Raw genomic sequence first — 113,713 nt, 5'->3', positions numbered from 1 at the left:
AAATCAGCGCGGTGCCGCTCGCAATCGCGACGAAAGCGGCGGGCGAGGTCAACTCCACGAACACGAGACGCGTGATGCGGTGCAGCCGGTCGAGTTCGGTGCCCGCCGCGAGCCCGCGGCGCTGCCAGAACAGATACGGCAGCACGATCAAACCGCCCGACCAGACGGCGATCGCGGCCAGATGAATGAACTTCAGCAAGGTCGTCACAGCGCGGGCTCTCTGACGCGCAGGCTTGACCAGACGAGCGAAAGTCCTGCCGCGAGATAAGGGATCATCGCCAGTACCCACATCAACAGTCCGGCGAGTTGCTGGTCGGCGAGCGGGGTGAGCCCCCACGCGGCGGTGGTCGCGAAGTGCGCGACGTAGAGCGGCACCGGCGCGAACACGATCAACGCGCCGAGCAATCCCATATGGCCGATCGTCGCGACGAGCGCCATCAGCGCGGGGCCGGTCGGCAGCGACGGCGAGAAGATGCTGCGCCACATGAGCCATGCACTGCCAAGCAAAGTGATCTGCATCAGCCAGTAGCCGGGTACGGTCGACAGTCCCCATGCATACGGCCCCGGCGCATGCCACAGCCAGATGATCACCGCATGCGCGGCGACTACCGGCACGAGCGGCGGATGCGCGAGGCGCGGCAGCGGAAACGCGAGTGCGAGCAGCGGCGCGACGGCGGCGATCAGAATGATGTGATGGGTGACGCGTGCGGAGAACAATGCCGAGGATAACGCGCAGAGCGGCGACACGAACACGAGGGCCATCAATGCGACGGCGCCCCATCCCGCCCGTGCATTCGCCGAGCGGTTGCTGGCCACGAACCATGCGAGCGCCGCGAGCCCGACGAGCAATGGCGGATCCGTGTTCCAGCGCAGCCACAAGCTTTCAGGAACAGCCGCGGGACCACAGTAGGCGACAGGAAAATATGGCATGGGCGATGTCTTCAACGAGTCCAGGTGCTTCTTTAATACACGCAAGAAAACGCGTGACAGATAACGCCTTCGAATTGTCGGGACGGCTCACGATCCAACTGATCGCTCGTGTACTCTAGCGCAAATAAACTGTTTAGGGACGGCTATCTGAATCCTGTAAGTTTTTGCGTGACAGAATGTTTTCAATTTGTCACTCGAGGCGTTTGCCGGCAAAATAAAAGCCGGTGTAATGGCGGCGGTAAGATTGCAATGGTGCGGCGCAATACTTCAGGCTGACCTGCCCGGCGTACTATGATGAAATCATGTGACGGAGGCCCGCCATGTTTCATGATCCCATCCGAATTCCCGCAATGATCGAATTGACATTGCTTGCGATCGTGCTGATCGTTGTCAGCATCGTACGCGCGAGGCGGCAAAGGGAGCGGGCGCGGAATCGGGCCATGGCGGAGCAGCGAAGCTCTGATAAAACGCGAATGTAATATTCGCGTTTACTGCATCTTTTAAGACTTTCGTATTCAGCTATTTTGCTGGTCTTTGTTACTTCTATCGATGGCTTTTCGGCGTGGCGACAGCCGCGCCGGTCGACTTTATAGCGGTGGACGCTCCAGTTGGACCCACTGCTGCACGCTGGCGCGTTGCCATTGTTGCGTGGCGTACTCCTTGAGCTTGTGCGGAACGGAATCGCCATTCAGCACGAGGCGATTGAGCATCAATGCGAGGTCCGTATCGGCGATGCACCACTTGCCGAACAGATTTGGCGAATTGGCCGGAAGCAATGCATCGGCGGCGGCGAAGAGTTTTTGTGCCGCTTCTTGTGCGCTGGCGGAAAGCGGGCCGCCGCGCGATCCGTAGAAAATGACTTCGGTGGAGTGCTCCTCGCGAACCGGTAGCAGATCGCTGCGCAGCCAGGCCTGCAGCTGGCGCGCTCGCGCGCGCAGACGCCGATCTTGAGGATAGACCGGGGTGTCCGGGAAAGTCTCTTCGAGGTACTCGGTGATCGCCGACGACTCGGATAACGCAAAGTCTTCGTGTATCAGGGTCGGCACGCGCCGCGTCAATGAGCGGGCCGCATAGTCGGTGGCGTGATTCGCCTTGTTCGCGAGATCGACGGTCGAAAGGTCGAACGGCAAGCGCTTCTCGCGAAGCGTCACGAAGACGGACATCGCGTAGGGGCTGGCGAATTGGGCGTCGGTGTAGAGGTGGAAGGGCGGGTGTGCCACAGGGGCTCCGTTTTCGTTAGTCATCGATGTCGAGCTTCGAATACTAGCTGCTCGTCGCGCGCCGTGCAGCCTTTCACCAGTGCGGATTGGCCATCTCGCAGGCGAGCAGGCAGCCTAACGCCGACACGGTGCCGACCGCGCCGAGACCAAATCCTACGGCAAGGTTCTCCGCCGTCGTTGCGCAACCCTGCAGCAGCGTTATCGACGTCAGCAGCGACGCGAGAAAAAGACGATACCGAAGTCGCGAAGAAGATGTGCGTCGTGGTGACATGATATGTCCGCCGTGAAGGGCGCTCTTTCAGCGCATCAGCGTACGAGCATAGCGGCCCATCATTCGTCGCATTCACCCGAGTAGCGGGCGACAAGCGTCAGACCTTACGAGCTCTTGCGAGGCGCCGAGCCGCGCTCGAATCGGTCGCCGGGCAGCGATACGGGGAGAACGCCTCGTCGGTCTTTCGACCGGTATTGCAACTGCAGAACAAAATCACGCGAGGGGCTTCAAAAAAATAATCAGGCTGATACAATGGCGCCCCTCTGCCCAGGTGGCGAAATTGGTAGACGCACTATCTTGAGGGGGTAGCGCCGAAAGGCGTGTGGGTTCAAATCCCGCCCTGGGCACCATTTCGAGTCGTCGATTCGAATCTTCAAGCGCTTCGCGCTTTCTTCAGGCAACGGCGGCCGTATCAGACCATCGCGTTGTCTCCGCTTCTGCGCTCAGAACTCGTTCCGATAGGCAAATAGCCCCGGAAGACCGCCGCTCATCACGAATAGAATTTTCTGTCCGGCACTGTACTTCCCGTTGCTCACGTTTTCCACAAGACCCGCAAATGCTTTGCCGCTATACACGGGATCGAGCAACAGACCTTCCGTCGATGCCATCAGCCGAACAGCCGCGCGCATGTTATCGGTTGGAATGCCATAGCCGGGTCCGAGCTGCGCTTCGTCGATCGAGATCGCGTCATCACTCACGCTTAGGCCCGGATCGATCAGTCGGACCGTCTGATTCGCCTTATCCAAAGTAACCGTGCGCGCGTGGCCAGCATTCCCATACACCGTGAATGCGGCAACACGCGACGGATCCAGGCCCAGCGCAACAAAACCCGCGACCAGCCCCGCATGCATGCCGCCGCTTCCATTCGGCACCACGACGCGATCGAAGGCCACGTTTTGCGCTTGCGATTGCGCGACGATTTCAGCTGCGCAGTCCGCGTAGCCGAGACAACCGACCGGGCTCGAACCGCCCAACGGACACACATAGACGTTACGGCCCTGCGCTCGCAACTCGTTCGCGCGTTCCTCGGCGAATTGCAATGCGTTGGCCGTGCCGGGAAGATCATGCACGCGCGCATCGAATAGCGCATCGAGCAGCACGTTGCCGTTCTCCATGTAGTCGTGGTCGAAACGTTGCACGGTTCTCGTCAGCACCAGCTCGCATCGAAGTCCGACGCGAGCCGCCGCGGCCGCCGTGAGGCGCGCATGATTCGATTGCCGCGCGCCGACGGTAACGATGGTGTCCGCGCCGCGCGCGAGCGCTTCGCCAATCAGGAATTCGAGCTTGCGCAGCTTGTTGCCGCCGCCACCTAGTCCCGTCAGATCTTCTCTTTTGACGTAGATGTCCGCCCCGCCGAGGCGAGCGCTCAGACGCGCAAGGTGCTGAATTGGCGTCGGGCCTTCGAGAAGCGCACGGCGCGGAAACTTTGATAAATCGAGGCGGTGCGATGAGGCGGAGTTCATGGTCGTGTGCGGGCGATTGAGTTGAAAGAGACGTTTCCATTCATTTGACTGACGCAAAGTTCTCTTTGACTCGAGTGCTCAATGCGTCAACGTCCGAATCCCAGCCAGTAATTTATCAACTTCGGCGTCGGTGGTCAGATAGCTGACCGATGCGCGCGCGATCTGTGTCAGCCCTCTGCTGTTCATATCGAACGGCGTGTACGCGACGCCATTCGAGCCGATCGTGATGCCCTGTGCCGCCAACGCGCGTCGCACCGACAAGGCATCTAGTCCGGCGACGTTGAACGACACCAGACCGGATCGCTCGACACCCTGGTCGAGCACCCACACGCCCTCCATCGCGGCCAACCGCTCGCGCAATGTCTGCGCGGTCCGATCGATCTGCGCGCGGATGTTGTCGATGCCAATTTCCAGCGCTTCGTCCAATGCATTCGCCAATCCGCAATGCAGTGCAAGCGACGCTTCCGACGATTCGAAACGCACGGCATCGTCGCGCAGTACAGGGTCGCCGTTGGCGTCGAGCGGCGCGGAATACGTGTCGACGAAGGCCGGCGTCAAGCGGGGCAGAAAATCCCGCCGGACGTATAGCAGCCCGGTGCCGCGCGGTCCACGCAGTGCCTTGCGGCCCGCGCCGGCCAGTACATCGCAGCCGACTTCGACGACGTCGATCGGAAGCTGTCCGACGGCTTGCGCCGCATCGATGAAATACGGAATGCCGTGACGGCGTGCTATCTGCCCAATCGCGGCGGCCGGATTGATCAGTCCGCCATTGGCCGGCAGCCACGTCAGCGCAATCAGTCGGACCCGGTCGTCGAGCATCGCTTCGAGCGCGCGAGGATCGACCCTGCCGCTCTCATCGGAAGGAATCGTCTCTATCGATGCGCCCGCGCGCTGCGCCAGAAGACGCATCGTCGCGAGATTGCCGCCCCATTCGTGCCGCGCAACGAGGATGCGTTGCCCCTCGCGCCACGGACCCAATGCCGCGAAAGCAGCGCCCCAGCCCGGCGAGTTGCCCGTCGTCAACGCGATCTCGGCGGGCTGAGCGTTCAGCAGTCGCGCGGCGAGCGTGCGCGCCCGTTCGGTCTGTTCGCGGGCAGCCGCGCCCGCTTCCATGGGTCCCATCGAGGCTTCGCGCAACAGATGCGCGTGAATCGCTTCGAGCGTGGCGGCCGACGGCAGCGACGCGCCCGCATGATTGAAGTGCGTGGTACTGCGCACACCGGCTGTGCGGGCACGTATTGCGTCGATGACAGCAGGCGACAGCGGAGAAGACATTGGCGGCTCCGAGTGTATGAGTTGAATTCAGACGTTCTTCAAGGCGACAACCGCTTCGACTTCGACGGCGACCCCTGCCGGCAGCGACGCAACACCCACCGCGCTGCGCGCGTGACGGCCGGCGTCACCGAAGATCTGCACGATCACGTCCGACGCGCCATTGGCAACCGTGCTTTGAGCACTGAATGCCGGCGTGCTCGCGATGAACACGTTCAGGCGCACGATGCGTGCCACGCGCTCGAGCCGGTCGCCCGTCGCCGCGACGATCTGCGCGACGACACCAACCCTTACCCTCCAGCATCATTCCTGCCACGCTTCTCCTTCCGGATACCAGTACCTGTCCAGCGTCCCTTCCAGCATCTCGATGCTATACCCGGCCCTTTGCGGCGGCATATAGTGCCCGTTGCGGATCGCGACGGGATCCACGAAATGCTCGTGCAAATGATCGACGTATTCGAGCACGCGATTCTCGAGCGACGCCGACACGCAGATATAGTCGAACAGCGAAATATGCTGCACGTACTCGCACAAGCCGACACCACCCGCATGCGGGCACACCGGCACACCGAACTTCGCGGCCATCAGCAGTACGACGATCACTTCGTTGAGTCCGCCGAGCCGGCAACTGTCGATCTGGCAGAAGTCGATGGCTTGCGCCTGCAGCAGTTGCTTGAACATCACGCGATTGTGGCAATGCTCGCCGGTTGCGACGCCAATCGAACCGAGCCGCCGGCGAATCGCCGCATGACCGAGGATGTCGTCGGGACTCGTGGGCTCCTCGATCCACCACGGGTCGAACTCGGCGAGACGGCGCATGTTCGCGATCGCCTCATCGACGTCCCACACCTGGTTCGCGTCCATCATCAGCTTCCGGTTCTCGCCGATCTCTTCGCGCAGAATGCGCGCGCGCCGTACGTCTTCCTCCAGATCTCCGCCGACCTTCTGCTTGAAATGCGTCCATCCCTGCGCGACGCCTTCGCGCGCGAGACGGCGAATCTTGTCGTCGTCGTAACCGAGCCAGCCCGCCGATGTCGTATAGGCCGGATAGCCGTGCGCGAGCATTTCCTTTTCACGCTCGCCCTTGGTCTTCGCATGACGATGCAGCATCGCGAGCGCTTCGTGCGGCGTGAGTGCGTCAGTCACGTAGCGAAAGTCGAGGCAGCGCACGAGTTCTTCCGGGCTCATGTCGACCAGCAGCTTCCAGACCGGCTTGCCGACGGATTTCGCCCACAGGTCCCACGCCGCGTTGACGACCGCCGCGGTGGCAAGATGAATCGCACCTTTGTCCGGGCCGATCCAGCGCAGTTGGCTATCCGAAGTAAATGCGCGCCAGAAAGCGCCCATATTCGCGGCGATATCTTCGAGCTTCTTGCCGACGATCAACGGCGTGAGTGCATTCACGGCGGTCACGCAGATTTCATTGCCGCGGCCAATCGTGAACGTGAGGCCGTGGCCGGTGAGATTCGGCGTGTCGGTTTCGAGCGTGACGTAAGTGGCGGAGTAGTCCGGCGCGGCATTCATCGCGTCGGAGCCGTCCAGCGAACGTGAGGTGGGGAACCGGATGTCCCGAACGGACAGCCTTGTGATCGTTGTCATCTGCGCACCCTCCGGGGCTGTGGCTATCGGCTTGTCGTCTGCGGACGCAGACGGATCGGTTTCGTGCGCACGTTCTCTGTGTGCGCGTTCCTGCTGCGCATACGGGTAAGCCCGGAGTTGCCAGATACCAGGCATCCCCAGGTATTTCCAGGCATTTGTACGCGTTGACAACACGGCATTCACTTTCTAGCATGCTAGCATGTCTTCTCGAAATCAAGGCCTTCGTGAATTCCTCGACCGAACTTGAGAATGCCGCCGGGGACCCGTATGTCGCACTGCAAAAAGTCGGCGGCGGCGAGCGCGGCAGCTTGACCGACGCGGTCGAGGCGGCGTTGCGAGAAGCGATCGTTACGTTGGCGTTGGAACCCGGCATGATGATCGACAAGATGGCCGTGTGCAAACGGATGGGCGTGTCGCGCTTTCCGGTGTCATCCGCATTGGCGAGGCTTGCGCATGCGGGTCTCGTCGAGGTTTTGCCGCAACGCGGCACGCGCGTCAAACCGATCGCGCTCGACGACATCCGCCAGCATCTGTTCATCCGCAGCGCACTGGAAGTCGAGACGGTGCGTGGGGTCGCGCTGATGCACGACACGGCGACGCTCGACGCATTGGCACGCAATCTCGATCAGCAGCGCAGTCTGGCTGGAAGTGGCGAACGTCTGGCGTTTCACGCGCTCGATCTGGCTTTCCATGAAATCCTGCTCGACGCGGTGAAGCTGCCGCGCGTGAAGGAGATCGTCGCGGTGTCGCGCAATGCGCTGGACCGCGCGAGACAATTGCTCGCGAGTCCAGAACGGCTCACGCATACGCTGGAAGAGCACGAGAGCATCTTCAAGGCCCTTTGCGCCGGCGACGGCGATGCGGCCGCGAAAGCGATGCACGATCATCTCGACCAGGTCGTCGCCGAATTGCACCGATCCGCAAAAGAGCGGCCCGACCTGTTCGCGCCTTGAATGAAAGCTGGAATGAAAGCCGTTGTTCAAGCCGTAAAAAGCTCCACCGTAAAAACGTTGGTGATATAGGCAGCCGTCAACAGATCAGCACATGAACCCACTCATTTCCGTCAGCAATCTTTGCAAGAGCTTTCCGGGCGTAAGAGCGCTTCATGACGTCCGGTTCGAACTCATGGCCGGCGAGGTCCATGCGCTGATGGGCGAGAACGGCGCGGGCAAGTCGACGCTGATGAAAATTCTCGCCGGCGTCTATACGCGCGATTCCGGCGAAATTCTCTTCGACGGCAAGCCCGTCGATTTTCAAGGTCCGCGCGACGCGCAAGCTGTCGGCATCGGCATCATTCATCAGGAACTGCAACTGATGAATCATCTGAGCATCGCGCAGAACATCTTTATCGGCCGTGAGCCGCGCAAGGGTCTGGGTCTCTTTCTCGATGAAGACAAACTGAATGCACAGGCAAGCGAGATCCTCGCCCGCATGCACGTGAAACTCGATCCGCGCACGATGGTCGGCACGTTGACCGTCGCGAGTCAGCAGATGGTCGAGATCGCGAAAGCACTGTCTTTCGATTCGCGCGTGCTGATCATGGACGAACCCACGTCCGCGCTCAACGATGCCGAGATCGCCGAGCTGTTCCGGATCATCCGTCAATTGAGAGAGCGCGGCGTCGGCGTCGTCTATATCTCGCACAAGATGGACGAGTTGAAGCAGATCACCGATCGCGTGACCGTGGTGCGCGACGGTGAGTATGTGGCCACCGTGCCGACCGAGGGCACCGGCGTCGAGACGATCATCGGCATGATGGTCGGACGCACGCTGGGCGACGTGACGCCGGTCGAGAGGGCGCCGGTGAAAGGCGAACTCGCGCTCGAAGTGAGAAATCTCGTCGCAGGTCCGCTCGTGCGCGACGTCAGTTTCGAATTGCGCAAGGGCGAAATACTCGGTTTCGCAGGCTTGATGGGGGCGGGCCGCACGGAGGTCGCGCGCGCGGTGTTCGGCGCCGATCCGGTCGAATCGGGCGAGATACTCGTGAAAGGCGTGAAGGCGTCGATCAAGAGGCCCAGTGATGCGGTCAAGCGCGGCATCGGCTACCTGTCCGAAGATCGCAAGCGCTTCGGTCTCGCTACGGGAATGGACGTCGAATCGAACATCGTGATGGCCGATCTCGGCAAGTTCCTGTCAATCAATATGTTTCTGCGCCGCGGGCAGATTCGCAAAAGAGCGCAGCACTTCATCAAGCTGCTTGCGATTCGCACGCCTTCGGCGACGCAGCAGGTGCGGCTCCTCTCGGGCGGCAATCAACAGAAGATCGTGATCGCGAAATGGCTCGAGCGCGATTGCGACGTACTGTTCTTCGATGAACCGACGCGCGGCATCGACGTCGGCGCGAAAAGCGAAATCTACAAGCTGCTGCGCTCGCTGGCGGCGCAAGGCAAGGCGATCGTGATGATCTCCTCCGAGCTGCCGGAAGTTCTGCGCATGAGCGACCGCATCGTCGTGATGTGCGAAGGCCGCATTACCGGCGAGCTGTCCGCCAGCGAAGCGACGCAGGAGCGCATCATGCATCTCGCGACGCTGCGCGAAACCCTGAAAACGGTACAAGCCTGAAGAGGTCTACGACATGACATTGCGAACGGATACGGCGGCGCTGGACGACGAAAGGCGCACTTCCGGGCTGAAAGCGCGAATTTTCGCGCCGACCGCCGTGCAAAAGATGCTCGCGTTCGCGAGCCTCATCCTGCTGCTGGTGTTCTTCAGTTTCGCGTCGCCGTCCTTCATGCAGATGGACAACATCCTCGGCATTTTTCAGGCGACAGCTGTGAACGGCGTGCTGGCGATTGCCGCCACGTTCGTGATCATTACGGGCGGCATCGATCTGTCGGTCGGTACGTTGATGACATTTACCGCCGTGATTTGTGGAGTGTTTCTCACGTACTGGCATCTGCCGATGTGGATGGGCGTGCTCGCGGCACTCGCGACGGGCGCGGTATGCGGCACGGTATCGGGCACGCTGACCGCCAAAATGAAGATCCCGCCATTCATCGCGACGCTCGGCATGATGATGCTGCTCAAAGGTCTTTCACTCGTCGTGTCGGCGGACAAGCCGATTTATTTCACCGATACCGAGAACTTCTACCGTATTTCCCAGGATTCGCTGATCGGCTATTTCCTGCCGAGCGTGCCGATTCCGAATGCGGTACTGATCCTGTTCGTTCTCGCGATCGTCAGTTCTATTACGCTCAATCGCACCGCGCTCGGCCGCTATACGTTCGCACTCGGCAGCAATGAAGAAGCGGTGCGGCTCTCGGGCGTCAATGTCGATCGCTGGAAGATCGCGATTTACGGCGTGGGCGGCGCTATCTGCGGCATCGCGGGTCTGCTGATCGCGTCGCGGCTCAATTCGGCGCAGCCGGCGCTCGGTCAAGGCTACGAGCTCGATGCGATCGCGGCGGTCGTGATCGGCGGCACGTCGTTGAGCGGCGGTTCGGGAACGATACTCGGCACCATCATCGGCGCTTTCATCATGAGCGTGCTGACCAACGGACTGCGCATCATGTCGGTCGCGCAGGAGTGGCAGATCGTCGTGACCGGTTTGATCATCATTCTGGCGGTGTATGCGGACATCCTGCGGCGCAGCCGGAGAAGTTGACGCAGCAGCAAGGAAGCAGCAAATAAGCAGGGAACGCAGGAGCACGAGAGAGAGGGCAAGTGAAGGCTTTCTCGAAAGCTCGATAGCGGCTTGATAGCCCAACCATTGGAGGAGGCCCCATGTTGAAGAGAAGACTAATCGGTATCGTGGTCGGTGTCGGTGCGCTCGTCGGCGGAAGTAGTCTCGCGTATGCGGACGAGCCGTATATTCCGCTTATTTCGAAAGGCTTCCAGCATCAGTTCTGGCAAGCCGTCAAATCGGGCGCCGAGCAGTCCGCGAAAGCGAACAACGTCAGGATCACGTTCGAGGGACCGGAAACGGAAGCGATGGTCGATAAGCAGATCGACATGCTGTCGGCCGCGCTCGCGAAGAAGCCGCAGGCGCTCGGCATCGCGGCGCTCGACAGTAAGGCGGCCATCCCCTTGCTCAAGCGCGCCCAGAACGAAAAGATTCCGGTGATTGCATTCGACTCGGGCGTCGACAGCGATATTCCGTTGACGACCTGCTCGACGGACAACGTCGCCGCCGCCGCGCTCGCCGCCGACAAGATGGCCGCGCTGATCGGCAATTCCGGCGAAGTCGGCGTGATCGTGCACGACCAGACGAGCCGCACCGGTGTCGATCGCCGCGACGGTTTCGTCAATCAGATCAAGTCGAAGCATCCGAACATCAAGATCGTGTCCGTGCAATACGGCGCCGGCGATCACCTGAAGTCCGCGGAAATCGCCAAGACCATGATCCAGGCGAATCCGAACCTGAAAGGTATCTTCGGTGCAAACGAAGGTTCCGCGGAAGGCGCGGCGATCGGCGTCAAGGAATCGGGCAAGAAACTCGTGCTGATCGGCTTCGACTCCGGCAAGGAGCAGAAGGAGAACATCATGTCGGGCTTGATGGCCGGCGCGATTACGCAGAATCCGGTCGGTATCGGCAAATGCACGGTCGACTCGGCGGTCAAGGCGCTGCACGGCGAGAAGCTGCCGAAGAAGATCGACACCGGTTTTTACTGGTACGACAAGACCAACATGAACGATCCGAAGATCGCAGCCGTGCTGTACGACTAAGCGAGGCCGGCAATCGCGACTCGGGAAGCCGAGGCTGCGACAATCATCAAAGAGGGAGAGCCACGCTCTTCCTCTTTTTTATTGCCGTTCCGCAACTTCGGAATCGCGCTATACCGAGCGGTCCGTTGCGCCGCAACAACATGTAATCCGAACGCTCGTACTCCGTCGAGCAAGTCGTGATTCGCGCTCATGCAGGGCTTTTGATCCACGGCTGCCGGTCATTTCACGCCATTGCATGCATTAATCTGATACTTTATGTTTATATAATCGCTGCACGAGCCGTCCATTCGCATGCCGATTCGGACCCACCCACCGTCGAATGCGCAGGTCATGGCTTTTACCGAACCAAGGTCTCCATTTTTCAAGTGGGTCGTGTCCTCGGCCCAGAAACTGAGTCCGGACAACCGGCAGATCCTGCTTGCCAACCTGTTCACGCGAACCGCATCGATCGTTTTCGCGTCGATTTGCGAAATCAGCGTTTGCGCAACCGCGTATTATCTTTATCCGATTCCTCTATATGCCGCGTGGGGTATCGCGGTCGTCGCATTGCTGATCGCGCGGCTCACGCTGATCTGGTTATGCCGCACGCGGGCCGCCCTTGGGCTGCCCACGCCGACTTCCGCGTTTATTTTCGCGAGTCTGTTGTGGAGCGCGTTATTCGGGTTTGGCACATTCCTGTGCAATATCAGCGGAAGTCCCACGCTTTTTCTGCTTGGAAACGTCTGTGCGGTCGGTGTGATCGGCGGATTGTCCGGACGCAATGCGGGCACGCCGCGGCTTGCGTTATTGCAGATCGTTTTTATTCTCGGCTTTCTGAGTGTCGGCGCGGCGATGTCGCCGGGCAATGGCAAGCTCGTGCTGCTATTTCAGGCTCCGTTTTGCGCGGCCGGCTTCTTCACGGTCGCGCTGCGTAGTAATCGCGACACCGTTGCGTTGCTGCTCGCGCGGGAAAACAGTCATCGCCTCGCGCGCCAGGATAGCCTGACCGGTTTGCCGAATCGCGCGCGTATCAACGAGCTGCTGATCGAACGCACCGGCGAGAGTTCGACGCGGCAGGGCGAGGCGTTCGCGGTGCTGCTGATCGACCTCGACGGCTTCAAGGCGATCAACGACAGTCTCGGTCATGCCGCCGGCGACCAGATTCTGCAGGAAGCGGCCTCCCGTTTGCGCGATCTGCTGCCGAGCGGCGACCACGTTGGCCGCCTGGCGGGCGACGAGTTCGTCGCGATTTCGGACGACGCCGGGCAGCTTCGCGACGTGCGCGTGCTGGCCGATCGCATCGTCAGAACGCTGGCGCGGCCGTTCGTGTTGAGCGAAGCGCTCGTGCATATCGGCGCGAGCGTCGGCATCGCGCTCTATCCCGAACATGCGAAAACGGGTCCGCAATTGCTGATCTGCGCGGACCGCGCGTTGTACGGCGTCAAGCGCAGCGGCAAAAGCGCGTTCGCGATTTTCGATGCCGAGAAGCACGTATCCGACGAAAGCCTGAGCCTGCTGCGCAGCGACCTCGAAGGCGCGCTGAAGTCGTTCAATGGTTTGCGCATGGAGTATCAGCCGATCATCGATCTGCATACCGGCGCGGTCGCGGGCCGCGAGGCGCTGATTCGCTGGGCCCATCCGACGCGCGGCGAGTTGTCGCCGTCCGCGTTCATTCCGACCGCCGAGCGCACCGGCCTGATCCTCGCATTGGGTGAATGGGTGCTGCTGCAATCGTGCATGGCGGCGTCGGCGTGGCGCGACAAGGTGATCGTCGCGGTCAATGTATCGCCGGTGCAATTGCGCGAGGAATCGTTCGCATCGACGGTGACGGCAATACTTCGGAAAACGAGGCTGCCGCCGACGCGGCTCAATCTCGAGGTCACGGAAACGGCACTGCTGAACGACGACGAAGTGACTCGCCGCAATATCACCAGATTGCGCGCATTGGGTATCGGGCTGGCGCTCGACGACTTCGGCACCGGCTTTTCGACGATGTCCACGCTCGTGCGCTTCTCGTTCGACAAGCTGAAGATCGACAGTTCGTTCGTCCGCGAGTCCGTGCATCGGCGCGAATCGGCGGCCGTGGTGCGCGGCATCGTCGCGCTGGCGCGCGAGATCGGCATGCCGACCACGGCCGAGGGCATCGAAACCCAGGAGCAGCTCAATTTCGTGCGCGTATGCGGTTGCACGCATGCGCAGGGTTATCTGCTCGGCAAGCCGATGTGCAACGAAGAAATCGAGCAGTGCGAAGCGGTGCTCGACGCGCGTGTCGCCGACAAGGCCGCGCCTGCGGACTTTTGATATCCGTTACCGATGCGATCGAGGTCGTGATGTCGTCTCCCTTGCAATTTCAACTGCGATTCACCGCGTCGATGGAACTCGCCAACTCGCTGCGCGCGGACCCTTCGTGCGCAGCGCATCCAGCGCTTCGTGCCATTTTGCAAACGCATCACGCAACGCTCAAATGCCAGTTCGATGCATTCGCCGACTACGTGAGCGAAGCGGAGAGAATGGGCATCGAGAACTACCCGCTTTATCAATGGACACGGCAAACCATCGAGAACCCGGAGAAGAAAGCGAAGTACCTGCAGTCGTTCACGCTCCATGTGAATGGCGACGAAGTGTATGACAAGGACGTCGCCGATGCCCTCGAGGCCGGCTTGTCGAAGCTGATCGACGTGAACGGTGTTCTTCGCGTTTCGAGGTACGACACGAATCCCGGGAACAATCCGCAGCCGCCCGCGCGCGTGTGAGGCAGCCGTTTAAATTTCACTCCGAAAGCTTCGTCGTTAAGCGATGTAACATTTGACGACATGCCATAAAGTTCGTGAGACGATGCAGCTTCACTTATTTTTGTGGGAGTGCGACATGGGACTTCTGGACGAAGTGGGCAAGATTGCCGGTGCGGTTGCCGCCGTTGAAGCCGCGGAGAAAGTCGATCCCGAAGCGGGTCTGCTGACCAAAGGCGTGGCCGCTATCGCCGGTTTCGAAGGCGCTGGAAAGCTGGAATCGCTGGTGGAAAAGAAAGAAGAAGAGAAGCAGGACGACGCCGACAACGCTCAAGCCGCGGACGATACAAGCTCCCAGACCTGAATGGACGTCAAGCGGATTGCCGGTTGCATGCGCGCGATCGAATCACGCGCTGCACCGGCAATCTGTTTTTATAAACCTTTCGATATCGAACCCTCCTTCCGCTATTCGCCCGATGTTTCATCGGGCTGTCATCGCCGTCCGGCTACGATCGTCCGTCACTTTCCGTCCGCGCTCGCCCCGCGGGGCGTTGTTTTGCGCTGGCATTCTTCCACCTGAACAACCATACCGGACATGTCGAACAGAAAAATCGTCAAGACAACGCCTGCCGATGAGCAAGGCGCATCGATCGTCTCGCGTCGCGGCTTTCTGAAGTTCGCCGGCGCGTCGAGTCTCGCGACGGCGGCGGGCGCGCTCGCATCGACCGCGCGCGGCGCCAATAGCGGCACACCCGATGGCACGCCCGAACAGATCCATCTGACCTGGGGCAGCGACCCGACGAGCGAAATTACCGTGTCGTGGTCGTCGCTCGCGCCCGCGGTCAATCCGCAGGTGCGCATAAACGGCGCCAATAACGGGGACCACGCGAAACATACGGTGCACGCGGTGCAAAGCACGTACACCGACGGCATCAACGGCGAGGTCGTATTCAACTATCACGCGCGCGTGCGCGAGTTGAAGGCCGACACGAGCTATCAGTACGAAGTGACGGCCGATAACGACGGCAATGCAGCGCAACCCTTCACCGCGAGTTTTCGTACCGCACCGCGCGGCCGCGCGCCGTTTCGCTGGACGAGCTACGGCGATCTCGCGACGCCGAATACGAACTGGGTGCTGTCGTCGCCGCAAAGCCGCTTTGCGGTGGCGGCCGTCGAGCGCTTTCAGCCGCTCTTCCATCTGCTGAACGGTGACCTCTGCTATGCGAATCTGAATCCGACGCAGCAGCCCGAGGTGTGGCGCGACTTCGGCAACAACGCGCAGACGTCGGCGTCGAACCGGCCGTGGATGCCGTGTCCCGGCAATCACGAGCTCGAATTCAACAACGGCGAGCAGGGCCTTGCGTCGTATCTGTCGCGCTACGTGCTGCCCGATAATCACACGCGTTTTCCGGGCCGCTGGTACAGCTTCCGCGTCGGCTCGGTGCTGTTCATTTCGCTCGATGCGGACGACGTCGTCTATCAGGATGCCGCCGCTTTCGTCGCCGGGCCCGCGCCGCTGACGCCGGTCGCGAGTACCGGCAATCCGCCGATTCCGGCGGGCACGTCGCTGTACGTGCGCGGCTATAGCAATGGCGAGCAGACACGCTGGCTCGAAAAAGTGCTGCAGCATGCGTCGCACGATAACGACGTGGACTGGATCATCGTGCAGATGCATCAGGACGCGCTCAGTTCGTCGAAGACCGGCAACGGTTCCGACAAGGGCATTCGCGAAGCGTGGCTGCCGCTGTTCGATCGCTATGGCGTGGACCTCGTGCTGTGTGGTCACGATCACGACTACGAGCGCAGCTATCCGGTGCGCGGTTGCAATCACAACAAGGGCGCCGACATCGCGACGGGGCACCCGGTCGATACGTTGCAGCCCGAGCCGATCATGTCGGCGGTATCGGCGGGTGCATCGACGTTCGATACGAGCCACGGCACGATCCACCTGATTCTCGGCGGCGGCGGCACGAGCGCGCCGCTCGACGTGTATGGCGTCGATGCTGGCACGGGCCTGCCGCAGGCGCGCATCTTCACGAAGCCGAATCGCCCGATCCCGTCGACGACCGCGGGCACGTTCGTGCGCGCGAGCGCCGACGCGGTCGAAGACGCAATCTGGTCCGCCCAACGCGACACCGGCACCGGCTACGGCATCGCGGTGTTCGACTACGATCCGGGGCAGCCCGGCGGCGACACCACGATCACGATGAACTACTACCACGCGCCGGGCGCGGATCAGACGCCGACACCGGAATACGATCTGTTCGAGACGATCGAATTGAAGAAGAAGCGGCGCGGGTAGAAGGATAGATTTGATTCACTGATCGGCATTCAATTTCCAGGGGCCGCTCATCACGAGCGGCCCTTGTTTTTTCACGGTCACCGCAAAAACAACGCCCCATTCATTTTGTTACACGTCTTACCGCCACGGACTGTCGAGGTTACAAAGCCCTTTCCGAAGCCCCGCTATACTCGGCGCCGTCTCACTAAAACAAAGACCCGATATGTCGAAGAAAATCATCCAGATGGTTGCCATGGCTGCATTGAGCGCCGCGGCGTCGTTGCCGGCACTTGCCGGTGATATGAACAACATGCTCGGCGGCGCGCTCGGTGGCGTCGCTGGCGCGGCAGTCGGCGGCGCGGTGGGCGGCAGCACCGGCGCGGTGATCGGCGGCGCAGTGGGCGGCGGGGCGGGCGGCGCGGTCACGTCGAATCGTCGCGAACGTACCGGCGCGATCATTGGCGGCGCGCTCGGTGGCGGGGCGGGCACCGCGGCCGGCAACGCGATGGGCGGCCGCACCGGCGGCCTGGTCGGCGCCGCGCTCGGCGGCGGCGCGGGTTCGGCGCTCGGCGGCAACATCTCGCGCTCGAACTCGTATGCCAACGACTACTCGCGCGGCCACCAATCGGGCAAGCACCATCACAAGCATCGTCGTTACGACTGAGACGGCTTGACATCGACAGGGCCGGTCCGCGTCCGCATCACAGACGAATGCGGCGGCCCTCGTCCATCACGCATGCAGAACCAGTTTCTGAATACGCCAGTTCAGCAACTCGGCAACGAATAATACGTTTTCCGAAGGACACGCCATCTCGTGAATCCAGCCGAACTGCTTCGGCTGTTTGCCCGCTTTGCCTAGTACGCCGAGCACTTTGCCGTCGAGCGTCATCTTGTAGATGCGGCCCGGAAACGCGTCGGCGCTATAGAGCACCTGATTCGGTCCCGGCGAGATGCAGATCGCCCAGGGCGAGCCCGGCGCGAACGTGCCCGCGGCGAGGTCCGCTTCGCTCGGCATGTTGCCGATCGCGGGGCGCGCGTCGGGCGGCACCGGTACGTCGATCGTGAACTGGCGCAGGAACGTGCCCTCGGTATCGAACACCTGGATGCGCCGGTTGCTGCGATCGGCCACATAAACGTGGTCGTGCGCATCCACCGCGATGCTATGCGGCGTATGGAACTGCCCCGGTCCCGTGCCGCGATCGCCCCATGACTTCAGCCAGTTGCCGTCGCGATCGACCTTCGCGACGCGCGAGTTGATGTATCCGTCGCTGATATAGGTGTTGCCCGCCTTGTCCCACGCGACGTCGGTCACCTGGCGAAAGCGTCCGGGTTCGGAGGGCAGCGGCGGATTCGGATGCTTGAGCGGCGCGGTCTCCTCGTCCGATGCTTCCTGCTTGCGGCCGAACACCATCGCGACGCGTCCTTCCGGCGTGAACTTGATCACCATGTCCGAGCCCTTGTCGGTGACCCAGATGTTGTCGTGCCGGTCCACCTTCACCGTGTGCGCGAACGACCACGCATACAGGTTGTGGCCGATCTCGCGCACGAAGCGTCCATCGGGCGCGAACTCGAGCAGTTGCGCGGCGGCCGCGCCATATGCGGGGCCGCTGGTGTTGCCGCGCGACAGCACGAAGATATGGCCATGCGAATTGAGCGCGACGCCCGAGCATTCGCCGAAGTACCTGTCGTTCGGCAAACGTACGGGGTTGGCAATCGAGTCATAAGCAATCGTGGGCACGGCCGGTGTGTCCGCGGCGAACGCGGACGGCATGGCGAGTCCGGCGGCGCTACCCGCAAGCAGGCTCATGAAAGTCCGTCGGCTCATCGCCCGGTGGTCGGGACCGCCGCAGCATGCACAAAACGACTCGTATCGCTCGCTCATTCGTTGTCTCCTTTGGTCCATCGCTTGAAGTGTGCAAAGGCAAGCCTAGTGCACAAAACGTTTAATGGCTAAATCGTTTTGGCGATGCTGAAAGAGACACTTCCCGTTATGCGCGATCACGTGCTGGTGGTGGCAGATGCTGTCCAGGTCGCGGCGCGCGGCGGCGCGGTACCGCTCGGCGTCGCGAGCCAGCCCGCTTTGCTACTATGTAAGACCGCGACTGCTTAGGTCCGCTTTAGTCCCGCGTTGGTCCATCACACAAGGAGATTCGAATGAGCAAAGGTTATTGGGTGTCGTCGTACCGCAAGACGAACGATCCGCAGAAACTGGCCGCGTACGCGCAACTGGCCCCGGCCGCGGTGGCGGCGGCGGGCGGCAAGTTCCTCGTGCGAGGCGTGGCGGACGAGGCGCGCGAGCAGGGCCTCAAGGAGCGCACGGTCGTAATCGAGTTTCCGACGTACGAGGCGGCCGTCGCCGCTTACGAAAGCGAGGAGTACAAGAAGGCGCTGGCCGCATTGGGCGATGGCGTCGAACGCGATCTGCGCATCGTGCGCGGCACCGACTGACGCGCGACCCGCAAGCGAACACTGCGCGGCACGCGCCGCGCAGTCACTCACTTCACCGCGCCGAGCGCGAGCCCCTTCACCATATAACGCTGCAACCACGCAAACACGATCGAAACCGGCAACGTCGCGCACAAGGTCGCGGCCATCACCAGATGCCATTCGACCACGTACTTGCCCGCGACCATATCGGTCACCTGCACGGTCAGCGTCTTGTTTTCCGGCGAGCGGATCAGCGTATAGACGATCGCGAACTCGTTCCACGCATTGATGAACGTGAAGATGGCGGTCACGACGATCGCCGGCACCGCGAGCGGCAGAAACACCTTGAACACCGCGCGCGTGCGGCTGCAGCCTTCGAGCCACGCGGATTCCTCGAGATCCTGCGGCACGGTCTGAAAGTACGACGACAGCATCCACACCGCGAACGCGATATTAAACGCCGCGTACGACACGATCACGCCGATCCTCGAATCGACCAGGTTGCCGTCGCCCCACGGAATCATCGCCGCGAGCCGGAATAGGCCGACCACCAGCAGGATCGGCGACAGCATCTGCGTGACGAGCAGGAACTGCCGATACAGGCCGCGTCCGCGAAACGGGAAGCGCGCGAGCGCGTAAGCGGCGGGCAGGCTCACCGCGAGTGCGAGCGCGGTGGACAGGAAACTGATGATCGTGCTGTTGCGCAGCGCGACGCCGAAGTTGGCCGCGTCCCACATGTCGATGAAATTGCGCCACTGCCACTGCACCGGCAGCCAGCGCGCCGGATAGACGAAGATCTCCGAGGCCGGTTTGACCGCGGTGAAGAACATCACCGCGAACGGAAACAGGATGACGATCACGAGCGGCGTCAGCGCGATCCAGCACCACAGCGAGCGTTTCGTTTTCGCGCTCAGACTCATGATGGCACTCCTTCTTTCGCGCGTTGCAGACGCAGATAAGCGATCGAGAACACGAACAGCATCACGAGCATGATCAGCGAAACGGCGGCCGCTTCGCCGGGACGTCCGAGTCGGAAGCCGAGTTCGTACAGGTAGGTGACGAGGATGTGCGTGCTGTTGTCGGGGCCGCCTTGCGTCATCACCCAGATGATCGGAAACGAGTTGAACACGTAGATCACGTTCAGCAAAATCGCCATGTTGATGAACGGGCGCAGCAGCGGCATCGTCAATTGACGGAACTGCTGCCAGGCGCTCGCGCCGTCGATACGCGCGGCTTCGTAGATATCGCTTGGGACCGAAGACAGGCCGCCAAGAAAAATCGTCACCGTGAACGGAATCGACACCAGAATGCCGACCGCGATTTCGACGGGGAACGCGAACTCGGGCGTCGCGAGCCAGTGAATCGGGCCGCCGATCAAGCCGAGCCGCTGCAGCGTGACATTGACCATGCCGTAGTCGTCGTTGAAGGCCCAGCGCCAGACGACGGCGGTCATCGTCAAAGAGACGGACCACGGCAGCATCACGATCGTGCGCGCCACGCCGCGACCGTGAAAATCCTGGTTCAGAATCAGTGCGACAGGTACCGAGATCAGCACCGTGCCGCCCACCACGCACACGGTCCAGATGATCGTGCGGCGTACCGAAGCGAGAAACACCGGGTCCTCAAACACGTTGATGAAGTTCTGCGCGCCGGTGAAGTCGCGGATCGCGCCGAAGCGCGATACCTCATGCAGCGATTGCCACACGATGTTGAAAATCGGATAGCTGATGATGAACAGCGCGAGCACGAGGCTCGGCGCAATCAGCAACCAGGGCGCCTGCGCGCGCGAAGAAACGGAACGGCTCATGCGTGCTCGATCGTAAGACGCGCCCGCTCTCTGGCGGCGGGCACGACGGAATGGGCCGGAGGGTGCATCGTGCTGCATAGGCTCGAATGTGGGAGTGGCGCGGCGCAACGCGCGGCGCTTGAGCTACGGCGCCGCGCGTCCCCTGTTCGTCTCGTTACTGTCAAAAGCCGCGTATCAGTGACCGAGCGACTTGTTCGCCTGCGCAGCGGCCGCATTCAACGCTTCCGCCGGTTGCGCCTTGTTCAGGTAGATCGCCTGCATCGCGTCGGTCACGGCCTTCGCGGTGTCTTCCCAGCCGGTCACGGTCGGCGCGAAGTGAGCGGTGGGCAGCAACGCGATGAATGCCTTGACGTCCGGATCGTTGAACGCCGGGTCGGTCGCTTCTGCCTTCGTGGTCGGCAGGAAGCCTTCGGTCGTCGTGAACTCGACGCGCGGTTCCTTCGTGAACAGATAGTCGAGGAACTTCCACGCGGTCTTCTTCACCTTCGAGTTCTTGAACATCACGATCGAGTCGGTGACCGCGTAGGTGGCGTGCGTCGTGCCCATCGGCAGCGGATCGATGCCGTACTTCAGGTTCGGCGCTTCCTTCTTGATCTGCTTGGCGAGGAACGGCGCGGAGATCACCATCGCGACGCGGCCCTGCTTGAACAGGTTCTGCACGTCTTCGCGGCTATAGCCGGTGACGCCCGGTTGCGTGAGGCCCTGGTCGATCATCTGCTTGTACATCGTCGCGGCCTTCACGCCCGCCGGCGAATTGAACGCGGCCTTGCCGTCCTTGCCGACCACGTCGCCGCCCATCGTCCACAGCGCGTAGTAAAAGTAGACGTCGGTTTCGATTTCCTTGCCTTGCAGACCGAAGCCGGCGATGCCTTGCGCCTTCAGCTTCTTCGATGCATCGATCACTTCATTCCAGGTCTTCGGGCCGTCGGGGTAGCCGACCTTCGCGAGCAGATCCTTGTTGTAGTACAGCGCGCGCGCGGAAGCGGCGATCGGCAGGCCGTAGGTCTTGCCGTTGATCTGGCCAGGCGCGAGGAACGGACCGATGAAGCGGGCCTTGAAGTTCGCGTCCATATAACCGTCGAGCGGCTCGGCGACGTCGTCCTTCACGAAGTCGAGCAGCCAGCGCGTGCCGACGATCGCGAGGTCCGCGTTGGCGCCGCCGGAGATGTCCGTTTGCAGCTTCTGTTGCAGCGTGTCCCAGTTCACGTCTTCGATCTTGATGGTCGTGCCGGGATTGGCCTTCTCGAAGTTGCGGGCCATTTTCTCGAAGTACGGCGCGGTCGCGTCGCTGTAGTGAGCGACCGTCACGCGGACCGTCTCGGCATGGGCCGAGACGGCGATACCTGCAAACGCGAGCGCCACGGCGACTTTGCCTAGCGCGAGGGAAGCACGGGCATGCAACGACATTTTTCTCTCTCCTGTGGGTGGTTTGCCGCCGTCGCCGGCCGCCTTGGGTAAATTGTTTGAAAAAATCCTACATGACGCAAAATAGCTTGTCACGTAGGGTCTGCGATATTTTTTTTCGAGCTGTTTTGTGCCTAAGATGCTGTAAAGCATGGGGTATTCTGCACGGCGCAACGGGATGGGAAACCCACTCTTCGGGATGACAGCAGTCGTCGCGGGCCGGATATGTAGGAAATTTACAGCGTTGCGCGTAGCGCGAGCCGGGTGGCGGACGGCGACGGCAAGACGGCCGAAACGGCCGAAACGGCCAGGCCAACGAGCGAGGAACACATGGATCGTGTCGTATTGGTAACGGGCGCATGCGGCGGTATCGGCAGCGTGTTATGCGAGCGCTTCGTCGAGGCGGGTGACACCGTGCTCGCGCTCGACATCGACGCGACCGCGCTGCAATTGTTGAGCGCGCGACTCGGCGCGCAACGGGGCGCGCAACAGGGCGCAGACAAGGTCGTGCCCGTCGCGGTCGATCTCGGCGACGCCGCTGCGGTGCAGCACGCGGTGGCCGCGGCGGTCGCGCAGCGTGGACCGGTCGACGTGCTGGTCGCGAACGCGGGCGCGGCGCTCGGCGCGTCGCTCGCGACCACCGACGCCGCAAGCTGGCAGCGCGACATCCATCTGAATCTGAACGGCACGTATCACACGGTGGAGGCGGTGCGCGCGTCGATGATCGAACGGCAGCGCGGCGCGCTCGTGCTGATCGGCTCGGTGAACGGTCTCGCCGCGCTCGGTCATCCGGCATATAGCGCCGCGAAGGCCGGCCTGATCAGCTATACGAAGGCGCTCGCGCTCGAGCTGGGCCGCTTTGGCATTCGCGCGAACATCGTGTGTCCGGGCACTGTGAAGACGCAGGCGTGGCAGGCGCGTGTCGAGAAGAATCCGCAGGTGTTCGAGGAACTGAAGAAGTGGTACCCGTTGCGCGACTTCGCGACGCCCGACGACATCGCCGATGCGGTGCTGTTCCTCGCATCGCCGCAAGCGCGCGTGATCACCGGCGTCGCGTTGCCGGTCGACGGCGGCTTGATGGCGGGCAACCGCCTGATGGCGCAGGAGCTGACGCTCGAGTCTTTCTGAGCCGCGCGCGGCGCGTGCACTACGATACCGGCAATACAACATCGGCAATACAACACACAGCAAGACAATGAGGACAGCATGGCAGCAGTGCAACTGAGCGGCATCTTCAAACGCTATGGCGACACCCAGGTCGTGCACGGCATCGATCTCGACATCGACGACGGCGAGTTCGTCGTGCTGGTCGGTCCGTCGGGCTGCGGCAAGAGCACGCTGATGCGGATGGTGGCCGGGCTCGAGGAAATCAGCGGCGGCGATCTGATGATCGGCGGCACGCGCGCGAATACGCTCGCGCCGCAGCAGCGCAACATCTCGATGGTGTTCCAGAGCTACGCGCTGTATCCGCATCTGTCGGTGTATGAAAACATCGCGTTCGGTCCGAGAATCCGCAAGGAATCCTCGGAGAAATTCAAGCCGCGCATCGATGCGGCCGCGAAGATGCTGAACCTCAGTGACTATCTGGACCGCTTGCCGCGCGCATTGTCGGGCGGTCAGCGGCAACGCGTGGCGATGGGCCGCGCGGTGGTGCGCGAGCCGTCGCTGTTCCTGTTCGACGAACCGCTGTCGAATCTCGACGCAAAGCTGCGCGTGCAGATGCGCACCGAAATCAAGGCCCTGCATCAGCGCTTGAAGAACACGGTGATCTACGTCACCCACGACCAGATCGAAGCGATGACGATGGCCGATCGCATCGTCGTGATGAACGCGGGACGTATCGAGCAGATCGGCCGTCCGCTCGAACTCTATGACCGGCCGGCGAATCTGTTCGTCGCGAGCTTCCTCGGCTCGCCGTCGATGAATTTCGCCGAGGGCGTGATCGTCAATCGCACGCAGGGTGCGGGCCTCGCATTGAAGCTCGCGGACGGCAGCGAGGTCGCGCTCGAACGCACGCCTGCGTCGGCCGTGGTCGGTGCGAAGGCCACGCTCGGCGTGCGGCCCGAGCACGTCGAGATCACGACGCAGATACCGGATGCCGCGCTCGACGTCGAAGTGATCGAGCCAACTGGCGCCGAAACGCACTTGTACGGGAAAATAGGCGGCGCTTCATGGTGCGTGACCACGCGCGAGCGCTCGAAGATCGAGCCCGGTCAGCGTGTCGCGCTGCGTCTGCCGGCCGAACACATCCATCTGTTCGATACGGAGAGTGGACGCAGGCTGGTCTGAACCGCGTGCGGCTTGAACTTTGATCAGGCCGATTGAAGCCGAACAAGCTGCGAGCGACGCGGATCCATATGAAACAGCCCCTAAGGAACACCGGGTGTCCGCACCGAACTTGATTCCCCACATCCGCAGCGCACTCGCGAGTCTGCGGCCCGCCGAGCGCAAGGTCGCCGACATGGTGCTCGCCGACGTCGACTTCGCGATGCGCGCGAGCATCACCGAACTCGCGCAGCGCGCCGACGTGTCCGAGCCTTCCGTCACGCGTTTTTGCCGCGCGATCGGTGCGCACGGTCTGCGCGACTTCAAGATGCAGCTCGCGCAGAGCGTCGCGGGCGGCCTGCCGTATGCATCGACCGCGGTCGCGCGCGACGACGACGTGCAGACCTTGATGGACAAGGTCGGCGAAGCGGCGATCGACGGCATCACGCATGCGCGCGGCGCGCTCGATCCTGCCGTGGTCGAAAGCGCGATCGCGGCGCTTTCGAGCGCCCGGCGGGTGTTTTTCTTCGGCGTGGGCTCAGGCTCGGGGCTCGTCGCGCAGGACGCGGCGCTGCGTTTTTTGCGCATCGACATCGCGGCGGCCGCGTTTACCGATGGTCATTTGCAGCGCCTATATGCGGGTCTGATGGAGCCGGGCGACGTCGCGTTTGCGATCTCGCATTCGGGGCGCAGCGTCGAAGTGAATGAAAGCATCCAGATCGCGAAGGAGCGCGGCGCGACGACGATCGCGCTGACCAACGTCGGCTCGCGACTCGCATGGCTCGTCGATATTCCGCTGCTGCTGCGCGTGGCGAGCCCGATCGATCCGAACACGCCGGGCGTGTCGCGCCTCGTGCATCTGTGCATCATGGATGCGCTCGCGATCGGCGTCGCGCTGAAGGCCGGGCCCGAGACGCTGGAAAAGATGCGCCACGCAAAGGCGCGGCTCGCGCCGCATGAGCCGGAAGGGGCGGGCGGGTAAGGCGCGCACATTCCGCGACTTTCGTCGTCGCTCCAGGTAAAATCGGCTCGCAGCGTTCCCGTTTACGTCCGTCCGCCCATGTCCTCCCGTTCCGCCGACACCGCATCGCACGCCCCATCAACGACCACCGCCGAACGTGTGCCGACCCTGCTGCTGGCCGCCGCGCTATCGCTCGGCAGCGCGGCAGCGCTCGGCTTCGCGCGCTTCGCGTACGCGCTGCTGTTGCCGTCGATGAAACTCGACCTCGGCTGGAGCTTCGCGCAGGCCGGCGCGATGAACACCGCCAACGCGCTCGGCTATCTGCTCGGCGCGCTCGTGTTTCCGCGCCTCGCACGCCGCTGGTCGGCCGGCGCGCTGTTCGCGGCCGGTTGCGTGCTGACCGCGCTGCTGATGGCCGGCAGCGGCCTCACCGCCGCCACGCATGCGCTGCTGACGCTGCGCGTGATCACCGGTGCGAGCAGCGCGGCGATCTTCATCGGCGGCGGCGTGCTTGCGGCGCGGCTCGCGTCGGCGCGACCGCGCGACGCGGGACTCGTGCTCGGTCTGTATTACGGCGGTACCGGCTGGGGGATCGTCGCTTCGTCGGTGCTGGTGCCGGTGACGATCCTTGATGCCGCCCACGGCTGGCAATTCGCGTGGTTCGCGCTCGCGGCGGCCTGCGCGGTGTTCGCCGCGGTCGCGATCGGCGCGGCGCGCAGAATCGAGCGCGCGTACTCGAGCGCGGCTGCTGCGGCGCATGCAGCCGCCGCCACCCCTGCCCCGGGCTGGCCGCACTTCGCGGCCGCGCTCGCGGGCTACGGGCTGTTCGGCGTCGGCTATATCGGCTACATGACGTTCATCGTCGCGCTGCTGCGCAACGCCGGCATGAGCGCGGCGGTCGTCACCTGTTTCTATCTACTGCTCGGCGCGGCGACCGTGGTGTCGGCGCGGATCTGGTCGACGCTGCTCGATCGCATGCGCGGGGGCCAGGCGCTCGCCCTGCTCAACGCGCTGCTGGCGATCGCGACGCTGCTGCCCGCGCTCTTCACGCAGCCGTGGGTCGCGTTCGTTTCGGGCGCGCTGTTCGGTGCGACGTTCCTGTCGGCGGTCGCGTCGACGACCGCGTTCGTGCGCCACAATCTCCCCGCGAGCCACTGGGCGAAGGGCATCAGCGCCTTCACGATCGTGTTCGCGTTCGGGCAGATCGTCGGGCCGGTCGTGATCGGCTGGGTGTCGGATGGCGCCGGGCTCGCGCGCGGGTTCGTGTATTCGGCGCTGCTGCTGGCGGCCGGCGCGGTACTCGCGGCGTGTCAGAAGGCGTTGCGCGCGCCGTGAGTCGCTTTATGCGTGCTTCGTATTCAGCGATAGGTCCAGCACCGATGCGCGACGAACGTGAGCGGCGGCACGACGCACACGACTAGCGCGATACCGAGCGCGGGCGGCCCGCCCGCAAGCTGCGTCAGGTGCGATACGAGCGCGGTCGACGTCAGGCCGCCCAGCGACACGACCACGAACCGCCCAGCGTTCAGCAACGCAGGCAGCGCAGAAAAACTCCAGAACGTGTTCAACAGATAAGAGGCCGCCGTCGCCCAGGTGAACGCGATCGCGTTGGCCCACGGCGGCGACATGCCGGCGTGCGCGATCAGCGTCAGCGCAATGCATACATGCAGGCCGGTCGCGATGACGCCGCTCGCGCCGAAGCGCATCAGCCTGACCCGTTCGACCGGCATCATCGCGACGCTCCCTCGCGCTTGCGCAGGATCGCGAACAGCGATACGCCATAAGGCAGCGGCGCATGCGCGAGCCAGTGGCGCTCGGCGCTGAAGATGCGGTACAGCGCCGCGTTGAGCAGCCACGGCGGAATCGCGTCGCCGCTCGAATGTTTGCGACGCAGCAGCCGGTCGGCCCAGCGCGCGGCCACCGCGACCGGATACAGCAGCGTGTTGAAATAGCTGATGCGTTCGACTTCGTAGCCGGCCACGGCCGCGCAGCGCATCAGCGAGCCGCGGCTATAGCGGCGGTAGTGGTGCAGGAAAACGTCGTGAGCACTCCAGAGACTTTGTCCGGCCGGCACCGTCACGATGATGCGGCCTCCCGGCGTCAGCAGGTCGCGCATGCGCGCGAGCGAGCCGGCGTCGTCGGCGATATGTTCGAGGCAGTCGAAGAAACAGATCAGGTCGAAGCGTTCGCCGTTGAACGGCACGTCGTCGGGGCAGTGGCCCGCGCGGATGTCGAACTGGTTGCCGGTCTTGCGCGCGCTCAGCGCCCGAGCGGTCGGGTCCATCTCGAGGCCGCTGACGGCGCCGAAGCCGGCCAGCATGTCGAGGTTGCCGCCGGTGCCGGAGCCCACTTCGAGCACGCGTGCGCGACGCGGTAACGCGAGCCGTTCGAGCAGCGTGCGCAGCACGTCGCGCCGCGCGCGAAACCACCAGTGCCCGGCTTCGGTCTCGGCCATTTCGAGGTAGGCATCGGGAGACATGGTGGACTCCTCCGTTTTCAGTGGCCGACTACGCGAAACCGCGGCGCGGCACGCCTGCGTGTCAGTTCGACGCGCGCCACGTGCGCCGCGCGCGCATCCTGACGCACGCCCGGCAACATGCTGACCTTGCTCTTCGCCTGATAGCGACGCCGCACCAGATAAACGGGCCGTTCCTTCGACTCGTAGTAAATGCGGCCGACGTATTCGCCGATCACGCCGATGCCGATCAGCTCGATGCCGCCCATGAATAGCATCACCGAGATCGTGGACGCGTAACCGGGCACCGGATTGCCCGACCACAGCGTGCGGCCGATCACGAACCCGCCGTAGACGAACGCGAGTGTCGCGATCGACAGTCCGATATAAGTCCAGCTGCGCAACGGTACCGTGCTGAAGCTCGTGATGCCTTCGAGGGCGAAGTTCCACAGCCGCCAGCCGGAGAACTTCGAGTGACCGGCACTGCGCGGCTCGCGTTCGTATTCGACGATCACGGTGCGGTAGCCGACCCACGCGAACAGGCCTTTCATGAAGCGACGGCGCTCCGGCAGGCTGCGCAGCGCGTTGACGACCTGCCGATCGATCAGCCTGAAGTCGCCGACATTCTCCGGCAGCTTCACTTCGGACAGCGCATTGTGCACGCGATAGTAGAGCGCGGCCGCCGTGCGTTTGGCGAACGTATCGCACAGGCGGTTCGTGCGTTTGGCCGCAACCACTTCGGCGCCCGCGAGCCAATGCTCGACCATCACCGGGATCAGGCTCGGCGGGTCCTGCAGGTCCGCGTCGATCGGAATCACCGCATCGCCGAACGCTTCGTCGATGCCGGCGGTCAGCGCCGCTTCCTTGCCGAAGTTGCGCGTCAGGTCGATCACGCGGATGCGCCGGTCGCGGCCGCTCTGCGCGATCAGCCGAGCGAGCGTCGCGTCGCTGCTGCCATCGTTGATGCAGACGATCTCGAAGCGCGTGCCGTCGATCGATTCCAGCACCGGCACGACCGCCGCGAAGAAGCGTTCCACCGCGTCCTGCTCGTTGTAGAACGGCACGACGAGTGAGATCAGCGGCGTGGTTGTATGAGTTGGCATGACGCTTCCCCGTTTATCGAATGATTCGAACCGCGTGCGAATAGGCGAGGGTGGTGCGCTCGCCGCGTTCTTCGTCCATCACGCGCACGCGGCGCACGACCATCAGCAGCACCAGCAGCAGAACGATCGGGCCGATCTGCGGCAACTCGGCCGTGCGGTTGAAAAGTTCATAGACCGGCAGCAGCCACGCGAGCGCAATCACACTCTGCTCGCCGCGCAGCCAGCCTTCGCCGATGCCGAGCGCGGTCAGGCAGGCCGTCGCAATGCCGAGCCACGCCAGTTCGTAGTGCCACACGTAGGGGTTCGTCAGCAGCGTGGCGACGACGAGGCTTGCCGCGCGCAGCCGCGTGTCGCGCGTGTTTCGCCACACCTGCCATGCGGCTGCCGCGGCGATGAGCCCGACGCAGGCCTGGGCCGCAAAGGCCGCGGCGATCGGCGCACCGCCCTCGCGCAGCACCGCGAACGCGGTCGGCGACGCGAGCCAGTAGCCGCGGCATTGCTCGAGCAGCGTCTCACGCGCAATGCCGGTGTTGACGAAGAAGAGCCGCACCGATTGCACGCCGCATATCAGCACGCTGAACGCGCCGAACAGCGCCGCGCTGAACGCGGCGGCCGCCAGCGTGCGCCATGCGCGTGCGGCAATCAGCACGAGCGGAAACAGCACGGCCATCTGCGGCTTGATCGCGAGCAGACCGAGGCACAGCCCCGCGCGTACCGGATGCCGCCGGAGCCAATGCAGCGTGAGCGCGGCGATGCCGGCGGTCAGCAGCGAGTTCTGGCCGAAGATGGCTGGCACGAACACGCACGGCGAGGCCGCGACGACCAACCATGCGAAGCGCGAGCCCCTGAAGCTGTCGGCAAGGCCCGACACGCGCAGCGTGCCCGCGCTGAGCAGCGCGATGCCGCCGCCGACGAACACGAAGTACATGACGAGCTGCGGTAACAGCGCGAGCGGCGCGATCAGCACGAGGAACGTCGGCGGATAAAGCCAGGGCATCACGCTGTCGTGGCTCACGTTCGTGAATAGCGCGCGCTGTAGCTTGTCGAACGACGCGTGGTCATAGATCTGCATGGCCGAACCGTGCAGCAGTCCATACGAGGCCGACCAGAAAATCGAAAAATCCTCACCGGGACGCGTGAGCCGCGGGTCGGTGAAGCCGTGGCTCGCATAGGCCCACAACGCGATGATCCCCACGTACAGCACGCACATCCCACAGCAGTAGAAGACGATGCGCTCGGGCGTAAGCCAGCCGTGAATCTCGCTGTCGCCGCTGCGCATGCGTAGTTGTGATGCGTACATGATCCCCGCCCCCCGCGTGATCCGGATCGGGTCTATCGACCCGCCGTTCGTTCTGTTTATAGGTTCCGTCTTGTATGTGTCGGCGCGCGACATCGAATTAAAAACCGTGTCGTTGCGCTGAACCGGTCAGCTCATTGTTGGCGGAAATTGATGCGACTTTCAAGCTCGCGTTTTCCTGGCCGCGCGCCGCGCACTGCCGACTCCGCCAAATAGCGGGCCAAACGGCCAGTCTTATGTGCGCCAACGCACCAAGCCGTCTCGCCGATGAGACGCTTTGGACCGGCGCGCCCTTCGGGAACGGCGATTTTTCGATGGAATTTCATTTTTACCGGAGTAGGGAAAGTCCTGGGAAAAAAATGCCGAGCCTTGCCCGCCGGGGCATTACGCGATCCGCGAAGTGTTCGGCGGGTCAGGCAAAACGTTGCGCATTCGGACATTTCGGACGCGAATACGGCGGGAGGCTGGAGGCCAGTCGGCTCGAACCCGCGTCGTTACGCTGTTCTCGCAAAGCTGGTCCCGTCCTTGCGATAGGGAGTGCGCGGAAGTCGACGGCACGATGCTGCGGACCTGAACAGGCAGCACACCATGGCGAGAGAGAGGGAGCCAACGTCGACTGACTAGCGGGTGCCGGCCTCGAGCCGACGCCAAGAAAAAAATCACGAAAGACGGGGGATGTATGCACAACAAGATCACGCGACTGCGCGGCGATACCAGGCCCGTGTGCCGCGCACATCGTGCGGCCATGCTGCGCCAGCGGCACGCGGCCGCGATGCTGCGGCTCGCCCGGCAGCTGCCGCTTCACTTTCCCCGTTTCCTCCAGTTCGTGTCGCCCAGCGTTGCGACCATGCGGATCAAACACCGCGCGACGCTGATCGGGCGGCGAAACTAGCCAGCAGCTTCCCGCATTTCCCTGCAGTACCCGCAGTCCCATCGCCCACGCCAATCCTGGTAACGGGTTCCATTAGTTAGTCTTCCAGAGGAGTCGAATCATGAAGAACATCATCGCTGCCGCAGCCCGTTTCGTTCGTGACGAAGACGGCGTGACCGCCATCGAATATGGGCTGCTCGCCGGCCTGATCGCGCTGTTGATCATCACCGGCGTGACCACGCTCGGCCAGCATCTGCAGACGATTTTCAACAACCTCGCTGACTCGGTCTGAGTCCTCGAGTCGACGGACGAACCTCGCGATTCGTCCGTCCCCTTCCCACTGGAAAAAGGAGGTCTGTCATGAAGAACCTGATTGCTCGCGCAGCACGTTTCATTCACGACGAGGACGGTGTGACCGCCATCGAATACGGCCTGCTCGCCGGCCTGATTGCACTGCTGATCATCGGCGGCGTGACCACGCTCGGCACCAACCTCAGCGCGATCTTCAACAATCTCGCCGACTCGGTCTGACGCGGCTCAATCATCCTTGACGAGGTCATCATGACGCTGCCACCTCTGCCGCCACATCCTGTACCGCTGTGCGTGATCGTGCTGGCGATCGTGGCCGCGAGCACGGACATAAGCGCGCGGCGCATTCCGAATCGCCTGATCTCACTCGGACTCGCCGTCGCGCTTGCCGTGCAGATGTCGATTCACGGGCCGCTCGCCGGCGCGCTCGACTGGTTGATCGGGGCGGCGTGCGGCCTCGCTTTGCTGTTGCCGTTCTATCTGCTGGGCGGCATGGCCGCCGGCGACGTGAAGCTGCTGATGATGATCGGCGCGTGGGTCGGACCCGCGCTGACCTGGCGGATCGCGGTTGCCACTTTTCTGCTCGGCGGGCTCTGGTCTCTGCTGATCGTGCTGCGCCGCGGCCGCTTCGCGCGCGTGCTCGCGAATCTGCGGCAACTGCTCGGCGGCCTCGTCGTCGCGCCGCTCGGACAGCCAAACCTGATCGATGCGCGGTCCGGATCGGTCGGGTCGATTCCCTACGGCGTCGCGATCGCGGCCGGAACCCTCGGAATGCTGTTCGCGGCCGCGCTATAGCCGGACGTTTCCACTGAACGATGCGGGAGTGTTGCCATGAAAAACAGTCGGGCTTTAGTGATGCTGACGATCGCCGTGCTGGCGGGCCTCGCGGCCGTGAGTTTCGCGTCGCGCTGGCTGCTGCAGACCTCATCGGGCGCGGTGACGTCGGTTGCGGTGGCGTCGTCGGAAATCAGCCTCGGCCAGCCGCTGAACCAGAACCTGATCCACCTGGTCAGTTGGCCGACTTCGAGCGTGCCGCCCGGTGCGTTCGCCGACGGCAAGGCGCTTGAAGGGCGCGTGCTGCTGACGAGTCTCGCGCCCGGCGAGCCGGTGCTCGAATCGAAGCTCGCGCCGCAGGGCACGAAGGGTGGCTTGTCAGCGGTGATTGGTGAAGGCAATCGCGCGATCACCGTGCGCGTGAACGACGTGGTCGGCGTCGCGGGCTTCGCGCTGCCGGGCAACTACGTCGACGTGATCGTCAATACGCAGCAGACGAATAAGACCGACACGCCGCAAAGCATCTCGAAGATCGTGCTCGAAAAGATCCTCGTGCTAGCGGTCGCGCAGCAGGTCAGCCGCGATGACACCGCGCCGAAAGTGGTCAACGCGGTGACGCTCGAGGTGACGCCCGAGCAAGCCGAGAAGCTCGACCTCGCGCGTAGCGTCGGCACGCTGTCGCTGGTGCTGCGCAATCAGGTGGACAAGCAGACCCCGAGCACCGGCGGCGCGACCAAGCTGACCTTGCTCGACGTGCCGGCTTCGGCGCCGGCGGCGCCCGATGTGCATCCGGTGCGCACGCACTATGCGGCGCGTCCGGCGCTCAGGCGCGATTGCGTCGGCGTGCTGTCGGGGGTGACGGGCAGCGTCGAATGTTTCTAGCGCGGTCGCGGCGCGCGGGTTTGCGCGAGTTCACGTCAGGCGCCACGATCTGAATCAGAAGGCCATTAAAAGACGTCTCGGTTCACACCTATCGAGCGACGGGGGCAGCAACATGAAAACACCACAACGGTTCTCATCCGGTGGCGGCAAGCATTGCCGCTCGCTCGGCGGCACGGTGCTCGCCGCCGCGCTATGCGCCGGATTGACGGCCGCACACGACAGCGCGGCACAAACGATGGCCGCCGCGCAAATGCCGCCGGGCTGGGGTGCGCAGACAGCGCCGCTGCCGGTCGGCCGGGGCGCCGTGCCGATGCTGGTGAGCAACACGCCGATGCCGACCGGCGCGACGAGCGGCAGGGTGGTCGCCCCCGCGCAGCTGACCGGGCCGAACTGCACCGGCGAGATTCGCGACGAATCGAGCGTGTCGGTGGCAGTCGGCAAGTCGATTCTGGTGCCGCTCGTCGAGGCCGCGCGCAACCGCACGCTCGGCAATCCGGTCGTCGCGCAGGCGACGCTCGTGTCGCAGCGCACGCTGTACGTGGTCGGCATGAGCGTCGGCACCACGAACATGATCGTGCAGGGCCGCAGCGGCGCATGCCAGATCATCGACGTGAGCGTCGGCGTCGATGCCGAAGGGCTGCAACGCACACTCGCGCAATTGCTGCCGAACGAGCGCGGCATTCGCGTGTCGAGCGCGGCCGGCAATCTCGTGCTCGCGGGCCGCGTGTCGAGCGGGCAGGCTGCGCAGCAGGCGATGACCATCGCCGGCGCTTACGCAGGCGCGCAGCCCACCCAGCAAGACCAGGCGAGCACCGCGAGCTTTGGTAACGGCGGCACGATCTCGCAGCAAAGCTCGAGTGTTAGCAAGGGTTCCGAAGTCATCAACATGATGACGGTCGATTCGCCGCAGCAAGTGATGCTCGAAGTAAAGGTCGCCGAGGTGTCGAAGACGTTGCTCAATCAGTTGGGCGCGGCGGTCAACATCCAGGGCGGCTTCGGTTCGTGGACCGGTGCGCTCGTGAGCAGCCTGCTCGCCGGTGTCAGCAGTGGTATCGCGGTGAGCAAGGCGAACAACAGGCCGTTCAATATCGCCGTCGACGCGCAGAAGAGCGACAGCCTCGGCAAGATTCTCGCGGAGCCGAACCTCGTCACGCTGAGCGGCCAGGAAGCGTCGTTCCTCGCGGGCGGCCGGGTCTTCATTCCGGTGTCGCAAAGCAACGGCTCGGGCGGCTCGACGATCACGCTGCAGGAAGAAGAGTTCGGCGTCGGCCTCAAATTCACGCCGACCGTGCTCGCGGGTAGCCGCGTGAATCTGAAGGTCGCGCCGGAAGTATCGGAACTGTCGCCGACCGGCGTCACCGTGTCGGCGAGCGGCACGAGCAACACCTCGGTGCTGCCGCTGATCACGACGCGGCGCGCGTCGACGACGGTGCAGATGAACGACGGCGAGAGCTTCGCGATCGGCGGGTTGATCCAGAACAACATCACCGGCTCGCTGAAGGCGCTGCCCGGCATCGGCGAAGTGCCGGTGCTCGGTGCGCTGTTTCGCAGCACGTCGTTCCAGCAGGATCGCACGGAGCTGATCTTCATCGTCACCGTGCATCTGGTGAAGCCGCTGCCGGCGGGCGACTATCCGCTGCCGACCGATAGCTTCACCGGTGTATCCGACGGCACGGTCTACGCGACCGGCAACATGGAAGGCCGCCGGCCCGCAGCGCAGGCAGCGGGCGCCGCGAACCCGAATGCGCCGCAGATGCCCGCGCAACCGCAAACGCAACCCGCGTTGCCCGCACCGGTTCCGACGCCGGCACCGACCGAAGGCTCGGCCGCGCCCGCCGCGCTGCTGCCGCGTGACACCCAGGCGGACCGGCCGGCACCGTCGGCGGCGGTGCCGCCACCGGACAAGACGACAGCAACGGCAGCGTCGGCAGCGCAAGCGCACACCGACGCCGAACCCGCACTCGCCAAAGCCGACGCCGTGAGCCCGGGCTATCCGACGATCAAGGCCGCCCAGCCCAACCCATAACGCGCCGCGAAGGAGACTCTCATGAAACCCGAACATCTTCTGATCCCGCGCCGCGCGGCGTTGCTGCTGATGCTGGGCGGCTCGTTGAGCGGCTGCATGTCGAGCTCGCCGATCTGGGACGCACACGTCGGCGACGCCGTGCGCACCGTGACGCAGATGCAGATCATCGATCCCCATGCGGGCGAGCACACGCCATCCACACCGGGCGTCGACGGCAAGGCCGCGGTCGCCGCGCAGCAGCAGTACGACAAGTCGTTCCAGACGCCGGTCACGACGTTCAATCCGTTCGTGATGGGTATCGGCAGCAGCGGCGGCAGTCAGTAATGGCGAACGCGGCGCATGGGGCGGACGCGCCGTCCGCCGGTTAATTCGACAGCTCGGTTGGGAACATCATGATCAACATCCTGGCTCTCTCTGAAGACGGCGCACGGCTCGCGCAGATCGCGCATCTGAGCGGCGAAGCCGGCGACTACCGGATCACGCGCGCGATGGGCACGCCGTCGCTGCTCGGCGAACGCGGCGACACGCTCGACGCGTTCGACGTGCTGATCGTCGACGCCGCGTCGCTGAAGGATGCGGAGCTCGCGGTGGTGGAGCGCCTGCATCGCGAGCATGGGCGGCTCACCTGCATCCTGCTGATTCCCGACGCATCGCCGCAGACGCTGATCGCCGCGATGCGCGCGGGCTTTCGCGACGTGCTGAACTGGCCGCTCGATTCGCGCCAGTTCGGCGACGCGCTGCAGCGCGCGCAGGCGCAGAGCCTGCAAGGCGGCACGCGCGATACGCGGATTCTGTCGTTCATGTCGTGCAAGGGCGGCGCCGGCACCAGCTTCATCGCCGCGAACGTCGCGCATGCGATCGCGACTCTGCCGCAGAAAAAGCGCGTTTTGCTGATCGATCTGAACCAGCAGTTCGCCGATGCCGCGTTTCTGGTCTCCGACCAGACGCCGCCGTCGACACTGCCGCAAATCTGCGCGCAGATCGAACGCATGGATGCCGCGTTCTTCGACACGAGCCTCGTGCACGTGAGCGACAGCTTCCATATTCTCGCCGGCGCGGGCGACCCGGTGAAGGCGGCCGAGATCAAGGAAGACCGTCTCGAGTGGTTGCTCGGCGTCGCCGCGCCGCATTACGACTTCGTGCTGTTCGATCTCGGCCAGACGCTGAACCAGCTGTCGATGCTCGCGCTCGATCGCAGCGACCAGATTCATCTCGTGCTGCAGGCGAGCATGCCGCACGTGCGGGCCGGCCGCCGGCTGCAGGAGATTCTCTGCTCGCTCGGCTACGCGCAGGAGCAGATGCGGCTGATCCTGAACCGCTATACACGTCACGGCGAGCGGCCGCGCGCGGCGCTCGAATCCGTGCTCGGCATGAGCGCGTATCAGGTGATCCCCGAGGATGCCGAAACGGTGACCGATGCGATGAACCAGGGACTGCCGGTGTCGAAGACCGCGCGCGGCAGCGGGGTTGCGCGCAGCCTGCAGGCGCTCGCCGAAAACATCGCGGCACGCGCGACCCAACCGGGGCGTTCGCGCGCGAAGGGCGAGTCGCTGTTCGGGCGGCTGCTGGGCCGCCAGCCGTCGCCGAAACTCGAAACGCTTTAACCGTGCTGCAACGCTACACGATCAGAACAGGGGAACGTCATGTCGCTTCGTGAGCAGATTTCCGCGCAACGCGTGCAGCCGCTGGGCGAACGCCAGGACCCGGCGGGCGCCGGCATGTTGCGCGGCGCCTACCAGAAACTGAAACGCGAGATTCATCAGGCGGTGCTCGAACGCGTCGAGCTCGAACGGCTGTCGCGCCTGCCGCCCGAGCAGGTCCGCCAGGAGATCGCGACGCTGATCGGGCGCATTCTCGAAGATCAGAAGGCGCCCGCCAACGATCTCGAACGCCGGCAACTCGTCGGCGACGTGCACGACGAAATGTTCGGCTTCGGTCCGCTCGAAGTGCTGCTGCGCGACCCGACCGTGTCCGACATTCTGGTGAATACGCATCGTCATACGTACGTCGAGCGCCGTGGCCGTCTCGAAGCGACCGATGTGACCTTCTACGACGACGCGCATCTGATGAAGGTCATCGAGAAGATCGTCTCCGGCGTCGGCCGCCATATCGACGAATCGAGCCCGATGGTCGACGCGCGCTTGCCGGACGGCTCGCGCGTGAACGCGATCATCCGGCCCTGTGCGATCGATGGTCCGTTGCTGTCGATCCGCCGTTTCGCCGCCAATCCGTTGCAGGTTGCCGACCTGATCGAATTGCAGAGCCTGACGCCGCCGATGGCCGAAGTGCTCGATGCGCTCGCGCGCGCGAAGGTGAACATCCTCGTGTCGGGCGGCACGGGCAGCGGCAAGACCACGCTGCTGAACGTGCTGTCGGGCTTCATTCCGGGCGACGAGCGCATCGTCACGATCGAGGACGCGGCCGAGCTGCAACTGCGCCAGCAACACGTGCTGCGGCTGGAGACGCGTTCGCCGAACATCGAGGGACGCGGCGAGATTACACAACGCACGCTGGTGCGCAACGCGCTGCGGATGCGGCCCGACCGCATCATTCTGGGCGAGGTGCGCGGCGCCGAAGCGCTCGACATGCTGAACGCGATGAACACCGGTCACGAAGGCTCGCTGTCGACGATCCACGCGAACACACCGCGCGATGCGCTGACGCGCCTCGAAAACATGATGACGCTCGGCGGCCTGTCGCTGCCGACGCGCACGATGCGCCAGCAGATTTCGTCGGCGATTTCGGTGGTCGTGCAAGCCACGCGTCTGACCGATGGCCGCCGCAAGATCGTCAGTATTTCGGAGCTGACCGGCATGGAGGGCGACATGATCAACATGCAGGAGATCTTCGTGTTCCGCCGCTCCGGCGTCGATACGAAGGGCAACGTGCGCGGCCATTTTTGCGCGACCGGCGTGCGGCCCAAATTCGCCGAGCGCTTGCAGGCATTCGGCGTGGCGCCCTCGGAGCAGGTCTACGATCCGGCGCGTCGCTTCGAAACGACATGACGAGTATGGGCAACGCGCACCGACCGCTCGCCCGGTGTTTCAGGAGACTTGCATGAGCCCGATTTTCTACGCGTCGATCATTCTGCTGTTCGCGGCCGTGGTGCTCGCGACGAGCGGCGTCTACGAGTATTGGAACAGCCGGCACGGCCCGGTCGCGCGCCGCGTCGATTCGCGGATTCGCGCGGTATCCGCCGGCGGCGCGTTGAGCAGGCAGCGTCTTTCGATTCTGAAGACGCGCACGATGGCCGACTCGGCGGTGCTCACGCGGCTGCTGCTGCGCATTCCGCGCGTGCATGCGCTCGATCTGTTTCTGCAGCAGTCGGGGCTATCGTGGTCGGTCGGGCGACTCGTCGGCACCTGCGCGGTGTGGCCGCCGTTCGTGCTGATGGCGGGCGCGAGCCTCGCGATGCCGTGGGTCTTCATCGCGGGCGCCGCGGCGCTGTCCGGATTGCTGCCGCTCGCCTACGTGCAGCGGCGGCGCAACCGGCGCATCCGTCAACTCGAACGGCAACTGCCGGACGTTTGCGACATGCTGTCGCGCGCGTTGCGTTCGGGCCATGCGTTCACCGGCGCGATCGATATGGTCGGCACCGAGTTCGCCGAGCCGATGAGCGGCGAGTTCCGCATCGTGTTCGACGAGATCAACTACGGCGTGTCGATCAGCGAGGCGCTGACCAATCTCGCGACGCGCGTGCCGATTCGCGATCTGCGTTACTTCGTGATCGCCGTCGTGATCCAGCGCGAGACGGGCGGCAATCTCGCCGAAGTGCTCGACGGCATCACCGCGCTGATCCGCGACCGCTTCAAGCTATTCGACAAGGTTCGCGTGCTCGCCGCCGAAGGCAAGATGTCCGCGTGGGTGCTCGGCCTGCTGCCGTTCGGCGTCGGCGCCGCGATGATGGCGATCAACCCCGGGTTCCTGAACGTTCTGTGGCAGGACCCGGCGGGCGTCAAGATGATCGCGGTGGCGAGCGTGGCCATGCTGTTCGGCATTCTGTGGATGCGGCACATCGTGAAGATTCGCGTCTGAGCGGGCGAGAGCTCATCGGAGAAGGACCATGCAAACACTGAACATCACGCAGATTCTGTTGCTTGCCGGCGTATTCGCGATCGTTTTCGCGGCCGCGTTCGGCGCGATGCATCTAAGCACGCCGCGCGACATGAGCCGCCGTATCGAGCAGGCGGGCGGCGCGAATGCCGTCCCGGCGCCGGAGCAACTCGCCGCCGCCGCGCAGACGCCGTGGTACGAAAAGCTCGTCGAGATTTCGCAGCCGATCTCGAAGCTGTCGGTGCCGAAGGACGGCTGGGAGCAATCCGCACTGCGCCTGCAATTGATGACCGCCGGCTGGCGCTCGGCCAACGCCGCGCCGATCTATCTGGCGGCGAAGACCGCGCTCGCGCTGACGTTGCCGCTCGTGGCGATGCTCGCGCTGTACGGCTTGTCGTTCGCGAATTCGCTGCTCGAACGCGCGATCGTGCTGGTCGTGCTGGCCGCGCTCGGCTACTACCTGCCGAACGTCGTGCTGTCGCGCCGCATCGCAGCGCGCAAGCGCAGCATCGTCGAGGACTTTCCCGATGCGCTCGATCTGCTGACCGTGTGTGTCGAAGCGGGTCTGGGCCTCGATGCGTCGCTGATGAAAGTCGGCGAGGAAATCCGCCTTCGCAGCGCGGTGGTCGCGAGCGAGCTCGAACTGATGCTGCTCGAAATGCGTTCAGGTTTCTCGAAGGAAAAGGCACTGCGCAATTTTTCGCTGCGCACCAGTGTGGAAGACATCGACTCGTTCAGCGCGATGCTGATCCAGGCCGAGCGCTTCGGCACCAGCATCGGCGCGTCGCTGCGTGTGCTGTCCGATACGCTGCGCACGCGCCGACGGATGCGCGCCGAGGAGCGGGCCGCGAAGATCGCGCTGAAGTTGCTGTTTCCGTTGATGTTCTGCATTTTTCCGGCGCTGCTCGTCGTGCTGATGGGGCCCGCGATGATTCATATCTATCGCGATCTGCTGCCGAGCATGGCGGGTGGTGCATGACCACGCACTTCGTCGCGGGTGGACCGACATGTGGAACGAACGGAGGGAGCCGGTGAAACGCACAAAACAACGTGGCGCGGCAGCGGTCGAACTCGCGCTCGTGCTGCCGCTGCTGCTTGCGCTGATCTTCGGCATCGTGCAGTTCGGCTGGCTGATCAACAACTATCTGGTACTGACCAACGCGGCCTCGCTCGGCGCACATCAGCTCGCGGCGGAGCGCGGTTACGCATCGCCATACTCCGACGCGACTGCCGCGATTCATTCGCAGACCGGTGCGCTGAACGGCACGTTGACGATTTCGATGAGCGTCGGCGGCACGTCCTGCACGAGCGATAGCGCGTGCGCCAGCGCACTGGGGTCGAGCACGCCGGCGCCGGCTGCGGGTACGCAGGCGAAGGTGCAGCTCGGTTATACGTTCGCGCCGCTCTTCGGCGGCACGCTCGATAACCTCAAAGGCATCATGCCCCCCAGCTTGAGCGCCACCATGTCGGAGGTCGTGCAATGAGTGCAGCCATTCGTCCGAAGCGGAGAACGACACCGCCAATCGGTCACAAGCAACAGAAGGGCGTCGCCGCGGTCGAGTTTGCGCTGGTCGCGCCGCTGCTGCTGCTGGTGCTGCTCGGCATCGCGCAGTTTGGCTGGCTGCTCGGCAACTACGTGATGGTCGTCAATGCGGCCTCGTCGGGCGCGCGCTATTTCGCGTCGCAACGCGGCACCAGCACGCCGTACTCGGCCACGCAAGGTCAGGTAAGCACCTCGGCGGCGCTTCTGAATACGTCGAATCTGTCGATCGCGACGTCGGTGAACGGCGTCGCGTGCAGCAGCGATTCGAGCTGCGCCGCCGATCTGAGCAGCGCCGGCGGCACGAGCGCGGTCGGCACGGCGACCGTGACCGTCACCTACACGTTCGCGCCGCTGTTCAAGGGCAGCCTGTCGGGTCTGTACGCGATGATGCCGACCGCGCTCAATGCGAGCGCGGTGGAGCGGGTGCAATGACGACGCATGAATAACAAAAGCGGTGCGACCGTTTGGGAGGGGCGTGAAATCATGAAAACGACATACCGTAGTTCGCGTGGCTCGCGTCGGCGTCAGCGCGGCGCCGTTTCCGTTCTCGTGGCGGTATCGATGGTCGCGCTATTGGGCTTTGTCGCAATCAGCGTCGACTTCGGCTACCTGGCGTATAGCCAGCGGCGCCTGCAAAGCGCAACCGATGCCGCGGCGCTGTCGGGCGCGGTCGACCTTTGGACGCAATCGTGGACCACCGCGGCAAGCGACGCGCAGGCGTTCACGGCGGGGTACAACAACAGGCTGCCTGCCGCCGTCGTGCCCGCCAGCGCGACGATCACCGGTCTCACGTTGTCGAGCGTCACATTGCCATATAAGCAGGCGACCTCGGGCTATAACGGCATCCAGGTCACGCAAACGGCGACCGTGCCGCTCTATTTCGCGCGCGTGTTCGGCAAGAGTTCGCAGACCGTTTCCGCGACCTCGCGAGCCGGGGCGGGCGGCGGCGCGGAGCCCGCGCTCTACAACGTGATGATCGTGCTCGACGCCACGAAATCGATGGCCACGACGACGGACAGCAACTGCAAGAACTCGAAGGGCGTCGCGCAGACGCGGCTGGCGTGCGCTCAGGCGGGCGCGTTGACGCTGCTGACAGGCTTGACCAATGCGGGAGACAACGTCGGCTTGATGGCGTTTCCGCCGCAAACGTCGTCCACCTATAACTTCACGTGCTCCGGCAAGGCGCCGACCATCGCGGGCAGCTATTCGGCGTCGGGCGCGACTTACCAGGTTTCGTCGCTGAACACCGGCTATCTCGGCAGCAACGGTTCGGTCAGCACGAGCTCGGGTATCGTGCAGGCGCTGGGCGGCGGCAGTTGCGGCGGCATGTCGGCGCCGGGCGGTCTCGGCACGTTCTACGCGCAGGCGCTTACGGCTGCGCAATCGGCGCTCGTCGCGAAGTCGTCGACGCAGAGTCCGGCTGGGCAGAACGTGATCATTCTGTTGAGCGACGGTGTTGCGTCGTCGTCGACGAGTCAACTCGGCAGCACGTACAGCAGCACTTATGGAAGCGAGTGCCAGGCCGCGATCAATGCGGCGTCGACGATCAAAACCAGCACCGGCACGTTGATCTATACCGTCGCGTATCTGGGCGGGGAGGCCGCGTCGGCGCCGAGCTGCGGCGACGGTAACGACAAGCTCACCGCGTGCAATACGATGCAGTCGATCGCGTCCGGTCCGTCGTATTTCTACTCGGACACCTGCTCGAATGCGGCAGGCGGCACCAATAGCCTCAATACGTTGTTCAGCCAGATCGCGTACAGCCTGACCAAGCCGCGGCTGATTCCGCAAACCGCGAGCTGAAGCGCGAAGGGCTCGTTATGAGTTGTCGCGCGTCTCGGCCGTGCGTCTGCCCTGGAAGACCGGCAGCCGCCAGCCATAGCGCAGCGACGCGAGCCGCGCCAACACGCAAGCCAACGTTGCGAACCACGGCGTCCACCAGTCCGTCCAGCCCGCGTACGAAAAACCGACCTGCACCGCCGCACCGAACAGCGCGGCCGACGCATAGATCTCGCGCTCGAGAATCGCGGGCACGCGCGAGAGCACGACGTCGCGCATCACTCCGCCGCCCACCGCGCTGACGACGCCGAGCAGAATCGCGAGTTCGGCATTGTGGCCGTACGTGAGCGCTTTCTGCGCGCCCGACACCGCGAACAGACCGAGCCCGATCGCGTCGAAGAACAGCACCGGCTGACGCAGCCGGCGCACCTGCGGATACGCGAGAATCGTCACCGCCGACGCGGCGAGCGCGGTCGCCAGATAGCGCCAGTTCGACAGCCCCGCAGGCGGGATCGCGCCGATGCACAGGTCGCGCACGATGCCGCCGCCGCACGCGACCATGAAGGCGATCACGACGATGCCGAACAGGTCGAGCCGTCGTTGACGCGCGGCGACCGCGCCGCTGATCGCGAACACGAAGGTGCCGATCAGATCGAGAATGGTATAGACGGCGTGTGAATTCACTGAGTGGTTTCGTGTTGGTCGAGCCACGCACCGGCCGCGCACAACATGGCTTCGAGACCCGTGCGCAGGGTCGGGTCGAGCACCGGTGCGAACTTCGGAGAGTGATTGCTCGGAATCTCGTTGAGTTTTTTCGCGGCGAGCGCTTTGCGGAACACCTCGGGGTCCGTGCCGCCGACGAACCAGAACGAGTACGGCACGTTCCATTCGCGGCCGAACACGCTGAAGTCTTCGCTCGCGGCGGCCGGCGGCGATTCGTACGCGCGCTCGCCGAACTGCGCCTCGAACGCGTTGCGCACACGCTCGGTGGTCGCGGCGTCGTTGATCGTCAGCGGATAGCTCGATAGCGTCGTGAATTCGGGTTCGCGCGGCGCGTTCGACGCCGCGCATTCGGCGCAGCAGATGCGGCGGATCGCGCCGAGCATGTACTCGCGCACGTCTTCGTCGTAGGTGCGCATGTTGAGCTTCAGCGTCGCGTCGTCGGGGATGATGTTCTCTTTCGTGCCGGCTTGCAGCGAACCGATGGTCAGCACGGCGCTGTCGCTCGGCGCGATTTCGCGCGACACGATGGTTTGCAGACGCAAGGTCGTCGACGCTGCCATGATCACGGGATCAATCGACGTCTGCGGCTGCGAGCCGTGCGCGCCGCGCCCGAACAGCTTGATCTTGATGCTGTCGCCGGCCGACAGGATCGTGCCGCTGCGATAGCCGACCGAGCCCGCCGCGCCGACCATCACGTGCTGGCCGAGAATCACGTCGGGCTTCGGAAAGCGCGTGGTCATGCCGTCGTCGAGCATGCTGCGCGCGCCGCGGCCGACTTCCTCACCGGGCTGGAACACGGCCATCAGCGTGCCGCGCCATGCGTCGCGATGCCCTGCCATCAGACGCGCGACGCCGAGCAGCCACGTGACGTGCATGTCGTGGCCGCACGAATGCGCGACGCCGACTTCGAGCCCGTCTTCGTCTTTCGCCCTCACCGTGCTCGCATAGGGCAGGCCGGTCGCTTCGGCCATCGGCAGCGCGTCCATGTCGGCGCGCAGCATCACGGTGGGACCGTCGCCGTTGCGCAGCAACGCGACGACGCCTGTCACGCCGACGTTGCGCGTCACCTCGTAACCGAGCTTTTCCACGTAGTCCGCGACGATGCCCGCGGTGCGCACCTCCTGCATTGACAGCTCGGGGTGCGCGTGCAGATCTTTGTAGATCACTTCGAGTTCAGGCAGCAACGCGTCGATCGCGGTCGCCATCGTTTCGATCAGCTTTGACATGGAGGGCTCCTTGTTAGCGTGAGCGCAAGGGAAAGCGGCGCAATGCGGATCGTCCGTCAGGATCTCGCAGGCGGCGCGCTTGCGGACTCGCTTTCGAGCAGGCTGTGCGAAAGCTTGCGGAGCAGACGCTCGAGCGTCTTGCGCTCGTTCTCGCTGAGCGCCTTCGCGAGCTCGACCTCGAGTTCGGTGCCGACCGTTTCGGATGCCTGCGCAACTCCGAGGCCTTGCGCCGTGGCGCGCAACGCGATGCTACGGCGGTCAGACGCATGCATGTTGCGCGTGATCAGGCCGCGCGTTTCAAGCTCGGCGAGGACTTTGGAAAGCAGCGTTTTTTCGATCAGCGCGCGCTGTGAAACGGATTTGGGCGTGATGTCGGGCTCCGCGCAGACGAGGCGCAGCACGCGCAACGCACGCACGTCGAGATCCCAGCGCTCGCGGTAGACCAGGTTCGCGCGGTTGATCAGCAACGCGCTGGTCAGGTCGAGCCTGAAAGTCAGGAAGTCCGAATACAAGAATTTGCTCCGCTGTCCGCGTCATACGCAGTGCAAGCATTATAGGCAAGTAGTTGAAATTTTCAAATACTTGCGCGGACGCCGCCCTGGTGCGAGACAGGGGAAGTGTTAGCGAGCGTCGCGCCCGGAGCCGGATTGGGCCACGCGGGCGGCGACACCCATCGGTTCGATCGAAGCGCTTGAATCGGTCTGCTCGCCGCCGAGCGAATCGAGGCTGATGCCGTTGGTCTCGGGCAGAATCCACGCGGTGACGATCACGCACAGATAACCGACGCCCGCGACCAGCGGAATCGCGGAGTCGAGCGCCATATGACCGGTGCTGAGCCAGCCCACGCCAAGCGGGAACAGCGAGCCGATGACGCGCCCCATGTTGTAGGCCACGCCGTAGCCGGTCGCGCGGATTTCGTTCGGGTAGCTCTCCGAGATCGTCGCGGCGATGCCCGAGAACGTTCCCTGCATCAGCACGCCGAGCAGGAAGCCGAGCACGAGCATCGCGCCGTTCGACGCGGGAATCGCCATATAGGCGAGCGCCATGGAAAACGCGCCCGCCGCGAACACGATATACGTGAGGCGTCGGCCGATGCGGTCCGACGAATACGCACCGAGCACGTAGCCCACGAACGAGCCGAGGATCATGATCGCGAGATAGGTGCTCGTGCCGAAGATCGACAGGCCGCGTTCGAGCTTCAGATAGGTCGGCATCCACGTCGCGATCGCATAGTAGCTGCCGAGCATGCCGCCCGACAGCAGACTGCACAGGATCGTCTTGCCGGCGAGCGGCCGCGCGCAGACACGGCGTAGTCCTTCCAACGCGGCGGGCGAGTGCTGTCTTCCGAGCGCGCGCGAGAACGCTTCGGGCTCCTTTAGATCGCGCCGAAGATACACAACCAGCAGCGCCGGCACGATGCCGATAAAAAAGCAGCCGCGCCACGCCCACTCCGCCGGCAGCCACGAAAACAGCACGCTATAGACGATCGCCGCGGCGGCCCAGCCAAACGAATAACTGCTCGCCGCGAAGCCGGAGAATTTGCCGCGATGCGCGGGATTCCTGATGATCTCGGTCACGAGCACCATGCATAGCGACGATTCGCCACCGAAGCCGAGCCCCTGCAGCATGCGAAACAGCGCGAGCTGTAGCGGCGAGTTGGCGAAACCGCACGCGAAACATGCGAGCGCGAATAGCACGATGGTCCAGCGCAGAATGCGCACGCGCCCGAAGCGGTCGGCGAGCAGGCCCGCGCCGATCGCACCGACGAGCGACGCGATCAGCGTGTAGGTGACGATGCTGCCCGCGACGGCCTTGTTCATGTGCCAGGTCGCGGCGAGCACGGGGATCAGGAACGAGTAGATCATGAAGTCGTACACATCGACGGCATGACCCATGAACGCTCCCGCAAAGGCTTTCTTCTCGTTCTTCGACAGCGATTCGAACCAGACCATGATGGAGGACTCCGGGCGAGGATGAGGTGGCGGCTGGCGCCTCGAGAATGCGAGTGGGTGTTATAGCGGTGGCGCGACGAACGACAGTCCCGCCTGCTCGAGCAGCGCGGCCACCCGCAGCGAACGCAGGTCGTGATAGAGCGGCCCGACGATCTGCACGCCGATCGGCAGGCCGTCCGCGGTCGTGCCGGCGCGGGCCACCGTCGATGGCAGGCCGCACAGACCCGAGTGGCCGGCCCAGAACAGCTGGGTCGTCATCGGCTGCGGGCGGCCGTTGACGTCGAGCGTGCGCTGCCACGGCGCCCCGGTTTCGTCGAGCGTGAAGGCGGCGGTCGCGGCGGCGGGGCACAGCAGCACGTCGATCGTGCCGAACAGCTCGCGCCATGCTTCGCAAAACGCGTCGCGCTGCTTTTGCAGCAGCAGCCAGTCGCGGTGACGCAACGCGGTGCCCGCGTATTGCAAGGCGGCGTACGACGACGCGTCGGCGGCCTCGGCGGCGCTTGCTGTGAGCGCGGCGGCGAAGGCGTCGTCGTCGAGATAGTGCGAGGTCGACGCGCGCAGCAGCAGCACGTAGGCGCGCATCAGTTGCGCGGCGTCGAGCGCGGGGCGCGCGTCCCAAACCACCGTCGCACCGGCGTCTTCGAGCTGCCGGCCAAGACGCGTGAGGCACGCCTCTACCGGGCCGTCGACGTCGGCGAGCGGATGATTGGTCAGTACGCCGAAGCGGAATTCACGCAGGTCCGTGCGCTCGCAGGGTGGCAGTGCGAGCCTCAGCGCGCTCGCGGCTTCGCCGGCCGGACCGGCGATCGCGCCGAGCACGAGTTCGAGGTCGCGCGCCGAGCGCGCGAGCGGACCCGCGACGTTGATGTCGGGCTGCGCCATGCCGCCGCCGATGCCATGGCCTTTCAGCGACACGATGCCATGCGTGGTCTTGTGCGAGAAGACGCCGCAGAAATGCGCGGGGTTGCGGATCGATGAGCCGACATCCGAGCCGACGTCGAAGAATGACATGCCCGCGCAGACGGCCGCCGCGCTGCCACCCGACGAACCGCCCGGCGTGCGGGACGGATCGCGCGGATTGCGGGTCGTGCCGTAGAGGTCGTTATAGCTTTGCCAGTCGCGCAGATAGATCGGCACGTTGGTCTTGCCGAGCAGCACCGCGCCCGCGTCGAGCAGGCGTTGCACGACGTCCGCATTGGCACTCGCGATGTTCTCGCGATGCGCGGGGTCGCCAAGGGCCGTCGGCCAGCCGCGGACGTCGAAAGATTCCTTGATCGTAAACGGAATGCCGTGCAAGGGGCCGCGCAGCCGCCCCGCGCGCCGTTCCTCGTCGCGTGCTTCGGCGGTGGCGTAGGCGGCGTCGAAATCGGATACGACGACCGCGTTCAGCAGGCCGTTGTCGGCCTCGAATGCGGCTTCGCACGCGGCGACGAGCGAGGCGGCGTCGATCTCGCCGGCGCGCATGTCGTGCGCGGCCTGCTGGACAGTGGCGTAACGGTAGCGCTCCGCCTGAGTGGCGGCGGGTGGGGAGGAGCTTGGTGTCATGAAAGGCCTGAGAGGGCGATTGATGATCGGTATGTTGTATACCGTCTATCGCCAAATTCAGCCTGTCAAGTGGCTTGCAGCGTAGTCGACGAAATTATCGGGTGGCGTAAGGCGAGCGCGGTGGCGTGTGCCGCGCCTCGCTTCCTATGCCGCGCGTTTCAAAGGCCGTTTCAAAGGCCGTTTCAACGCGCATTGTTCGCCAGATAGTGCTGGGCGGCGCGCATCACATGCCGCTCGGCGAGCAGCGCCGACAGCGTCGCATCGCCCGACTGCACCGCGCGCAGGATCGCGGCGTGTTCGTCCCAGGTCTGGCGGACTTCCGCCTCGCTCGCGTTCGTGAACAGCATGCGCGTGCGGTCGCGCAACGAGCGCATCAGGTCGCTCAGAATCGTATTGGCCCCGGCCGCGTAGAGCAGGTCGTGAAAACGCGCGTTGAGTTCGAGCAGGCCGGCCGTCTCGCCGGCGTCGACTTTTGCCTTGCCTTCGGCGAGCACCTGTTCGATCTGGCCGACCAACTCGGGCGTTCGATGTTCGGCGGCGAGCCGGGCGTTGAGTCCCTCGAGCGTCGCGCGGATCTGGATCATTTCGCGTGCCGCCGACGGCTGCAGCGACGCGACCACCGCGCCGTGCCGCGGCCGCACTTCGACGAGGCCTTCCGAGGCGAGCGCGCGCAGCGCTTCGCGTACCGGCACGCGCGAGACGTCGAGCTCCTGGGCGATGCGTCCTTCGACCAGCCGCTCGCCGGGCGCGTACGTGCCCGAGACGATTGCTTCGCGCAGCCGCGCGGTGACGAGATGCGACAGCTGCTGATGCATGATCGGCGCGCTCGATTGCCCCTGTGCGCCGCTTGCCGCGGTCGTGTCCGCTTCGGTCTTCATAAGGATCTCCAACCTGTGTTGCTGATGGCGTGTGATGCAAGCGATTTTACCTCAGTGCACGTCGCGAATACTGTAGACCTTATACGGACATATCCGGCTCGGCCTTGTCTGGCGGGGCATTGAAGCACGCGCCCCGCTTCCTCGTAACTACCGGGAACGGCGGGAGTTCTGCTGCCGCTCGATTCTTCTTCTTTGAAATGCCCCGACGAATGCGGGTAAACCTCAAGCAAACAGCCGTTGATCCAGTTTTATTTAGTACATAGTATACCAAGCGGTTATCTCAAATCAGCCGCATTCCACCCACGCTCGCAGGTCCGCGCAGTCAGGAGAAGCAATGGAATCTCACGTCGTTCTAACGTCGGCGCACTGGGTTTATCTGTGTGGTGTCGTCTCTATCATCGCGACGCTGGTGTTTCGCGCCAATGTCGTCGCGCCCGCGATTCTCGCGACCTTCGCCACCGTCTTCGCTTTTTCCGGCCAGGTGTCGACCGCGATCGAAGCGGTGTTCTTCGCGCCGCTTACGGCGGCGCGCGAGCTGTTCAATATCTTCCTCGTGATTTCGCTGATGACCGCGTTGCTCAACGCGCTGAAACGGATCAACGCGGATGTGCGCATGGTCCAGCCGTTTCGCGCGGTCATGGTCAACGGGCACGTCGGCTTCTTCGTGCTCGGCTTCGTGAGCTACGTGTTGTCGCTGTTCTTCTGGCCGACGCCGGCCGTGCCGTTGATCGCCGGCATTCTGCTGCCGGCCGCGATTTACGCGGGCGTGCCGCCGCTGGGCGCGGCGTTGTGCATCGGCATCGCGGGACTCGGCACGGCCTTGTCGTCGGATTACGTGATGAAGGTCGCGCCGGGCATCAGCGCGAAAGCGGCCGCGGTCGCGATGCCGGACGTTGCCGACAAGGCGCTGCTGCTGTCGCTGATCACGGGCGGCATCGCGTTCCTGATCGCCTATCTGCGTATCCGCAAGCAGATCCAGGCGCCCGATGCGCGCCATCTCGAACGCTGGGAAGCGACCCAGGTCACGGCGAATGCCGTTGTCACGCCCGCGGCCGGCACGAGTCGCGCGCGCATCCGGCGCGGCAAACCGCAGCATGCGTCGGTCGGCGACGGCGGCCAGGTCAGCGGCGCGAGCGGCTCGCGGGCGTTGTTGTTGTCGTCGCGCGACCTGTTGACGCCGTGGCAGGAGCGCTGGTCCCGCTGCTTCGCGATCGTGATCCCCGTCGCCTTTCTCGCGATCGTCGTCTACATGGTGTTGCCGCATCTGATCCCCGGCTTCAAGGGCGCGAGCGGCGCAGCGGCCGCGGCGCTCGTCGGCGGCGTCTCCGCGTTGCTGATGGTGGCGGTAGCCGCTGCGCGCGACTATCGCGCGATGTGCCGCAGCACGGCCGAGCACGTCACCGAGGGCTTGGTGTTTTCGTTTCGCGCGATGAGCTCGGTGCTGCCGATTGCGGGCTTCTTCTTCATCGGCGTGGCCGGCACCGCGGCGCCGATCCTCGGCTTGCCCGCCGGTACCCATGCCCCTGGCCTGCTTGCCGATCTCGTGAAAGCGGGCGAGGTCTACATTCCGCACAACGTGTTCTTCGTCTCGTACGGCATTCTGCTGGCCGGCATGGTGACGGGCATCGACGGCTCGGGCTTCGCCGGTTTGCCGTTGACCGGCGCGCTGGCGGGCGCGCTCGGTCGCACGGTGGGCTTCGACGTGTCGACGCTCGCGGCGATCGGCCAGATGGGTTCGGTGTGGACCGGCAAGACGCTGACCGCATGGTCGGCGCTCGCGGCGGTGGCGAGCTTCGCGCGTGTGCCGGTGTTGCAGGCGGTGCGCTATCTGTTGCTGCCGGTGGTGTCCGGCCTGGTGGTGTCGACGTTGGTGGCGATTCTGATCTGGTGATGGGGGGGCGGGACGCGCGTGTCGTCCGCGCGGTTTTTGCCGGGCCTTGCGCGTTGGTTTGCCGATGCGCAAGGCCTTGGCGGTTTGATCGTCGGCGCGCTTTGCCCGCGAGTTGCGGCCTACGTTTTACGCCTCGCAGCGACAAGCAAAAACGCCGGCTTCAGTGCATCGAAGCCGGCGTCCCAGTTTGACTCACTATTGTGTTGCTAACTCACCATGACACGCTGACATTGCCATTGACGAAAGTCTGACAGGCCATCCGATAGCCAGCTTTGATTTCGTCTTCGCTCAGATGGCGTTTTTCCTTGTCCTTCACGTTATCGGTATGTTCGATGCCGTGTTCGACCTTGCATTTGCAGGTGCCGCACAAGCCGCCGCCGCATTTGAACGGAATGCCGCCTTTTTCGCGCAGCGAGACGCGCAGCAGATTGCTGTTGGGCGGCGCGCTGACCGACTTGCTGTCGTTGCTGAGGAAAGTAATCTGGATCATTCGGAGGCTTACGTATTGGGTTCGGAGAGGAGGGGATGAAACGGCGCGGCAACTAGCGCGGGGTCAGTTGCGCGGCGCCGTTGGCGTGGCCCGCGAGCCGCCGCAGCGACTCGAGCGCGGCTTCAGGCGTCGCGAATTTTTCGAGGAACCTGGTGGGAACGAGATTGACCGCCGACGGTGTGGCTTCGTCGATCACCCTGATCTTCGTTTCTTTCATGAGCGCGGCGATGACGAACGTGGCGATATGCCGGCCGCCGTAGAGGTAGTCGAAGGTGGCGAGCGGCACGATGCCTTCGGTCGCCTCGGTGCGGTACTGACCGGGCTTGCTCGTCAGGATCACGTGCGTGCCGGCCGCGACGGAGCGCGTATTCATGCTGCCTGCTCCAGATCGTCCTGCGCGAGTTCGATGTCGTGCTCGATCCATAGTTGGCACGCGAGGCGATAACCCTGCGCAAGCCGCTCGCCGAGCTGTTTTTTTTCCTTCCAGTTGGGCTCGGGCAGATACTGCGCGCCGGACATCACGCGGCACGCGCACTTCGAGCACTTGCCCATGCCGCATTCGTAGCGCAGATGCGGAAACGGGAATTGCTTGATGCCGGCGCGCACGACGAGGTTGGTGTTCTCCTTGACCTCGCCCTGATGGGTCGCGCCATTTTTGTGAAATACCACTGTTGGCATAACGCTCTCCGTGATTCACTCGGATCTAGTGTAGTTGAATAAAAGGATATAGTATACCGTCTACTGCCGGATGGTGCCTCGGCTAGGGCCGAAGACAGCGGCAGTTGGCGTGCATATAGGTCCATTTTCCTAGGTTTTCCGCGGTCAGGCCGCAATGAAACGGCGCGTAGACGGAGCGCTCTTTCCTCGAACGGTTTGCGCAATTCAGCTATAGCGGTATACAGTATTCAACTAAGGCGCTACACTAGCTCAACTGTTCCTTCCGTGCCCGACGGCATTCGGGCTTTCGACAACGCCAACCTTTTACCTACCTGTCAGGAGCTTGAAATGGCTGAATTGATGAACCGTGATGACTTCCGCGCCGCGCTCGAGGACGCCATCAAAGGCAAGAGTGCGAACAAGGCGCCGTTCAGCATCGCATGGGCGAGCGGCAAGCTGAGCCGCGCGCATCTCGCGCGCTGGGCCGAGAACCACTATCACTACGTGGGCCCGTTCGCCGACTATCTGGCCTACATCTATGCGCGCACGCCGGACCGCTTCACCGAGGCCAAGGACTTTCTGCTCGCCAACATGTACGAAGAGGAAATCGGCGGTGACCGTCATACCGATCTGCTGATCCGTTTCGCCGAAGCGTGCGGCACGACGCGCGAGCGCGTGATAGATCCCGACAACATGTCGCCGACCACGCGAGGCCTGCAGGCATGGTGTTATTCGGTGGCGATGCGCGAGGACCCGATCGTCGCGGTCGCGGCGCTCGTCGTGGGTCTGGAATCGCAGGTGCCGTCGATCTATCGCAAGCAGACGCCGACGCTGCGCGACAAATACCAGTTCACCGACGAGGAAGTGGAGTTCTTCGATCTGCACATCGTGTCGGACGAGATTCATGGCGAGCGCGGCTATCAGATCGTGCTCGAACATGCCGACACGCCCGAGTTGCAGCAACGCTGCCTGAAGATCTGCGAGATCGGTGCGCAGATGCGTCTGCTTTATACGACCGCGCTCTATTACGACTACGTCGAGCAGGACCTGGCGCTGCCCGAACTCGAACTCGCGAGTTGAACCCGCGGCGGCGCGCGCAACGCGGCGCCGTCTTCCGTTGGCATCGCCGCGAGCCAGCCGGCCGGCATGGCGCCGGCCATTGCGGCAACAGCACAGGTATCCGTCATGAGCAATCCGGCAACACCAGAGTTCAAGAATCTCATCGCGGGCGAGTGGACCGCCAGCGTGAGCGGCGGCACGTTCGACAACGTGAATCCCGCCGATACGCGCGACATCGTCGGCCGCTTCCAGGCGTCTTCGGCCGAGGACGCGCGCGCCGCGCTGGCCGCGGCGGCTGGCGCGTTCGCCGCGTGGCGGCGCACGCCGGTCGCGCAGCGCGCGGCCGTTCTCAATCGCGCGGCGGCGTGGCTCGAACAGCATGCGGACGGATTCGCGAACGAACTCACGCGCGAAGAAGGCAAGCCGTTCGCGCAGAGCAGGGACGAAATTCTGCGCTCGGCGCAGGTGCTGCGTTTCTATGCGGTGGAAGGTCAGTCGTATTCCGGCGAGACGTTCCCTAGCGACGATCCCGACATGACCGTCCACACGCAGCGCGAACCCCTCGGCGTCGTCGCCGTGATTACACCGTGGAATTTTCCGATCTCGATCCCGGCGCGCAAGATCGCGCCGGCGCTGATCGCCGGTAATACGGTGATCTTCAAACCGTCGTCGGATGCGCCGCTGATCGGCTACCGGCTCGCCGAAGCATTCGCGCAGGCGGGCATTCCATCGGGTGTACTGAATTTCATCACGGGACGCGCGTCGGAAATCGGCTCCGTCATTACCGCGTCGCCGGTCGTCAGGGCCGTGTCGTTCACCGGTTCGACCGCCGCTGGCGAACAGATTCATCGCTCCCTACCGCTGACCACGCGCACGCAGATGGAACTCGGCGGCAAGAACCCGCTGATCGTGATGGACGACGCGGATCTCGACCGCGCCGTCGATCTGACGATCAAGGGCGGCTTCTCGCTGACGGGCCAGGCCTGCACCGGCACGAGCCGCGTGCTGGTCATGCAGAGCGTGCGCGATGCGTTCAGCGAGAAACTGCTCGCTAAAGTGAAGACGCTCAAGATCGGCAGCGGCCTCACGCCCGGCATGGACATCGGTCCGCTCGCGACCCGGACGCAGCTCGACACCGTGCTCGACTACGTGGCCTCCGGCAAGGCACAGGCCACGCATCTGTACGGCGGCGAGCGCCTGAGCGGTCCCGATTACGAGCACGGCTATTACGTCACGCCGGCGATCTTCACCGACGTGACGCAGGACATGCGTATCTGCCGCGAAGAAATCTTTGGGCCGGTGATCGCGATCGTCACCGTGACCAGCTACGAGGACGCGATCGCGAAGGCGAACGACACCGAGTATGGGCTCTGCGCCGCGATCGTCACGTCGAATCCACGCCACATGCATCGCTTCGCGGACGACATCGAGGCGGGCACCGTGAAGATCAACCGCACGACGACGGGCAACGCGATCAACGCGCCGTTCGGGGGGCTCAAGCGTTCGAGCACGTCGACGTTTCGCGAATCGGGGCGTGGCGGTCTCGAGTTCTATACGCAGATCAAGACGGTCTATCGCGGCATCTGAGCGCGGCGAGATCAGCTTTCCGAATCAATGAATCAATCAACAATGAGGGGGTTGCAATGAAACAGATATTTCGCCTGGAACTGGCCGAAGCGCGCGAAATGATCCGCGCGGCCATCGGCCGGGCGCAGCAGATCGACGTGCTCGAATCGGTCTGCATCGTCGACGAGGGCGGCTATCCGCTCGCGCTCGAACGGATGGACGGCGCGCGCATCACTGGGCCGCAGATTGCGTGGAACAAGGCGTTCACGGCAGCCGGCCACAAGCGCTCGACGCATCTGTTCACCCAGCGGCCCAACGGTCCCGCGTTGCCGGGCAACGAAGCGTTCGGCATTCAATGGAGCTTCGAGGGTAAGTTCGCGGCATTCGTCGGCGGCTTTCCTGTTGTCGTCGATGGCCAGGTGGTGGGTGGTGTGGGCCTGAGCGGCGGCAACGGCGAGCAGGACACGCAGTGCGGCCTCGCCGCATTGCAGGGGCTGCACGATCTGCTCGCGGCGCAGGGGCATAGCGTGCTCGTGGAAGCCGACATCAAGAAATGACGCAACGGGCCGCCTGTGCATGCCGGCGGTCCTGTCGTTCGCATTGCATCGTCATGAGGTGGCGTCATGTCATACCGGATTCAGGTGCTCGAAACAGGAGCGTGCTTCAGCGCCGAGCGCGACGAATCGCTGCTCGCCGCCGCGCTACGCGCGGACGTGCCGCTTGCGCACGATTGTCAGTTCGGCGGTTGCGGCACGTGCCGCGTGAAAGTGCACGAGGGCACGCTCGACTACGAGGAGTTTCCGCTCGGACTCACCGAGGAGGAGGCGCAGGCGGGATTTGCGCTCGCGTGTCAGGCGCAGCCGCGCAGCGACATTGTGATCGGCGCGGGCCACGCCGGTGCGCCGACATCGGAGCCGGCGCGTCATACGGTGCGCGTCGAGGCGGTACGCTTGCTGGCGCACGACGTCACGCACCTCACGCTCGCGCTTCCAGAGGATGCCGAAATGATTTACCGGCCCGGTCAGTACATGAACGTGATGCTCGAAGACGGTAGTCATCGCAGCTTCTCGATGGCATCCGCCGCGCGCGCGGGCGGCCTCGTCGACTTTCATGTGCGGAAGATCGCGGGCGGCCGGTTCACCGATCGTGTGGTGGCGCAGCTCAAACCGGGCGACCGCCTCGACGTGGAGCTGCCGCTCGGCGGATTCCGACTGCACGAAGAGGACTATCGTCCGTTGCTGATGGTCGCGACCGGCACCGGCCTGGCGCCGGTGAAAGCGATGCTCGAATCGCTGATGGACGATCCCAATTGCCCGCCCGTCACGCTGTACTGGGGCGCGAGAACGGCCGACGGCCTGTATCTGCATGACGAAATCGGCCGCTGGGCGGAGCGTCTCTACGAGTTCCGCTATGTGCCGGTGTTGTCGCGCGCGGACACAGCATGGAGCGGGCGGCGCGGCTATGTGCAGCATGCGGTGTGCGAAGACCATGCGGACCTGTCGGAGCACGCGGTCTATCTGTGCGGCTCGCCCGCGATGATCGCAGAGGCGAAGGCCGCCTTCATCGCGAAGGGCGCGAGCGTCGATCATCTGTACTCGGACAGCTTTACGTTCCAGCACGCCGCAGCGGCGCTCGTGTAGCGCGCGGCACGCGCGCCATCCAGTCATCAGATTCGCACAAGGAAGCATTCTCCATGATTCATCTGAACGACGCGCAGATCGATGCGCTCGTGGGTTTCGACGAAGCGATCCCGACGCTCGAGCAGGCGTTTCGCGCACTGTCGCGGGGACGCGCGGCGGTGCAGCGGCGCGTGCGCACCGAAGCGGGCGGCGTGAAGCTATCGACGCTCGGCGCCGTGTTGCCCGAAGCTGGCGTGACCGGCGCGAAGGTGTACACGACGATCAACGGCCGCTTCTCGTTCTCGATCGTGCTGTTTTCGACCGACGACGGCCGCCCGCTCGCCACGCTCGACGCGAACGCGCTCACGCGAATCCGCACGGCCGCGACCACGGTGCTCGCGGTGCGAGCGCTCGCGCGCGAAGATGCGCGCGCCGTCGCGATTTTCGGCACCGGCGTGCAGGGGCGCGCGCATGCGCAGGCGCTCGCCGCGCATACCGGTTTGCAGTCGTTCAGAATCGTCGGCCTCGATAACGTGGAGCAGGTCGTCGACGAACTCAACGCGCGTCACCGTGCGCGCGGCGTGAAGGCCACCGCAGGCGAAGCCGCCGAGGCGGTGCGTGATGCCGACGTGATCGTCACCGCGACGCGCGCGACCGGTGCGCTGTTCGACGGCGCGACGCTTGCGCCCGGTGCGATGGTCGCGGCCATCGGGTCGAGCCTGCCCTACACGCGCGAGCTCGACGACACGACGCTCGCGCGCGCGTCGCGCATCGTGGTTGAACTGCATGAACAGGCAAGGGAAGAGGCCGGCGACCTGGTGCAGGCCGCGCCCGGCACGTTCGACTGGCGCAACGTAGTCGAACTCGGCGACGTGCTGGAAGGGCGCGCCAGCGCACGCGTGCGGTCCGAAGACATCGTTGTCTACAAGGCGGTCGGCATCGGCTTGCAGGACGTTGCGCTCGCCGGGCTCGCGTGGCGCAAGCATGTCGCTCGCGAAGCGGCCGCACAGCGCGCCTGAACGCCGATGAGCAACGGCACGCCACCCGGCGCCATACCGCACGGGACATCGCCGCCCAACACGGCCCGTTCGTTCCGTCAGTCGCTCTTTGCGATGCTTGGCTTGTCGAGCGTCGTGATGATGGTCGCGATCGATCAGACCGTGGTCGGCACCGCGTTGCCTACCATCGTCGCCGAGCTGAAGGGCTTTAATCTCTATGCGTGGGTCGCGACTGCGTATCTGCTCGCCTCGGTCATCACGGTGCCGATCTTCGGGCGGCTCGGTGACTGGTTCGGACGCAAGCCGTTGATCGTGATCGCGATCGTCGTGTTCACGGCCGCGTCGGTGCTGTGCGGTGCCGCGCACAGCATGCAGGCGCTGGTGCTGTTTCGCGCGTTGCAAGGGATCGGTGGCGGCATGCTGGTGGGCACCTGCTTCGCGTCGATTCCCGATCTGTTTCCCGATCCCGTCGTGCGTCTGCGCTGGCAGGTGCTGTTTTCGAGCGCGTTCGGCGTCGCGAATGCGGTAGGGCCTTCGCTGGGCGGCTTTCTGAGCGAGCACTACGGCTGGCGCTCCGCGTTTCTCGTCAACCTTCCGGTCGGCGTGCTCAGTCTTTATCTGACTGCCCGACATCTACCGAACATTCGCCATCAACTGCGCGGCAAGCTGAACCCGGACTGGCGCGGCGCATTGTTGATCGCAGCCGGACTCGGTGCGTTGCAACTGCTCGTCGAATCGCTCGCGCAGCAGACGCTGAAGGTTTCGACGATCGCGTTCGGCGTGGTGGCATTGAGCGCGGGCGCGCTGCTCGTGCGCGAGGAACTGCGCGCGGCCGATCCGATTCTGCCGCCGGCGTTGCTGCGCGAGCGGGCCATCATCGCGTTGCTCGCGTTGTCGATGCTGATGGGCTTGGCGATGTTCGCGCTGCTGTTCTATGTGCCGTTGCTGCTGCAAGGCGGCATGGGTCTCAACGCGGATCGCGCCGGCGTGATGGTGACGCCGCTCGTGCTATGCATCACCGTCGGCACGATCGCGAATACGCGCGTCGTCACGCGTCTGCGTAAGCCCAACTTGCTGCTGTACGTCGGCTTCGCGTTGCTGGGCGTGGCGTGTTGGGGCGTCGCGGCCGAACGCATGGAGACCGGTCATGCGTTGATGGCCGCATTGACTGCGGGCGGCGTAGGGATCGGTCTCGTGATGCCGAATCTGACCGTGTTTGCGCAGCAGGTGGCGGGCAAGCGTCAGCTTGGCATTGCGACCGCTATGATCCAGTCGGCGCGGATGGTGGGCGGCATGATTGGAACGGCCGTGGTCGGCACAATCGTGCACGTGCTGTATCGCCAACGCGTGGCCGATGTTTTGCAAGGGCACGGTATCGATACAGACGCGCCGTGGGTTGCGCCCGCCGCGCACAGCCCGCAAGTACTGCTGACGTCTCGCGACGTCGCGACCTTCATTCGCGATGCCCACGCCGCAGGGTTCGACGGCGACGCGCTGATCGCCGCGGCGCGCGTCGCGCTCGTGCAAGCCATCGACCACGCGTTGCTCGCGGTGAGCGCGGCAATGGTGCTCGCATGCCTCGCCGTGTCGCTCGTGCCGCTGATTCGCGTGCAGCGATTGGGACGCGAGGTCGCGTCAGTCGCAGTAAGCGAATGAGCGCTGGTGCGGGTCAAAGTTGCTTGCAATAGAACGTCGTCGCGCAGAACGCCCCGTCGGGCATCAGCGCGTAATTCGGCACGCTGCCGACGCGTTGCCAGCCGGCGCGCTGATAAAGCCGTTCGGCATCGCCACCGGTTACGGTGTCGAGCACGAGAACCCACTTTCTCTCTTCCCGCGCGATGCGATCGAGTTCGCGCATCAGAGCGTGCGCGACGCCGCGCCGGCGTGCTTTTCTGTGCACGAGCATCTTCGCGACGTCGGCGCGATGTGGCTGATTTTCGGGTTGCGCGGTAATCAGCTGCACGGTGCCCACGATATCGCCGCTGTGATCTTCGGCGATCAGCAATACGCGCTCGCCACGCGCGACGCTCTCCACGACGTTGCACCAGAACGCGAGCGCCGTGTTACGCGAGATCGGCAGCATGAAGCTGACCGATGCTCCGCCTTCCACGCAGTCGATCAGCACGTCGGCGAGCGCTTCGATGCAGGCCGAAGCTTCGTTCGCGCCCACGCGCCGTATGGTCACGTTATCGCTCATCCGTTTCTCCGTTCGTTGACTGGCGATGTGGTCAGCGCGACGAGATAGCGCGCGCGTTTGCGAGTGGGGTTACGGAACACGATCGGGCTGTCGAGCCGCATCGCCAGGCAGTCGCCGGTCTTGAGCCGCCAGCTGGTGTCGCCGACCGTGATTTCCATCGACCCGTCGAGCATCCACACCTGTTGATGAATGTCCGCGTCGCGCGCGCCGGTTTCGTAACTGACGCGCTGACCGGCGGGAAAGTTGACCTCGACCAACTGGATTGCCGAGCGCGCGGTCGGCGACAGATGACGTCGCACATACCCCGAGCTCGGATCGGTCCACATCGCCTGCTCGGTCGCGCGACTGACCGGCGATGGCTCGGCAGCCGGCGCGCCATCCTGCTCGAATAGCGACGCGAGCGGCACGTTCAACGCGCTCGCGAGTTTGTCGAGCACGGTCGCGGTAGGGCTGCTCTGGCCGCGCTCGATCAGCGAGATATTCGAGCGGCTGACTTTGCTGCGCTCGGCCAGTGCATCGAGCGACCAATTTTGAGCGTCGCGCAGTTCTTTGATCCGGCGCGCGATCTGGGCGTTGATGTCCATGTAATCCAGTTTAAGGGATGCAGTTTCCAGTAAACTAGACAGCGGCTTTTTTGTTGTCAATGCGCAAATGCCCACTCACCAATTTGAATAAAAACCCGCACAAAATTGCCAACTCTTTATTCGCTTTGATTCGATAACTTTCAATTAGCCTGTGTCGGAAAAGCCTTACGCCCCATTACGCATAAAATTACACGTATTGGTATAAATACCGATGCTGTAGTCAGACTACATTCTTACATTACTCACCACGGAGAGTCGCTACAGCCCATCCAGTTGCGCCGATTCTTCTTCCCACAGGCAAACGTTTGCAGTCATCGCTGCATGCCTGTTTTCGCGTCCGTTTTCCATCCCCCGACGCGCTCCGTTGCCCCAGAAAAGCACAATTTCGGAGAGACACCTATGCAGAAGAAACTATGGCCGGCCGTCGCGATAGCGGCGGCCGTGAGCGCCGCTGCGCACGCGGTAATTCCCACTCCTGGTCTCGACTTCGCGCCCATGTCGACGGTGCTGAACGCGTTTGCGTCGGCCGCGGCGCATCGGCGCGCGCAAACGCTCGTCAACAAGATGACGATCGACGAAAAGCTGCAGTTCATTCACTCGGAGTATGCAATGTCCGCCGTGCCGGGCGGCGGCGCGGGCTACATTCAGGGCGTGCCGCGTCTCGGCATTCCCGACCTGAACATGGTCGACTCAGCCACGGGTTCGGGCAGCACCAACCAGCCATCGACGACCTTCCCGGCGACGCTCGCGGTAGCGGCGAGCTGGGACCGCGCGCTGTCGTGGAACTTCGGCAAGCAGATCGCGATCCAGTTGCGTCAGCAGGGCTTCGGCATGGGGCTCGGCGGTGGCACCAACCTCGCGCGTGAGCCACGCGGTGGCCGGCTCTTCGAGTATCTCGGCGAAGATCCGGTGCTTGCCGGCGAGATGCTCGCCGAGCGCACCGACGGCACGCAAAGCCAGAAGGTCATCGCGACGATCAAGCACTACATGGGCAACGAGCAGGAACATAACCGCGGCGGCGGCAATAGCCAGATCGACGAGCGCACGATGCGCGAGCTCTATCTGCTGCCGTTCGAAATCGCCGCGCGTCGCGCGCAGCCCGGCAGCGTGATGTGCAGCTACAACGAGGTCAACGGCATCCAGGCCTGCGAGAACCCGCATATTCTCAACGACGTGCTGAAGAACGACTGGCACTTCGAAGGTCAGGTGCAGTCGGACTGGGGCGCGACGCATAGCACGGCACCGGCGATCAATGCGGGTCTCGACGAGGAGGAAGACGTCGGTTCGACCGTCTATCTGACGCCCACGCTGGTCAAACAGGCGATCGCGAACGGCTCGGTGTCGACCGCGCGCCTCGACGACATGGTCGAGCGCAAGCTGTATGTGATGATCCGCACGGGCGTGATGGACGATCCGCCGAAGGGTGGCGCGACCATCGACTTCTCGGCCGCGAGAGCCTTCACGCAGTCGGTCGAAGAGCAGTCGATGGTACTGCTGAAGAACGCCAGCAATCAGTTGCCGCTCGCCGCTGGTTCGCTGTCGCGTATCGCGGTGATCGGCGGCCATGCCGACGCGGCGGTGCTGACGGGCGGCGGTTCAGGCAACACGCGCGATCCGGTGACGGGCGCGTTCGCCGGTTGCGGCGGCTTGACGTTCGGCACGGAGACGGGCTGCAGCTGGTGGACCAACCCGTGGCTGAAGCTGAACACGCCGATCGTGTCGGCGATCAAGGCGCTCGCGCCGCAGGCCACCGTGACCTTCGCCGGCAACAGCGATCAGCAGTCGCCGTTTGCCGCCTACACGCAGCAGCAGATCACCCAGGCGGCCACGCTGGCGGCCAACTCCGACGTCGCGATCGTCGTGGTCGCGCAGCCGGCCGGTGAGGATATCGGCGATCTGCCGAGCCTCGGCCTCGCGAATCCGACCAACCAGGATGCACTCGTCGAAGCGGTTGCGGCGGCCAATCCGCACACGATCGTCGTCGTCGAAAGCGGCAACCCGGTGCTGATGCCGTGGAAGGATAGCGTGTCGGCGATCATCGAAGCATGGTATCCGGGCGAAGGCGGCGGCAATGCGATTGCGAACGTGCTGTTCGGCAAGGTCAATCCTTCCGGCAAGCTGCCCGTCACGTTCCCGGTGCGCGACCAGGATACGCCGACGTGGGGCACGAATGGCGCGTTTGCGGCGAACCCGGTGTACGCCGAGAAGCTCGATATGGGCTATCGCTGGTACGACTCGCAGAACATCACGCCGATGTTCGAGTTTGGCTATGGCCTGTCGTACACGCACTTCGCATACTCGGGTCTGTCGGTTCAGCATCTGCCGGGCGGCCTGATCGACGTGTCGTTCGACGTGCGTAACGATGGTCGCGTCGCCGGTGCGGAAGTGCCGCAGGTGTACCTCGGCGTGCCGTATCAGGGTGAACCGCCGCGGCGTCTCGTCGGCTGGGACAAGGTGGGTCTGAACCCGGGCGAATCGCGTCGTGTGCACGTCGTCGTGACGCAGCGCATGCAGAGCGTGTGGGATACGACGAGCAACCGTTGGCTCTATGTGCCGGGCAGCTCGGTGTACGTCGGCGCATCGTCGCGCGACATCCGTCTGCAGGGGCAGGGCTAAATAGTGTGACGGTGTAGCGAATGCGGGCGCGCCAGGTTGCGCGCCCGCCTGTATTGTTGTTTACGCTTTCAGCGTGTTCTTGTAGAACTTTCCATCCTTCATCACGATGCGCAGGTTCTGCTCCGGCTTCGCGATCAGGTCGAGATTCTCGAGCGGATTGCCGTCGACGAGCAGCAGATCGGCGTACGCACCTTCCTCGAGTACACCGAGCTTGCGCGGGTACGGATTGCGGTGCCCGGACAGCGCGAGTAGCTGGCCATTGGTGCCCGTTGCGATGCCCAATGCTTCGGCTGCGCTATACCACGCCTTCATATGCGTGAGCATCGTGCCTTGCCGTGCGGCCACGGCCTGCGAAAAGATCAGGTCCGTGCCGAACGCGACCTTGATGCCATGCTTGCGCGCGAGCTTGAAAACCCTGTCGGTGCCCGCGATCACCTGAAGAAATTTTTCGCGGATCGGTGGGGCGAGCGGACCCGCGTCGTCTTCGTTGACGAACGGCTGCGTGCTCAACCACGTGCCGTTCTTCGCCATCAACGCCGCAGTCCTGTCGTCCATCAGATGACCGTGCTCGATGCACTGCACGCCTGCCGCAACGGAGCGCTGAACCGCTTCGGACGTGTACGCATGCGAGAGGATATAGGTGCCCCAGTCGGCCGCTGTTTCGACGGCCGCGCGCAACTGCTTTTCGGTAAACGTGAGCATGTCGAGCGGGCTGCGCGGCGTCGATACCCCACCGGCTCCGACCAGCTTGATCTGCGTCGCGCCCTGAATGAACTGCTCGCGCACCCGCAAGCGGACTTCGTCTTCGCTGTCGGCGATCGCGAAGCCACCGTCCCGTTCCAGTTGGGTGACCTGGTTGCCGGCGCGCGGCAGATCGCTCAGCGCACGAAAATCGCCGTGACCCCCGGTGGTCGTGATCATCGCGCCGGACGGATAGATTCGCGGCCCGGAAATCATGCCGCTGTCGATTGCCTGCTTCAGCGCGAATGACGGGCCGCCCGCGTCGCGTATCGTTGTGAAGCCGCGCAGTAGCGTACGTTCGGCTTCAGCGCTTGCCGCAAGATGGACGAATGCAATGTCGGATTGAAGGATGACCTGAATCGGCACTGCCGCGAGCAGCGCGTGCCAGTGCATGTCGATCATGCCGGGCATCATCACCTTGCCACCGCAATCGACGAGCGTTTTGCCGTCGATCGAAGCCGGTTGACCCCGACCCAACTGGCTGATGCTGTCACCCTCGACAACCATATAGAGGCCGTCACGCAACGTCGACGATTTGCCGTCGAACAAGCGGAAGTTCGTGAACAGCACCGGCTTGTCCGGCGGTGCTGGCGGTTGGGTGGTTTGAGCATTGCCGAGACCGGGCAGAACCAGGCTCAGCATCGAAGCGGCGAGACCGGTGACGAAGCCGCGCCGCGACAGATCGGCACTGATACGGCGGTTGGCATACTGCGCTTGAGACTTGTCACAAAGACATGAAAACGACGGACTGACTGTTTTATCGCCGATGTACTTTCCTGAAGGCATAGCTCACCCGTAACGTAGATCACCGCGCATCGAAAGCCGCCATCTGACTACATTTCACACCTGGCGACGCGAAAGTCAAGCCCGCACAGATTATCGCCTACGAACGAGGATGGCAAATTCCGCGTCGCTTGATACAAGCATTGAAATTGCATCTATTACTCGATTACGCGGTTGCAGCATGTAATTGGAAAAATATGCTTGCGACGGGCGAAAAGAACGGGCTATGCTCACGCCACGTATTCTGTATGTGAATCCCCCGAAATAAGGCACGATTCCCTACCCTGCTTGGGGGGAGAGATGTGCCAAACAAACGTCCCAATAAAGCGGATGCATCGGCTATTACAAACGTATTTTCTATCATCGCGATTATCGAGCGAGGCGATCGGTCATTCTTTTAACGCCGCTGCAATTAGAAACTCAACTATTTCACAATTTCGCCGCCACTCCATGAATGCCGGGATCGGAAAAATCGCATTCAGTCTTTTTTAATTTTTTCACGGAGAAACAGAAATGATCGATGTGTCAAAGCCGCGTATGCTCAAGGTGCTGGCGGGGGCTGGCTTGTCGCTGTTTGCCGTCACGGCGATGGCCGACGATACGCTCGGCTTGTCGGAAAGCCTGTTCTCCATCGGCGCGCCGGAAGTGACGCAGGCGCCTGGCGCGAGCGCGAGCCCGTGGCGCTTTGCGGTTGGCGCAGGGGTCGTGAACATGCCGAAATTTCCGGGCGCGAGTGGCACGAAATGGGAGGTGGTGCCGTCGGTGAGCGTGAATTACGACCGCTTCTTTATCGGCGCGAATCCAGACGCGGGCTCGGTGCTATCGCTGGGCGCATATCTGTATCGTGATAGTAACTGGCGCGTCGGCGCGGCGTTGACCTACGATTTCATCGAACCGCGCAGCGAGTCCGACGACTCGCGGCTGCACGGACTCGGCGACGTCAAACGCACCGCGCACGCGGAGCTGTTCGGTGTTTATACGTGGGAGTTCGTCACGGCGCGCGCGAGCGTTTTGACCGATATTGCCGGCAACGATCGCGGCACCGTCGCGACTTTCGATCTGTTGGGACGCTATCAACCCATTGCGCAACTGACGCTCAGCGCAGGCCCGGGCCTGACGTGGGGAAGCGACAAGTACAACGAAACCTATTTTGGCGTGAATTCCGAGCAGAGCGCGCGCTCGGGATTGCCGACCTACTCGGCCAGCTCCGGTTTGAACCAGTTGCGCTTCTCAGTCAACGGGGTTTACCGGATCGCAACGCGTTGGAACGTTGGCGCGAGCGTGTCGTTCGCGTGGCTGCGCGGCGACGCGACCGACAGCCCCATCACCGAAAAGACGAGTCAGATTACGTACGGCCTTTTCGCCAATTACCTCTTTTAGTCGTCCGCCAAATACGAAGGCCCGCTGCACCCGATCGCGTGGGTGCAGCGGGCTTTCCCGTTCTACGAGTCAGCAAGCGCTTCGTCAATTCTTCTGCGCGAGCAGCGCCTGAATCCTGGCTTCGGTCTGCGCATAGGCGCCTTCTCCAAAGTGCGTGTAGACGATATGACCTTGCTTGTCGATCAGATAGAACGCGGGCCAGTACTGATTGTTATAGGCATTCCAGGTCGCGTACTGGTTGTCCTGCGCAACCGGATAGCTGATACCGAACCGTTTCAGCGCGGTCTTCACGTTGCCGGTGTCGCGTTCGAACGGATATTCCGGCGTATGCACGCCGATCACCGTGAGCCCCTGATCCTTGTACTTCTGGTTCCAGCTTTTTACGTAAGGCAGCGTGTTGGCGCAATTGATGCAGCTATAGGTCCAGAAGTCGACGAGTACCACTTTGCCGCGCAATTGCTGCAATTTGAGCGGCTCGCTATTGAGCCATTGCGTGATGCCTGTGAGCTCGGGTGCGGGCGAGCCGCTTTCCGGCGGCGCGGCGATGGCGACCGTACTCGTCGCGATCAACGCGCAGGCGGCAAACGCGGTGGACAGTGCGAAGGTTTTCAAGCGGGTAGTCATGTCAAAGTCCTTTGAGTGAGGGGAAAAGACCGGCGAGCCGCGCGTACAGCAGCACGTCGTACTGCAAATAGATGGCGAGGGCGGTCAGCATCACCAGTACGCCGAATACCTGTTGCAGGCGCTCCGCGTGACGTGAGACCACACGTACATGACGCGTCACGTAATGGCCGCCGTAGATGATCGCGAGCATCGGAATCGCTGCGCCAATCGCATACAGCGTGAGCAGCAGAGCCGACCAACCGAGATCCTGAGCCTTCACGACGAGCACCAGAATCGACGCGAGCACGGGGCCGGCGCAGGGCGTCCATACCGCGCCGAGCGACATGCCGAGCACGAAGCCGCCCGCGTTGCCGCTGCCGGGTTGCGTACCTGGCGCAATGGCCGCGCCGATGCGCTCGAGCGGCCCTTGCAGTTGCGCGGCGAGCCAGTCGTAAGGGCGCGGCCAGATACGCAGAAGCCCGGACAGCGCGAGCAACGCAATGCCGGTATTGCGCAGTACCTGTTGCGCGACGTGCACGGTGCTCGACACCGCGCCCAATAGCAGCGCGAAAGACGCAAAAGTCAGAATGAAGCCGGCGACGATGAACAGTGGCCGCGTGCGGCTCGGTCGTTCGACGGAAGTGCCGAGCAGGATCGGCATCACCGGCAGCACGCAGGGAGAGGCAATCGTCAGCAGCCCGGCGAGCAGGGCGAGCGGAGTTTCGAGCGTACTGTGCATGATGGGCGTTCCGTTGGCTGGGATGGCCGTATTGGAACGCCCGCACGTATCTGGTTTATGTCGGGGTCAGGCGCGCTTGCAATGTAGTGTGTCTGCGTATGGCGCGGATACATTGCGACACAAATCGGTGAGGAACCGATGCGCGCCGGGGGCGAGGCGGCGGTAGCCGAACGCTGGCTCAGCGCGCCCTGCGCTTACGCACCGCGGTTCCGGTCGCGGCTTCGACGCTGTTTGCGCTGGACGTGGAGAACATCGGCATACGCTCCTCGATCCAGCGCAGCAATTCGAGAGGTCCCGGTGCGAGCGGACGGCCGGTCTTGACGAGCACACGCGCCTGCGCGCCGGAAAACAGCGGATGCGCGATCGGTATCGTCGTCAATTCGCCGCTCGCGATTTCGCGGTAGGCAGCGAATTCGCCGATCAGCGTCATGAAGTTGTCGACCGTGACGAAGCGCTTCAATGCGCTCAGTGAGTTGGTGGTCAGCGTCGCGGGAATCGACACGTTTTCGGCGAGTTCCGTCATCTTGACGACATGACCGATCCCAAAGGTGGGTGGCATCAACGCGAGCGGCCACGCGCGCAGGTCGTCGAGCGTCGCGGGTCGCTTGCGCTTCGCGAGCGGATGGTCGCTTCTTAGCAACAACACGACCGGCTGCGGCGAACTCGCGCGATGCTCGAGGCGCGCATGAGGCGGCGGATTGTACGCAAGCCCAATATGGGCACGACTTTCGGCGACTTCTTCCTGGATCGCGTCGACCGCGAGCATATCGAGGCCGATTTCGAGTTCTGGATATTGGACGCAGAATGGCGCGAGCACATCGTCGACCAGCGTATCGACGAAGCCTTCGCTGACCGCGAGCCGGATCTGCCCTCGCTGCAGGCCTTTCAACGCATGCAATTGATCTTCGAGCTTCTCCTGCTGCGAACGGTAGCCGCGCCAGAATTCGAGCAGATGCGTGGCCGCTTCGGTCGGCCTGACTCCGCGCGGCTGCCGCTCGAACAGCACCGCGCCGAGTTCGTCCTCGAGCAGCTTGATCTGCCGCGTGATCACGGAGGGTGACGTATTGATGCTTTCGGCGGCGCCGCGGATGGTGCCGTGCGTGAGCACCTCGTTGAAGTAGCGAAGGCGTTGCTGGTTGATCTCGCGCATGTGATTTGTCGATTGCGATTAATGTGTTGCCTACAAGGCAACGATTTGTGAACTTAGTTGCTCTTGCTGATGAAGGCTTGCGCTGTCACTATCTATCTCAAGCGGTGCGACAGCGGTAAGCCAGTGGTTCAGTCGTCAAGGCATCTCGTCTCGTTCGATTCGTTTCAGATTGCCATTGAAGTCTGCTCTGCCTGCACGGTGCCCGCATGCGGCTGTGTGATATCGCGCGCGAGCGGACCCGATCAATTCCGTATCAAAGCCTTTGCGTGAAGGAGAACAACCATGTCGGATCAGATCAATAGTCGCCGCCGCCGCTTTCTCGGAACGGCGGTTGCCGGTATCAGCCTGCTCGAATTGGGACTGGGCGGACTCGCGCATGCGCAATCGGCCGACGCGGCCGGCAATGCGAAAGCGGGCGCGCGCGTGGCGTCGTTCGAGAACATTCGCTCGATCAATGCGGGCACGCTGAACGTCAGCTACGCGGAAGCGGGCCCGCAGAACGGACCGGTGGTCATTCTGCTGCATGGCTGGCCTTACGACATCTACAGCTTCACCGAAGTGACGCCGTTGCTGACGGCGGCCGGTTATCGCGTGATCGTGCCTTACCTGCGCGGCTACGGCGGCACGCGTTTTCTGTCGGCGGATACGCCGCGCAACGGTCAACAGGCGGTGGTCGCAGTCGACATCATCAACCTGATGGACGCGCTGAAAATCGACAAGGCCGTGCTCGGCGGCTTCGACTGGGGGGCGCGCACGGTGAACATCGTCGCCGCGCTGTGGCCGCAACGCGTGAAGGCGATGGTGTCGGTGAGCGGCTATCTGATCGGCAGCCAGGACGCGAACCGCGCGCCGTTGCCGCCGAAGGCCGAGCTCGCGTGGTGGTATCAGTTCTATTTCGCCACGGAGCGCGGCCGCGCGGGCTATGAAGCGAACCGTCATGACTTCAACAAGCTGATCTGGCATACCGCCTCGCCGAAATGGAACTTCGACGACGCCACGTTCGAGCGCTCCGCCGAATCGTTCAATAACCCGGACCATGTTGCCGTGGTGATTCACAACTATCGCTGGCGTCTGGGACTCGCGCAGGGCGAGCCGCAATACGACGAACTCGAAAAGCGCCTCGCCTCCGGACCGACGATCGCGGTGCCGACCATCACACTCGAAGGCGATGCGAACGGCGCCGCGCATCCCGAGCCCGCAGCATACGCGAAGAAGTTTACCGGCAAGTATCAGCACCGCAATATCAGCGGCGGCATCGGCCATAACCTGCCGCAGGAAGCGCCGAAAGCCTTTGCGGATGCGATTCTCGACGTCACCCGCCTTTGATGGAGCCGGCGCGCGCCGGCTTCTTCTGAACGGAACCCCAGCAGTCGAACGTACGGCTGCTGGGGTTTTTTCATGAGCGGGCCATTTGCAACCCACCTGCAACCCGCACGACGCATGCGACGCCGGCCCTGCACGGCAGGTTCGGAAGTGGGTCTTTGTATCGCAATGTATCAACGGCATACGCAGACAAACACGCTTGCAGAAATGGGGGGTGACGAAAACATTGCAGATACGTTGGAGCGTTCTAATGTCTTCACGCAAGGTTGATTCACAACGTTGCGTGTGAATCAGGCGGGACGTCACAGTGTATCTGCGTTGATGGCTTCGCGTCCCGCTCAATCCTTATCCCTGATGGTTTGATACCCGGAGAAGACTCATGAAACTCGTTCAATCGCTGATCGTCGCCGCACTCGTCGCCGTTCCCGTCGTTTCGTTCGCGCAATCGCAGCCGCAACAGGCACTCACACGTGCCGAAGTCCGCGCGCAACTGGTCCAGTTGGAAAAGGCCGGCTACAACCCGGCCAGCGACAACACGCAATACCCGCGGAACATCGAAGCGGCAGAAGCGCGCGTCAGCGCCGGCAACGGCGCTACCGCCTACGGCGGTGTCGCGAATGGCAGCTCGGCTTCCAGCTCGCATGTGCCGATGAAGCATGCGGCCGCGAATGGCGCCAACGACGGCTCGAACGTCGTCGGCCTCGGCGCGATCTACGCGCACTCCTGATTCGTTGATCCCTGAATGTTTTGATACCCGGAGAAGACTCATGAAACTCGTTCAATCGCTGATCGTCGCCGCACTCGTTGCCGTTCCCGTCGTTTCGTTTGCGCAATCGCAGCCGCAACAGGCACTCACACGTGCCGAAGTCCGCGCGGAACTGGTCCAGTTGGAAAAGGCCGGCTACAACCCGGCCAGCGACAACACGCAATACCCGCAGAACATCGAAGCGGCCGAGGCGCGAATCAGTGCGGGCCATGACGCGGCCGCCTACGGTGGCGTCGCGAACGGCAGTTCCGCTTCGGGCTCGCACGTGCCGATGAAGCATGCGGCGGCGGATCGCGTGTACGACGGCTCCCACATCGTCGGCCTCGGTTCCATCTACGCGCATTCGTGATCGATGCAAATGAGCAGGCCGTCCGCGTGCATCGGCTCACGTCGACGCGCGGACTCCTTGTTTAACTCAACCTGTCGAGACAAAAACGATGACCACGCTGCTGAAAAAAATTCTGGGCTCCGTTCTGTTGCTGGGCGGACTGTTCGCGTTGCAGGCCACGGAGTCTGCGCAGGCCGCGCCGTCCGATGACCTGAAGGGCAAGAACGTCGTTCTCGTACACGGCGCTTTCGCTGACGGGTCCAGCTGGGACAAAGTGATCCCATTGCTCGAAGCGCGCGGCCTGCACGTGGTGGCCGTGCAGAATCCGCTGAGCTCGCTCGCCGACGACGTGGCGGCAACCCGGCGCGTGATCGCGCAGCAGAACGGGCCTGTGATTCTGGTCGGCCATTCATGGGGCGGCGTGGTGGTCAGCGAGGCCGGCAACGACGACAAGGTGAAGAGCCTCGTGTACGTCGCGGCATTTGCGCCGGACAACAGTCAGTCCATTGCCGACATCACGAAGGACCAACCCGCGCCAGTCTGGGCGAGCGAATTGCGCAAGGACTCGGCGGGTTATCTGACGCTATCGACCCAGGCGGTGCTGGACGACTTCGCGCAGGATCTGCCGCTGTCGCAGAAGCGCCTGATCGCGGCGACCCAGCAGCCTTGGGCCGCCGGCTGTATCGACGACAAGGTGACGAACGCCGCGTGGCATGGCAAGCCGTCGTACTTCGTGGTGTCGGGCCGCGACCGCATGATCGATCCGTCCTTGCAACTGGAGATGGCGAAACACATCGACGCGAAGATCACGCGCGTCGCCACGAGCCACGCTGCGATGCTGAGCCAGCCGCAGGCCGTGGCCGACGCGATCATCGCCGCCTCGCGGGCCGCGCATTGAAGCGCGAGCAGTCTTGTCAATCAGATTGCGATTGACGGGATGCTCTTCATGCAGCGCAGCGCGAACATCGAGCGGCTATGGCGAATGCCTGCGATCTTGTTTTTGCTGATCGAGCAATGCGACATAGCCGCGGATATACCCTTCGTTTTCGAGGCTTCAGAGAATGGAGATACGGCACGTTTGCGGCTTCACCGGTTCTGTCCCATCAGTACCTCGTCGAATGAAGCGCCTTGGTCGGCCAATCATCAGTACCTTTTGCTGGGCAGTACTTTTGCGCTGATATTCGCGTTGGGCGTGGCATCGGCGGCAATCTTCCCGCACCGTCTGCGTACGGTTCTACAGCGGCCGACGCGGCTGCGCATCGTGAACCGTCTGATGGGGAGCTTGCTGGTAGGGATGGGCACGCTGATGGCGGCGGTACGCTGACCATGAAACGATCCGCATACCGCCGCCGCGGGGAACAACGTCATCCTTATCGTCTGTACCGCGCGATATCAATGGAAAATGAGGTACAGGATGATCAGTACGATCACTGGAACGCCGAGCAGCCAGCCAAGTAGGTAAGGCATGATGTCATCTCCTTTCGTATTGAAGTTCGAATACGCAGGAGTTTCAGCAGGTAGCGTGCCTGGCTCGAAGATGTCGATCTATTCGGGCAATCGAACGACGGCAACCCCGATGGTCCGCGTATCGGGCTTTAGCCATTGTTCGAAAAGCCGAGCGTCATGTCGGCGAATTTGCCGTCCTTCTGTAGCCTGGCATTCGCGACCACGATATCGATGCCATAGCCGATTCCCGAACTTGCGCCGGTAATAAGCGCGACCTGATTGGCCAGTAACTTTTCCATCGAGTGCTTCGGCAACGACGAAAAAGCGCAGCCGCCAACTACGGGCACGCGACATCGCGCGGATAGACGGCGGCCCGCCTCATGTTCCAGTCCACTACGCGTGGTCTATATCACACCGGCAACCAGCAGAACGATCACCACGATCAGTACGATGCCGAGTCCACCGGTCGGACCATAGCCCCACGATCGGCTGTGTGGCCATGCTGGAAATGCGCCGATCAGCAGCAGAATCAGCACGATTAGAAGAATGGTTCCTAGCATGTTATGACCTCCGCCTGGTTGAGAGACCTGCTTTATCTACGTTGGCCACAAGGCCGCAGGGTAATCCCTAGGGAGCAAACCTTGTGCCCAAGGTCGATCCTTTAATCAGATCACCGGGACGGCGCGCGGTGCGTGCGGAGATTCTCGAGCCAATTGAAACGGCACCCGTCGCGCTCAAAACCTGAGCCGGGTGCCGTTTTTCCAATTGCGGACACGTCGCGCGTCCTATAGATAGGTTCCGCTGATGCGGCCTTCGAAGATCGCGGTGTTGATGTCCCAATCGTCGACGGTACCCGTGCCGCCACCGTCCACCTTGACGACTACCGAGCGGCCGCCGCGCAGCGTCTTCATCTGTTCGGCGCTCAGCGTTTTCTCGTCGGATGGCTCGCCCGCGCCGGGCGGCAGGTCTTTGATGATCACAGTGGCTTTCATGGCATTTCTCCTTGAGGTGGAAAGGCGAGCACAGTGCGGCGCCCGCATCGATTTCTGCAAGGCCTATGCCAATGTGAGGGAACGTGCGCCGCAACATGGAGCGGGGGCCGCGATGCGAAGCCTGGCAAGGTTCCGCGCGATAGCCGCGTTGAATCGCACTGAACACGATCGCGATTGCGCGTCGATGTGTTTGCGCGCGTCCCACGAGTCACGAGCGAATGGTTGGAGTGCAGCGCAGCGTCGCGCGTGGCGAACTCAGGCGTCCAACACTCAATCGCAAGCGCAAACAGAAACGGCACGCGCCATATGCGCGTGCCGTGATGGTGAAACGCCCCGGCGAGGAATGCTAGCGGCGCTGGCGTCTACGCGGCGAGGCTGCTTCCGCGATACGCAGATGCGCGGCCGGAAAGCCCGGCGGGTACTCGACGACTCGCATCGCGGCCGGCACCAGCGGCGCGGCGAGACTCGAGCGCGCGCCGACACGGGCGCCGCCGACGATCGCGGCCATCGCCTCGCGGTCCAGTTCGACGCTTTCGGTCAGATCCTTGATGCTCAGCTTGGCCATGATGGCTCCAGAAAGACGCTCCGGCGGCCAGACCCGTTCGGGTGCCGGCCGCCGTGCTCGGAATGTGTTCGGCGTGTCATTCGTTGTATAGAGGTCTCAACGCACTATCAGTATAGGAAATCCATTCGCGGCGCGCATGGCCGTGGTGTTGCCGCGGCAGTGAAGGAACCCCCAGTCCCCCGCTGCTGCCCCGGCTTACACGGCGGAGTAATTGGCGCCCGACAGGATAGGGTCGACTTTCAGCTTCAGCGGCAGCACGACGCCTGGGCCGATCGAACCGATGTCATTGAGCGCTGCGACGTTGACGATTTGCTGCTGAGCCAGATTCTGAGTGACGTTGACGTTGACGTTGACGTTGGCGATGCCGGCAAGGCTGCCGAGACCACCAAGGCCCGAGGGCATGGGCACGTTGCTGCCGGTGCCGCCGGCGATCCCGGACATGGCCCGGCGGTCGAGTTCGCGCGTGCCGGACAGATCGCGAATCATGAGGGATGACATGGCGTTTCTCCAAAGACGTACGGAAAGCGGACATGAATGGCTCGCGGCGAAGCGGCCCGCGGCTGCGGGCGCCTCGCCGCACCACGCACTATTAGTGGTTGCTGTTGCTCGAATTGATATACGGCGAGAAGTCCGACGTGATGCCGCTGGCGAGCGCAACATCGTTGCCGTTGGCGTTCTGGAAGTTCAGTTCGTTACTGATCAGTTGCGTGGTGGTGCTGTTCTTGACGCTGGTCGGCGCATAGACCGGGGCGAAGCTGTAGTACTTGCTCGGGCCGAAGCCGCCGCGTACGGCTTGCATGGCTTTGCTGTCGAGTTGTTCGGTGACGGACAGGTCTTTGATCATCAGCGTTTTCATGGTGAGTCTCCTGAAAGAAGTTTTCGCAGTGTTGCGAGTGGTTTCGAGCAATTCGTTTGCTCGGACATCACTAATGCACGGGCTGTGCCAGTATTAATCAAGGATCCTGAGGAAATCGGCGAAGCCCTGTCGTATAAGGGTTTTGCGCGTGGAGGGACCACCGTGCCGGTCAGCTCGAAACACGCTGACGCGCTCGGAGCGGTGGCCGCGGTCCGACATCGCGGCGGACCCTGTTGGATGGCGCACGACATTGCCCGAGCCAGCACGCGGCGCGGCGCGCGGCTCATGCCTGGTTTGCGAAAGCGCGGACCGGGAGCTAGTATCGAAACGGCACATGTAACTGGATATGACAGGTTTTCTATCGACCCGCGTGGCGTCGGTCGCATGCGACACGGTCCAGCGGCAACGGTGGTGCTTCGCACAAATGGCTAGCCTTGCGCGTGTGATTCTCGACTTCCAGAGCGGCGAGCTGTCGCGTGACGAGTTCGTCGCGCAGCTCGACAGCGCGTTGGCGACCGAGCAACTCGGTCCGACGCGGCTGCTGGAGATGCTGTACGCCGCGCATCATCGGTCGCCGTTGCCCGACGATCTCTACCTGGAAGTGCGGCGGCGCATCGAGCTGCTGCGCGTGTCGAACGTCGCGGCGGGTGGCGAGGAAACCGGCATCCAGACCACGGTCGATCTACCGTCGCTGCGTTCGTCGAGCGCTGGCAGTGCGGGCGCCGCGAGTACTGCCGGCAGCGCCGCGCACGAGACCATCAAAGGCATCGGCGATACGCTGAACAACCGCTTCGTGCTCGAGGAGTGCCTCGGCGTGGGCGGCATGGGCACCGTGTACAAGGCGCTCGATCTGCGCAAGCTCGAAGCGTCGGATCGCAAGCCCTATCTCGCGATCAAGGTGCTGAACGTCCAGTTTCGCGGCAATCCGAATTCGCTGGTCGCGCTGCAGCGCGAGGCGCGCAAGGCGCAGGTACTCGCGCATCGCAACATCATCACCGTCTACGACTTCGACCGCGACGGGCCGATCGTCTATCTGACGATGGAGTACCTGAGCGGCAAACCCTTGAGCCAGCTGCTGCGCACGCCGGGCTATCAGGGCATGCCGGTGCGGGCCGCGCTGCCGATCGTGCGCGGCATGTGCGCGGCGCTCGCGTACGCGCACGAACGCGGCTTCGTCCATTGCGATTTCAAACCCGCGAACGTGTTTTTGACCACGAATGCCGAAGTGAAAGTGATCGACTTCGGCATCGCGCGCGTATTCCAGCGGCCTGAAGAGGAGAGCGACGCGACGGTGTTCGATCCCGGCAGTCTCGGCGCGTTGACGCCGGCCTATGCGAGCCCGGAGATGATCGAGCATCGCGAGCCGGACCCGCGCGACGATATCTACGCGCTTGGCTGCATCACGTACGAGCTGTTGACGGGACATCATCCGTTCGATCGCCTGTCGGCCACGCAGGCGCGCAATGCCGATTTCAAGCCGCAGCGTCCGGCGAATCTCGATGCGCGACAGTGGCGCGCGTTGCGTGCCGCGTTGTCGTTCGATCGCAATACGCGGATACCGAGCGTCGTGCGCTTTATCGCCGAGTTCGACAATGAAGCGCGCGCGGAGAAGTCCGGGACGCTCGCGTGGGTCGGGCTCGCTGGCCTCGCCATCGTGTGCGCGGTCACCGTGGGCGTGTTCGCTTTTCGCTCGGGGTCCAGCCGGCAGCACGCCGCACAAACCGAGGCGGCGCGATCGCAGGGCGATCAGGTCGATCGGGCGGCTGGGGCGTCCGCTGTCGCGCCTGCAACGAATGTCGCGCAGACAACGCCTCCTCCGGCGCCCGCGCCGAAGCCCGCGTTGACGCTCGCCGCGATCACGCCCACGCTTGCCCAGGTGCCGTGTTCGGCTTTATCGGGCGCGGTGCAGGACCACGCACTGACGGTACGCGGTTTCCTGTCGCAGCGATACGGTGCCGCGCATCTGAAGGAGACGTTGGCGGCGCTGCCTGGCGTCGATACGGTTTCGCTAGACGTGCGGCCGCTCGCCGACGATAAATGCGACTTCGTCAAAACGCTCGCGCCGTTTCTGGTGCGCAACTGGCAGGCGGGGCGCGTGGCGTCGCTGCAGATGCGTCCGCCAAGCGGTTTTCTCACCGAGAACGACTCGCTGGTGGTCGACCTGAAAGCCCCGCCGTTCGATTCCTTTGCGACCGTCGACTACTACCAGCTAGATGGCCACGTCGTGCACATGGTGCCCAGTCGTCTGTGGCCGGACAATCAGATGCAGGAGAACGGCGGTCCGTACACGATCGGCAGCAATGCGGGCGATTGGACCGTATCGAAGCCGTTCGGCTCGGAAATGGTGGTGCTGGTGGTGACGCCGGTGCCGCTGTTCGACAAGCTGCGCCCGGAAAGCGAAGCGCGCGCCGATTATCTGCGCGCGCTCGAGACCCGGCTCAAGCAGATTGGCGGTCAATACGGGCAGGATCGCCTGTTGGCGGACTTCGCCCCGATTACGACCAGACCCGCGACGCGATGATCCGTCAGGGAGCCAATCGACACGGCTTTTAGTGCAGATCCTTGACGACGCGAAAACCGTTCTGCGATTGGCGCACGCCCGCGCTGTATTTGAAGCGCGTCGCGCTGAGCATGTAGTCGCCGCCTTCGCGCCATGAGCCGCCGCGAATCGCGCGCATCTCGCAGCCGGGCGAGTCCCACGCGTGGCCATCGACGGGCGCGCCCTGATAGGTGTTGTGCCAGCAGTCGGCGGTCCACTCCCAGACACCGCCGTTCATGTCGTACAGACCCAGCGGATTCGCGGCGAACGTGCCGACGTTTTCCGGGCCTTCCTTGTGCCACGGGTCGCCGCAGTCCTTGCAATTGGCGTTGCCCTTGCGCATCTGCTCGCCCCACCAGTACGCGGTCGTGGTGCCGGCGCGGTCCGCGTATTCCCATTCGGCTTCGGTCGGCAGACGGTACGGTTTGCCGGTCGTTTTGGCGAGCCACTTGACGTACTGCTGCGCGTCGTCCCAACTGAGATCACGCGCGGGTGCGGTCTTGATGCTATTGCTCTGCGGCGTCAGCTTCTGGCAGGCGCCGGCGGCGACGCACGCATTCCATTGCTCGACCGTCACGGGGAATTTACCGATCGCGAAGGGCGCGCCAATGCTCACGTGATGCACGGGCTTTTCCGACGGATCGTCGGTATTGCTGCCCATTGCGAACGAGCCGGCGGGTACCGCGACCATGACCGGACAGGCCGCGCAGTCGCGGATTTCACCGGCCGTCGGGGGATGAGCGACGGTCTTTTCGGCGAATGGCGCCGCGGCGGCCGTGGCGGGCGGCGTTGGCGATGGCGCGGCAGCGGGGCGCGGTGGCGGCGCGGCTGCGCTGGCTTGCGTCGCGGGATGCGTGACCTGGGCAGGCGGCGTGGGTGGCGCGACGTGACCGCTCTGCGTCGCGGGCGCGGCTGGCGGTGCAGCCGGCGCGGCACTCACCGTGGGAGTCGATGCCGCCGCGCGCAATCGATCGATACGCGCATGCGCGAGTGTGGCGAAGCGGCCATTCGGATAGGCCTTCAGATAAGCCTCGTAATCGGCTGGGTAGTTGCTGTCCTTGATCGAATCCCAGAACGTGATTTCGTATTGTTCGCCGCTTTCCTTGGGCATGATGCCGCGACTGCGCGGCGTGATGGCGCGACGCTCTGACGTATTCGACGACTCGATAGCGCCTTCGCCACTTGTGGGAATGGATGAACGCGCGACAGAGAGCCACGGTTGCTGCGTTCCGCGTGTAGCGGCGCGTACTTCGGCGTCGACCTGTCGGAACAGCGCGGCGAGCGATCGGGACGATGCGTCGGCGTCGTTGAGCGCTTGCAGCAAGGCATCGGTATAGACGCCATGGCGCGGACCGTCCGCCGCGAAACCGCCCGGTGCGGTTGCATAGGCAATCACGGTGTTGGCAGCGATCCTCGGTTTATCGATCGCAACCGCGGCGGGGGCAAATGGATTGTCGAGGCACGTATCGAGAATCACGAGATTGAGCCGGCCGGCACGGGCGGATTGCATCGCATGCAAAACGGTATTCAGATCGACGCCGCTATTCAGTAGCGACACCGGCGCACGGATGTCGGCTCGCGCATCGAGTCCTGCCGGCAAAAGCAGCGTTTGTGCGCCTACCTGCATGCCGTGTCCGGCGAAATAGAACACTCCGATATCGCCTGTTTGCAATCGTCGTTGAAATTCGTCGATGGCCGCGCGCATTTGCGGCGGCGTAGCATTCGTGCGCGTGATGACTTCGAAGCCACGCGCACGGAGCGCAGCGCCGATCGATTCGGCGTCGCGCGGCGCGTTGGCGCGGATCGGGTTAGTGGCGTCACCGTACTCGCCATTTCCGATCACGAGCGCGACACGCCGCGAATGCGTGTCGTCGCGTGACGAAGCAAAGGGTGAAGGGAGCAAAGCGGTGTCCGCCGGCCGCGCCGGATGACTCGCTACCCAAGCCGGGCTCGGCTCGATGCTTTCACGTTGCGTCGCGGCAGCGGCACCGTCCCACTGCGCCTGGATTGCCCCAACCATGCACACCAGCAGGAATCGTCGCCACATCTTTATATCCTGTTTGTACCGGACAGAGTTCAGGCATTCGTGCACCAGGCTCGCGCTGCCTGCGCTCTTCATTAACGATAGCACGCGCTTTGCGTCACAACTGTCCGGGAGTCCTTAACGCGTCATACGGTTAACGAGCATTGCGTATCTTTTTGGCAAGTTACGTCCTAAGCTGATTCACAAAGTCACGTCACACGGTCGTTTTAACTAGGTGGCTGCCTGCCGGTTTCGACCCGCGACATGCCGCTCGAACACCCGGAAGGTCATCGATAGCCGGGCCCCAGCCATGACTCCTGTTCGGGAGAGTGCGCTATGCGAAGAACCCGTGTTTCCTTTCTTTTCGGCAGTCGTGATCCGGCGCAAGCGCGTTGCGGCGGATTACGCGCGGCGGTGTGCGCGACGCTCGTCGCGGTCTGCCTTGGTATCGGCACTGGCGGCGTTGCGCGCGCCGAGCGGACACCGTCTCCGCCGGGGGCCGAGGAGTACATCATCTGGCCGTCGGATGGCGCGGTGATTCACGGCGGAAAGTTGTGGGTGCGCATGGGGCTGCGCAATATGGGCGTGTGTCCGAAGGGCGTCGCGTTTCCGAATACCGGCCACCATCATCTTCTGATCGACACGGATTTGCCCGCGCTCGATCAGGAGATTCCATCGGATCGCCAGCACCTGCATTTCGGCGCGGGCGAAACCGACGCGCGCATCGAGTTGCCGCCCGGCAAGCACACGCTGCAGCTGATTCTCGGCGACCATAATCACGTGCCGCACGTGCCGCCCGTGTATTCGAAGAAGATCACCATCACCGTGCTAAAGAACTAACGCGGTCCGTTCGTTCGAACTGGTCAAGCCGGAACGGAGAGTCCTGATGAAGAAGATCATTGCGGCCGCGGCATTCGTCGCAGCGGCGCTGACGGTATCGACCGCGCCGCAGGGCGCGTGGGCAGCGACGCCGTCGCCGCCCGGCGCCTACGCGTATATCGGCTATCCGAACGATGGCCAGGTGGTGCCCGCCAATAAACCGTTTCGCGTGTGGTTCGGTCTGCGTTTCATGGGGGTCGCGCCGAAAGGCGTGAAGTACCCGAACACCGGCCACCATCATCTTCTGATCGATACCGATCTGCCGCCGATGGATCAGGAGATACCCTCGGATCGCCATCATCTGCATTTCGGCGCCGGCGAAACGGAAACGATGATTTCATTGCCGCCAGGCAAGCATACGCTGCAGCTGTTGATGGGCGACGACATGCATATGCCGCACAACCCGCCGGTGTATTCGAAGAAGATCACGGTGATCGCGCGCTGACTGTCATCGAGCAGCCAACAATGGCGCGCGCGCTGTCGGCTGCGATCCACCATTCACCGGTCTCGCTCTGCCGCTCGTCAGCGTCGGGACAGCGGGTGCGATCTTCCTGGCCTTTGCTACAAGGCGTTCAGGACGCGAATGACGAAAGCAAGGCACTCCTGGCATAGCCCATGCATCAGTAGCGCCCGAGCAGACAAGTTGCTCGAACCCGACGCACCACGATGCGCTTTCCCATTCCCAGGAGATTTGCCATGAACACGCTGATGATCAAGGACCTGTCCAACACCGAACTACTCGACAGCAAGGCGATGAGCGCCGTGCGCGGTGGCAACGGCTACTATTCGATGCCGTCGTACCTCAGCTACGCGCCCGTCTATGCGCCGAGCAGCATCAAGAACGTCTCCACGACGCAGATGATCAACACGGAAATGAACATCCAGAGCGCGAACGGCAACGACTCGGCGCTGGTCAGCGGTACGACCACCTACATCCAACCGACCATTTACTCGAGCAACGTCAACAACGGGTAGTGAGCGGCGCACGCGCGGCCCGGGCGGCCGCGTGTGCGTGCCCCCACAGGCGCACCGCTCAAAAAGACCGCTAAGCCAATCGTCCTTTCCACGCATCCTTCGCGTATCCGCCGCTCCCCGCATCGACTTTTCCGCCGCTTCATTGCCGAAGCCGCGCGGAAGCGGCTCGGGCTGAAAAACCGGGCATCTCGCGCGAAACAGGCGGGTGCAACTGGAGACCACCGTGTCAGCATTGCCGGAGTCATCGTTCGATTCGTCGTGTGATTCGCTGGACCTTCAGCGGGTTCCTGCTGAAGCCAGGACGCCTCGCCGCATAGCCCGTGTACTGCGCGGGATCTGCGCGGCAACGATGTGCGCTTTGGCAGTGAGCGCGTGCGTCGACGTCAGCATGCCGGCTTATCAACGCCCGGACACGCCGGCCAAGACATCGTGGTCGGATCGCAAGGGCGCGCCGGTATCGGCCGCGGAGACGATCGAGCGCGATTGGTGGAAGGGCTTCCAGGACCCGTACCTCGATACGCTGATCGACAAGGCGATTGACGGCAACTTCGATATCCGGGTGCTGGCCGCACGCATCGAAGTCGCGCACACGCAGATCAGCGAGACAGGCGCGGCCGCATTGCCGACGGTGGACCTCGGTGCCGGCGCCGACTATACGAAGACGACTGGCCAGCCTTTGACGAAGACGTACAACCTCGCGCTGCAGGTGAACTGGGACATCGACATCTGGGGCAAGGTCGAAAAAGGCGTGCAGGCGCAAAAGGCCGAATTCCACGCGAGCGAGGCGGATTGGCGCGCGGGGTATCTCGAACTCGTCGCGAATGTGGCCAGTACCTATTTCCAGATCCTGCAATTCGACGACCAGATCGCACAGCAGCAAAAGACCATCGCCACGAACAAGCAAATCCTGACGATCTACGAAGGCCAGGCGCGCAATGGGCTCGTGCCGCAAACGCAGGTGTTGCGCCAGCAGGCGGAGATCAACCGGCTCACCAACGATCTCTATGATCTGCGCCGATCGCGGGCGGTCTCCGACAACGCGTTATGCACGTTGCTCGGCGTGCCGGCCGGCGAATTCCATGTGCCGCAGGGCCATTTACAGGAGCGCGTGAAATTGCCGGGCGTGCCCGATGGTTTGCCCGCGCAATTGCTGTCGCGCCGCCCCGACGTGGTGGCGGCCGAATTCAGGGTGCTCGAGGCCTATGACCTCGTCGGTCAGTCGAAGCTCGCGCAATTGCCGAGCATCGGCCTCACCGCGCAAGGCGGCACGGCAAGTTACGCGCTTAACCAGTTGCTGAAGTCGTTCACGTTCGGCCTGATGCCGAGCATCAATTTTCCGCTGTTCGATCCGGGCGTGCGCGCACATGTGAAGGTGACCGAGGCGCAATCGAAAGTCGCCGAGCAGCAATATCGCGTGGCCGTGATGGGCGCATTCGAGGAAGTGGAGAACGCGCTCGTCAATCTGAGTGCCCATAAGGCGCAGCACGCGGAATTGCAGCAGCAGGTGTCGCGCCTGCAGATCGTCGCTGATCAGATCCAGTCGCAACTGCGCCTTGGCGTCGTGTCGCAACTCGAAGTATTCGAAGACGAGCGGACCTTGCTGGATGCGCAACAGGCGTTGCTGGAAAACCACCAATTGATTCTGTCCGACACGGTAACGCTTTATAAGGCGCTCGGCGGCGGATGGCCAGGTGTCGACGTGCAAGCGCAGGTCAAAGAGAAGTAACGAAACATTGAGCTAATCCACGAGTTGGCGTACCGCGCGGGTATTTCGTCGGCTGACGGCTTATCCGCGGTCTTCTCATCCGGCGATATCCAAATTGACACTCTCGATGCGTGACTTACAATCCTTTAGGGGTCAGCGTTTGCGTGGCTCTTCACGACAATATCGTTGCGCCGTTGTTCTTCGTCCAGTTCGCCCCGCGTTCCCGCCGCGGCAGGTAAACGCTTAGCGATCCAGATAAAATGGCCACCGGCGAAGCTCCGATTGCTGAAATGCGCGTGACAGTGGACGCTGCCTTCGACGTGGTGTTGTCACCGGTTGCCTGCGCGCAGCGCCCCGCGCTCGACGCCATTCGCATCGTCGACAACCTGTTCGCCATCGGCCGCAGCGAAGCGCCGTTCAGCGACTATCCCGCACCATGGACCGCCGCTCTCTCGCGCCGACATGCGCGCGTTTTCATCGAGCATGGCGCGATTTATGTTGCCGATCTCGGCAGCAAGAACGGCACGACGGTCAACGGCATCGCGGTGCGACAAACCCCCGCGCGTGTACGCGCCGGCGATGAACTCTGCTTTGGCGGCGAACTGCGCTATCGCGTCGGCATCGAACCGCGCGCGCGCGTCGTCACCGGTGGAAGCGCTTCTCCCCTCATTCATCTATTGCTGGTGCCGCAGCGCGATGACCTGGGTCTGCAACCGGTCGACGTGCTGGCTTTTCCATTTCTGATCAGTAAAACGGACGAGGTTTTCTCGCGCTACAAAGACCGTTATCCGCACCAGGTCAATTACATTTCCCGGCGCCATGCGCACCTGTTTCTGAAGGGCGGCGAGCTGTATGTCGAGGATCTCGGCAGCACCAACGGCACGTTCGTGAATGGACAGCGGATCGGCGAATCGGCGCTTGCACTAGCGGAGGGCGACGTCGTTGCATTTGGCGGCGACCACTTCGTCTACAGGGTGTCGCTACGGAACTCCGCCGACGGCGAACCCACCGTGACCCAGCTCTCTCTTCAGCCCGCTGTCGACAGTGCCGCCGATGCCGACAAGACGACCTTCGTCGGCGCTGCGCATTCGTTTCTCGACATCTTTTGCGTCGATCCGGCGCTGCAACGCGAAGACGAAGTGAATGACGCGGCGCAGCCGGGCTCCGCGCGCGCGAAGCGAGACGGAGTGGGGACGGCAAATGGCGCGCAGGGCGCCAAAGGTGCGCAGGCGGGGCATCCCGCCGATACGAGAGACGGCGCGAACGAAAGAAGCGGCAAAGCTAAAAGCGCGGCAAGAGGTAAGCCGCGTCGCTGGAAGATGATCGCCGGCGAACTCCACAAGGCGTTAGCGGACGGCGAGCGCACCAATGTGCGGCGCGCGGCGGCATGGGGCGCAGCGGGTATCGCGATCGTGGTTGCGCTTGGCGTGGGCCTTTATCTGCACGGTTCATCGGAACGGGAGTTGAAGAGCCTGCTCGCGAGCGGTGATTACTCGAGCGCTCTCACGATGGCGCGCGGCTATCTGGCCACGCATCCGGCGGACACGAAAATCAGCTCGCTCGCGAGCGAGGCGTTGTTGAAAGCGAACTTGCCGGGCTGGATCGAAGCCGTGCAAAAAGCGCGGTTCGACCAGGCCGACACGCTGCTGAAGAACATGAGGGCGTTGAGCGGAAATGACGCCGATGCCGCGTCGCTGGTCGGCGAATTGCAATGGGTCGGCGATCTCGAACGCTTCGTCGCGGCGCGTGGCGGCGTCGACGCGCCAATCCGCATGTATACGGACGAAGCGACGATCAACGGTCTGCTGCACCGCTGGGACGACGACGCGGCGAGTCACCAGCGCGCGCTCGATCGGATTGCGAGTTACGTGCCGGCCTTCGCGGAGCCCTACGCACACACGCTCAGCCATCTGCGCAAGCTCGAAAGCGACGATTCGGTGTACGTCGCCGCGATCGATCGGCTCAATGGCGTAATTCATACCGAACTTTCGCGCGACAAACCCGACGCGCTGCCGCCGGTACTCGACGATTACGCGCAGCGTTATCCTCGGCTCGCGGGGCTCGATAGAGTGCGCGACGATTTGCGCCAATACACCGGGTTGCTGAATGCCGCGTTGAGCCGTCAATTGACGTCATTGCTGGCGATGATGAAAACGGTGCGCTTCAGCACGCCGCCTTTTCAGGCGCAATTCCAGCAGCTTGCGGCGACGCGCTTGCCGTCGCCGGATATCGTTCAACGGCAGGACGCGGTCGATGCCGCGTGGCAGCGCGGCGACGCGCAGCAGGCGCTGAACGATTTGCAGTCGATGCCGGCGAGCCCGTGGTCCGATGTGCTCGCGGCCGAAGCGACGCACAAGAAGGCGTTGTCCGATCAATACAACGATCTGCGGAAAACGCGTGACGGGAAAGATTACGACCAGCGTCTGCTGTCGTTCTACGCGAGCCTCGATCCGCGGACCGACGCATGGTTCGTGCAGGCGCTCCAGAAAGACGTGGCCGCATTGCATGACAAGGCACTCGCGCATGCGCAAGATCTGCTGGTGCGCGCGCAAAGCCTGTGGAAAGAGTACCGCGCGAACGGCCCGATCGGCGGCACGCAGCGGCTCGAAGCCGGCATCTCGCCGGGCTTTCGCAACGAGGCGCGTCTGCTGAGCGAGGCGCAGACGGCGGCACGCCAGGGCATGCGCATCTATACGCAGTTGAAGGCCGATCATCCCGCCGACTTCGATCGCCTGCTCGCGGATATCGAAGCCGAAGCGAGTTTGCAGCGCCGCTCGTTGACCGAGTTGCGCATGGTGCTGGACCCTGGGCTGCTGAAAGCGAAGCTCGCGTTGATTGGAGGCGATCAGAGTGAAACGCGATCCTCACCCTAGACCGTTGTCGGAGGCGCTCGAAGATCATAGCGTCGAAGGCATTGCGATTCTGACATCCGAGCCGGTGCGGCTTGCGCGCGCGCTGATCTGGGCGATGGTCGCGCTCGTCGTGTCGGGTTTGCTGTGGTCGTTCGTCGGCCGCGCGGATGTGATCGTCAGCGCGCCCGGCACGTTGTCGCCGGAATCGGAGGTGCGGCGCATCTATACGCCAATCGACGGCGAACTCGCGGATCTGTATATCGCCGAGGGGCAGCCGGTGTCGAAAGGCGACGTGCTCGCGCGGCTCAATGCGCGCGGCGCGATCGAGGCAGCGAGCAACGCGTTACAGGCACAAGTGAAGCTCGAAGACGCCGAACGCGAATGGAAGCAGTTCCCGGAGAAGAAGGCGTTGATGGAACGCAAGGCCGCGTCGTTGAAGGCGCAACTCGAAGTCGAGGAGCGCTTGCACGAGAATCGCGTTTCAGAAGGCACGACGAAGCTTGCCGAAGGGCAGAAGGCCGAACTCGACGAAGCGCGCAGCTCGCTCGACAACGCGCGCCGCACGCGCGAAGCGGCGAATCAGGAACTCGATCGCTATTCGCGGCTGTTCGCGCAGCCGGGCGGCGGTGGCATTGCCGAATTACAGGTCGAGCAGAAACGCACGGCCGCGCTCGAAGCGGATAACGCTTACCGTGTCGCGCAGTCGAAGCTGGCCGAGCTCGACTTTCGTCTGAGCCATGAATACGCGCAGGCCAATGCGCAACTCGCGACGAGCGGCCAGCAAAGCACCGACCTGCAGCTGCAATACGATCAGGCGGTGCGCGACATCACCGATGCGGAAGACAAACTGCGCGTGCAACTGCAAAGCGCGCGCCTCGAAGCCGATGCCGCCGCGCGGGTGCGTTTCGAGAACATCGATAAAGACAATTTTCTGCTGATTCTCGCGCCGGTTTCAGGCGTGATCACCGACGTCACGTCGACGCAGCGCGGCGACAAGATTCAGGCGAATGCACCGCTCGGCGGCATTGCGCCAAAAGACGCGCGGCCCGTGCTGAAGATCGAAATCTCCGAACACGACCGCGCCTTTCTGCACGTGGGCCTGCCTGTCAAATTGAAGTTCAACGCGTTTCCTTACCAGCGCTACGGGTTGATCAGCGGCACGCTCGCATATATCTCGCCGGCCACGAAGCCATCCGCGCAGGACAAGCAACCGGTCTACGAAGGCCGTGTCACGCTGGACAAGGACTACTACCAGGTGGCCGGCACGCGTTATCCGCTGCGTTACGGCATGACCGCCAATGCGGAAATCGTCGTGCGCGAGCGGCGCCTGATCGACCTCGGTCTCGATCCGTTCAGAGAGGTGGCGGGTTGAGCGCGCGAATCAAACATCCACGAAAGGAGCCGAGCAAATGACCGCGATAGTGCGTATCGATGACGAAGTCGTGGACGTGGACGAGTTCATTCGTCTTCTGAAACTGACCGGCCAGTTCGAGAGCCTGGTCGAGCAGATCGTGCGCGACAAGCTTACCGTCCATGCGGCGAAGAAGCAGGGCGTCGCCGTCAGCGCCGACGAAATCCAGCAGCGCGCGGACCAGTTTCGCCGCGTGCGCGGGCTGCATCGCGCGGCGGACATGAATCATTATCTCGACGCGCTGCACGTGAGCCTCGACGAATTCGAGGCGTTCATTACCGACGGGCTCTATCAGGAGAAGATGCTCGACGACATCGGTAACGACGCTGCGATCCATGATTACTTCGCGCTGAATTCACCGAAGTTCGACGCGATCGAAGTCAGCCATATCGTGCTCGATAGCGAAGGCAAGGCGAAGGAAATGATCTCGTACCTGCACGACGACCCCGACGCCTTCGGCGAGATGGCGCGCGAGCATTCGATTGCCGATACGCGCGAGTCGGGCGGCGTGATCGGCAAGGTACTGCGCGGTTCGCTGAAGCCCGATATCGAGGCGAAGATCTTCAATGCGGCGGTCGGCGATCTGCTTGGGCCGTTTCCGTCGGCCGACCGTTCGTGTTTCGAGATCTTCGCGGTCACGGCCAAATATCCGGCCACGCTCGATGCCGACGTGGCCACCGAAATCCGCCGTTTGCTGCGCGAGAGCTGGCTCATTGCCCGCGCCCAGGAACACGTGATCGAAGCGCGCTAGTGCCCGACTAGCGCCCGATAAAGCGAGGCTCACCGATACATGGACGCCCTCCAGACCGCGCCATCCGCGCCTTCTACCGCCGATTTTCTCGCTTCGGTGGAGATCCTGTCGCCGTTCTCGCGCGACGAAATCGAGCGGCTTGCCGAGTACGCGCAGGCAAAGTTCTATTCGTTCGGCGAAACGGTGTGCTCGGCCGGTGAAGTGGCCGAAGGTCTCTACGTGATCCGCTCGGGCACGGTACGAATCTTCACCGAGGAGCACGGCAAGGAATCCAGCATGGGCGTGCGCAAGTCGGGCGAGATCTTTGCCGACATTGCGATGTTGCGCTCGTACGTTCACGAAGCGTCGGTACGTTCGTCGGGCAAGACCGAAGTGCTGTTCATTCCGCGCAGCGCGATCGAACCGGTGATGGCGGGCAACGCCGCCGCGTTGGCGTTCGTCGCCAGCTATGTGGCGATCAATTCGGCCGGGGGCTTCGTCGCGCAATTGTTCGATCTGCGCGGCAAGCTGAACAAGGCGGAACTCGAAGAGTACGTGCGCAGCGTCGGCGCAAAACGGGTCGCTGCCGGCAAGGAGATTCTGAAACAGGACGGCCGCGACGACAGGCGGCTTTATGTGGTGCGGCAAGGCCAGGTGCGCATCGTGCGGCAGGAGGAGGGCCACGACTATACGCTCGCGACGCTCGGCAAAGGGGAGATATTCGGCGAGAAGGCGTGCCTGATGCGCCAGGAACAGATGGCATCGGTCGTTGCAACCACCGACACGCGGCTGCTGGTCATCCCCGAGCGCACCGTTCATTTGATTCTCGAGCGCAATCCGAAACTGCGAGAAGTGCTCGACGAGCGCATCCGCTATGGCGACCGCGAATTACAGCGGCAAAAGCGGCTCGAGCAGCGGCGCAAGCTGCCGTTGATGCTCGACCTGCAGAGCAAACCGGAACTCGGCGAGAAGATCATCCGGCGTTTCGCGCTCGTCGAGCAGGCCGAGGAGATGGATTGCGGCGCCGCGTGTCTCGCGATGATCTGCCGCCATTACGGCATTCCGATCACGCTCGGCAAATTGCGCGAACTCGCGAACGTGACGACGCAGGGTGCGACGCTCGACAGCCTCGCGCGCGCGGGCGAGTCGCTCGGCTTCACGACGCGCGGCGTGCAATGCACGTTCGATTCGCTGCGCGGCTTCGATCTGCCGTTCATCGTGCATTGGGAGGGCTATCACTATGTGGTCGTGTACGGGCTGTCGAAAGACCATGTCTGGGTGGCGGACCCGGCACTCGGTTTCAGAAAGCTGAGCGTCGAAGATTTCGAACGCGGGTGGAGCGGCACCTGCCTATTGTTTACCGGCGGATCGCAGCTGCTGCAGATGTCGGCCGAGCGCTCGCCGTGGATTCGCTTTGTCGGCTATCTGAAGCCGTACCGCAAGATACTCGGCTATCTGTTTCTGGCGACCTTCGTGATTCAGGTGCTCGGCGTGATTCCACCGCTGATCATTCAGAACATTCTGGACGGCGTGATCGTGCATCAGAACGTCAGTCTGCTGCATATGCTGATCGGCGGGCTCATCATCTCCAATGTCTTCACGCAGCTGATGTCGACGATTCGCGCGTATCTGGCGAACTTCATGGTTCGCAACATGGACTTCGCGATGATGTCGCAGTTCTTCAAGCATACGTTGTCGCTGCCGTTCTCGTTCTTCGCGAAGCGCAAGACCGGCGATATCTTCGCGCGCTTTCAGGAAAACCAGACGATCCGCGCGTTCCTGACCGAATCCACCGTGACGACCGCGCTGAATCTGCTGATGATCTTCATCTACTTCACGATCATGTTCGTGTACAACGTGAAGATGACGCTGGTGTTGATCGCGTTCGTCATTCCGATCATGGGGCTCACGGTGATCGCGACGCCGAAGATCAAGGGCTACGCACGCGAGGTGTTCACGGCGTCGACCGAGGCGAAGTCGTTCCTGATGGAAGCTCTGGCCGGCGTCGAGACCGTCAAGGGCATGGGCATCGAGCGGCCGGTACGGTTGCGCTGGGAGAAGAAATACGCAAAGGCGCTCGAATTGCAGTATCGCGCTCACGCATTCAATATTCTGGTCGGCTTTGGCAGTCAGTTGCTGAATGCGGCAACGACGATTGCGATTCTTTGGGTCGGCGCGAATCTGGTACTCGCGCGTGAATTGACGATCGGTCAGCTGATCGCGTTCAATGCATTCATGGGCAGCGTATTGAGTCCGCTGATGGGTCTCGTCGGCTTGTGGAGCATGCTCAACGATGCGGGTGTCGCGATGGAACGGCTCGGCGATGTGCTCGATATCGAGCCCGAACAGAAGCCGCAGGATTTGCCCTCGCGCGTGATGCTGCCGGAGCTGCAAGGCGAAATCAGCCTGCAAGGCGTGTACTTCCGCTATGGCGAGGAGGATTCCGCTTATGTGCTGGAGAACATCAGCTTCGATATCAAGCCGGGTGAACTGGTCGCGATCGTCGGGCGCAGCGGGTCGGGAAAAACCACGCTCGCGAAGCTGCTGGTTGGCTTCTATCAGCCGAGCGAAGGGAAAATGACGATCGACGGCTATGACTCCGGCGTGATCGACAAGACTTATTTCCGCGCGCAAATCGGCTACGTGATGCAAAGCAATCTGCTGTTCTCGGGCACGATCGCCGAGAACATCGCAAGCGGGGACGACGCGCCGGAGCGCCGCCGCATCGAGGAAGTCGCGAAAATGGCCGACGCGCATGGCTTCATCAGCAAGATGCCGCTCGGTTATGAGCAGATCGTCGGCGAGCGCGGCATCGGTTTGTCGGGCGGTCAAATCCAGCGGCTTTGCATTGCGCGTGCGTTGTATCACGATCCGCGTCTGCTCGTGTTCGACGAGGCGACGTCGGCGCTCGACTCGCAATCGGAAAGCAATATTCTCGGCAACATGCACGACATCCTGAAGGGCCGCACGGCGGTGATCATCGCGCATCGGCTCAGCACGATCATGCGCGCGGACAAGATTCTCGTGCTGTATGAAGGCGCGATCGTCGAACAGGGCCGTCACGAGGAGCTGATCCAGCGCGGCGGCATGTACTATCAGCTCGTGCAGAAACAGTTGAGTGCATCATGATGAAGATACTCGACCAGATTGAAGAGGCGAGTCCCGCGATATCGTACGCGGGACTGATCGAGCGGATCGAGATCCTGCGCTCCACGTTGCGCTGGTCGTCGCGGCTCGAACGCGCCGATATCGACAAGCTGCTGAGGCAGGCCACGTCGTTGCGCGACGAAGTGATGCAGCTTTCGCACAAGGAGCGCTTCGTGCAGGCGGCCACCGCGGGCGAGCCGCAGACGAGCGCGGAGCAATCGCGCGGTGCGCGCCGCAAGGCACTACTCGAACGCAGCTTCATTTTCGAGGGCACGTTCGGCGACAACCCGCGTTTGCTCGAATCGCTCGAAATCGCGGAAAAAGCGGCGCCAACCGATTTGCCGGTGTTGATCGATGGAGAAAGCGGCACCGGCAAGGAGCTGATGGCGAAAGTGATTCACGCGAACGGCGCGCGTGCGGACAAGCCGTTCATTTCGGTGAACTGCGGCGCGATTCCGGACAATCTGCTCGAATCCGAACTATTCGGGCATCGCAAGGGCGCATTCACCGGCGCGTCGAACGACCGCAAGGGCAAATTCGAAAGCGCGCATACGGGTACGATCTTTCTCGACGAAATCGGCGAGTTGCCGCTCGCGGGCCAGGTCAAGCTGCTGCGTGTGCTGGAGGCGCACGAGATTCAACGCGTCGGCTCCGACGAAACGATCGCGGTTGATACGCGCATCGTCGCGGCGACCAATCGCAATCTGCGCAAGCTCAGCGAGGAAGGCCGGTTTCGCGAGGATCTGTTCTACCGGCTCAGCGTGATTCACGTGACGTTGCCGCCGCTGCGCGAACGGCGCGACGAAATTCCGTTGCTGATTGCGTGGTTCGGCGACGAAGCGGCGGGCACGCTGAAACGCCGGCCAGTCAGGTTGACGCCGCGTTTGCGGGACTTTCTATTGAGCTACGCGTATCCGGGCAACATTCGCGAATTGCGCAACGTGATGTACCGCATCTCATGTCTGGCTGCAGACATGGCCGACGTCGAGCATTTGCCGCTCGATATGCGACCCGCCGCACCCGGTTCGGCGGCGCAGGCGGAGGGCGGACAGGCGAGCGGCGAGCAGCCGATCAGCGTCGCGAATCTGATGTCGTTGAGCGACGCGAAGCGGGCGGCCAGCGACGACGCCGAAAAAGCGTTCCTCGAGCGCGGACTGCGTGAAGTCAGCGGAACCGTCGCCGAACTGGCGCGGCGCATCGATATGAATCGCTCGCACTTGCAGATGCTGCTGAAAAAGCACGGCCTGCACTCGAAGGATTTCCGCAATCGCAATGCGCCGCCCACGAAGAACGGCGCGAACGAGCGCGACGAGGAAGACGACGAAGGCTGAGTGAAGGACCACTGAACGCTCGGTGAAACGCGCGCCTGAAGATCATCAAGGGGCCGGGTTCAGCAAGGTCTTGTCCGCCGCATTCGGGTCCCGCGCTTCGACGACCACTGCGGTGATGTTGTCGCGCCCGCCGCGCGCGAGCGCGAGGTCGACGAGTTCGCAACATGCGTTTTCGCGCTCCGCCGTGGTCAGCACGTCGGCGATCTCGTCGTCGCTCAGTTCGTTGCTGAGACCGTCGCTGCATAACAGGAACACGTCGCCGTCGGCGACTTCGATCGCGTCGTCGTCGAGTTCGAGCGAATCCGTTGCCCCGACCGCGCGCGTGATCATGTGTTGCGCGGGATGATGGCGCGCCTCTTCGTCGGTGATGACGCCGAGCGAGCGCAGCTCCTCGACCTGGCTGTGATCGCGCGTCAGTTGCCGCAATTGCCCCGCGCGGTACAGGTAGATGCGGCTGTCGCCGGCCCACACGTAGCCGCAGAAGCGATCGCATGCAAGCAGCACGACCACGGTGCTGCCGATGCGCTGCACCTGGCGGCGCGCGGCTTCGTCGCGCAATTGACGGTTCGCGGTTTGCAGACGCGCGCGTACATCGGCGATCAGCATTCTGAGGCCGTGCGGCGCCGCCAGTTGAGTCAACGCGTCGATCACGGTGCGGCTGGCAACGTCGCCGACCGCGTGACCGCCCATCCCATCGGCGACAGCCCAGCGTCCCGCTTCGGGCTCGTCGAGGCAGGCATCTTCGTTGATTTCGCGGACCCGTCCCGGGTCGGAACGCGCGGACGACGTCCAGCGAAATTGGCTCTCGCATGTCACAACGGCTACACCATATCGTTTCGGTTGCGTGCGTCGGGAGACACGGTGAGGTTCGCGTTCGCGCCGGTGTTGCGTACGTCGACCGACTGGAACTGGTTGATCATCTGGTTAGCATAGAAGTTGTTGGAGACCTCGTACAGATTGACCACCGGCCCAATGCTCGGCGTTTGCGGCACGTACGGCTGAATCCAGCCATAGATCCATGGCGCGCCGCCGCCACCGCGAATCGCCGCCATCGCTTTGCGATCGAGCGCGAGGTTCAGCGAGAGGTCGTTCAATTTGATGCAGGACATGTCGTTCTCCGGTTGGTCGCGTGCGCAATGCGCGCGGCTGAATGGACTCTGCACCAGATGGTGCAAAGGCCATGCCAATCGGGGGCGGATTCGACGCGAAGCCCGCGGCGCATTGACTGGCGCGGCTTGCGCGGCCTTACCACGAATGCGGTCGACGCGATCGGTCGGCTCGCGGCCAACAAGCCCACATTCGAACAGGTGTGAGACCCAACACATTCGGCGGGGTCCCACGGGTTCTCCATGCAGTTGAAATCAATGCGCGACACGGCTCGCAAATGAGCGTCGCACACCAACAGATCAGCGCGATTTCTGTTGGTCCCGTCCTGACATCTTCCTCTTCAGAAAACCGCTCGATCGGCCGTCAACCCTGTAAACAGGGGTTTTCCGGCGCCTGGCCCGGATGATGCAAAAGCTGTCGCAACAGTGTTGGAATGCGAACGAGGCCAGCCATGAACACCCAAACGCTCGGTACACGCGACGACGACCCGCAATCCGCAGCCGCTTGCGACACCGCATCATCGACGATCGATCTGCCGATCGGCGCGCACCTGGTCACGCAACGCAACGGCTACGAACATCACGGCATCTATGTCGGCAACGGCCGCGTCGTGCACTACTCGGGCTTTGCGGCCTCCGCGCATCCCGGACCGGTCGAGGAAGTCGAACTCGCGCGCTTCGCCGCCGGCCATTCGCTGTCGGTTCGCGCGACGCCGAGCGCGATCTACGTCGGCGCCGATGCGGTGCGCCGCGCGCGCTCCCGCCTCGGCGAAAACCGCTATCGCCTGCTGACCAACAACTGCGAACACTTCTGCGCGTGGTGTCTGCTCGGCGAAAGCCGCAGCGAACAGGTGCATTGCTGCTTGCGCCATCCGGGCACGGGCATGCGCGCACTGCTGTGCCTCGTGAAGGCGTTTGTCGAGAGCGGGGCGAGGAACGAACACCGCGTGGCGCAACTCGCGCAACTCGCGTGAACGCAGCGCGTCAGGAACGGGACGATTCGAGGAGAACATCATGGTAGCCGCGGAAAAAAGCTTGCACTGGGCCGTCGACAAATGGCTCGCACCCACGCCGTCGATGCCCGCGCGCGTGGTGCGGTTCTGCCATCGCGCGTCGCAACAGCAACGCTATGTATGTGTGCAGGCGTCGAAGCCGGAAGGATTGCTGTCGATTTTCTTCTTCCGCCACGGCGACGGTTCGTGGAACGTGTTCCCGCCGCAAGCCGAGCGGCCCGCGATGAACGGGTATTGCCGCACGGCCGCGTAGGACCTCATGCGTGACCCGCCGTGGCCGCTTCCTTGGCGAGCCACTGACTGAACAGCAACATCGCCGGCGTCATCGGCTTGCCCTTCAGGCAGGTCAGCCAGTAACTGCCCGCCTTGACCTCGACGTCGAACGGGCGCACCAGACGCCCGGTATTGATCTCCCGTTCGAACATCAACGCAGGCACGAGCGCGATGCCCGCGCCCTGTATCGCCGCTTCCACCATCAACCGCGACGAATCGAACACCGGTCCGCGCACCGGCCGCGGCGCGATGCCCGCGGCCGCGAACCAGTTCATCCAGTCGTCCATGCGGTACGAGCGCAGCAGCGTTTCGTTGGCGAGATCGTCGGGCCGTGCGAGGCGCGCGGCGATCTCGGGCGTGCAGAGCAGCGCGAGCGGCGCGTCGAGCAGTTTGGTGGCGAGCGAGCCGGGCCACGTGCCGTCGCCGAAACGGATCGCGAAATCGAGGCCCTCGGTCGCGAGGTCGACGAGGTTGTTATTGGTCAGCAGCCGCAGCTCGACGAACGGATGCGCGTCGCGAAACGACTTCAGGCGCGGCATCAGCCAGCCGACCGCGAACGTGCCGACCACACCGACCGTCAGCACCTCGTGAAAATGCCCGCCGTCGAACTGCTTGAGCACTGCCTCGATACGATCGAACGCGTCGGACAGCACGGGGCGCAGCGCGAGCCCTTCGTCGGTCATCGCGAGGCCGCGCGGCAAACGCTTGAATAGCGCGGTGCCGAGCCGCTCCTCCAGCGAGCGGACCTGCTGGCTGACCGCGGCTTGGGTCACGTTCAGCTCTTGCGCCGCGCGCGTGAAGCTCAGATGCCGCGCGGACGATTCGAACGCGCGCAGCGCGTTGAGCGGAAGATACGGTCTCATGGTGCAGATACAAGATTTTCTTGTGAGTGGGCTAACTTATCACCATCGGCCCACTTCGCCGACTCCCTGTCTGCTATTCGCCCGTCGAATTGTGCGACACTAGGGCCACATCGACGGGGGCCATCGTATGCCCGGCGCCGCGCCAGACGCGCGGTGGCGAGTCGGCAATGAAGAGCCGGCAATTGTGAGCAACGGTGAACGGCCGCCACGGATTGCCTCGATGTAGGTGGTGAGAAGTTGACTGTCCAGATGGAATGCTCGACATGTTCTGCCGACGTTCGTCCAGGTAAGCCGTCGGCTCGTGCAACCTTGCATCATTGCCCTCGATCGGGAGTCCGCTATGTCCGTGTATGTTCTGGCCTTGCTGATTGGCGTCGTCGCCGGCCTTCGCTCGATGATCGCCCCCACCGCCGTCAGCTGGGCCGCGCGTCTGGGATGGCTGCCGCTGCAAGGCACGTCGCTTGCCTTCCTCGGCTTCGCGGCCACGCCGTATATCTTCACCGTGCTGGCGGTCATCGAACTGATCACGGATCAATTGCCCGAAACGCCGAGCCGCAAGGTGCCGCTGCAGTTCGGCGCGCGAATCGTGCTCGGTGCGCTGAGCGGCGCGGCGATCAGCGGCGCGCATGGCGGCCTGGCGGGCGGCATGATCGTCGGGGTGGTGGGCGCGGTGGTCGGCGCGGTAGGCGCGGTGATCGGCACGCTCGGCGGCGCGAAGGTGCGCAGTTCGCTCGCCAGCATGTTCGGGCGCGATGCGCCCGCGGCGTTGATCGAGGACGTGGTCGCGATCGTCGCGGCTGCGTTGATCGTCGTGTCGTTGCACGGGTTCTGACACGAACGCAAAAACGCGGCGGGACGCTTTGCGCGTCGCCGCCGCGTTCGGTCGCTGCCCGCAGCTTATCGAACCCGGGCGATTCGCGCGGCCGTCGTGACTTGCGTGACCGGCGCCGCCGCCGTCGAACTCGCCGCCACGGGCGGCATCAGCTTGCCTTGCACGAGCAGCTGAAGCGTCTTCACGACCAGAATCGCGATGATCGCGTTCGCCACCACGAACAGAACCGGTGCCGCGAATTCGATCGGACCCGTCGCGCCGCGTTCGACGAGACGCAGGGCCATCGTCGGCAACGCCGCTACGCCGAAGCTGAACGCCCAGTAGCCGGGCACGAATGCCTGTTGGCGGATCCACGGCAGCAAACGCAGCAGCATCAGCGCCTGATAGAGACCGTAGCCGAGCAGCGCGTAGGCGAACAGATCGGGCGTGCCGCTGGTGAGGCTCAAATACGCGACACCACCGACGACTGGCGGCGCGAGTTGCACGCCGAGGGTCGGGCGCAGCGCTTCGGGCAGCGGTTCATGCACGGCGGCGCGATGCAGGATCATCGATTCGAGCGCGAGCCACGCCAGCATGCCGCCGCCGAAAAACAGCTCGCCCAGTTGATGGAAGCCGAATGCGGCCGAGCTCGCCGCCGCGACGAAGCCCGCTCCGACCGTCGGCAGATAGATCGCCGGCGTGGTCAGTTCGGGCTTGCGGCCGCCTTGCCACAGCTTGCCCTGTAGATAGACGCCGAGCCCAAGTTGCGCGATCGCCGCGATGCCGTACAGCGTCACCGCGAGGGTATGCGCGTACGGCTGCAGCAGTTGCGCGGCAAGCAGTGTCGAGATCGGCGCGAGCGCGACGAACGAAGACTGCACCGGATGGTCCAGTTCGGCGCGTGCGTCGGCGGTCCGTGCGAACCACTTGTGCGCGTAGGCGAACAGAATGATGACCCAGACGGCGAGCGCCGCGATCGTCACCACGCTGCCGGCGACGGCCGGCAAGTGCCACAGGCGGATTGCGACGCGCCACAGGTTGGCAAGCGCCAACGAGCCCACCGCGATGCTCAAGAAGCCAGCGGGAACCGCACCACGATTGCTGTTCATGACGACCTCCGAAAGTTGCGTCGCGCTGCGGGTTGCTGGCCATGCGCGATCGATGGCCTACTGTAAAAGGCCACGGAGAATCGCAGAACGCTGCAAACGCTCGACAAATGGCGCGAGCGTCTCAAGCTGTGTTTTAGCGGGGGAAAGGGGCAGAGAAGACGGGGGGAGGAAGGGCGGCCGTCAACCACCCATGCGCACCAGCATCGCCAGCAGCCGGTCGAACGAAAGCGGCTTGCGCGCGTAGGCAATATGTGGATTCGGCTGCACCGGAATGTCCGATGCGGCACTGCACAGGATGATCGGAATGTCGCGCAGCTCTGGGTCCTCATACAGCGCCGCGCACAACTGGAGGCCCGACATGACCGGCATCATGCAATCGGACACGACGATACCGGGCCGGTTCGAGCGGACCAGTTCGAGCGCGACGGCGCCGTTCGACGCTGTCCGTACCGCATAGCCGTGTCGTTCCAGCAGCAGCCGCCACACCGTGAGGATGTCGAACTCGTCGTCCACCACCAGAATGGTTTTCATGAGCGGCTAGGTTTTTCGCCGCGATTGCAGCGTAACCGACAGGCCCGGCGTCGATTGGATGCCCGCGGCGCCGGGCGAGCCGTCGATCACGTCGAGTCCTTGCGACGAAATCGACAGTTCGCGCAGTGACGTGTCGTGCGCGCTTTCGCGTTGCTTCACCACCGAAATCACGCGCCGCAGTCCGCCTTCGGTCTCGGCGTAGCGCAGCAGCACGAGGTTTTCGGTCAGCGCCGACACGCGCACGGCCTTCGCGTGACCCGGATCGCTGTACAGCGGCAGCTCCTCGGTGACGAGCGTCGTGATGGCCGCTTCGCGCAACTGATGCAGCAGTGCGTTCAGGAACAGGCCGAAGCGCTCGGTACGCAACGCCGAATCGCGAAAGCCCTCGACGCCGTCGATCACGATGCGCGTCGCGCCGGTCTGCTTGACGGTGGCGAGCGCTTTCGACGCGATTTCATCGACCGCGAGTTCGATCGCCGGCTGCCAAAGCACCATCAGACGACCGTCCTGCCACGCGTCGGCAAGCGCGATCGACACCGCTTCGGCCTTGCCGATGAGTCTCTGCGGACCCTCGTAGAAGCCGAGATACACGCAACGCTCGCCGCGTGCGAGACCGGCCGCGAGGAACTGCAGGCACAGCAGCGTCTTGCCGACGCCCGACGGGCCGATCAGCGTGGTCGTCGAGCCTTGCGCGAAGCCGCCGCCGAGCAGGTTGTCCAGATGCGGCAAGCCGAAGCCGAGCCGGGCTTTCAGATCGACGGGGCCCGCTTGCTTCGCGCATTGCGCTTCGAGGCGCGGGAACATCAGCAGCCCGCTGCCGGCAATGCGGAAGAAGTGCTTGCCCATCAGATGATCGCGCGCGCGCATCTTGTGCACTTCGATTTCGCGCGCGCGCCGCATGCCGTCGTGATAGCGGTTCAGCTCGATCAGACCGTCCACCAGCGTGTGCTCGGGATGCGACTCGTTGCCCGACAGCGGCGCGAGCAGCAGTGTCGTGCAGTCCATCGCGGCGACCAGCGCGTTCAGCTCGTGGATGAACTTCGACAGCGACAGCTCGGTTTCGCTGAATTCGCGCGCGCTGCGAAAGCCGTCGATGATCATCAGGCTCGGCCGGTAGTCGTAGATGCTCGACGCGATCAGCTTCAGGAAACCGTCGAGTCCGTCCTGCATCAGCTCGTGATAGCCGGACACGAACAGCATCTGCTGCGCGACCGCGGCTTCGTCGAAAAAGCTCAGGCCTTTCAGGTGACCGAGCAGCTTGTCGTGCGATTCGGCGATCAGCGTCATGTACAGCACTTTCTCGCCTTGCCGCACCCGATGAAAACCGATCTGGCTCGACAGGATCGTCTTGCCGGCGCCGGCCATCCCCTCCAGTAGATAGACGCCACCGCTCACCAGACCGCCGCCGAGGATCTCGTCGAAACCGGGCACGCCGGTTTCGACATTGCGTCGCGCCGCGTCAGGCCGCGCCGCGTCAGGCCGGGCCGCGTCAGGCCGGGCCGCGTCAGGCCGGGCCGCGTCAGGTCGCGCCGCGTCGGACGGGCGAGACGTGTTGGATGCGTCGGTAGTCATTGTCGATGTGTCGTTCAAAGTGCAAGCGACGGCCTGGTCGTAACCGTCCTGTGCTCAACCCCGTTGTGGCAGCAATCCCCATTCCCGATCGCGAGCGACAGTGTCCCGCAGCGTGAAATGCGGGGAGTCTATCCGGCAACGCGTGCCCGGCGAACGGCGTGTGCTCGACAGGGCGGCGTGAGAGGGCGAAAAAGGCCGGCGGCGAGGAGCCCGGTGCATGCGGTATGAGTGGGGAGTGAAGTGCGGTGGCCGGTCGAATTTGCAAACCGATGCAATGAAACGAAAGGCGAGCGCTTCGCTCATACGGCGCCGCAGGCTGCGCTCGAGGCTGCCGATCAGATAGGTCAGGTGCAGGTTCGAACGGCGGCTGCGAACGACGGCTGCGAGCGGCGCCGGCTTCGGCGGACAGCTTCTGATGCTGGTTCATGGTGTACCGGGTGACGCGCCGCGCCGTATACAATTCGGCAGCGCCTGATCCCAGCGGGCTTTCACCCGCCTATTTGCCAACCGATCCAACCCATGCCGAATCCGACCCGGGCCTTTCTTCTCGGCCCGCTCCTGAAAGGCGTTTCACGCTCCTTCTATCTGACGCTGCGCGTGCTGCCCATCGGCATGCGCGATCCGATCGGCCTTGCATATCTGCTCGCGCGCGCGGCCGATACGATTGCGGACACCTCGCTGATCGCGCCGGGCCAACGCCTCGAATTGCTGCTCGCGTTGCGCGCTCAGGTCAATGGCGTGGCCGTCGACAGCGCGCCGTTCCAGCGCATCGCCGCGGAAGTCGCGGGTCAGCAGGCGCAGTCGGATGAAAAGCTGCTGCTCGAATCGTTGAGCCCCGCGCTCGACGTGCTCGCGCAACTGAGCGAGTCCGACCGCCACGCGGTGCGCGCGATCGTCACGACGCTGACCGAGGGCATGGAATTCGATCTGCGCACGTTCCCCGACGAACGCTCCGGCCAGATCGCGGCGCTGCGCGAATGCGATGAACTCGATCGCTATACGTATCTGGTCGCGGGCTGCGTCGGCGAGTTCTGGACCACGATGACTTACGCGCACATGCCGGGCACGCTGAAAGAACAGCCCGACACGATGAAGCAGCGTGGCGTGCGTTTCGGCAAGGCATTGCAAATGACCAACGTGCTGCGCGATTGCGGAAAGGACTTGCGCATCGGCCGCTGCTATCTGCCGCAGAGCATGCTCGAGCGCCACGGTCTGAGCGCGCGCGATCTGCTGCAACCGGCCAATTCGATGCGCGCGCGGCCGCTGCTCGTCGAACTGCTGCGCAAGACGCTCGATCATTTCCGCGCGGCGCTCGACTATACGCTCGCGATTCCGGTGAGCGCGGTGCGCTTGCGGCTCGCCTGCCTGTGGCCGATCCTCATCGGCCTCGACACCTTACTGCTGCTCGCGGATAACGACGCGTGGCTCGATCCGGCGAAAGTGTCGAAGGTGACGCGCCATGACGTGTATCGGATCATCGCGTCATCGCTGCTGCTGGTGCCGTCGAATGCGCTGGTGCGCCATGCGATCAATAGCCGCATCGCGCGGATCGAAACTCGGCTGTAGGCGTAAACGCCTACGGTTGCGCGCACAGTCACGCGCATCGAATAAAACTGAATCGCTTCAATGCACTACGAATCGCCCGCAGTAGCCGCGATTTATTCTGGATCATTGAATCTTCAACAATCGGGAAAGCCCCAGGCCACTGCATTCGCGCTTCACGTTAGTCTCTTCGAAAAGGAGACGACCCATGCGACAAGCGTTCAATATTGCGTTGGTGCTTTTGCTTGGCTATCTAATGGCGGATCGGGCGTTGATGCGTGCGCAGGCGGGCGAGGTCGGCACGATTACGTGTCACCAGGGCGCGGCGCTCGTCAAATCGGACGCATTGAAAAAGGGCTTTGGTGACGCTGGCGCGAGCGCGCAGAGCGAGAGCTTCCTGTCGAGTTGCCTCGTGACCGGGCGCGGCCAGGTCGGCAATCTGATCGCACGCGACTGAGCGCGGGCAGCTGAGAATTCATCGCGGCGCACGCAGAGCGGCGCGAAAAAGCGCCCAGACCGTGAAGGCCTGGGCGAAGTCATCGGGAGCCCGATGACGGAGGTAACCACATACGAACTGGCCCGCGCTCGGAGATACCCGAGTCGCGGGCCAGTTCATTTGAATCGGGGTGCGCGTCGCAAGGACGCGCTATTTGGAAGTGCTCGCGGTTCGTTGCGCCGTAGGGCTTCGTGGCCACACAGCTGCGCTTGACGAACCGCCTGCCACCTACCGCTTACTGACCGAAGTAGACCGACTTCGGGCCACTCGTCGGAGCCGCATGGCTCGTTTGCGACGTACCGCTCACCACACCACCGAAGCCGGTAGCGGCTTGACCGACGCCGTTTTGCGCGTCGACGCGGGCTTGCGCAGCCTGGATGTCAGCCGGGTAGTGCGGGTCGGCGTGACCAGGTTGATAGCCTGCCTTTTCCAGTTGGATCAGCTCGGCGCGCACTTGAGCGCGGGTCACGGGCTGGTTGGCTTGCGCGAACGCGGCGACCGGAGCGGCGACAGCGACGGCGATGACAACGGCTTGAATCAGCGATTTCATGATACTTACCTCCAGTTCAGGGTTTTATCTTGCTGCGAACTTGCTTGTTCGTAGTCAGTGATTGCATTGTAATTTGGCGAACTTGACAGAGTAAGTCGTGAGATATGTAATGTTTGTTGCGAAAATTGATATAAAGCGACGGAACTTTTAGGGTTAACGCGTAGACGTGTGTCCGGTGTCACAGGAAATGAAAACTATGCGAGGTCGGTGACGTCTGAGCCGCTCCCCTCGTATCGGCGACTTCCCGTCATGCCGGCGAGATTCGGGCTCCCTTTAGTTAAAGTATCTGCGTCTGTTGCCGATATGCCGTGTGAGTGCCGACCCGTCAAGAGCTCTAAGCAGCCCTGTTTTATAAACATTCAGGTGCCGATCGATAGGCGTCGTCGATGACAAAAGATCGGCCGGCAGCGAGAAAGATTTGTGATGAAATGCGCAGTGGCATGCCGGGCTTCGTCACAACTTACCGCTGCAGGGACGCCGCCATGGTTACGCAAGTGATTCGACCGCGATGAAAGTTTCACCGGTTTGCCATCGAATGCGCCCATAGCCTCTGCCGAGGGCCGCCCAATCCATGCCGAACCTGAAAAAGTGAACCCCACGTGCGACAAACTGAGTTCCGCTCCTTGCTGTCGGTCTTGGCCTGTTTCATTCTTTTCTCGTTGTGCGGTTGCCATCAGCGAGACCACGATTCTTCGAGCACGAGCGGGCCGGCCAGTACCACCATCACCGCCTTGGTCTGGGCTCCTGACTGGCCGGAAGAAATGCTTCAGATTGCTGCCGAATTCAGCAAGCTGAATCCGGACATACACGTGGATGTGCAGTTCATGATTGGCAATTCGGTGGAAGAAAATATCAAGCCGCGGATCGCCTCCGGCAACTTGCCCGATCTGGTGAGCATCAATCCGAATGCCTACGCGGCCGACCTGGCCGATCAAGGGCTCCTCGCCGACGTTAGCAAGACATCCGCCTGGCACAACATGCTCGATCCTCTCAAAAAGGACTGGACCAGTCGCCAATCCAGGCACTTTGGAATAGCGGGGGGAATGGCTACGACTTTGATCTATTACAACCAGGACATGTTTGCGAAGGCGGGGATCAGGGAGCTGCCGACCAATTTCAACGAATTCCTGGCGGTTTGCGAACAGCTCAAACGTGCGGGCTATACGCCAATAATGTGGAACGGCGGCTTCCCAAATATGCTCGGCAACGGCCCCTTCAGTTCAGGCTTTGCTAACAATGTGGTTGCGCGCGAGCCAGACTGGAAGGACAAAATCAGCGATGGCACGCTGGATTTGAACACCCCCCAGGTAGCGGATATTTTCGCCAGGATCAGGCTGATGCCGGAACGGGGTTTCGTACAGGAATCGTTCACGACAACTGGCTACGATGATGGCATACGGCTATTCAAGGAGGGCAAAGTCGCGATGGCTTTTCACGGTAGCTGGGCAGCCGGTCTGTTGCTGCACGGCAATCCCTTTGAAGTTGGCGTGCTCATCCCGCCCTGGAACGCGCCAGGCGAGCAGGTGGTGCCCGTGATCGGCAGCGAAACCGGGTTTGCGGTGTCGGAAACGCCCAACAAGGCCGCGGCAATGCGTTTTCTCGAGTTCGTCGCTGGGCAGGGGTTTTCCATCCTCCAGATCAAGCGCCAGAACATTTCTCCATTCAAGCAGTTCCCGGGGACGGTGGTGAGCGATCAGAAGATTGTCGACTACACAAACATGGTCAGTCGCTATGCTGTGACCGGCAGCCCGTACTATTCGTTTCTACCCTCCAATTCCATCGAGCGCTTGCATCGATTGATACAGGATGTGCTGTTCAGGAAAATCACGCCAATGCAGGCTGCAAAACTCCTGGACGAGTCTATTAAGAATGAAGCGAAGATGCACTACAAATGAGCCCACTGATCGCCTGGCTGCGAAGCGCATTCGCCTACTTCTCGTTGGATCTGCTGCGCCGGGTCGAAATTCGCTACCGGCTGATAACCGCGTTTATCCTGCTTTCGCTGATACCGATACTTGTCTCCAGCTACATATCGTATGTGGAGTCAACAGCAGAGTTCAAGCACAAAGCGGAGATATTTTCCAAAGAGGTAGTCAAACAGGTATCCAAAAACATCTCGTTACGGATGGAGCAGATCGAGACGGAGAGCAGCCTTCTGGTGCTCTCCGATCAGGTTCAAGACGCGCTGACCCGCATCGCACACGGCAATGAAAAGGAGCAGAGCGAAGCTCGCCAGGATCTGACCCGACTGCTCCTGGAGCACTACGGCGCGGTTGATTTCATCAACCAGAAATATTTTCTGGACAAGGACAACCGGATCACGGACACCCAGGCGTTCGCGCAATTGACGCGGAGTGTGGTGCATCTGGTCCAGCAGGCTCCCGATCGAAATGGCCGGCCTTACTGGGGCAGCTATGACAACGGGGCCGGTCAGCAAGATCTCGGGATGGTGCGCGCCATCATCGGCAAGAGCGACAATCGGCAGATCGGTAATCTGGTTCTAGTGATTCGCCCCGAGTATTTCTCATCGATTTTCAATGACGTCGCCGTGGGCAGTGGAACGGAGATCTATGTACTTGACGCCAGCAGCGACAAGCTGATTGTTCGTGCCGACGGCTCTTCGATGAGCACCGACGGAAAGGCTGAACCGGGTCTGCTCGAAAGAATCACAAACGCCGATCCGCACGGCGAGCCAAATGGCTTCGTCGACTTCCATGGCAAGAATGGCGGCCGATATCTCGCTGCATACACGGGTATCGCCGGCACAAAATGGTTTGTGGTCAGTACGATCCCGGAGAAGAAGTTGACGGCGGAGGCACAGTCCGTACGCGATCAGATCATACTGGTGGGCATTTCGGGGTTTCTGCTTTCGATCTTTCTCGCCAACTTCATTTCACACAGCATCTCTGTACCGCTCAAAGATCTGGTGCGAAGGATGGACGACACCGGTAGCGATGCAGGCGCAGAGGCGGAGGCATCGGTGGACGCGCGCAGTGAGATTGGCGTAAAGGATGAATTGGGCAGATTGGCGCACAGGTTCGAACGAATGAGTGCGGCGATCGGGCAGAAGATCCAGAAGATCAACGAGATCAACGCTACCTTGGAGCAGACGGTCATCGAGCGAACGGCCGAGCTCGTCGCCAAAGAGCAGGAGTCGCGCACGTTGATCGAGAATTCACCTGACACGATCACGCGCTACGACCGGGAGCTGCGCCGCACCTACGCCAATCCGGCTTTCTGTGTCTCGGCGGCCCGCAGCCTTCGCGAATCGCTCGGCAAACGGCCCTCAGAGATACCGGGCGGTGCTAACGCGCTGGCTTACGAGAAGAAGATCAGCGAAACCATTACAACCGGGAAAAGTCGCCAATTCGAACTGAGATGGCTCAGTAAGGACGGACAGGAACAGTGCAGCCATATCAGGCTCACTCCAGAGATCGACGCGTCGGGCGAGGTGAACTCCGTGTTGGCGGTCGGTCGTGATTTGTCGGACCGGATGGCATTCGAGGCAACGATATGGAAACAGGCTAATTACGATGCGCTGACCCATCTCCCGAACCGCCAGATGTTTCATGCCCGTCTCGAGCATGAAGCCGGCGTGTCCCATCGCTCCGGGCGGCCGATGGCCTTGATGCTGATCGATCTCGACCGCTTCAAGGAGGTCAACGACTCGCTCGGACACGATATGGGCGACATCCTGCTGATCGAGGCCGCGAGGCGCATTACCTCGTGTGTGCGTGAATTCGACACGGTCGCTCGACTTGGCGGTGACGAGTTCACGGTGATTCTGCCCGAGTTGGACGACACCGGGAGCATCGAACAGATCGCGAAGACGATCATCGCCACGCTGGCCCAACCCTTCAAGCTTGGTCCGGACGAGGCTTTCATTTCTGCGAGTGTCGGAGTCACGCTTTACCCTGACGACGGGACAGAACTGGATGTTCTCTTCAAGAATGCCGACCAGGCCATGTACGCGGCCAAAGCCGCGGGGCGCAACCGTTTCCATTACTTTACGCCCGAGTTGCAAGTGGCGGCAGAAAAGCGCCGGCGTCTCACGAGCGATCTACGTACCGCCCTGCAAGCCGAACAGTTCCGTGTTTATTATCAGCCTATCGTCAATCTGGCGACTGGCGAAATTTACAAAGCTGAAGCGCTAATTCGCTGGCTGCACCCTGTGCGCGGCACGATCAGTCCAGTGGATTTCATCGCATTGGCCGAAGACACGGGGCTCATCGTTCCGATCGGCGATTGGGTGTTCAAACAGGCCGTGCGCCAGGCGCGTCAATGGCGCCGACGATTCCATCCATCGTTTCAGATCAGTGTCAACATTTCACCGGTGCAGATTCGCCAGGACAATCTGGTGTGTATCCAATGGTCGGAATACCTCATTCGGCAAGGCATGCCTAGACAGAGCGTGGCAATTGAAATAACCGAAGGGCTGTTACTGGACGCAGAATTGAACGAGAAGTTGCTGAGTTTCCGCGAGGCAGGAATCGGGATTTCGATCGACGACTTCGGGACCGGTTACTCGTCGTTAGCCTATCTGAAGCGCTTCGACATCGATTATCTCAAGATCGACCGTTCATTCGTACAGAACCTCGGTTTCGACGGCGGCAATCAGGCGCTCTGCGAAGCAATGGTCATGCTCGCTCACAAGTTGGGATTGCAGGTTATTGCCGAGGGGGTCGAGACGACGGATCAACGTGATTTTCTCGCCGCCGTGGGTTGTGACTTTGCGCAAGGCTTTTTGTATTCGGAGCCGGTTCCATCTGATCAATTTGAGGAGCGGGTGTGGCCGACAGCCAGGCAGGCGGCTCACCAGGAGGTGCGCGACGAATCGTGAGCTATCGCCGAACGAGTGTATGCCAGGTATCGAGAAACGAGCCCCGGTTACGGTAGTCTCGAACGGTCGAAAACAGTTCGACCTCAGTCCTCCGAGTTTTCGGGAGCAGCCATTGGACAGGCTGCGATCGGACGGGGCGCCAACGGCCGCAAAGGCCGGTCTCGCGACAGATGGACTCAACGCTCGAAAGTCCGTTTGCAGGCTTGAAGATACGCCTGAACGTGTATATCGAGGCATCGACCAACGGCGGCTTGTGGCCGAACCCAGTCCGACGTTTAACACGCCGAGTGAGCCGCCATTCATCAGTCCGCGTCGGGCAGAGGTCGACCCGTTGCGGCCATTGGAGGTTGCAGTGGCTGAATGTCCGATCGTTGGGGGCGGATTCAGACGTTGACATCCTCACGCTCGCAAAGCTCTCGTAAACTCAATCGCACGGCCTTGACCGCCGCTGCTTGTTGCCGCCTCATCGTCACAATGCTATAACGCTGTGTCGGAAAAGGCAGACTTGGTTTGGTAAGCCCAAGTCCTTTCGGTAACGAAAGCTCTGGTCTTTGGCCTCGTGCATGAGATCCCCACGACGAACATCTGACGCTGTCCAGGCGTCCAAACGTTCGTCCGTGTGGTTCTCAACCTGAGGAACGCTCCGGTCGGACATCGACAATGGAGTAGTTCATGCACAAGCATCATCAAGATATCTATGACGTCGTGATTGCCGGGGCCGGCCCCGTCGGCCTGTTTCTCGCCTGCGAGCTGCGCATGTTGGACCTATCGGTCCTGATGCTGGAGCGCGCCGAAGACCCACACTCTCCCTTGAAGCGCCTTCCGTTCGGAATGCGCGGCCTTTCGGCGCCCACCCTTGAAGCCCTCTACCGTCGCGGGTTGCTGGACGAGGTAGTCGCGGCGCAGCGTGAGAATGATGCCGCAGGCAAGACTGCGACGACCGCGCACTGGATGCAACAGCCGCGCCGACCAGCCGGTCATTTCGCGGGCATCCAGTTCTATCACGACGACATCGACACCTCGAAGTGGCCGTATCGCCTGCCAAGCCCGGCCGACACCAGCATGGCAGTCACATTGGAGACACTCGAAACCGTCCTCGCCCGCAGAGCCAGCGCGATGGGGAGCGAGATCCGGCGCGGCTTCAGCGCCGGCGAATTTCACGTGTCAGACGAAGATGTGACCGTTCATGCTGGTGGGGAGACTTTTCGCGGACGCTGGCTTGTCGGTTGCGATGGTGGTCGCAGTGCGATGCGAAAGGCAGGCGCCTTCGAATTCGTCGGCACCGATCCTGAGTTCACCGGCTATTCCGTCGAAGTCGAGATGGCCGACCCGGAAGCGCTCCGCCCCGGCCGGCACTATACGCCGACTGGCATGTACACCTATGCGCGGCCCGGCACGATCGCGATGGTGGAATTCGACGGCGGCGCCTTTCACCGGATCCAGCCGATCACGTTGGAGCATGTGCAGGCGGTGTTGCGCCGCGTGTCCGGCACAGAGATCACCCTGACGAACCTTCAGCTCGCTACCACCTGGACGGATCGCGCCTACCAGGTGACAGCGTATCGCAAAGGACGGGTGCTGCTCGCGGGCGATGCCGCGCACATTCATTCTCCCTTGGGCGGTCAAGGGCTCAATCTCGGGCTCGCGGACGCGATGAACCTGGGTTGGAAGCTGGCATCCACGATCCGTGGCGACGCGTCGGCCGGGCTACTCGACAGCTATCAACTGGAGCGGCATCCGGTGGGAGCGCGCGTTCTCGATTGGTCGCGCGCGCAAGTCGCACTCATGCGACCCACCCAAAGCGCGCGCGCGCTCGAAGCCGTCATCCGTGATCTCATCGAGACCCGTGATGGCGCGACGTATTTCGCCGAACGCGTGTGGGGCGTTTCGCTCCGCTACGATCTTGGCAGCAGTCATCCGCTAGTAGGCCGCAGCGTTCCTGATTTCGAACTGGTCGACGGAACGAAGGTCGGCAGCCTCCTGCGCGAAGGGAAGGGCCTCTTCCTGGACTTCGATCCAGGGGCATCGCTTCAAGCGCTGGCGAGGCGCTGGCGAGCACGGGTCACCTATGTCGCACGCGACGCCAGGGATCGGCTGGGTTTGCGCGCTGTACTGGTGCGTCCTGACGGGTTCGTCGCCTGGGCAGGTGAAGCCGCCCCTGACGATGAGGAGGCTGTCCAGGCCTTATCGCGATGGTTCGGCGAACCTGAGGATGCGGGTGAATCCGCCTAGTGGATAGCAACATCTGAAGGGCCGTTTCCCAGGCGGAAGCGTCAATCAGGTGACGGGTTGCAAGCGCTGACGAGCGGCCGAAACTGGCCGACCAGCGCCCGACGAACGAGCGCGACGATCGTCTCGGGCGTGCGAGCTATGCAAAAGGCATGAGCCGACCCGTTCGAGCCAGTCGCGATGCCGGTAAGCGGACGTTCATTTAACTGACAGCGCGACCGCACGTTGACAATTTGGGCGCTGGCAGCAGCGAAATTTCATGCGCCCCGTTCTGTTCATTGCTTTTTGCGCTCGCCATTCGCCCGTTGGTTGCGCGCCCAACCGTCGTCGGGTCGAAAACACATGGTCATTCGACATCGAAGGCGCTGATCACGCCAATTTCGGCTCCGATACAATGCCGCCTTGAATTTCACACGAACTGCTAAGTACAACAATGACGCCTGCTACAACGTATCCCGTCGATGGATTGGTGACCGAACGTACGATATTGCGCGCCGTTAGTGAAGATTACGCGAGCGAACTACAGAAGTATCACACGGTTAATCGAATGCATCTCCAGCCTTGGGAGCCGTCGAGGCCAGAGAGGTTTTTTGAATTGGACACCATCGCTGACCGACTCCGCGCGATGGCTCATCAAACCGCATTGGGTACGGCTCTCCATCTTATGCTGTTTGAACGGGAAGGCGGTCAGTTGATCGGAGACTGCAACTTCACCAATATCGTTCGAGGACCGTTCCAAGCGTGTCATCTCGGGTTCTCTGTTGCAACGATGTTCGAAGGGAAAGGACTGATGCGAGAGGGCCTGACGGCCGCAATCGAGCATGTGTTCAGCGGTTTGAGACTGCACCGAATCATGGCGAACTATCGACCGGAGAACGTCCGCAGCAGACACTTGCTGGCTCGACTCGGCTTCGAGAAGGAAGGCGTGGCTCGATCGTACTTGAAGATCAATGGCTCTTGGGCCGATCACGTACTTACGTCACTGGTCAACCCGGACGATCTTCACTAGGCCAAAATTGGTGGCGTAATACGGGGCGGAGACTGATGGGCGGACACTGCCCATATGATTTCTGTCTAGTTACCCAGCGTCCGAGTCGCGACCTGGATCGTCGATAATCTCGGCGGTGATGTCGAGCGGCTGGAATTGGCCGGATCGAGCCTGACTGATGCCGGCGCTAACGAATCCCGGAGCGGCCTTACTATCGCCGTGATCGGTCAATCACCGCGTCCGAGGATGGCACACTGCGCTCTAAATCAGCTCGGCGACGCGTACGATAATGAGCGCGGCCGGTACGAGCATTATTTGTGCACACACAGTCCCGAGAACACGCGCCCCGGCAAGGGTAGTGATCGCTCGCCGGAAGGTGTTTTCGGGGATTCGGCCTTCGATGACGTCGTCCGTCATGACGGAAACCTGCGGGTCAATGACCACCGCTAACACTACGGTCGCAAAGCCATTAATGACCGACGATAGATTGGCGCACGTCACGCGCAAATCTGGCTTGAGGTATCCCGCGTAGAGCGACGCGAAAACGCCGACAGTCCAGATCGCCATGGCGAAGATATTGAGAACTATCACCGTCGCGGAGACACCGGTACCGCTCGCTAGCTGGGCGATGTTTTGGCGCGACGGAACCCGCGCGCCGTCCCGCAGATAGTTGATGCCGCCGCGGCTAAAAATGTGGAGCAACAGGCGTGACAATGAACGATTAGCCTGGAAGTGCTCGACGGCGCGACTGAAATAGCGCTGGAACGTTGGGATCAGTAACGCGCCGATTATGCTTGCCGCCGTCGCGGTAATCAGGAAGAGCCGAAAGTCACCGAGCAGGCCACCCTCAAGATGCCGAGCGATATCAAGCTCGACGCGCTTAGCTATGAACGGCCCTTGAAAGGAGTTCGCCGTGCGGGAGACAAGGGCGATGATTCCGAACAGAGAAAACGACACAGCGATACGCCGAGTGCGAACACCCGCGATCCGCACAGCGTAAGCCAGTGTCGCGATGACGTGAATTACGAATGTAAGTCCGCAGATGATAAAAAGCTGGGGGTCCATGCAATCCCGGCAAGGTTGGGCAGGAGTTGAAGTCTACCGGAGCGCCACCGCCCGGTTCGATTGTCACCAAATAGACGGTCGATACCGAAAGTCCGAAATTTGCCGCACTGCGTCCCGCGACATAGCACGACGATCGTCTGCGGTGTGCACCTCATGCAAAAGGCATAAAGCGACCAGGAGCGGGCCGTCGATCGCACGCGAAGCAGACGTTCAACCGGTCGCGCCGAGCCGTTGCCATCTCGCCCGCGTTGTGCGCCCCGCATAGCGCATAGGACGCACAGCCGCCAATCTTTCGAGCGTCATACGCAGCCATCCCCAAGTATCGTCGTTCCTTTGACAGTCCGGATCAGTCGTTGCCCGCGCTCACCGTCTTCGATTTGCCATCCCAAGGCTCTCAATCTGTCACGTAGGCGGTCCGCTTGGTCCCAGTCCCTGTTGGCGCGCGCCTTTTCGCGCTGCTCGGCCAACGCAGCAATGTCTGCCGGGATATCCCGCTTGTCCGGCTGCCACTCGGGCAGTCGTAACCCAAGTACCGAATCGAAGCTGTCAACGGTGGCCCGTCGCGTGGCAGGAGGCAAATCGCTCCTCACCAGATCCCACAGCACGGCTAGTGCGCGGGACAGATTCAGATCCTGATTGACCTCAGCGTTGAACCGGGCGACAAAACGCTCATCCGCCGTACCACCGGTGGGCCAACTCGCATAGACGTTGCGTAGCCGGTCGAGCGCGACCTTTGCGGCTTCAAGCGCATCCCAGTTGAAACGCAGGGAGCTTCTGTAGTGCGCCGTCAAGCACAGGTAGCGATACGCCAGCGGATCGACTCCGCGGTCGACCAGTGTCTGCAGGCGGAGGAAGTCACCGCCCGCCTTGGACATTTTCGTAGCGTCCAGTGTAAGGAAATGGCCGTGCATCCAGAAGTTGGCGAGCCGGGTACCGTGCGCGGCTTGCGTCTGCGCGATTTCGTTGCTGTGATGCACGGCGATGTGGTCTTCACCTCCGCAGTGAATATCGAACCAGGACCCCAGGTACCTGGCCGACATCGCCGAGCACTCGATGTGCCAGCCGGGAAAGCCGCGTCCCCAAGGGCTGTCCCATTCCATCTGGCGCCGGGAATCAGCGGGGCTGAATTTCCATAGCGCGAAATCCGTGGCGCGCTTTTTCTCGCCTAGTGCAACCCGCTTGCCGGCTTGCAGGCCCTCATGGTCGAGGCGAGCCAGAAAGCCGTAATCGTCCTGCTTGCTGGTGTCGAAGTACACGCCATCTGCGGTCCGGTACGTGTAACCGGCGCGTTCAAGGGTGACAATGAAGGCGACCTGATCCGCGATATGCCGCGATATGGTCGGTTGCGCGGCACCAGACCGAAGGCTCCAGCAAGTTGAGCGCTCGCCAGTCGGCCAGGAAAGCCTCTGTATAACGCTCGGCGATCGCCCATGCCGACTCTCCTGTTCGCCGGCTTCCTTTCTCCATCTTGTCTTCGCCCTCATCGGCATCGGAGACCAAATGACCGACATCGGTGATATTGACGACGTGCTGTACGGGGTAGCCGTTTAGCATCAGGACGCGCCGGAGCACGTCTTCGAACACATAGGTCCGCAGATTGCCGATATGCGCGTGGTCGTACACCGTAGGCCCGCAGCAATACAGGCCGACGTGATCGGGTTGTATCGGCTTGAAGGGGCGCACGGCGCGCGACCAGGTGTCATATAGGACGAGTGGCATTGGAATTTTCGCGTGGTGGAGCGATCGTGAAAAACAAAAAGGCCACCGGTTTCGCAACGGGTGGCCAGTTGAGGCTTGGACGTGACGCAGATTGGCGCGCTAGACGCAAGCTCCCCCTGGCAGGTCGTGACAGCATGCGTGGACAAGGCGGAAGGGGGAATGGGCGTAAGCGAGCATGAAAGGCATGTTAGAGCCTGCCGCTCCTTAGGTCAATGTCAGTGAGCGGCCGCTTTCGAGAGCCACTGTCGAGTGACGGCTTGTGGCCGGAGTTTGCCTTTTACGCGACCGGGCGACTTGCTGCAAAGCGATCGAGCTGACGTCCAGTTGCATTACGCATGCATCATGAGGACCATGCCGAGTTTTGCAAAACGATTCGATAGCCGTCGTGATCCTCAAATGTTCTACCTGACACATCCCAATAAGGGTTGAGCGAAGTCACGCAAACAAATCCGCTCTCGGCGAGGCGATCGCAAGTCGACCGCCACTCAACTCGATCCGGGGCGTAAAACACCAGCAAATCCTCACGTGTCGGTGTTGGCGCTACCGGATGTTGGCGGCACTGTGTGAACTCGAAGTGATAGTCCATGCCGGAACGTCCGAGCATTACCCCATCGAACCCCTGATGGTCTTGAAATTTTGCCAGCACAACCAGGCTGAGCGCGGCGCAATACATGCTTTCTGCCCGCGAAAGGTCACTGACAGGCCTGGCGATTCTGAGATGTGATTGCATCGGGCTTTGTTATCGGGTCGTTGGCCAAGAGTGTTAGAACATCGATCCTCAAGGATACGTCGAACGAAAATTGTCGCCAATTCTCGCCGCTTTGCCGAGTGACCGGTTGTGGCCGCGCCCGGTCCGACGATGAGCTGGCGGCGTGCTCCGCCATTGATGCCTCGGGTCGGGCAGCAGTCGGACCCGAAGCGGACCTTGGCATTTTCCGGAAGCAGCCGTTCGTGCCAGTGTCTCGCCACGTTTCCACGGGGCGAGGTCAATGAACGCAATCGAAATTAAATCTTGCGAATCTCAGGGCTGCAATCGTCAATGGCGTCCGTCCTACATCTGATTTTGACGTCGGCATGCATGCAGTATCTCGTTGACCGCAAATGCTCCTCTCACGGTCTGCACATTTTGCAGGACACACAGGTGATACGCTCTTTCGCGCGGCAAAAGCATTGCGCCATTTCTGTAAATCGCGTCGCACGAGTTGCTGATCTGGCGAGCCGCAAAGCTGCTCTGACTGTTTCCCAACGGCGAACGAAACCGCTCGCGCGGTAGAGGGCTCCGGTCCGACGCGGGAGGTCAGGGCGAGGCCGGTCACGCGGTTTTATGTTGGCGAATGAGGCAATCCGCCTCGTTCTCCAGCAGGAGCCGAATCATG

The 113,713-nt window shown here is 62.9% G+C and carries 106 protein-coding genes, 1 tRNA gene and 5 pseudogenes (1 of these 112 cut by a window edge); 62 read left to right on the top strand and 50 right to left on the bottom strand.

The window, feature by feature from the left end:
* From F6X40_RS06430 to F6X40_RS06415, 4 genes are all read right to left on the bottom strand, one after another.
* On the bottom strand, window positions 1–208 hold the start of the coding sequence (locus tag F6X40_RS06430; RefSeq protein ID WP_187627185.1) for a CopD family protein. The gene continues 305 nt to the left of window position 1, outside the view; only the first 208 of its 513 coding nucleotides appear in the window; it begins with the start codon at window positions 206–208; the stop codon falls past the left edge of the window.
* Window positions 205–930, bottom strand: a complete 726-nt coding sequence (locus F6X40_RS06425; protein ID WP_262421380.1) for a cytochrome c oxidase assembly protein — start codon at window positions 928–930, stop codon at window positions 205–207. The genes F6X40_RS06430 and F6X40_RS06425 overlap by 4 nt, the downstream gene beginning before the upstream one ends.
* Before the next feature lie 587 nt (window positions 931–1,517).
* Window positions 1,518–2,174, bottom strand: coding sequence for a glutathione transferase (gene yfcF, locus F6X40_RS06420; protein ID WP_187627184.1), 657 nt, complete (start codon window positions 2,172–2,174; stop codon window positions 1,518–1,520).
* 49 nt (window positions 2,175–2,223) lie between these two features.
* Window positions 2,224–2,421, bottom strand: a complete 198-nt coding sequence (locus tag F6X40_RS06415; RefSeq protein WP_162634082.1) for a hypothetical protein — start codon at window positions 2,419–2,421, stop codon at window positions 2,224–2,226.
* A 265-nt stretch (window positions 2,422–2,686) separates the two neighbouring features.
* Between F6X40_RS06415 and F6X40_RS06410 the strand changes: the two genes are divergently transcribed.
* Window positions 2,687–2,771: transfer RNA gene (locus tag F6X40_RS06410), tRNA-Leu, on the top strand.
* A gap of 93 nt (window positions 2,772–2,864) precedes the next feature.
* Here the strand turns inward: F6X40_RS06410 and F6X40_RS06405 are convergent.
* The 4 genes and pseudogenes from F6X40_RS06405 to F6X40_RS06390 form a co-directional block, all read right to left on the bottom strand.
* On the bottom strand, window positions 2,865–3,884 hold the full coding sequence (locus F6X40_RS06405; protein ID WP_187627183.1) for a D-cysteine desulfhydrase family protein: 1,020 nt from the start codon (window positions 3,882–3,884) through the stop codon (window positions 2,865–2,867).
* Window positions 3,885–3,962: 78 nt separating this feature from the next.
* Window positions 3,963–5,159: an aminotransferase class V-fold PLP-dependent enzyme gene (locus F6X40_RS06400; RefSeq protein ID WP_187627182.1), complete on the bottom strand. Its 1,197-nt coding sequence runs from the start codon at window positions 5,157–5,159 to the stop codon at window positions 3,963–3,965.
* A gap of 27 nt (window positions 5,160–5,186) precedes the next feature.
* A pseudogene (locus F6X40_RS06395) lies at window positions 5,187–5,444 on the bottom strand (RidA family protein); the annotation flags it as partial.
* A gap of 15 nt (window positions 5,445–5,459) precedes the next feature.
* Window positions 5,460–6,755 carry an L-fuconate dehydratase gene (locus tag F6X40_RS06390; RefSeq protein WP_187627181.1) on the bottom strand — a complete coding sequence of 432 codons (1,296 nt, stop codon included), beginning with the start codon at window positions 6,753–6,755 and terminating at the stop codon, window positions 5,460–5,462.
* Window positions 6,756–6,946: 191 nt separating this feature from the next.
* On the opposite strand from F6X40_RS06390, the gene F6X40_RS06385 reads away from it, so the two are divergent.
* The 9 genes from F6X40_RS06385 (at window position 6,947) to F6X40_RS06345 (ending at window position 17,073) form a co-directional block, all read left to right on the top strand.
* Window positions 6,947–7,708 carry a GntR family transcriptional regulator gene (locus F6X40_RS06385; protein ID WP_187627180.1) on the top strand — a complete coding sequence of 254 codons (762 nt, stop codon included), beginning with the start codon at window positions 6,947–6,949 and terminating at the stop codon, window positions 7,706–7,708.
* 91 nt (window positions 7,709–7,799) lie between these two features.
* On the top strand, window positions 7,800–9,317 hold the full coding sequence (locus tag F6X40_RS06380) for a sugar ABC transporter ATP-binding protein (RefSeq protein ID WP_187627179.1): 1,518 nt from the start codon (window positions 7,800–7,802) through the stop codon (window positions 9,315–9,317).
* A gap of 13 nt (window positions 9,318–9,330) precedes the next feature.
* Window positions 9,331–10,359, top strand: coding sequence for an ABC transporter permease (locus tag F6X40_RS06375; protein ID WP_184072760.1), 1,029 nt, complete (start codon window positions 9,331–9,333; stop codon window positions 10,357–10,359).
* Window positions 10,360–10,478: 119 nt separating this feature from the next.
* Window positions 10,479–11,420: an ABC transporter substrate-binding protein gene (locus F6X40_RS06370; protein WP_090807654.1), complete on the top strand. Its 942-nt coding sequence runs from the start codon at window positions 10,479–10,481 to the stop codon at window positions 11,418–11,420.
* A 330-nt stretch (window positions 11,421–11,750) separates the two neighbouring features.
* Entirely contained in the window at window positions 11,751–13,700 is a 1,950-nt protein-coding gene (locus F6X40_RS06365; protein ID WP_184072764.1) for a putative bifunctional diguanylate cyclase/phosphodiesterase, read from the top strand.
* 29 nt (window positions 13,701–13,729) lie between these two features.
* On the top strand, window positions 13,730–14,152 hold the full coding sequence (locus tag F6X40_RS06360; RefSeq protein WP_187627178.1) for a hypothetical protein: 423 nt from the start codon (window positions 13,730–13,732) through the stop codon (window positions 14,150–14,152).
* A gap of 115 nt (window positions 14,153–14,267) precedes the next feature.
* Window positions 14,268–14,492: a hypothetical protein gene (locus F6X40_RS06355; protein WP_184072767.1), complete on the top strand. Its 225-nt coding sequence runs from the start codon at window positions 14,268–14,270 to the stop codon at window positions 14,490–14,492.
* Window positions 14,493–14,723: 231 nt separating this feature from the next.
* The gene (locus tag F6X40_RS06350) at window positions 14,724–16,430 is read left to right on the top strand and encodes a fibronectin type III domain-containing protein (RefSeq protein ID WP_187627177.1); all 1,707 of its coding nucleotides are present in this window, start codon (window positions 14,724–14,726) and stop codon (window positions 16,428–16,430) included.
* A 202-nt stretch (window positions 16,431–16,632) separates the two neighbouring features.
* Window positions 16,633–17,073: a hypothetical protein gene (locus F6X40_RS06345; RefSeq protein WP_187627176.1), complete on the top strand. Its 441-nt coding sequence runs from the start codon at window positions 16,633–16,635 to the stop codon at window positions 17,071–17,073.
* Between the two features lie 66 nt (window positions 17,074–17,139).
* Here the strand turns inward: F6X40_RS06345 and F6X40_RS06340 are convergent, their stop codons facing one another.
* Complete coding sequence (locus tag F6X40_RS06340) at window positions 17,140–18,291, bottom strand: peptidyl-alpha-hydroxyglycine alpha-amidating lyase family protein (RefSeq protein WP_187627175.1); 1,152 nt, start codon at window positions 18,289–18,291, stop codon at window positions 17,140–17,142.
* A 272-nt stretch (window positions 18,292–18,563) separates the two neighbouring features.
* Between F6X40_RS06340 and F6X40_RS06335 the strand changes: the two genes are divergently transcribed.
* A complete protein-coding gene (locus tag F6X40_RS06335) occupies window positions 18,564–18,857 on the top strand; it encodes a DUF1330 domain-containing protein (RefSeq protein ID WP_018423759.1) in 294 nt (97 codons plus the stop codon).
* 47 nt (window positions 18,858–18,904) lie between these two features.
* Here F6X40_RS06335 and F6X40_RS06330 read toward each other — a convergent pair whose 3' ends face one another.
* From F6X40_RS06330 to F6X40_RS06320, 3 genes are all read right to left on the bottom strand, one after another.
* Window positions 18,905–19,756: a carbohydrate ABC transporter permease gene (locus F6X40_RS06330; protein ID WP_184024367.1), complete on the bottom strand. Its 852-nt coding sequence runs from the start codon at window positions 19,754–19,756 to the stop codon at window positions 18,905–18,907.
* The gene (locus tag F6X40_RS06325; RefSeq protein WP_187627174.1) at window positions 19,753–20,643 is read right to left on the bottom strand and encodes a carbohydrate ABC transporter permease; all 891 of its coding nucleotides are present in this window, start codon (window positions 20,641–20,643) and stop codon (window positions 19,753–19,755) included. The genes F6X40_RS06330 and F6X40_RS06325 overlap by 4 nt, the downstream gene beginning before the upstream one ends.
* A 174-nt stretch (window positions 20,644–20,817) precedes the next feature.
* Window positions 20,818–22,050 (bottom strand): ABC transporter substrate-binding protein, encoded by a 1,233-nt coding sequence (locus tag F6X40_RS06320; RefSeq protein ID WP_184024371.1) that lies wholly within the window; start codon window positions 22,048–22,050, stop codon window positions 20,818–20,820.
* A 327-nt stretch (window positions 22,051–22,377) separates the two neighbouring features.
* Between F6X40_RS06320 and F6X40_RS06315 the strand changes: the two genes are divergently transcribed.
* The 4 genes from F6X40_RS06315 to F6X40_RS06300 all read left to right on the top strand — a co-directional run bounded on the left by F6X40_RS06315 (window position 22,378) and on the right by F6X40_RS06300 (window position 26,608).
* On the top strand, window positions 22,378–23,175 hold the full coding sequence (locus F6X40_RS06315; protein WP_187627173.1) for an SDR family oxidoreductase: 798 nt from the start codon (window positions 22,378–22,380) through the stop codon (window positions 23,173–23,175).
* A gap of 78 nt (window positions 23,176–23,253) precedes the next feature.
* The gene (locus tag F6X40_RS06310) at window positions 23,254–24,336 is read left to right on the top strand and encodes an ABC transporter ATP-binding protein (RefSeq protein WP_184072779.1); all 1,083 of its coding nucleotides are present in this window, start codon (window positions 23,254–23,256) and stop codon (window positions 24,334–24,336) included.
* 94 nt (window positions 24,337–24,430) lie between these two features.
* Entirely contained in the window at window positions 24,431–25,294 is an 864-nt protein-coding gene (locus F6X40_RS06305; RefSeq protein ID WP_184024380.1) for a MurR/RpiR family transcriptional regulator, read from the top strand.
* A gap of 78 nt (window positions 25,295–25,372) precedes the next feature.
* Window positions 25,373–26,608, top strand: a complete 1,236-nt coding sequence (locus tag F6X40_RS06300; protein ID WP_187627172.1) for a YbfB/YjiJ family MFS transporter — start codon at window positions 25,373–25,375, stop codon at window positions 26,606–26,608.
* A gap of 23 nt (window positions 26,609–26,631) precedes the next feature.
* On the opposite strand, the gene F6X40_RS06295 is transcribed toward F6X40_RS06300, so the two are convergent.
* The 4 genes from F6X40_RS06295 to F6X40_RS06280 are packed head-to-tail and all read right to left on the bottom strand — an operon-like array spanning window position 26,632 to window position 30,131.
* Complete coding sequence (locus tag F6X40_RS06295) at window positions 26,632–27,006, bottom strand: GtrA family protein (RefSeq protein ID WP_187627171.1); 375 nt, start codon at window positions 27,004–27,006, stop codon at window positions 26,632–26,634.
* Window positions 27,003–27,752 carry a class I SAM-dependent methyltransferase gene (locus tag F6X40_RS06290; protein WP_187627170.1) on the bottom strand — a complete coding sequence of 250 codons (750 nt, stop codon included), beginning with the start codon at window positions 27,750–27,752 and terminating at the stop codon, window positions 27,003–27,005. Before F6X40_RS06290 ends, F6X40_RS06295 begins: the two co-directional genes overlap by 4 nt.
* 17 nt (window positions 27,753–27,769) lie before the next feature.
* Window positions 27,770–28,831 carry a glycosyltransferase family 2 protein gene (locus F6X40_RS06285; protein ID WP_187627169.1) on the bottom strand — a complete coding sequence of 354 codons (1,062 nt, stop codon included), beginning with the start codon at window positions 28,829–28,831 and terminating at the stop codon, window positions 27,770–27,772.
* 13 nt (window positions 28,832–28,844) lie between these two features.
* A complete protein-coding gene (locus tag F6X40_RS06280; RefSeq protein WP_262421379.1) occupies window positions 28,845–30,131 on the bottom strand; it encodes a glycosyltransferase family 87 protein in 1,287 nt (428 codons plus the stop codon).
* Window positions 30,132–30,807: 676 nt separating this feature from the next.
* Between F6X40_RS06280 and F6X40_RS06275 the strand changes: the two genes are divergently transcribed.
* The 14 genes from F6X40_RS06275 (at window position 30,808) to F6X40_RS06210 (ending at window position 42,389) form a co-directional block, all read left to right on the top strand.
* The gene (locus F6X40_RS06275; protein ID WP_184072789.1) at window positions 30,808–31,020 is read left to right on the top strand and encodes a hypothetical protein; all 213 of its coding nucleotides are present in this window, start codon (window positions 30,808–30,810) and stop codon (window positions 31,018–31,020) included.
* Between the two features lie 100 nt (window positions 31,021–31,120).
* The gene (locus tag F6X40_RS06270) at window positions 31,121–31,291 is read left to right on the top strand and encodes a Flp family type IVb pilin (RefSeq protein ID WP_184024396.1); all 171 of its coding nucleotides are present in this window, start codon (window positions 31,121–31,123) and stop codon (window positions 31,289–31,291) included.
* A 68-nt stretch (window positions 31,292–31,359) separates the two neighbouring features.
* On the top strand, window positions 31,360–31,530 hold the full coding sequence (locus F6X40_RS06265) for a Flp family type IVb pilin (protein ID WP_184024399.1): 171 nt from the start codon (window positions 31,360–31,362) through the stop codon (window positions 31,528–31,530).
* 30 nt (window positions 31,531–31,560) lie between these two features.
* Window positions 31,561–32,103, top strand: coding sequence for a prepilin peptidase (locus F6X40_RS06260; RefSeq protein WP_187627168.1), 543 nt, complete (start codon window positions 31,561–31,563; stop codon window positions 32,101–32,103).
* A gap of 36 nt (window positions 32,104–32,139) precedes the next feature.
* On the top strand, window positions 32,140–32,964 hold the full coding sequence (gene cpaB, locus F6X40_RS06255; RefSeq protein WP_187627167.1) for a Flp pilus assembly protein CpaB: 825 nt from the start codon (window positions 32,140–32,142) through the stop codon (window positions 32,962–32,964).
* Between the two features lie 112 nt (window positions 32,965–33,076).
* Window positions 33,077–34,990: a type II and III secretion system protein family protein gene (locus tag F6X40_RS06250; RefSeq protein ID WP_187627166.1), complete on the top strand. Its 1,914-nt coding sequence runs from the start codon at window positions 33,077–33,079 to the stop codon at window positions 34,988–34,990.
* 21 nt (window positions 34,991–35,011) lie between these two features.
* The gene (locus F6X40_RS06245) at window positions 35,012–35,314 is read left to right on the top strand and encodes a hypothetical protein (protein WP_184072797.1); all 303 of its coding nucleotides are present in this window, start codon (window positions 35,012–35,014) and stop codon (window positions 35,312–35,314) included.
* Between the two features lie 68 nt (window positions 35,315–35,382).
* On the top strand, window positions 35,383–36,594 hold the full coding sequence (locus F6X40_RS06240; RefSeq protein ID WP_187627165.1) for a CpaE family protein: 1,212 nt from the start codon (window positions 35,383–35,385) through the stop codon (window positions 36,592–36,594).
* A gap of 39 nt (window positions 36,595–36,633) precedes the next feature.
* Complete coding sequence (locus F6X40_RS06235) at window positions 36,634–37,995, top strand: CpaF family protein (RefSeq protein WP_187627164.1); 1,362 nt, start codon at window positions 36,634–36,636, stop codon at window positions 37,993–37,995.
* A 52-nt stretch (window positions 37,996–38,047) separates the two neighbouring features.
* Window positions 38,048–39,025, top strand: coding sequence for a type II secretion system F family protein (locus tag F6X40_RS06230; protein WP_187627163.1), 978 nt, complete (start codon window positions 38,048–38,050; stop codon window positions 39,023–39,025).
* Window positions 39,026–39,053: 28 nt separating this feature from the next.
* Window positions 39,054–40,022, top strand: coding sequence for a type II secretion system F family protein (locus tag F6X40_RS06225; protein WP_187627162.1), 969 nt, complete (start codon window positions 39,054–39,056; stop codon window positions 40,020–40,022).
* A 52-nt stretch (window positions 40,023–40,074) separates the two neighbouring features.
* Complete coding sequence (locus F6X40_RS06220; RefSeq protein WP_187627161.1) at window positions 40,075–40,527, top strand: TadE/TadG family type IV pilus assembly protein; 453 nt, start codon at window positions 40,075–40,077, stop codon at window positions 40,525–40,527.
* A complete protein-coding gene (locus F6X40_RS06215) occupies window positions 40,524–41,018 on the top strand; it encodes a TadE/TadG family type IV pilus assembly protein (RefSeq protein WP_187627160.1) in 495 nt (164 codons plus the stop codon). Before F6X40_RS06220 ends, F6X40_RS06215 begins: the two co-directional genes overlap by 4 nt.
* Window positions 41,019–41,069: 51 nt before the next feature.
* Entirely contained in the window at window positions 41,070–42,389 is a 1,320-nt protein-coding gene (locus F6X40_RS06210) for a VWA domain-containing protein (RefSeq protein ID WP_187627159.1), read from the top strand.
* A gap of 15 nt (window positions 42,390–42,404) precedes the next feature.
* On the opposite strand, the gene F6X40_RS06205 is transcribed toward F6X40_RS06210, so the two are convergent.
* The 6 genes from F6X40_RS06205 to F6X40_RS06180 all read right to left on the bottom strand — a co-directional run bounded on the left by F6X40_RS06205 (window position 42,405) and on the right by F6X40_RS06180 (window position 48,689).
* Window positions 42,405–43,049 carry a trimeric intracellular cation channel family protein gene (locus F6X40_RS06205; protein ID WP_187627158.1) on the bottom strand — a complete coding sequence of 215 codons (645 nt, stop codon included), beginning with the start codon at window positions 43,047–43,049 and terminating at the stop codon, window positions 42,405–42,407.
* The gene (locus F6X40_RS06200) at window positions 43,046–44,314 is read right to left on the bottom strand and encodes a M20 family metallopeptidase (protein ID WP_187627157.1); all 1,269 of its coding nucleotides are present in this window, start codon (window positions 44,312–44,314) and stop codon (window positions 43,046–43,048) included. The genes F6X40_RS06205 and F6X40_RS06200 overlap by 4 nt, the downstream gene beginning before the upstream one ends.
* Before the next feature lie 56 nt (window positions 44,315–44,370).
* The gene (locus F6X40_RS06195; protein WP_187627156.1) at window positions 44,371–44,826 is read right to left on the bottom strand and encodes a MarR family winged helix-turn-helix transcriptional regulator; all 456 of its coding nucleotides are present in this window, start codon (window positions 44,824–44,826) and stop codon (window positions 44,371–44,373) included.
* 108 nt (window positions 44,827–44,934) lie between these two features.
* A complete protein-coding gene (locus F6X40_RS06190) occupies window positions 44,935–46,269 on the bottom strand; it encodes an MFS transporter (RefSeq protein ID WP_187627258.1) in 1,335 nt (444 codons plus the stop codon).
* Window positions 46,270–46,326: 57 nt separating this feature from the next.
* Complete coding sequence (locus tag F6X40_RS06185; RefSeq protein WP_187627155.1) at window positions 46,327–47,811, bottom strand: amidase; 1,485 nt, start codon at window positions 47,809–47,811, stop codon at window positions 46,327–46,329.
* A 182-nt stretch (window positions 47,812–47,993) separates the two neighbouring features.
* Window positions 47,994–48,689: a GntR family transcriptional regulator gene (locus tag F6X40_RS06180; RefSeq protein WP_187627154.1), complete on the bottom strand. Its 696-nt coding sequence runs from the start codon at window positions 48,687–48,689 to the stop codon at window positions 47,994–47,996.
* Window positions 48,690–49,023: 334 nt separating this feature from the next.
* Between F6X40_RS06180 and F6X40_RS06175 the strand changes: the two genes are divergently transcribed.
* Window positions 49,024–50,580, top strand: coding sequence for a hypothetical protein (locus tag F6X40_RS06175; protein ID WP_187627153.1), 1,557 nt, complete (start codon window positions 49,024–49,026; stop codon window positions 50,578–50,580).
* A 211-nt stretch (window positions 50,581–50,791) separates the two neighbouring features.
* Here the strand turns inward: F6X40_RS06175 and F6X40_RS06170 are convergent, their stop codons facing one another.
* The 3 genes from F6X40_RS06170 to F6X40_RS06160 are packed head-to-tail and all read right to left on the bottom strand — an operon-like array spanning window position 50,792 to window position 51,748.
* Window positions 50,792–51,070: a 2Fe-2S iron-sulfur cluster-binding protein gene (locus F6X40_RS06170; protein ID WP_187627152.1), complete on the bottom strand. Its 279-nt coding sequence runs from the start codon at window positions 51,068–51,070 to the stop codon at window positions 50,792–50,794.
* A 52-nt stretch (window positions 51,071–51,122) separates the two neighbouring features.
* Complete coding sequence (locus F6X40_RS06165; RefSeq protein ID WP_187627151.1) at window positions 51,123–51,443, bottom strand: hypothetical protein; 321 nt, start codon at window positions 51,441–51,443, stop codon at window positions 51,123–51,125.
* Window positions 51,440–51,748: a 2Fe-2S iron-sulfur cluster-binding protein gene (locus F6X40_RS06160; protein ID WP_187627150.1), complete on the bottom strand. Its 309-nt coding sequence runs from the start codon at window positions 51,746–51,748 to the stop codon at window positions 51,440–51,442. The genes F6X40_RS06165 and F6X40_RS06160 overlap by 4 nt, the downstream gene beginning before the upstream one ends.
* Before the next feature lie 327 nt (window positions 51,749–52,075).
* On the opposite strand from F6X40_RS06160, the gene F6X40_RS06155 reads away from it, so the two are divergent.
* From F6X40_RS06155 to F6X40_RS06130, 6 genes are all read left to right on the top strand, one after another.
* Window positions 52,076–52,807 (top strand): TenA family transcriptional regulator, encoded by a 732-nt coding sequence (locus F6X40_RS06155; RefSeq protein WP_090807609.1) that lies wholly within the window; start codon window positions 52,076–52,078, stop codon window positions 52,805–52,807.
* 105 nt (window positions 52,808–52,912) lie between these two features.
* The gene (locus tag F6X40_RS06150) at window positions 52,913–54,373 is read left to right on the top strand and encodes an aldehyde dehydrogenase family protein (RefSeq protein ID WP_187627149.1); all 1,461 of its coding nucleotides are present in this window, start codon (window positions 52,913–52,915) and stop codon (window positions 54,371–54,373) included.
* A gap of 56 nt (window positions 54,374–54,429) precedes the next feature.
* Window positions 54,430–54,909, top strand: coding sequence for a GlcG/HbpS family heme-binding protein (locus F6X40_RS06145; RefSeq protein ID WP_184061585.1), 480 nt, complete (start codon window positions 54,430–54,432; stop codon window positions 54,907–54,909).
* Window positions 54,910–54,975: 66 nt separating this feature from the next.
* A complete protein-coding gene (locus F6X40_RS06140; RefSeq protein ID WP_187627148.1) occupies window positions 54,976–55,992 on the top strand; it encodes a 2Fe-2S iron-sulfur cluster-binding protein in 1,017 nt (338 codons plus the stop codon).
* Window positions 55,993–56,045: 53 nt separating this feature from the next.
* Window positions 56,046–56,990, top strand: a complete 945-nt coding sequence (locus F6X40_RS06135; protein ID WP_187627147.1) for an ornithine cyclodeaminase family protein — start codon at window positions 56,046–56,048, stop codon at window positions 56,988–56,990.
* 6 nt (window positions 56,991–56,996) lie between these two features.
* Window positions 56,997–58,625, top strand: coding sequence for an MFS transporter (locus tag F6X40_RS06130; RefSeq protein WP_262421377.1), 1,629 nt, complete (start codon window positions 56,997–56,999; stop codon window positions 58,623–58,625).
* A gap of 13 nt (window positions 58,626–58,638) precedes the next feature.
* Here F6X40_RS06130 and F6X40_RS06125 read toward each other — a convergent pair whose 3' ends face one another.
* Window positions 58,639–59,166, bottom strand: coding sequence for a GNAT family N-acetyltransferase (locus F6X40_RS06125; protein ID WP_187627146.1), 528 nt, complete (start codon window positions 59,164–59,166; stop codon window positions 58,639–58,641).
* Window positions 59,163–59,750 (bottom strand): helix-turn-helix domain-containing protein, encoded by a 588-nt coding sequence (locus F6X40_RS06120; RefSeq protein ID WP_187627145.1) that lies wholly within the window; start codon window positions 59,748–59,750, stop codon window positions 59,163–59,165. The genes F6X40_RS06125 and F6X40_RS06120 overlap by 4 nt, the downstream gene beginning before the upstream one ends.
* A 399-nt stretch (window positions 59,751–60,149) precedes the next feature.
* Here F6X40_RS06120 and F6X40_RS06115 point away from each other — a divergent pair, with 399 nt between their 5' ends.
* Window positions 60,150–62,366 carry a beta-glucosidase family protein gene (locus F6X40_RS06115; protein ID WP_187627144.1) on the top strand — a complete coding sequence of 739 codons (2,217 nt, stop codon included), beginning with the start codon at window positions 60,150–60,152 and terminating at the stop codon, window positions 62,364–62,366.
* 60 nt (window positions 62,367–62,426) lie between these two features.
* On the opposite strand, the gene F6X40_RS06110 is transcribed toward F6X40_RS06115, so the two are convergent.
* Entirely contained in the window at window positions 62,427–63,893 is a 1,467-nt protein-coding gene (locus tag F6X40_RS06110) for a metal-dependent hydrolase family protein (RefSeq protein WP_262421376.1), read from the bottom strand.
* A gap of 510 nt (window positions 63,894–64,403) precedes the next feature.
* Between F6X40_RS06110 and F6X40_RS06105 the strand changes: the two genes are divergently transcribed.
* The gene (locus tag F6X40_RS06105; protein WP_187627143.1) at window positions 64,404–65,270 is read left to right on the top strand and encodes a MipA/OmpV family protein; all 867 of its coding nucleotides are present in this window, start codon (window positions 64,404–64,406) and stop codon (window positions 65,268–65,270) included.
* A gap of 84 nt (window positions 65,271–65,354) precedes the next feature.
* On the opposite strand, the gene F6X40_RS06100 is transcribed toward F6X40_RS06105, so the two are convergent.
* The 3 genes from F6X40_RS06100 to F6X40_RS06090 form a co-directional block, all read right to left on the bottom strand.
* Window positions 65,355–65,894, bottom strand: a complete 540-nt coding sequence (locus F6X40_RS06100) for a thioredoxin family protein (protein WP_187627142.1) — start codon at window positions 65,892–65,894, stop codon at window positions 65,355–65,357.
* A 1-nt stretch (window position 65,895) separates the two neighbouring features.
* The gene (locus F6X40_RS06095) at window positions 65,896–66,612 is read right to left on the bottom strand and encodes a cytochrome c biogenesis CcdA family protein (protein WP_187627141.1); all 717 of its coding nucleotides are present in this window, start codon (window positions 66,610–66,612) and stop codon (window positions 65,896–65,898) included.
* Window positions 66,613–66,790: 178 nt separating this feature from the next.
* Complete coding sequence (locus F6X40_RS06090; protein ID WP_187627140.1) at window positions 66,791–67,762, bottom strand: LysR family transcriptional regulator; 972 nt, start codon at window positions 67,760–67,762, stop codon at window positions 66,791–66,793.
* Between the two features lie 282 nt (window positions 67,763–68,044).
* Here F6X40_RS06090 and F6X40_RS06085 point away from each other — a divergent pair, with 282 nt between their 5' ends.
* The 4 genes from F6X40_RS06085 (at window position 68,045) to F6X40_RS06070 (ending at window position 71,077) form a co-directional block, all read left to right on the top strand.
* The gene (locus F6X40_RS06085) at window positions 68,045–69,088 is read left to right on the top strand and encodes an alpha/beta fold hydrolase (protein ID WP_187627139.1); all 1,044 of its coding nucleotides are present in this window, start codon (window positions 68,045–68,047) and stop codon (window positions 69,086–69,088) included.
* 376 nt (window positions 69,089–69,464) lie between these two features.
* Window positions 69,465–69,812 carry a DUF4148 domain-containing protein gene (locus F6X40_RS06080; protein WP_184072826.1) on the top strand — a complete coding sequence of 116 codons (348 nt, stop codon included), beginning with the start codon at window positions 69,465–69,467 and terminating at the stop codon, window positions 69,810–69,812.
* A gap of 40 nt (window positions 69,813–69,852) precedes the next feature.
* Window positions 69,853–70,200, top strand: a complete 348-nt coding sequence (locus F6X40_RS06075) for a DUF4148 domain-containing protein (protein ID WP_187627138.1) — start codon at window positions 69,853–69,855, stop codon at window positions 70,198–70,200.
* 88 nt (window positions 70,201–70,288) lie between these two features.
* Window positions 70,289–71,077 (top strand): alpha/beta fold hydrolase, encoded by a 789-nt coding sequence (locus tag F6X40_RS06070; protein WP_187627137.1) that lies wholly within the window; start codon window positions 70,289–70,291, stop codon window positions 71,075–71,077.
* A gap of 20 nt (window positions 71,078–71,097) precedes the next feature.
* Here the strand turns inward: F6X40_RS06070 and F6X40_RS43450 are convergent.
* Window positions 71,098–71,175 (bottom strand): annotated as a pseudogene (locus tag F6X40_RS43450) (AsnC family transcriptional regulator); the annotation flags it as partial.
* A 157-nt stretch (window positions 71,176–71,332) separates the two neighbouring features.
* Here F6X40_RS43450 and F6X40_RS06065 point away from each other — a divergent pair.
* The gene (locus tag F6X40_RS06065) at window positions 71,333–71,503 is read left to right on the top strand and encodes a hypothetical protein (RefSeq protein ID WP_410452386.1); all 171 of its coding nucleotides are present in this window, start codon (window positions 71,333–71,335) and stop codon (window positions 71,501–71,503) included.
* 331 nt (window positions 71,504–71,834) lie between these two features.
* On the opposite strand, the pseudogene F6X40_RS06060 reads toward F6X40_RS06065, so the two are convergent.
* The 6 genes and pseudogenes from F6X40_RS06060 to F6X40_RS06035 all read right to left on the bottom strand — a co-directional run.
* Window positions 71,835–71,924, bottom strand: a pseudogene (locus tag F6X40_RS06060) (sugar dehydrogenase); the annotation flags it as partial.
* 105 nt (window positions 71,925–72,029) lie between these two features.
* Window positions 72,030–72,185 carry a DUF3309 family protein gene (locus tag F6X40_RS06055; RefSeq protein WP_018423731.1) on the bottom strand — a complete coding sequence of 52 codons (156 nt, stop codon included), beginning with the start codon at window positions 72,183–72,185 and terminating at the stop codon, window positions 72,030–72,032.
* Between the two features lie 225 nt (window positions 72,186–72,410).
* Window positions 72,411–72,617: a hypothetical protein gene (locus F6X40_RS06050; RefSeq protein WP_184072833.1), complete on the bottom strand. Its 207-nt coding sequence runs from the start codon at window positions 72,615–72,617 to the stop codon at window positions 72,411–72,413.
* A gap of 346 nt (window positions 72,618–72,963) precedes the next feature.
* A complete protein-coding gene (locus F6X40_RS06045; RefSeq protein ID WP_184005151.1) occupies window positions 72,964–73,182 on the bottom strand; it encodes a hypothetical protein in 219 nt (72 codons plus the stop codon).
* A gap of 195 nt (window positions 73,183–73,377) precedes the next feature.
* Window positions 73,378–73,680 carry a hypothetical protein gene (locus F6X40_RS06040; protein WP_090807592.1) on the bottom strand — a complete coding sequence of 101 codons (303 nt, stop codon included), beginning with the start codon at window positions 73,678–73,680 and terminating at the stop codon, window positions 73,378–73,380.
* Window positions 73,681–73,771: 91 nt separating this feature from the next.
* Complete coding sequence (locus F6X40_RS06035; RefSeq protein ID WP_187627136.1) at window positions 73,772–74,038, bottom strand: hypothetical protein; 267 nt, start codon at window positions 74,036–74,038, stop codon at window positions 73,772–73,774.
* A gap of 424 nt (window positions 74,039–74,462) precedes the next feature.
* Here F6X40_RS06035 and F6X40_RS06030 point away from each other — a divergent pair, with 424 nt between their 5' ends.
* A complete protein-coding gene (locus F6X40_RS06030) occupies window positions 74,463–76,559 on the top strand; it encodes a serine/threonine-protein kinase (RefSeq protein WP_187627135.1) in 2,097 nt (698 codons plus the stop codon).
* 28 nt (window positions 76,560–76,587) lie between these two features.
* On the opposite strand, the gene F6X40_RS06025 is transcribed toward F6X40_RS06030, so the two are convergent.
* Complete coding sequence (locus tag F6X40_RS06025; RefSeq protein ID WP_187627134.1) at window positions 76,588–78,624, bottom strand: SUMF1/EgtB/PvdO family nonheme iron enzyme; 2,037 nt, start codon at window positions 78,622–78,624, stop codon at window positions 76,588–76,590.
* 312 nt (window positions 78,625–78,936) lie between these two features.
* Here F6X40_RS06025 and F6X40_RS06020 point away from each other — a divergent pair, with 312 nt between their 5' ends.
* From F6X40_RS06020 to F6X40_RS05980, 9 genes are all read left to right on the top strand, one after another.
* Window positions 78,937–79,440, top strand: coding sequence for a DUF4399 domain-containing protein (locus tag F6X40_RS06020; RefSeq protein WP_187627133.1), 504 nt, complete (start codon window positions 78,937–78,939; stop codon window positions 79,438–79,440).
* A 46-nt stretch (window positions 79,441–79,486) separates the two neighbouring features.
* Window positions 79,487–79,924 (top strand): DUF4399 domain-containing protein, encoded by a 438-nt coding sequence (locus F6X40_RS06015; RefSeq protein WP_090807583.1) that lies wholly within the window; start codon window positions 79,487–79,489, stop codon window positions 79,922–79,924.
* A gap of 251 nt (window positions 79,925–80,175) precedes the next feature.
* Window positions 80,176–80,454: a hypothetical protein gene (locus F6X40_RS06010; RefSeq protein WP_187627132.1), complete on the top strand. Its 279-nt coding sequence runs from the start codon at window positions 80,176–80,178 to the stop codon at window positions 80,452–80,454.
* A 349-nt stretch (window positions 80,455–80,803) separates the two neighbouring features.
* Window positions 80,804–82,180 (top strand): efflux transporter outer membrane subunit, encoded by a 1,377-nt coding sequence (locus F6X40_RS06005; protein ID WP_222946010.1) that lies wholly within the window; start codon window positions 80,804–80,806, stop codon window positions 82,178–82,180.
* 239 nt (window positions 82,181–82,419) lie between these two features.
* Window positions 82,420–85,032 (top strand): FHA domain-containing protein, encoded by a 2,613-nt coding sequence (locus tag F6X40_RS06000; protein ID WP_187627131.1) that lies wholly within the window; start codon window positions 82,420–82,422, stop codon window positions 85,030–85,032.
* A complete protein-coding gene (locus tag F6X40_RS05995; protein ID WP_184024538.1) occupies window positions 85,010–86,383 on the top strand; it encodes an HlyD family efflux transporter periplasmic adaptor subunit in 1,374 nt (457 codons plus the stop codon). Before F6X40_RS06000 ends, F6X40_RS05995 begins: the two co-directional genes overlap by 23 nt.
* A gap of 37 nt (window positions 86,384–86,420) precedes the next feature.
* Window positions 86,421–87,173: a peptidylprolyl isomerase gene (locus F6X40_RS05990; RefSeq protein ID WP_184024541.1), complete on the top strand. Its 753-nt coding sequence runs from the start codon at window positions 86,421–86,423 to the stop codon at window positions 87,171–87,173.
* Between the two features lie 39 nt (window positions 87,174–87,212).
* Window positions 87,213–90,281, top strand: coding sequence for a peptidase domain-containing ABC transporter (locus F6X40_RS05985; protein ID WP_187627130.1), 3,069 nt, complete (start codon window positions 87,213–87,215; stop codon window positions 90,279–90,281).
* A complete protein-coding gene (locus tag F6X40_RS05980) occupies window positions 90,278–91,630 on the top strand; it encodes a sigma-54 interaction domain-containing protein (protein ID WP_187627129.1) in 1,353 nt (450 codons plus the stop codon). The genes F6X40_RS05985 and F6X40_RS05980 overlap by 4 nt, the downstream gene beginning before the upstream one ends.
* Before the next feature lie 45 nt (window positions 91,631–91,675).
* Here F6X40_RS05980 and F6X40_RS05975 read toward each other — a convergent pair whose 3' ends face one another.
* Both F6X40_RS05975 and F6X40_RS05970 read right to left on the bottom strand, forming a co-directional pair.
* On the bottom strand, window positions 91,676–92,446 hold the full coding sequence (locus F6X40_RS05975) for a PP2C family protein-serine/threonine phosphatase (RefSeq protein WP_187627128.1): 771 nt from the start codon (window positions 92,444–92,446) through the stop codon (window positions 91,676–91,678).
* Between the two features lie 5 nt (window positions 92,447–92,451).
* Window positions 92,452–92,739, bottom strand: coding sequence for a hypothetical protein (locus tag F6X40_RS05970; protein ID WP_090807566.1), 288 nt, complete (start codon window positions 92,737–92,739; stop codon window positions 92,452–92,454).
* A gap of 449 nt (window positions 92,740–93,188) precedes the next feature.
* Here F6X40_RS05970 and F6X40_RS05965 point away from each other — a divergent pair, with 449 nt between their 5' ends.
* Together F6X40_RS05965 and F6X40_RS05960 are read left to right on the top strand one after the other, a co-directional pair.
* Window positions 93,189–93,710 (top strand): lecithin retinol acyltransferase family protein, encoded by a 522-nt coding sequence (locus F6X40_RS05965; RefSeq protein WP_187627127.1) that lies wholly within the window; start codon window positions 93,189–93,191, stop codon window positions 93,708–93,710.
* A gap of 40 nt (window positions 93,711–93,750) precedes the next feature.
* Window positions 93,751–94,002 (top strand): hypothetical protein, encoded by a 252-nt coding sequence (locus F6X40_RS05960; protein ID WP_184072863.1) that lies wholly within the window; start codon window positions 93,751–93,753, stop codon window positions 94,000–94,002.
* Window positions 94,003–94,006: 4 nt separating this feature from the next.
* On the opposite strand, the gene F6X40_RS05955 is transcribed toward F6X40_RS05960, so the two are convergent.
* The gene (locus tag F6X40_RS05955; protein ID WP_184024562.1) at window positions 94,007–94,885 is read right to left on the bottom strand and encodes a LysR family transcriptional regulator; all 879 of its coding nucleotides are present in this window, start codon (window positions 94,883–94,885) and stop codon (window positions 94,007–94,009) included.
* A gap of 340 nt (window positions 94,886–95,225) precedes the next feature.
* Here F6X40_RS05955 and F6X40_RS05950 point away from each other — a divergent pair, with 340 nt between their 5' ends.
* Window positions 95,226–95,717 (top strand): DUF4126 domain-containing protein, encoded by a 492-nt coding sequence (locus F6X40_RS05950; RefSeq protein WP_090807556.1) that lies wholly within the window; start codon window positions 95,226–95,228, stop codon window positions 95,715–95,717.
* 65 nt (window positions 95,718–95,782) lie between these two features.
* Here the strand turns inward: F6X40_RS05950 and tehA are convergent, their stop codons facing one another.
* The 3 genes from tehA to F6X40_RS05935 all read right to left on the bottom strand — a co-directional run bounded on the left by tehA (window position 95,783) and on the right by F6X40_RS05935 (window position 98,908).
* Window positions 95,783–96,805 carry a dicarboxylate transporter/tellurite-resistance protein TehA gene (gene tehA / locus F6X40_RS05945; RefSeq protein ID WP_187627126.1) on the bottom strand — a complete coding sequence of 341 codons (1,023 nt, stop codon included), beginning with the start codon at window positions 96,803–96,805 and terminating at the stop codon, window positions 95,783–95,785.
* A 180-nt stretch (window positions 96,806–96,985) separates the two neighbouring features.
* Entirely contained in the window at window positions 96,986–97,336 is a 351-nt protein-coding gene (locus F6X40_RS05940) for a response regulator (RefSeq protein ID WP_187627125.1), read from the bottom strand.
* A gap of 6 nt (window positions 97,337–97,342) precedes the next feature.
* Complete coding sequence (locus tag F6X40_RS05935) at window positions 97,343–98,908, bottom strand: ATPase domain-containing protein (protein WP_222946009.1); 1,566 nt, start codon at window positions 98,906–98,908, stop codon at window positions 97,343–97,345.
* 519 nt (window positions 98,909–99,427) lie between these two features.
* Between F6X40_RS05935 and F6X40_RS05930 the strand changes: the two genes are divergently transcribed.
* Window positions 99,428–100,474 (top strand): squalene/phytoene synthase family protein, encoded by a 1,047-nt coding sequence (locus F6X40_RS05930; RefSeq protein ID WP_187627124.1) that lies wholly within the window; start codon window positions 99,428–99,430, stop codon window positions 100,472–100,474.
* 184 nt (window positions 100,475–100,658) lie between these two features.
* Window positions 100,659–100,907 carry a hypothetical protein gene (locus F6X40_RS05925; protein WP_129961873.1) on the top strand — a complete coding sequence of 83 codons (249 nt, stop codon included), beginning with the start codon at window positions 100,659–100,661 and terminating at the stop codon, window positions 100,905–100,907.
* A gap of 274 nt (window positions 100,908–101,181) precedes the next feature.
* Here the strand turns inward: F6X40_RS05925 and F6X40_RS05920 are convergent, their stop codons facing one another.
* A complete protein-coding gene (locus F6X40_RS05920; RefSeq protein ID WP_184024579.1) occupies window positions 101,182–101,496 on the bottom strand; it encodes a DUF4148 domain-containing protein in 315 nt (104 codons plus the stop codon).
* Window positions 101,497–102,155: 659 nt separating this feature from the next.
* On the opposite strand from F6X40_RS05920, the gene F6X40_RS05915 reads away from it, so the two are divergent.
* The 4 genes from F6X40_RS05915 to F6X40_RS05900 all read left to right on the top strand — a co-directional run bounded on the left by F6X40_RS05915 (window position 102,156) and on the right by F6X40_RS05900 (window position 109,574).
* Window positions 102,156–103,391, top strand: a complete 1,236-nt coding sequence (locus tag F6X40_RS05915) for an ABC transporter substrate-binding protein (RefSeq protein ID WP_262421393.1) — start codon at window positions 102,156–102,158, stop codon at window positions 103,389–103,391.
* Complete coding sequence (locus tag F6X40_RS05910; protein WP_187627122.1) at window positions 103,388–106,336, top strand: EAL domain-containing protein; 2,949 nt, start codon at window positions 103,388–103,390, stop codon at window positions 106,334–106,336. The genes F6X40_RS05915 and F6X40_RS05910 overlap by 4 nt, the downstream gene beginning before the upstream one ends.
* 672 nt (window positions 106,337–107,008) lie before the next feature.
* Complete coding sequence (locus tag F6X40_RS05905; RefSeq protein ID WP_187627121.1) at window positions 107,009–108,568, top strand: FAD-dependent monooxygenase; 1,560 nt, start codon at window positions 107,009–107,011, stop codon at window positions 108,566–108,568.
* A 430-nt stretch (window positions 108,569–108,998) separates the two neighbouring features.
* Complete coding sequence (locus F6X40_RS05900; RefSeq protein ID WP_187627120.1) at window positions 108,999–109,574, top strand: GNAT family N-acetyltransferase; 576 nt, start codon at window positions 108,999–109,001, stop codon at window positions 109,572–109,574.
* Window positions 109,575–109,814: 240 nt separating this feature from the next.
* On the opposite strand, the gene F6X40_RS05895 is transcribed toward F6X40_RS05900, so the two are convergent.
* From F6X40_RS05895 to F6X40_RS43175, 4 genes and pseudogenes are all read right to left on the bottom strand, one after another.
* Entirely contained in the window at window positions 109,815–110,618 is an 804-nt protein-coding gene (locus tag F6X40_RS05895) for a lipid II flippase Amj family protein (RefSeq protein WP_187627119.1), read from the bottom strand.
* 299 nt (window positions 110,619–110,917) lie between these two features.
* Window positions 110,918–112,337 (bottom strand): annotated as a pseudogene (gene cysS, locus F6X40_RS05890) (cysteine--tRNA ligase).
* A 340-nt stretch (window positions 112,338–112,677) separates the two neighbouring features.
* Window positions 112,678–113,067, bottom strand: a complete 390-nt coding sequence (locus F6X40_RS05885) for a VOC family protein (protein WP_187627118.1) — start codon at window positions 113,065–113,067, stop codon at window positions 112,678–112,680.
* A gap of 321 nt (window positions 113,068–113,388) precedes the next feature.
* Window positions 113,389–113,583 (bottom strand): annotated as a pseudogene (locus F6X40_RS43175) (VF_A0006 family four-cysteine protein); the annotation flags it as partial.
* Window positions 113,584–113,713: the final 130 nt, after the last annotated feature.

Origin of the sequence: Paraburkholderia sp. UCT31 (assembly GCF_014397655.1) — a bacterium.
In the GTDB taxonomy this organism is placed as follows: domain Bacteria; phylum Pseudomonadota; class Gammaproteobacteria; order Burkholderiales; family Burkholderiaceae; genus Paraburkholderia; species Paraburkholderia tuberum.
This window is presented reverse-complemented; position numbering and strand designations above follow the sequence as displayed.

Coding starts and splice junctions, on each gene's coding strand:
- F6X40_RS06425 (WP_262421380.1), bottom strand. CDS start 930: ATGCCATATTTTCCTGTCGCCTACTGTGGTCCCGCGGCTGTTCCTGAA.
- yfcF (WP_187627184.1), bottom strand. CDS start 2,174: ATGACTAACGAAAACGGAGCCCCTGTGGCACACCCGCCCTTCCACCTC.
- F6X40_RS06415 (WP_162634082.1), bottom strand. CDS start 2,421: ATGTCACCACGACGCACATCTTCTTCGCGACTTCGGTATCGTCTTTTT.
- F6X40_RS06405 (WP_187627183.1), bottom strand. CDS start 3,884: ATGAACTCCGCCTCATCGCACCGCCTCGATTTATCAAAGTTTCCGCGC.
- F6X40_RS06400 (WP_187627182.1), bottom strand. CDS start 5,159: ATGTCTTCTCCGCTGTCGCCTGCTGTCATCGACGCAATACGTGCCCGC.
- F6X40_RS06390 (WP_187627181.1), bottom strand. CDS start 6,755: ATGACAACGATCACAAGGCTGTCCGTTCGGGACATCCGGTTCCCCACC.
- F6X40_RS06385 (WP_187627180.1), top strand. CDS start 6,947: ATGCTAGCATGTCTTCTCGAAATCAAGGCCTTCGTGAATTCCTCGACC.
- F6X40_RS06380 (WP_187627179.1), top strand. CDS start 7,800: ATGAACCCACTCATTTCCGTCAGCAATCTTTGCAAGAGCTTTCCGGGC.
- F6X40_RS06375 (WP_184072760.1), top strand. CDS start 9,331: ATGACATTGCGAACGGATACGGCGGCGCTGGACGACGAAAGGCGCACT.
- F6X40_RS06370 (WP_090807654.1), top strand. CDS start 10,479: ATGTTGAAGAGAAGACTAATCGGTATCGTGGTCGGTGTCGGTGCGCTC.
- F6X40_RS06365 (WP_184072764.1), top strand. CDS start 11,751: ATGGCTTTTACCGAACCAAGGTCTCCATTTTTCAAGTGGGTCGTGTCC.
- F6X40_RS06360 (WP_187627178.1), top strand. CDS start 13,730: ATGTCGTCTCCCTTGCAATTTCAACTGCGATTCACCGCGTCGATGGAA.
- F6X40_RS06355 (WP_184072767.1), top strand. CDS start 14,268: ATGGGACTTCTGGACGAAGTGGGCAAGATTGCCGGTGCGGTTGCCGCC.
- F6X40_RS06350 (WP_187627177.1), top strand. CDS start 14,724: ATGTCGAACAGAAAAATCGTCAAGACAACGCCTGCCGATGAGCAAGGC.
- F6X40_RS06345 (WP_187627176.1), top strand. CDS start 16,633: ATGTCGAAGAAAATCATCCAGATGGTTGCCATGGCTGCATTGAGCGCC.
- F6X40_RS06340 (WP_187627175.1), bottom strand. CDS start 18,291: ATGAGCGAGCGATACGAGTCGTTTTGTGCATGCTGCGGCGGTCCCGAC.
- F6X40_RS06335 (WP_018423759.1), top strand. CDS start 18,564: ATGAGCAAAGGTTATTGGGTGTCGTCGTACCGCAAGACGAACGATCCG.
- F6X40_RS06330 (WP_184024367.1), bottom strand. CDS start 19,756: ATGAGTCTGAGCGCGAAAACGAAACGCTCGCTGTGGTGCTGGATCGCG.
- F6X40_RS06325 (WP_187627174.1), bottom strand. CDS start 20,643: ATGAGCCGTTCCGTTTCTTCGCGCGCGCAGGCGCCCTGGTTGCTGATT.
- F6X40_RS06320 (WP_184024371.1), bottom strand. CDS start 22,050: ATGTCGTTGCATGCCCGTGCTTCCCTCGCGCTAGGCAAAGTCGCCGTG.
- F6X40_RS06315 (WP_187627173.1), top strand. CDS start 22,378: ATGGATCGTGTCGTATTGGTAACGGGCGCATGCGGCGGTATCGGCAGC.
- F6X40_RS06310 (WP_184072779.1), top strand. CDS start 23,254: ATGGCAGCAGTGCAACTGAGCGGCATCTTCAAACGCTATGGCGACACC.
- F6X40_RS06300 (WP_187627172.1), top strand. CDS start 25,373: ATGTCCTCCCGTTCCGCCGACACCGCATCGCACGCCCCATCAACGACC.
- F6X40_RS06295 (WP_187627171.1), bottom strand. CDS start 27,006: ATGATGCCGGTCGAACGGGTCAGGCTGATGCGCTTCGGCGCGAGCGGC.
- F6X40_RS06290 (WP_187627170.1), bottom strand. CDS start 27,752: ATGTCTCCCGATGCCTACCTCGAAATGGCCGAGACCGAAGCCGGGCAC.
- F6X40_RS06285 (WP_187627169.1), bottom strand. CDS start 28,831: ATGCCAACTCATACAACCACGCCGCTGATCTCACTCGTCGTGCCGTTC.
- F6X40_RS06280 (WP_262421379.1), bottom strand. CDS start 30,131: ATGTACGCATCACAACTACGCATGCGCAGCGGCGACAGCGAGATTCAC.
- F6X40_RS06275 (WP_184072789.1), top strand. CDS start 30,808: ATGCACAACAAGATCACGCGACTGCGCGGCGATACCAGGCCCGTGTGC.
- F6X40_RS06270 (WP_184024396.1), top strand. CDS start 31,121: ATGAAGAACATCATCGCTGCCGCAGCCCGTTTCGTTCGTGACGAAGAC.
- F6X40_RS06265 (WP_184024399.1), top strand. CDS start 31,360: ATGAAGAACCTGATTGCTCGCGCAGCACGTTTCATTCACGACGAGGAC.
- F6X40_RS06260 (WP_187627168.1), top strand. CDS start 31,561: ATGACGCTGCCACCTCTGCCGCCACATCCTGTACCGCTGTGCGTGATC.
- cpaB (WP_187627167.1), top strand. CDS start 32,140: ATGAAAAACAGTCGGGCTTTAGTGATGCTGACGATCGCCGTGCTGGCG.
- F6X40_RS06250 (WP_187627166.1), top strand. CDS start 33,077: ATGAAAACACCACAACGGTTCTCATCCGGTGGCGGCAAGCATTGCCGC.
- F6X40_RS06245 (WP_184072797.1), top strand. CDS start 35,012: ATGAAACCCGAACATCTTCTGATCCCGCGCCGCGCGGCGTTGCTGCTG.
- F6X40_RS06240 (WP_187627165.1), top strand. CDS start 35,383: ATGATCAACATCCTGGCTCTCTCTGAAGACGGCGCACGGCTCGCGCAG.
- F6X40_RS06235 (WP_187627164.1), top strand. CDS start 36,634: ATGTCGCTTCGTGAGCAGATTTCCGCGCAACGCGTGCAGCCGCTGGGC.
- F6X40_RS06230 (WP_187627163.1), top strand. CDS start 38,048: ATGAGCCCGATTTTCTACGCGTCGATCATTCTGCTGTTCGCGGCCGTG.
- F6X40_RS06225 (WP_187627162.1), top strand. CDS start 39,054: ATGCAAACACTGAACATCACGCAGATTCTGTTGCTTGCCGGCGTATTC.
- F6X40_RS06215 (WP_187627160.1), top strand. CDS start 40,524: ATGAGTGCAGCCATTCGTCCGAAGCGGAGAACGACACCGCCAATCGGT.
- F6X40_RS06210 (WP_187627159.1), top strand. CDS start 41,070: ATGAAAACGACATACCGTAGTTCGCGTGGCTCGCGTCGGCGTCAGCGC.
- F6X40_RS06200 (WP_187627157.1), bottom strand. CDS start 44,314: ATGTCAAAGCTGATCGAAACGATGGCGACCGCGATCGACGCGTTGCTG.
- F6X40_RS06185 (WP_187627155.1), bottom strand. CDS start 47,811: ATGACACCAAGCTCCTCCCCACCCGCCGCCACTCAGGCGGAGCGCTAC.
- F6X40_RS06180 (WP_187627154.1), bottom strand. CDS start 48,689: ATGAAGACCGAAGCGGACACGACCGCGGCAAGCGGCGCACAGGGGCAA.
- F6X40_RS06175 (WP_187627153.1), top strand. CDS start 49,024: ATGGAATCTCACGTCGTTCTAACGTCGGCGCACTGGGTTTATCTGTGT.
- F6X40_RS06170 (WP_187627152.1), bottom strand. CDS start 51,070: ATGATCCAGATTACTTTCCTCAGCAACGACAGCAAGTCGGTCAGCGCG.
- F6X40_RS06165 (WP_187627151.1), bottom strand. CDS start 51,443: ATGAATACGCGCTCCGTCGCGGCCGGCACGCACGTGATCCTGACGAGC.
- F6X40_RS06160 (WP_187627150.1), bottom strand. CDS start 51,748: ATGCCAACAGTGGTATTTCACAAAAATGGCGCGACCCATCAGGGCGAG.
- F6X40_RS06155 (WP_090807609.1), top strand. CDS start 52,076: ATGGCTGAATTGATGAACCGTGATGACTTCCGCGCCGCGCTCGAGGAC.
- F6X40_RS06150 (WP_187627149.1), top strand. CDS start 52,913: ATGAGCAATCCGGCAACACCAGAGTTCAAGAATCTCATCGCGGGCGAG.
- F6X40_RS06145 (WP_184061585.1), top strand. CDS start 54,430: ATGAAACAGATATTTCGCCTGGAACTGGCCGAAGCGCGCGAAATGATC.
- F6X40_RS06140 (WP_187627148.1), top strand. CDS start 54,976: ATGTCATACCGGATTCAGGTGCTCGAAACAGGAGCGTGCTTCAGCGCC.
- F6X40_RS06135 (WP_187627147.1), top strand. CDS start 56,046: ATGATTCATCTGAACGACGCGCAGATCGATGCGCTCGTGGGTTTCGAC.
- F6X40_RS06130 (WP_262421377.1), top strand. CDS start 56,997: ATGAGCAACGGCACGCCACCCGGCGCCATACCGCACGGGACATCGCCG.
- F6X40_RS06125 (WP_187627146.1), bottom strand. CDS start 59,166: ATGAGCGATAACGTGACCATACGGCGCGTGGGCGCGAACGAAGCTTCG.
- F6X40_RS06120 (WP_187627145.1), bottom strand. CDS start 59,750: ATGGACATCAACGCCCAGATCGCGCGCCGGATCAAAGAACTGCGCGAC.
- F6X40_RS06115 (WP_187627144.1), top strand. CDS start 60,150: ATGCAGAAGAAACTATGGCCGGCCGTCGCGATAGCGGCGGCCGTGAGC.
- F6X40_RS06110 (WP_262421376.1), bottom strand. CDS start 63,893: ATGCCTTCAGGAAAGTACATCGGCGATAAAACAGTCAGTCCGTCGTTT.
- F6X40_RS06105 (WP_187627143.1), top strand. CDS start 64,404: ATGATCGATGTGTCAAAGCCGCGTATGCTCAAGGTGCTGGCGGGGGCT.
- F6X40_RS06100 (WP_187627142.1), bottom strand. CDS start 65,894: ATGACTACCCGCTTGAAAACCTTCGCACTGTCCACCGCGTTTGCCGCC.
- F6X40_RS06095 (WP_187627141.1), bottom strand. CDS start 66,612: ATGCACAGTACGCTCGAAACTCCGCTCGCCCTGCTCGCCGGGCTGCTG.
- F6X40_RS06090 (WP_187627140.1), bottom strand. CDS start 67,762: ATGCGCGAGATCAACCAGCAACGCCTTCGCTACTTCAACGAGGTGCTC.
- F6X40_RS06085 (WP_187627139.1), top strand. CDS start 68,045: ATGTCGGATCAGATCAATAGTCGCCGCCGCCGCTTTCTCGGAACGGCG.
- F6X40_RS06080 (WP_184072826.1), top strand. CDS start 69,465: ATGAAACTCGTTCAATCGCTGATCGTCGCCGCACTCGTCGCCGTTCCC.
- F6X40_RS06075 (WP_187627138.1), top strand. CDS start 69,853: ATGAAACTCGTTCAATCGCTGATCGTCGCCGCACTCGTTGCCGTTCCC.
- F6X40_RS06070 (WP_187627137.1), top strand. CDS start 70,289: ATGACCACGCTGCTGAAAAAAATTCTGGGCTCCGTTCTGTTGCTGGGC.
- F6X40_RS06055 (WP_018423731.1), bottom strand. CDS start 72,185: ATGCTAGGAACCATTCTTCTAATCGTGCTGATTCTGCTGCTGATCGGC.
- F6X40_RS06050 (WP_184072833.1), bottom strand. CDS start 72,617: ATGAAAGCCACTGTGATCATCAAAGACCTGCCGCCCGGCGCGGGCGAG.
- F6X40_RS06045 (WP_184005151.1), bottom strand. CDS start 73,182: ATGGCCAAGCTGAGCATCAAGGATCTGACCGAAAGCGTCGAACTGGAC.
- F6X40_RS06040 (WP_090807592.1), bottom strand. CDS start 73,680: ATGTCATCCCTCATGATTCGCGATCTGTCCGGCACGCGCGAACTCGAC.
- F6X40_RS06035 (WP_187627136.1), bottom strand. CDS start 74,038: ATGAAAACGCTGATGATCAAAGACCTGTCCGTCACCGAACAACTCGAC.
- F6X40_RS06030 (WP_187627135.1), top strand. CDS start 74,463: ATGGCTAGCCTTGCGCGTGTGATTCTCGACTTCCAGAGCGGCGAGCTG.
- F6X40_RS06025 (WP_187627134.1), bottom strand. CDS start 78,624: ATGTGGCGACGATTCCTGCTGGTGTGCATGGTTGGGGCAATCCAGGCG.
- F6X40_RS06020 (WP_187627133.1), top strand. CDS start 78,937: ATGCGAAGAACCCGTGTTTCCTTTCTTTTCGGCAGTCGTGATCCGGCG.
- F6X40_RS06015 (WP_090807583.1), top strand. CDS start 79,487: ATGAAGAAGATCATTGCGGCCGCGGCATTCGTCGCAGCGGCGCTGACG.
- F6X40_RS06010 (WP_187627132.1), top strand. CDS start 80,176: ATGAACACGCTGATGATCAAGGACCTGTCCAACACCGAACTACTCGAC.
- F6X40_RS06005 (WP_222946010.1), top strand. CDS start 80,804: ATGTGCGCTTTGGCAGTGAGCGCGTGCGTCGACGTCAGCATGCCGGCT.
- F6X40_RS06000 (WP_187627131.1), top strand. CDS start 82,420: ATGGCCACCGGCGAAGCTCCGATTGCTGAAATGCGCGTGACAGTGGAC.
- F6X40_RS05990 (WP_184024541.1), top strand. CDS start 86,421: ATGACCGCGATAGTGCGTATCGATGACGAAGTCGTGGACGTGGACGAG.
- F6X40_RS05985 (WP_187627130.1), top strand. CDS start 87,213: ATGGACGCCCTCCAGACCGCGCCATCCGCGCCTTCTACCGCCGATTTT.
- F6X40_RS05980 (WP_187627129.1), top strand. CDS start 90,278: ATGATGAAGATACTCGACCAGATTGAAGAGGCGAGTCCCGCGATATCG.
- F6X40_RS05970 (WP_090807566.1), bottom strand. CDS start 92,739: ATGTCCTGCATCAAATTGAACGACCTCTCGCTGAACCTCGCGCTCGAT.
- F6X40_RS05965 (WP_187627127.1), top strand. CDS start 93,189: ATGAACACCCAAACGCTCGGTACACGCGACGACGACCCGCAATCCGCA.
- F6X40_RS05960 (WP_184072863.1), top strand. CDS start 93,751: ATGGTAGCCGCGGAAAAAAGCTTGCACTGGGCCGTCGACAAATGGCTC.
- F6X40_RS05955 (WP_184024562.1), bottom strand. CDS start 94,885: ATGAGACCGTATCTTCCGCTCAACGCGCTGCGCGCGTTCGAATCGTCC.
- F6X40_RS05950 (WP_090807556.1), top strand. CDS start 95,226: ATGTCCGTGTATGTTCTGGCCTTGCTGATTGGCGTCGTCGCCGGCCTT.
- tehA (WP_187627126.1), bottom strand. CDS start 96,805: ATGAACAGCAATCGTGGTGCGGTTCCCGCTGGCTTCTTGAGCATCGCG.
- F6X40_RS05940 (WP_187627125.1), bottom strand. CDS start 97,336: ATGAAAACCATTCTGGTGGTGGACGACGAGTTCGACATCCTCACGGTG.
- F6X40_RS05935 (WP_222946009.1), bottom strand. CDS start 98,908: ATGACTACCGACGCATCCAACACGTCTCGCCCGTCCGACGCGGCGCGA.
- F6X40_RS05930 (WP_187627124.1), top strand. CDS start 99,428: ATGCCGAATCCGACCCGGGCCTTTCTTCTCGGCCCGCTCCTGAAAGGC.
- F6X40_RS05925 (WP_129961873.1), top strand. CDS start 100,659: ATGCGACAAGCGTTCAATATTGCGTTGGTGCTTTTGCTTGGCTATCTA.
- F6X40_RS05920 (WP_184024579.1), bottom strand. CDS start 101,496: ATGAAATCGCTGATTCAAGCCGTTGTCATCGCCGTCGCTGTCGCCGCT.
- F6X40_RS05910 (WP_187627122.1), top strand. CDS start 103,388: ATGAGCCCACTGATCGCCTGGCTGCGAAGCGCATTCGCCTACTTCTCG.
- F6X40_RS05905 (WP_187627121.1), top strand. CDS start 107,009: ATGCACAAGCATCATCAAGATATCTATGACGTCGTGATTGCCGGGGCC.
- F6X40_RS05900 (WP_187627120.1), top strand. CDS start 108,999: ATGACGCCTGCTACAACGTATCCCGTCGATGGATTGGTGACCGAACGT.
- F6X40_RS05895 (WP_187627119.1), bottom strand. CDS start 110,618: ATGGACCCCCAGCTTTTTATCATCTGCGGACTTACATTCGTAATTCAC.
- F6X40_RS05885 (WP_187627118.1), bottom strand. CDS start 113,067: ATGCAATCACATCTCAGAATCGCCAGGCCTGTCAGTGACCTTTCGCGG.